The 85,738-nt window shown below is 74.7% G+C and carries 74 protein-coding genes, 4 tRNA genes and 2 pseudogenes; 53 read left to right on the top strand and 27 right to left on the bottom strand.

The annotated features are described in order from the left end of the window. A partial coding sequence (locus QC029_RS13580; protein WP_279555886.1) for a GNAT family N-acetyltransferase occupies positions 1 to 1,038 on the top strand: 1,038 nt, incomplete at its 5' end. Between the two features lie 10 nt (positions 1,039 to 1,048). Here the strand turns inward: QC029_RS13580 and QC029_RS13575 are convergent. Continuing rightward, positions 1,049 to 2,140, bottom strand: a complete 1,092-nt coding sequence (locus tag QC029_RS13575) for an aldo/keto reductase (protein ID WP_279555885.1) — start codon at positions 2,138 to 2,140, stop codon at positions 1,049 to 1,051. A gap of 73 nt (positions 2,141 to 2,213) precedes the next feature. Then, positions 2,214 to 3,062 (bottom strand): RimK family alpha-L-glutamate ligase, encoded by an 849-nt coding sequence (locus QC029_RS13570; protein ID WP_279555884.1) that lies wholly within the window; start codon positions 3,060 to 3,062, stop codon positions 2,214 to 2,216. Between the two features lie 333 nt (positions 3,063 to 3,395). Between QC029_RS13570 and QC029_RS13565 the strand changes: the two genes are divergently transcribed. The 7 genes from QC029_RS13565 (at position 3,396) to QC029_RS13535 (ending at position 13,507) form a co-directional block, all read left to right on the top strand. After that, positions 3,396 to 5,054: an AMP-binding protein gene (locus QC029_RS13565; RefSeq protein WP_279555883.1), complete on the top strand. Its 1,659-nt coding sequence runs from the start codon at positions 3,396 to 3,398 to the stop codon at positions 5,052 to 5,054. Then, positions 5,051 to 6,505, top strand: a complete 1,455-nt coding sequence (locus QC029_RS13560; RefSeq protein WP_279555882.1) for an MFS transporter — start codon at positions 5,051 to 5,053, stop codon at positions 6,503 to 6,505. Before QC029_RS13565 ends, QC029_RS13560 begins: the two co-directional genes overlap by 4 nt. A gap of 5 nt (positions 6,506 to 6,510) precedes the next feature. Beyond that, positions 6,511 to 7,614, top strand: coding sequence for an FAD-binding oxidoreductase (locus tag QC029_RS13555; RefSeq protein WP_279555881.1), 1,104 nt, complete (start codon positions 6,511 to 6,513; stop codon positions 7,612 to 7,614). A gap of 55 nt (positions 7,615 to 7,669) precedes the next feature. Then, the gene (locus tag QC029_RS13550) at positions 7,670 to 10,837 is read left to right on the top strand and encodes a non-ribosomal peptide synthetase (RefSeq protein ID WP_279555880.1); all 3,168 of its coding nucleotides are present in this window, start codon (positions 7,670 to 7,672) and stop codon (positions 10,835 to 10,837) included. A 77-nt stretch (positions 10,838 to 10,914) separates the two neighbouring features. Further along, positions 10,915 to 11,898 (top strand): aldo/keto reductase, encoded by a 984-nt coding sequence (locus QC029_RS13545; RefSeq protein ID WP_279555879.1) that lies wholly within the window; start codon positions 10,915 to 10,917, stop codon positions 11,896 to 11,898. Then, positions 11,895 to 12,620, top strand: a complete 726-nt coding sequence (locus QC029_RS13540) for a sulfotransferase family protein (RefSeq protein WP_279555878.1) — start codon at positions 11,895 to 11,897, stop codon at positions 12,618 to 12,620. Before QC029_RS13545 ends, QC029_RS13540 begins: the two co-directional genes overlap by 4 nt. 29 nt (positions 12,621 to 12,649) lie before the next feature. Then, positions 12,650 to 13,507 (top strand): family 3 encapsulin nanocompartment shell protein, encoded by an 858-nt coding sequence (locus QC029_RS13535; protein WP_279555877.1) that lies wholly within the window; start codon positions 12,650 to 12,652, stop codon positions 13,505 to 13,507. Positions 13,508 to 13,688: 181 nt separating this feature from the next. On the opposite strand, the gene QC029_RS13530 is transcribed toward QC029_RS13535, so the two are convergent. Then, positions 13,689 to 14,030 (bottom strand): TspO/MBR family protein, encoded by a 342-nt coding sequence (locus QC029_RS13530; RefSeq protein WP_279555876.1) that lies wholly within the window; start codon positions 14,028 to 14,030, stop codon positions 13,689 to 13,691. Between the two features lie 378 nt (positions 14,031 to 14,408). Here QC029_RS13530 and QC029_RS13525 point away from each other — a divergent pair, with 378 nt between their 5' ends. Together QC029_RS13525 and QC029_RS13520 are read left to right on the top strand one after the other, a co-directional pair. After that, a complete protein-coding gene (locus tag QC029_RS13525; protein ID WP_279555875.1) occupies positions 14,409 to 14,633 on the top strand; it encodes a hypothetical protein in 225 nt (74 codons plus the stop codon). Positions 14,634 to 14,707: 74 nt separating this feature from the next. Further along, positions 14,708 to 15,598: a universal stress protein gene (locus tag QC029_RS13520; RefSeq protein WP_279555874.1), complete on the top strand. Its 891-nt coding sequence runs from the start codon at positions 14,708 to 14,710 to the stop codon at positions 15,596 to 15,598. Positions 15,599 to 15,663: 65 nt separating this feature from the next. On the opposite strand, the gene QC029_RS13515 is transcribed toward QC029_RS13520, so the two are convergent. Then, the gene (locus tag QC029_RS13515) at positions 15,664 to 16,428 is read right to left on the bottom strand and encodes a YqjF family protein (protein WP_279555873.1); all 765 of its coding nucleotides are present in this window, start codon (positions 16,426 to 16,428) and stop codon (positions 15,664 to 15,666) included. Positions 16,429 to 16,520: 92 nt separating this feature from the next. Between QC029_RS13515 and QC029_RS13510 the strand changes: the two genes are divergently transcribed. Further along, complete coding sequence (locus QC029_RS13510) at positions 16,521 to 17,063, top strand: 2'-5' RNA ligase family protein (protein WP_279555872.1); 543 nt, start codon at positions 16,521 to 16,523, stop codon at positions 17,061 to 17,063. A 67-nt stretch (positions 17,064 to 17,130) separates the two neighbouring features. Here QC029_RS13510 and QC029_RS13505 read toward each other — a convergent pair whose 3' ends face one another. Together QC029_RS13505 and QC029_RS13500 are read right to left on the bottom strand one after the other, a co-directional pair. Then, a complete protein-coding gene (locus QC029_RS13505) occupies positions 17,131 to 17,859 on the bottom strand; it encodes a TrkA family potassium uptake protein (protein ID WP_279555871.1) in 729 nt (242 codons plus the stop codon). Then, on the bottom strand, positions 17,852 to 19,210 hold the full coding sequence (locus tag QC029_RS13500; protein ID WP_336621584.1) for a potassium transporter TrkG: 1,359 nt from the start codon (positions 19,208 to 19,210) through the stop codon (positions 17,852 to 17,854). Before QC029_RS13500 ends, QC029_RS13505 begins: the two co-directional genes overlap by 8 nt. A 226-nt stretch (positions 19,211 to 19,436) precedes the next feature. On the opposite strand from QC029_RS13500, the gene QC029_RS13495 reads away from it, so the two are divergent. After that, complete coding sequence (locus QC029_RS13495; RefSeq protein ID WP_279555870.1) at positions 19,437 to 19,607, top strand: hypothetical protein; 171 nt, start codon at positions 19,437 to 19,439, stop codon at positions 19,605 to 19,607. A gap of 100 nt (positions 19,608 to 19,707) precedes the next feature. On the opposite strand, the gene QC029_RS13490 is transcribed toward QC029_RS13495, so the two are convergent. Further along, complete coding sequence (locus QC029_RS13490; protein ID WP_279555869.1) at positions 19,708 to 20,103, bottom strand: VOC family protein; 396 nt, start codon at positions 20,101 to 20,103, stop codon at positions 19,708 to 19,710. 286 nt (positions 20,104 to 20,389) lie between these two features. Between QC029_RS13490 and QC029_RS13485 the strand changes: the two genes are divergently transcribed. The 8 genes from QC029_RS13485 to QC029_RS13450 all read left to right on the top strand — a co-directional run bounded on the left by QC029_RS13485 (position 20,390) and on the right by QC029_RS13450 (position 27,154). Continuing rightward, positions 20,390 to 20,602 (top strand): hypothetical protein, encoded by a 213-nt coding sequence (locus QC029_RS13485; RefSeq protein ID WP_279555868.1) that lies wholly within the window; start codon positions 20,390 to 20,392, stop codon positions 20,600 to 20,602. Positions 20,603 to 21,527: 925 nt separating this feature from the next. Beyond that, positions 21,528 to 21,638: a keywimysin-related RiPP gene (locus QC029_RS13480; protein WP_279555867.1), complete on the top strand. Its 111-nt coding sequence runs from the start codon at positions 21,528 to 21,530 to the stop codon at positions 21,636 to 21,638. A 148-nt stretch (positions 21,639 to 21,786) separates the two neighbouring features. Beyond that, positions 21,787 to 23,637: a lasso peptide isopeptide bond-forming cyclase gene (locus QC029_RS13475; protein ID WP_279555866.1), complete on the top strand. Its 1,851-nt coding sequence runs from the start codon at positions 21,787 to 21,789 to the stop codon at positions 23,635 to 23,637. A 74-nt stretch (positions 23,638 to 23,711) separates the two neighbouring features. After that, a complete protein-coding gene (locus tag QC029_RS13470; protein WP_279555865.1) occupies positions 23,712 to 23,969 on the top strand; it encodes a lasso peptide biosynthesis PqqD family chaperone in 258 nt (85 codons plus the stop codon). 61 nt (positions 23,970 to 24,030) lie between these two features. After that, on the top strand, positions 24,031 to 24,447 hold the full coding sequence (locus QC029_RS13465; RefSeq protein WP_279555864.1) for a lasso peptide biosynthesis B2 protein: 417 nt from the start codon (positions 24,031 to 24,033) through the stop codon (positions 24,445 to 24,447). A 5-nt stretch (positions 24,448 to 24,452) separates the two neighbouring features. Then, a complete protein-coding gene (locus tag QC029_RS13460) occupies positions 24,453 to 26,381 on the top strand; it encodes an ABC transporter ATP-binding protein (protein ID WP_279555863.1) in 1,929 nt (642 codons plus the stop codon). A 202-nt stretch (positions 26,382 to 26,583) separates the two neighbouring features. Next, complete coding sequence (locus QC029_RS13455; RefSeq protein WP_279555862.1) at positions 26,584 to 26,817, top strand: DUF2945 domain-containing protein; 234 nt, start codon at positions 26,584 to 26,586, stop codon at positions 26,815 to 26,817. Next, the gene (locus QC029_RS13450; RefSeq protein ID WP_279555861.1) at positions 26,810 to 27,154 is read left to right on the top strand and encodes a DUF3140 domain-containing protein; all 345 of its coding nucleotides are present in this window, start codon (positions 26,810 to 26,812) and stop codon (positions 27,152 to 27,154) included. The genes QC029_RS13455 and QC029_RS13450 overlap by 8 nt, the downstream gene beginning before the upstream one ends. A gap of 41 nt (positions 27,155 to 27,195) precedes the next feature. Here QC029_RS13450 and QC029_RS13445 read toward each other — a convergent pair whose 3' ends face one another. After that, on the bottom strand, positions 27,196 to 27,336 hold the full coding sequence (locus QC029_RS13445; RefSeq protein WP_279555860.1) for a hypothetical protein: 141 nt from the start codon (positions 27,334 to 27,336) through the stop codon (positions 27,196 to 27,198). A 448-nt stretch (positions 27,337 to 27,784) separates the two neighbouring features. Then, on the bottom strand, positions 27,785 to 29,080 hold the full coding sequence (locus QC029_RS13440) for an MFS transporter (RefSeq protein WP_336621583.1): 1,296 nt from the start codon (positions 29,078 to 29,080) through the stop codon (positions 27,785 to 27,787). Positions 29,081 to 29,153: 73 nt separating this feature from the next. Here QC029_RS13440 and QC029_RS13435 point away from each other — a divergent pair, with 73 nt between their 5' ends. Next, positions 29,154 to 29,912, top strand: a complete 759-nt coding sequence (locus tag QC029_RS13435; RefSeq protein ID WP_279555859.1) for a DeoR/GlpR family DNA-binding transcription regulator — start codon at positions 29,154 to 29,156, stop codon at positions 29,910 to 29,912. 357 nt (positions 29,913 to 30,269) lie between these two features. After that, positions 30,270 to 31,490 (top strand): NAD(P)/FAD-dependent oxidoreductase, encoded by a 1,221-nt coding sequence (locus QC029_RS13430; protein ID WP_279555858.1) that lies wholly within the window; start codon positions 30,270 to 30,272, stop codon positions 31,488 to 31,490. A 489-nt stretch (positions 31,491 to 31,979) separates the two neighbouring features. On the opposite strand, the gene QC029_RS13425 is transcribed toward QC029_RS13430, so the two are convergent. After that, entirely contained in the window at positions 31,980 to 32,417 is a 438-nt protein-coding gene (locus QC029_RS13425) for an SRPBCC family protein (RefSeq protein ID WP_279555857.1), read from the bottom strand. Positions 32,418 to 32,567: 150 nt separating this feature from the next. Here QC029_RS13425 and QC029_RS13420 point away from each other — a divergent pair, with 150 nt between their 5' ends. Continuing rightward, the gene (locus QC029_RS13420) at positions 32,568 to 33,572 is read left to right on the top strand and encodes a phosphotransferase family protein (RefSeq protein ID WP_279555856.1); all 1,005 of its coding nucleotides are present in this window, start codon (positions 32,568 to 32,570) and stop codon (positions 33,570 to 33,572) included. Positions 33,573 to 33,736: 164 nt separating this feature from the next. Here QC029_RS13420 and QC029_RS13415 read toward each other — a convergent pair whose 3' ends face one another. From QC029_RS13415 to QC029_RS13375, 9 genes are all read right to left on the bottom strand, one after another. After that, a complete protein-coding gene (locus QC029_RS13415) occupies positions 33,737 to 34,516 on the bottom strand; it encodes an HPF/RaiA family ribosome-associated protein (RefSeq protein WP_279555855.1) in 780 nt (259 codons plus the stop codon). 321 nt (positions 34,517 to 34,837) lie between these two features. Continuing rightward, complete coding sequence (locus QC029_RS13410) at positions 34,838 to 35,650, bottom strand: SDR family NAD(P)-dependent oxidoreductase (RefSeq protein WP_279555854.1); 813 nt, start codon at positions 35,648 to 35,650, stop codon at positions 34,838 to 34,840. Continuing rightward, positions 35,647 to 36,459: an alpha/beta fold hydrolase gene (locus QC029_RS13405; protein WP_279555853.1), complete on the bottom strand. Its 813-nt coding sequence runs from the start codon at positions 36,457 to 36,459 to the stop codon at positions 35,647 to 35,649. The genes QC029_RS13410 and QC029_RS13405 overlap by 4 nt, the downstream gene beginning before the upstream one ends. After that, positions 36,456 to 37,733 carry an LLM class flavin-dependent oxidoreductase gene (locus QC029_RS13400; protein ID WP_279555852.1) on the bottom strand — a complete coding sequence of 426 codons (1,278 nt, stop codon included), beginning with the start codon at positions 37,731 to 37,733 and terminating at the stop codon, positions 36,456 to 36,458. Before QC029_RS13400 ends, QC029_RS13405 begins: the two co-directional genes overlap by 4 nt. Before the next feature lie 50 nt (positions 37,734 to 37,783). Then, entirely contained in the window at positions 37,784 to 38,167 is a 384-nt protein-coding gene (locus QC029_RS13395) for a hypothetical protein (protein ID WP_279555851.1), read from the bottom strand. 73 nt (positions 38,168 to 38,240) lie between these two features. Continuing rightward, positions 38,241 to 38,326, bottom strand: a tRNA-OTHER gene (locus QC029_RS13390). 38 nt (positions 38,327 to 38,364) lie between these two features. Beyond that, a tRNA-OTHER gene (locus tag QC029_RS13385) sits at positions 38,365 to 38,450 on the bottom strand. Positions 38,451 to 38,488: 38 nt separating this feature from the next. Continuing rightward, positions 38,489 to 38,574 (bottom strand) — tRNA-OTHER (locus tag QC029_RS13380). 38 nt (positions 38,575 to 38,612) lie between these two features. Beyond that, positions 38,613 to 38,698: transfer RNA gene (locus QC029_RS13375), tRNA-OTHER, on the bottom strand. Positions 38,699 to 38,994: 296 nt separating this feature from the next. On the opposite strand from QC029_RS13375, the gene QC029_RS13370 reads away from it, so the two are divergent. The 6 genes from QC029_RS13370 to QC029_RS13345 all read left to right on the top strand — a co-directional run bounded on the left by QC029_RS13370 (position 38,995) and on the right by QC029_RS13345 (position 47,062). After that, entirely contained in the window at positions 38,995 to 39,276 is a 282-nt protein-coding gene (locus tag QC029_RS13370) for an acyl carrier protein (protein ID WP_279555850.1), read from the top strand. Further along, on the top strand, positions 39,273 to 43,151 hold the full coding sequence (locus QC029_RS13365) for a type I polyketide synthase (RefSeq protein WP_279555849.1): 3,879 nt from the start codon (positions 39,273 to 39,275) through the stop codon (positions 43,149 to 43,151). The genes QC029_RS13370 and QC029_RS13365 overlap by 4 nt, the downstream gene beginning before the upstream one ends. Continuing rightward, the gene (locus QC029_RS13360) at positions 43,148 to 44,731 is read left to right on the top strand and encodes a long-chain-fatty-acid--CoA ligase (protein WP_279555848.1); all 1,584 of its coding nucleotides are present in this window, start codon (positions 43,148 to 43,150) and stop codon (positions 44,729 to 44,731) included. Before QC029_RS13365 ends, QC029_RS13360 begins: the two co-directional genes overlap by 4 nt. Next, the gene (locus tag QC029_RS13355) at positions 44,728 to 45,504 is read left to right on the top strand and encodes an alpha/beta fold hydrolase (protein WP_279555847.1); all 777 of its coding nucleotides are present in this window, start codon (positions 44,728 to 44,730) and stop codon (positions 45,502 to 45,504) included. Before QC029_RS13360 ends, QC029_RS13355 begins: the two co-directional genes overlap by 4 nt. A 41-nt stretch (positions 45,505 to 45,545) precedes the next feature. Then, a complete protein-coding gene (locus tag QC029_RS13350) occupies positions 45,546 to 45,998 on the top strand; it encodes a nuclear transport factor 2 family protein (protein ID WP_279555846.1) in 453 nt (150 codons plus the stop codon). 80 nt (positions 45,999 to 46,078) lie between these two features. Then, positions 46,079 to 47,062, top strand: coding sequence for an SMP-30/gluconolactonase/LRE family protein (locus tag QC029_RS13345; protein WP_279555845.1), 984 nt, complete (start codon positions 46,079 to 46,081; stop codon positions 47,060 to 47,062). Positions 47,063 to 47,144: 82 nt separating this feature from the next. Here the strand turns inward: QC029_RS13345 and QC029_RS13340 are convergent, their stop codons facing one another. Further along, complete coding sequence (locus QC029_RS13340) at positions 47,145 to 47,918, bottom strand: AfsR/SARP family transcriptional regulator (protein ID WP_279555844.1); 774 nt, start codon at positions 47,916 to 47,918, stop codon at positions 47,145 to 47,147. A gap of 2,185 nt (positions 47,919 to 50,103) precedes the next feature. After that, positions 50,104 to 51,525, bottom strand: a complete 1,422-nt coding sequence (locus QC029_RS13335; RefSeq protein WP_279555843.1) for an aminotransferase class V-fold PLP-dependent enzyme — start codon at positions 51,523 to 51,525, stop codon at positions 50,104 to 50,106. Between the two features lie 261 nt (positions 51,526 to 51,786). Here QC029_RS13335 and QC029_RS13330 point away from each other — a divergent pair, with 261 nt between their 5' ends. The 6 genes from QC029_RS13330 to QC029_RS13305 all read left to right on the top strand — a co-directional run bounded on the left by QC029_RS13330 (position 51,787) and on the right by QC029_RS13305 (position 56,952). Further along, positions 51,787 to 52,926 carry an acyl-CoA/acyl-ACP dehydrogenase gene (locus QC029_RS13330; RefSeq protein WP_279555842.1) on the top strand — a complete coding sequence of 380 codons (1,140 nt, stop codon included), beginning with the start codon at positions 51,787 to 51,789 and terminating at the stop codon, positions 52,924 to 52,926. A gap of 75 nt (positions 52,927 to 53,001) precedes the next feature. Continuing rightward, complete coding sequence (locus QC029_RS13325) at positions 53,002 to 53,520, top strand: hypothetical protein (protein WP_279555841.1); 519 nt, start codon at positions 53,002 to 53,004, stop codon at positions 53,518 to 53,520. Further along, positions 53,517 to 54,086, top strand: coding sequence for a flavin reductase family protein (locus QC029_RS13320; RefSeq protein WP_279555840.1), 570 nt, complete (start codon positions 53,517 to 53,519; stop codon positions 54,084 to 54,086). Before QC029_RS13325 ends, QC029_RS13320 begins: the two co-directional genes overlap by 4 nt. Positions 54,087 to 54,144: 58 nt before the next feature. Continuing rightward, positions 54,145 to 55,134 carry a VlmB-like protein gene (locus tag QC029_RS13315; protein ID WP_279555839.1) on the top strand — a complete coding sequence of 330 codons (990 nt, stop codon included), beginning with the start codon at positions 54,145 to 54,147 and terminating at the stop codon, positions 55,132 to 55,134. Between the two features lie 83 nt (positions 55,135 to 55,217). After that, the gene (locus QC029_RS13310) at positions 55,218 to 55,553 is read left to right on the top strand and encodes a VOC family protein (protein WP_279555838.1); all 336 of its coding nucleotides are present in this window, start codon (positions 55,218 to 55,220) and stop codon (positions 55,551 to 55,553) included. A gap of 172 nt (positions 55,554 to 55,725) precedes the next feature. After that, a complete protein-coding gene (locus QC029_RS13305; RefSeq protein ID WP_279555837.1) occupies positions 55,726 to 56,952 on the top strand; it encodes a methylated-DNA--[protein]-cysteine S-methyltransferase in 1,227 nt (408 codons plus the stop codon). 33 nt (positions 56,953 to 56,985) lie between these two features. On the opposite strand, the gene QC029_RS13300 is transcribed toward QC029_RS13305, so the two are convergent. Then, positions 56,986 to 57,159 (bottom strand): hypothetical protein, encoded by a 174-nt coding sequence (locus QC029_RS13300; RefSeq protein ID WP_279555836.1) that lies wholly within the window; start codon positions 57,157 to 57,159, stop codon positions 56,986 to 56,988. Between the two features lie 97 nt (positions 57,160 to 57,256). Then, on the bottom strand, positions 57,257 to 58,255 hold the full coding sequence (locus tag QC029_RS13295; RefSeq protein WP_279555835.1) for a bifunctional lysylphosphatidylglycerol flippase/synthetase MprF: 999 nt from the start codon (positions 58,253 to 58,255) through the stop codon (positions 57,257 to 57,259). Positions 58,256 to 58,519: 264 nt separating this feature from the next. Here QC029_RS13295 and QC029_RS13290 point away from each other — a divergent pair, with 264 nt between their 5' ends. The 6 genes from QC029_RS13290 to QC029_RS13265 all read left to right on the top strand — a co-directional run bounded on the left by QC029_RS13290 (position 58,520) and on the right by QC029_RS13265 (position 66,784). Continuing rightward, entirely contained in the window at positions 58,520 to 59,665 is a 1,146-nt protein-coding gene (locus QC029_RS13290) for a sulfotransferase (RefSeq protein WP_279555834.1), read from the top strand. A 27-nt stretch (positions 59,666 to 59,692) separates the two neighbouring features. Next, the gene (locus QC029_RS13285; RefSeq protein WP_279555833.1) at positions 59,693 to 60,928 is read left to right on the top strand and encodes an ABC transporter substrate-binding protein; all 1,236 of its coding nucleotides are present in this window, start codon (positions 59,693 to 59,695) and stop codon (positions 60,926 to 60,928) included. A gap of 73 nt (positions 60,929 to 61,001) precedes the next feature. Beyond that, positions 61,002 to 62,765 (top strand): thiamine pyrophosphate-dependent enzyme, encoded by a 1,764-nt coding sequence (locus tag QC029_RS13280; RefSeq protein WP_279555832.1) that lies wholly within the window; start codon positions 61,002 to 61,004, stop codon positions 62,763 to 62,765. Then, positions 62,752 to 64,113: a cystathionine beta-synthase gene (locus tag QC029_RS13275; RefSeq protein ID WP_279555831.1), complete on the top strand. Its 1,362-nt coding sequence runs from the start codon at positions 62,752 to 62,754 to the stop codon at positions 64,111 to 64,113. Before QC029_RS13280 ends, QC029_RS13275 begins: the two co-directional genes overlap by 14 nt. A 58-nt stretch (positions 64,114 to 64,171) precedes the next feature. Continuing rightward, positions 64,172 to 65,335, top strand: a complete 1,164-nt coding sequence (locus QC029_RS13270; RefSeq protein ID WP_279555830.1) for a Glu/Leu/Phe/Val dehydrogenase dimerization domain-containing protein — start codon at positions 64,172 to 64,174, stop codon at positions 65,333 to 65,335. Between the two features lie 27 nt (positions 65,336 to 65,362). Then, positions 65,363 to 66,784 carry an adenylosuccinate lyase family protein gene (locus QC029_RS13265; protein ID WP_279555829.1) on the top strand — a complete coding sequence of 474 codons (1,422 nt, stop codon included), beginning with the start codon at positions 65,363 to 65,365 and terminating at the stop codon, positions 66,782 to 66,784. Positions 66,785 to 66,825: 41 nt separating this feature from the next. Here QC029_RS13265 and QC029_RS13260 read toward each other — a convergent pair whose 3' ends face one another. Next, a complete protein-coding gene (locus QC029_RS13260; RefSeq protein WP_279555828.1) occupies positions 66,826 to 67,575 on the bottom strand; it encodes an SDR family NAD(P)-dependent oxidoreductase in 750 nt (249 codons plus the stop codon). Between the two features lie 161 nt (positions 67,576 to 67,736). Here QC029_RS13260 and QC029_RS13255 point away from each other — a divergent pair, with 161 nt between their 5' ends. Next, positions 67,737 to 69,188, top strand: a complete 1,452-nt coding sequence (locus tag QC029_RS13255; protein ID WP_279555827.1) for a cation:proton antiporter — start codon at positions 67,737 to 67,739, stop codon at positions 69,186 to 69,188. Positions 69,189 to 69,218: 30 nt separating this feature from the next. Here QC029_RS13255 and QC029_RS13250 read toward each other — a convergent pair. Further along, positions 69,219 to 70,036, bottom strand: a pseudogene (locus QC029_RS13250) (AIR synthase-related protein); the annotation flags it as partial. Positions 70,037 to 70,332: 296 nt separating this feature from the next. Here QC029_RS13250 and QC029_RS13245 point away from each other — a divergent pair. From QC029_RS13245 to QC029_RS13230, 4 genes are all read left to right on the top strand, one after another. Further along, positions 70,333 to 70,917 carry a DUF5947 family protein gene (locus tag QC029_RS13245; RefSeq protein WP_279555826.1) on the top strand — a complete coding sequence of 195 codons (585 nt, stop codon included), beginning with the start codon at positions 70,333 to 70,335 and terminating at the stop codon, positions 70,915 to 70,917. Between the two features lie 172 nt (positions 70,918 to 71,089). Then, the gene (locus tag QC029_RS13240) at positions 71,090 to 71,863 is read left to right on the top strand and encodes a DUF6084 family protein (RefSeq protein ID WP_279555825.1); all 774 of its coding nucleotides are present in this window, start codon (positions 71,090 to 71,092) and stop codon (positions 71,861 to 71,863) included. Then, entirely contained in the window at positions 71,851 to 72,996 is a 1,146-nt protein-coding gene (locus QC029_RS13235; RefSeq protein WP_279555824.1) for a hypothetical protein, read from the top strand. Before QC029_RS13240 ends, QC029_RS13235 begins: the two co-directional genes overlap by 13 nt. Positions 72,997 to 73,829: 833 nt before the next feature. Then, positions 73,830 to 74,639, top strand: a complete 810-nt coding sequence (locus QC029_RS13230) for a pentapeptide repeat-containing protein (RefSeq protein WP_279555888.1) — start codon at positions 73,830 to 73,832, stop codon at positions 74,637 to 74,639. A gap of 13 nt (positions 74,640 to 74,652) precedes the next feature. On the opposite strand, the gene QC029_RS13225 is transcribed toward QC029_RS13230, so the two are convergent. Beyond that, positions 74,653 to 75,144, bottom strand: coding sequence for a GNAT family N-acetyltransferase (locus tag QC029_RS13225; RefSeq protein WP_279555823.1), 492 nt, complete (start codon positions 75,142 to 75,144; stop codon positions 74,653 to 74,655). Between the two features lie 338 nt (positions 75,145 to 75,482). Here QC029_RS13225 and QC029_RS13220 point away from each other — a divergent pair, with 338 nt between their 5' ends. The 3 genes from QC029_RS13220 (at position 75,483) to QC029_RS13210 (ending at position 80,707) form a co-directional block, all read left to right on the top strand. Continuing rightward, entirely contained in the window at positions 75,483 to 77,504 is a 2,022-nt protein-coding gene (locus QC029_RS13220; protein WP_279555822.1) for an ABC transporter ATP-binding protein, read from the top strand. A gap of 193 nt (positions 77,505 to 77,697) precedes the next feature. Further along, positions 77,698 to 79,149: a glycosyltransferase gene (locus tag QC029_RS13215; RefSeq protein WP_279555821.1), complete on the top strand. Its 1,452-nt coding sequence runs from the start codon at positions 77,698 to 77,700 to the stop codon at positions 79,147 to 79,149. 328 nt (positions 79,150 to 79,477) lie between these two features. Beyond that, positions 79,478 to 80,707, top strand: a complete 1,230-nt coding sequence (locus QC029_RS13210; RefSeq protein ID WP_279555887.1) for a PP2C family protein-serine/threonine phosphatase — start codon at positions 79,478 to 79,480, stop codon at positions 80,705 to 80,707. Between the two features lie 53 nt (positions 80,708 to 80,760). On the opposite strand, the pseudogene QC029_RS13205 reads toward QC029_RS13210, so the two are convergent. Then, positions 80,761 to 81,348: pseudogene (locus QC029_RS13205) on the bottom strand (PP2C family protein-serine/threonine phosphatase); the annotation flags it as partial. A gap of 1,121 nt (positions 81,349 to 82,469) precedes the next feature. On the opposite strand from QC029_RS13205, the gene QC029_RS13200 reads away from it, so the two are divergent. The 4 genes from QC029_RS13200 (at position 82,470) to QC029_RS13185 (ending at position 85,688) form a co-directional block, all read left to right on the top strand. Then, positions 82,470 to 83,585 carry a P1 family peptidase gene (locus tag QC029_RS13200; RefSeq protein ID WP_279555820.1) on the top strand — a complete coding sequence of 372 codons (1,116 nt, stop codon included), beginning with the start codon at positions 82,470 to 82,472 and terminating at the stop codon, positions 83,583 to 83,585. A gap of 79 nt (positions 83,586 to 83,664) precedes the next feature. Continuing rightward, on the top strand, positions 83,665 to 84,183 hold the full coding sequence (locus tag QC029_RS13195; RefSeq protein ID WP_279555819.1) for a DUF2243 domain-containing protein: 519 nt from the start codon (positions 83,665 to 83,667) through the stop codon (positions 84,181 to 84,183). Then, a complete protein-coding gene (locus QC029_RS13190) occupies positions 84,180 to 84,992 on the top strand; it encodes a cytochrome c oxidase assembly protein (RefSeq protein ID WP_279555818.1) in 813 nt (270 codons plus the stop codon). Before QC029_RS13195 ends, QC029_RS13190 begins: the two co-directional genes overlap by 4 nt. A 483-nt stretch (positions 84,993 to 85,475) precedes the next feature. Further along, positions 85,476 to 85,688: a hypothetical protein gene (locus QC029_RS13185; protein ID WP_279555817.1), complete on the top strand. Its 213-nt coding sequence runs from the start codon at positions 85,476 to 85,478 to the stop codon at positions 85,686 to 85,688. The last annotated feature ends 50 nt before the right edge of the window (positions 85,689 to 85,738 follow it).

Raw genomic sequence — 85,738 nt, 5'->3', positions numbered from 1 at the left:
GTGCCGGTCCTCCCGGCCCCCGGGAGGACCGGCACGGCGCCGGGCAGGCGGCGGACCGTCCGGACCGGGGAGTGGTGCATGGAGATCGTGGACAGATACGGCCTGTCGCTCGCGCTGATCGAGCCGCACGAGCTGGCCGGCGAGCCCTGGGCCGTCCCGTCCGGCGCCGGGCGGGACGTGGACGTGGACGTGGTCAGGATGGAGCGCCCGCCCGCCGGGCTGTGGGACGAGCTGGCCTCACGGGGCTTCCTGCGCAAGCCCGCCACCGTCACCTGGGTGGCCGAACTGGGCCCCGGCGAGGAGGAGTTCCTGGCCCGTCTGGGCACCAAGGCCCGGCAGGACGTCCGGCGCGCCCGGCGCCGGGCGGAGGCGGCCGGACTGCGCGAGGTGGTCGAGGAGCCGGTGTCGGAGTGGACCCTGGACGCGTTCCTCGCCCTCTACGAGGAGCGTGTGGCCCGGATGCGCTTCGGCGTCCCCTTCGCCCTGGACCACCGGGACGCCGTGCTGCACGGGCCGGAGAAGTTCTGCGGGGTCTTCGCGTACGCCGGGGACGAGCTGGTCGGCGGCTGCCTGGTGCTGGAGCTGCCGGAGAGGGACGCGGCGGTGGTGCGCTTCTCGGCGGTCAGCGCCGAGTGGCGCAGGCACAGCCTGGCCCGCGCCCTGTACCTCTCCGCGATGCGGGTCGCGCGGGCCAAGGGTTACACCTGGGCGACGCTGGGGAACGAGCCGAACCTGCTGGGCCACCTCACCCGGCCGGGCCTGTTCCACTTCAAGACCGGCATGGGCTTCCGGGCCGTCCCCTCGCAGGAGTTCGCCGATCCGGACGGCCATGACGAGGCGGACCTCGTGCTCTCCCTGCGCACCCTGGGCGACCCGGTGCTCGTCCTCGCCTACGCCGGACCCGGCTCGGGCCCGGGGCGGCCGCTGGCGGCGAGGCTGATCAGCGAGTCGCCGGTGCCCACGGCCCCGTACGAGGCGCCGTTCCTGGCGGAGGTCACCCGGTCCGCCCCCCACCGCGGGCGGCGGACCGGTGCCTGAGCCGATGCCGCTACGCCACGGGGACGGCGCGGGAGGCCACCCGGCCGGGGTCGCCGCCGAGCACGGAGTCCCGCACCAGCCCGTTGATCTCGTGCGGGGTGCCGAGCGGTACGGCGCTGGCCTCGTCCAGGCGTCGCGTCTGCTCGTCGGTGAGGGTGGTGCCGAGGGCCGCGAGGTACTCCTCGAGCTGGTCGGCGCCGCGCGGGCCGATGACGGGGACGAGCGCGGTGGTGGAGCGCGCGGCGCGGGCGCGCAGCCAGGCGAGCGCGATCCGGGCGGGCGGGGCGCCGGCCTCGCCCGCCACCTCCCGCACGGTGTCCACGACGGCGGCGATCCGGTCGGTGTCGTTGCGGGGGTGGCGGCGGTTCTCGTCGCTGACCCAGCCGGCCTCGGTGCGGCGGTACTTGCCGGTCAGCAGCCCGCCGCCCAGCGGCGACCACAGGGCCGCCCCGAGGCCGAGGGCCTCGGCCATGGGCAGCACCTCCCGCTCGGCGGTGCGGTTGACCAGGTTGTACTCGGTCTGGACGCCGATGATCGGGGACCAGCCGCGCAGTTCGGCGATGGTGACGGCGCGGGAGGCGCGCCAGGCGGGGAAGTTCGACAGTCCGGCGTAGAGGATCTTGCCGCTGCGCACCAGGTGGTCGACGGCGGCCAGGATCTCCTCGGTGGGGGTGAGGGTGTCGGGGAAGTGGGCCCAGTACAGGTCGATGTGGTCGGTGTTCAGGCGGCGCAGGCTGCCCTCGACCGAGCGGATCATGTTCTTGCGGCTGTTGCCCGTGTCCGAGATGCCGGGGCGCCGGGAGTCTCCGCCGCTGTACTTCGAGGCCAGCACGAAGTGGTCCCGGTCGGTGGCGAGGAACTCGCCCAGCAGCCGCTCGGCCTCGCCGAAGTGGTAGCAGTCGGCGGTGTCGATCAGGGTGCCGCCCGCCTCGGCGAAGCGTTCGAAGATCTTGCGGGCCTCGTCCCGCTCGGCGCCGTCGCCCCGTCTGCTCCACATCAGGTCGGCGACGCCGGTGCCGTAGGCGGCGCCGAAGTTGGCGGTGCCCAGGGCGAACTCCGAGACCCGCAGCCCCGTGTTCCGTCCGAAGGTCGTGTAGCGCATGGCTCTCCCGGTGCTCGGTGTCGTACGGCTGGGGTTCCGGCCGGCGGCCGGAGCCCGGTTCGGCGGCCCGCCCTCAGGCGGCGGGGCCCTCCTCGACCTTCCGCTCCACCCAGTCGTAGACGCCGGCCAGCACCTGCCGGTGCTGCTCCCTGCCCAGGACGCCGAGAAAACCGGGAACGGGATTGACCTCGAGAATCATATAGCCGTCCCCGTGGGGAAGGACGTCGAGTCCCGAGAGGGTCATTCCAAGAGCCCGGGTGGCCCGGACCGACAGGTCGACCAGTTCGTCCGGAGCGTCGAACCGCTCGAAACTCGCGCCCTCCAGCGTCTTGCAGCGCCAGGAGCCGACGGGCGGGAGCTTGAGCATATTGACCGGTGTGACGTCGCCCGCCACGCTGATGCGGTACTCACCGCCCTCTGTCGGATAGTACGGCTGGCAGAGAACGGTGGGGAAACGCGTCAGCAGATCCTCGGCGACGGCTTTTTCCGCGCCGAAATCACGGATGCGCTCCACGTCCTGTCCCCGGTAACCGTAGGAGGGTTTGAGGATGATGTCGCCCCACTCCTCGAAGGCGGTCTCCACGTCCGCGAGCGACACCGCCGAGCGCATCGGCGGGACGGGCAGCCCGGCCGCGGCCAGCTTCTGCGCCATGAGGAACTTGCTGTAGCCCGTCACCCACACGTCCACGGGGTCGAAGAGCATCGGACCTGGGACGTTGCTCAGCATGGCCAGCCGTTCGACCCGGTCGCGCCAGTCGTCGCCGTAGAGCTTGGAGCGGTTGATGATCGCGTCGAACGAGGTGGCCGGCTCCCCCTTCAGCGTGAGTTCGACGCCCTCCGGGCCGGGGTGGTACGCGATTTCCTCGAGCGTGAAGAAGGAGGTCTCGTGACCGCGCTCCCGCCCGTATTCCACCAGGCTCATTCCATCGGGATCGATCCCGGAATAGTCCCATCCGAGCAGGCCAATTCTCACGGCGCCTCCAGGAGCACTCTCGTGCGCTACAGACAGTATCGGACGCACGGCGCAGCCTGTCTTCGCCTCTTCCCACTTGTCAAGGCGCCAAATCCTTTCACAGCGAGGGAATCCCGTTATCCCGTGATGGGTGGCCATGCCCACTCCTGTCGCTTTTGCGACACGTTTCCGGGAATTAACACGGGACCCGGGAAGAACATTATTCGAAGGGGTACCGCGACCCCTCTCCCGTCCTCTAGGCTCGGCGGCCGGATTCGTTCCCCAGTACGGAAGGGACCTCTTGTGGGCGACTGGGAGACGCTGGTCAGGCCGAGGCCCGAACAGGCCGCCGGGTACCGCGCCGCGGGCTGGTGGCGCGAGGAGACGTTCCTCGACGACCTCGCCGAGGCGGCGCGCCGCAGGGGCGGGCACCCCGCGATCATCGCCTACGAGGGCCGGGAGCGCTCGCGCACCATCGACTACGCCGAACTCCGGCGCCTGGTCGAGCGCTTCGCCGCCGCCCTCGCCGAACTCGGCGTCGGACGCGGGGACGTGGTGGCCTTCTACCTGCCGAACCGCTGGATGCTCACGCCCCTGTACCTGGCGTGCCACCGCGTCGGCGCCGTCGGCTGCCCGGTGATCCCCGCCCTCGACGTGCGCGAGCTGTCCGACGTGCTCACCCGCAGCGCGGCGAGGGTGTGCGTGACCGTCGACCGCCTCGACGGGACCGACTACGGCGCCCGGCTGGCCGAGGCCGCGCCGGCCTCCCTGGCCCACCGGGTGGTCGTCGGCGACGCCGCCGCCACCGGCGCGCTGGACTTCGAGGAGTTCTTCGTCCGCACGCCCTGGGAGGAGCGCCGCGCCGTCGACCCGGCCGACCGGCTGGGGCCCGACGACCCGTCGCTGCTGCTGTACACCTCGGGCACCACCGGCCGGATGAAGGGCGTGGTGCACAGCCAGAACACCCTCCACGCGGCCGTGCTCGCGGTCTCCGTGCCGCACCGGCTCACCGCGGACGACGTCGTCTCCATCCCCAACTACGCCACCCACATGGCCGGGCTGACCTACGCCTGCTACATGCCGCTGCTGCTGCACGCCACCTGTGTGATGCAGGAGGCGAACCGCGACATGGAGCTGCTGCTGGACCTGATGGCCGCGCACCGCGTCACCTGGGCGTACGTACCGCCGGCGTTCCTGGTGTCGATGCTGGAGGTGCAGCGCAAGGAGCCGCGCGACACCTCCAGCGTGGTACAGGTCGTCTCCGGCTCGGCGCCGATCGCGCCCCAGCTGATCGCCGAGATGCGCGAGGTCTTCGGCATCCCGGTGCGCGCCCTGTGGGGCATGACGGAGAACGGCGCGGTCACCGTGACCCGCGCGGACGACCCGGAGGGCTGGGCCGCGCACAGCGACGGCCGGCCCGAGCCGTCGATGGAGGTGCGCGTCGACGCCGAGCCCGGCGACGACACCGGCCGGCTGCTGGTGCGCGGCGCCTCGCAGTGCCTGGGCTACCTCGGCCAGCGCGAGGTCTACGAGGCGTGCCTGGACGAGGACGGCTGGTTCGACACCACCGACCTGGCCCGCGACGACGGGCGCGGCGGCATCCGCATCACCGGCCGCACCGTCGACCAGATCACCCGGGCGAACGGGATGAAGGTCTCCACGCTCTACGTGGAGTCCGTGCTGGTGCGGCACCCCCTGGTGAAGGAGGTGGCCCTGGTGGGCTATCCGGACCCGGAGGTGCCCGGCGCGGAGCTGGTGTGCGCCGTGGTGGTGCCGGGAGAGGAGCCGCCCACCCTGGAGTCGCTGCACGCGCTGCTGGCCGAGGAGAGGGTGGCCCGGACCCTGTGGCCGGACCGGGCGCAGTTCGTGTGGGAGCTGCCCAGGAACTCGCTCGGCAAGATCCTCCGCCATCCGCTGCGCCGGCGCCTGGAGATCGAGCACGAACGCGCCGCGCGCCGATGACGGCGGCCCCGCGGGCCGCGTCGGACGCCCCGGCGCACGGGCGGGACCCGCGCCGGCGGTCGGCCGCGCTGGCGGTGATCTCCACGGCGCAGCTGATGTTCCTGCTGGACGCCACCATCGTCAACGTCGCGCTGCCGAGCATCCAGCGGTCCCTGGGACTGGCCGGCGCGGACCTGGAGTGGGTCGTCGCCTCCTACTCCATCGCCTTCGGCGGTCTGCTGATGCTGGGCGGGCGGGCCGGGGACATCCTCGGCAGACGGCGGATGTTCACGGCCGGGCTGGCGCTGTTCACCTGCGCCTCGCTGCTGGGCGGGTTCGCCTCCGAGCCGTGGCTGCTGGTCGTGTGCCGCGCGGCGCAGGGGGCGGGCGCCGCCGCGGCCTCGCCCGCCGCGCTGTCGCTGATCGCCGTGACGTTCCGGGAGGGGCCCGAGCGCGACCGGGCGATCGGCTGGTACACGGCGGTGGCCACGGCCGGCGGCGGTCTCGGTCTGCTGGCGGGCGGTGTGATCACCGCCTGGCTCTCCTGGCGCTGGGTGATGTTCGTCAACGTGCCCATCGGCGTGGTGCTCCTGGCCGTCGCCCGGCGGGTGCTGCCGGAGACGCCCCGGCGGCGCGGGACGTTCGACGCCTCCGGCGCCGTCACGGGCACGCTGGCCGCGCTGCTGCTGGTGTACGGGCTGGTCAGCGGCTCGTCCGAGCACGGGGGCTGGACGCGTCCGCCGGTGCTCGCCTCGCTGGGCGCCGCGGCCGTGCTGCTGGCGGCCTTCGTGGCGGTCGAGCGGCGCGGGGCGCAACCGCTGGTGCCGCTGCGGCTGTTCACCGACGGGCGGCGCGCGGGCGTCTACACGGTGCTGGCGCTCACCAGCACCGCCATGTTCGGCATCTTCTTCTTCCTCACCCTCTTCCTCAGCCGGGTGTGGGAGTACAGCGCCCTGCGGACCGCGGTCGCCTACCTCCCGCTGACCTGCCTGCTGGTCGCCGGGGCCCGGGTCAGCTCGCGCCTGGTCGCCCTCCTCGGCGCCCGGCTGCTGGTGTGCGGCGGCCTGCTGACCGCCGCCGCCGGGATGGTGTGGCTGTCGCGCATCGGGGAGTCCGGCGGTTACGCCACGGGGATGCTCGCGCCGACCGTGCTGGTCTACGCGGGGCTCGGCGTCACCGGCGTCCCCCTGACGCTGGCCGCCCTGTCGGACGTGGCCGACGAGGACTCCGGCGCGGCGTCGGGCCTGCTCACCATGGCCCGGCAGATCGGCGGCGCGACGGGACTGGCCGTGCTCGGCGCCGTCGTCTGGTCGGCGGCCGCCTCGGCGGAGCACACGGGGACGGCCGGGGAGGCGCTCTCCTCCGGAACCGCCCACGGCTTCCTCGCGGCGGCCGGGATCACCCTGCTGTCGCTGCTGCTGGCGGCCGTCGCCGTGCCCGGCAGGCCCGCCGCCGGCCGGGGCGGGGGGTGAGCGGCATGGCCGACTTCCTGGTGGTCGGAGGGGGCATCGCGGGCGCCGCGGCCGGCTGGTTCCTCGCCCGGCACGGCCGGGTGACGCTGCTGGAGGCCGAGCGCGTGCCGGGCGCGCACTCGACCGGGCGGTCCGCCGCGGTGTTCTCCGAGTACTACGGCGGCCCGGCGGTACGCGCGCTGACCGCGGCCAGCCGCGCCTTCTACACCGACCCGCCCGAGGGCTTCTCCCCCGCCGCACCGCTGCGCCCGCTCGGCGTCCTGGCCCTGGAGACCCCGGGGAGCGCCGGACTGTTCGAGGAGGCGCTGGCGGCGGGGGCGAGCGCCCCGGAGCCGGCCGTCGAGATCGACCGGTCCCGCGCCCTGGAGCTGTGCCCGGCGCTGCGCCCGGACTCCTTCGGCCGCGCCCTGTACCGGCCGGGGGTGTGCGACATCGACGTGGACGCCGTCCACCAGGGCTTCCTGCGCGGTCTTCGCGCGGCGGGCGGGACGGTCGTGACCGGGGCCCGGGTCCTCTCCCTGCGGCGGCTGCGGGGCCGCTGGCACGCGGCCACGGCGGCCGGGGAGTTCTCCGCCCCCGTCGTCGTGGACGCCGCCGGGGCCTGGGCGGACGAGGTGGCGCGGCTGGCGGACGCGGCGCCGGCGGGACTGGTGCCGCGCCGCCGCACCGCCGCCGTCGCCGAACTGCCGCCCGGCCACGGGGCGGCCCGCTGGCCGATGGTCTGCGACGTGGCGGACACCTTCTACGCCAAGCCGGAGTCGGGCGGACTGCTGCTGTCCCCGGCGGACGCGACCCCCGTCCCGCCCGGCGACGTACGGCCCGACGACCTGGACGTGGCGAGGGCCGTCGACCGCTTCGGGACGGTGGCCCGCCTCCGCCTCCGGCACATCAGGCACGCCTGGGCCGGGCTGCGGACCTCGACCGACGACGACGTGCCCGTCATCGGCCCGGACCCCGGCGCCCCCGGCTTCTGCTGGCTCGCCGGGTTGGGCGGATACGGGATCCAGACCGCTCCCGCGGCGGGCGCCCTGCTCGCCGCCCTCGCCGTGGGGGACGGGCCGCCACCCGCGCTCGCCCCCCTGGTCCCGGACCTGACCCCCCGTCCGTGACCCGCGGAGCTCCTGTTCAGCGCGCCATCCCGTCACCAGCAGGGAGTGCACAGATATGTCGACAGATGTGTCGGACACCATCCGGCAGTTCGCCGGCAACAGCGTCGACCACGGCCCCTACCGGCCCGTGACCGCGCTCATCGAGGAACAGACCGACCGGACCCCCGACCGTCCCGCCCTGACCTGCCGGGGGGCGAAGGAGAGGACCCTCACGTACGCGGAGTTCGACGCGCTCGCCAACGGGCTCGCCGCGCGGCTGTCGGCGGCCGGTGCGGGCCCCGGCGCGGTGGTGCCCGTGGTGGTGGGCAACAGTGTCGAACTCCCGCTGTGCATGGTGGCGCTGATGAAGACCGGCGCGGCGTTCGCGCTGTGCGACCCGGTGTGGCCGGAGGAGCGGCTGCGCACGGTGCTGCGGACGCTGGACCCGCCGGTGGTGCTGACCGCCGGGCCGCCGGTGTGCGCCGGCCGGCGGGCGACGGTGGTGCGCGCCGCCGGGATCACCCCGAGCACCGAGCGCCCCGGTGCGGTCCCCGGCCCCGGCCACGTCGCCTACGGCGTGTTCACCTCGGGCACGACCGGCGCCCCCAAGTGCGCCCTCAACCTGCACGGCGGGCTGACCAACCGGTTCCGTTTCATGACCCGCCACTTCCGCGCCACCGGCGAGGAGGTGGTGCTCCAGAACAGCCGCCACACCTTCGACTCCGCCATCTGGCAGCTGCTGTGGCCCCTGACCACCGGCGGGCGGACGGTCGTCCCCGAGCAGGGCGAGTTCCTCGACTTGGAGCGGACGGTCGAGGCCATCGACCGCCACCGGGTCACGGTCACCGACTTCGTCCCGGCGATCCTGGGCATGCTCGTGGCCCTGCTGGAGGCCGACCCCGCGGCCGTGCGCAGGATCTCCTCGCTGCGGCACCTGGTGGTCGGGGGCGAGGAGATCGTGCCGCACGCCGTCCACCGGCTGCGCGACATGGTCCCCGGCCTGGAGATCAGCAACGGGTACGGCCCCTCGGAGACCTCCATCGGCATGGTCTTCCACCGCGTCAGGGGCGACGAGGGCGACCACATACCGCTGGGACGGCCCATCGACAACTGCCACGCCCTCGTCGTCGACGAGGCGCTGCGGCCCCTGCCGGCCGGAGCCACCGGCGAGATCCTGGTCGGAGGCGCCTGCGTGGGGGCGGGCTACCTGGGCGATCCGGGGCGCACCGCGCGGGCGTTCGTGCCCAACCCCTTCCCGTCCGTTCCCGGGGAGAGGCTGTACCGCACCGGCGACCTGGGGTGGTTCGACGAGGAGGGGCTGCTGCGCTTCGCCGGGCGGCGCGACCGGCAGGCCAAGGTGGACGGCGTCCGCGTCGAGCTGGCCGAGATCGAGACGGCCGCCGAGGGCTGCCGCGGCGTCGTCCAGGCCAAGGCCATGACGGTGCGGCGGGCCGGGCGCACCCGGCTGGTGGTCGCGGCGGCGGCCGAGGAGGGCACCACGCCGGCCGCGCTCCGCGCCCACCTGGCGTCCGTGCTGCCCCGCGTCCAGGTGCCGCGGCACTGCTTCGTGCTCCAGTCCCTGCCGCTGTCGGACAGCGGCAAGGTCGACCTGCGCGCGCTGCGCGGCATCGTGGAGGACAAGCTGGAGTCCTGGGCGAGACCGGCCGTACCCGGCTCTCCCGCCCCGCGGACCCCCGCCCAGCGCATCGCGCAGGTGATGGGCTCGGTGCTCGGCCTGCCGGACTTCCGGGTGGGCGACGACTTCCTGGCGCGCGGCGGCGACTCCCTGACCGCGATGAGCGCGGCCCTGCGGATCCGGGAGGCCACGGGCACCGCCCTGAGCCTGTCCGAGGTCTACGAGCACCGCACGCCCGAGCGGCTCGCCGCCGCCCTGCGCGGACGCGGGGCGCGCGGCGCCGGTGGGGACGCCGAACACGTCCGGCACGCCGAGCACACCGAGCACACCGAGAGCACAGGGAACGCCGGGAACGCCGAGGGCACAGGGAGCGCCGACAACGCCGACGACACAGCGCGGCTGATGGAGCGCGACGCCCGGCTCCCGGCGGACCTGGCCCGGCTGGCGCGGCGGGCGGCGGGCGCCGACCTCGCGGTGCCGCCGCGCACCGTCCTGGTCACCGGGGCCACCGGCTTCGTCGGCGCCCGGACCGTGCACCAGCTGGTGTCGTCCACCGGAGCGCGGGCGGTGTGCCTGGTACGCGCCCGCGACGACGCGCACGCCCGGGAGCGGCTGATGCGCACCCTGCGCTCGCAGGGGCTGTGGGACGCGGACGTCGCCGCGCGCGTCGAGGCCCGCTGCGGCGACCTGTCCCGGCCCCGCTTCGGGTGGCCGCGCGGGGAGTGGGAGTCCCGCGCCGCCGGGTGCGACGCCGTGCTGCACATCGGGGGGCTCGTCAACTTCCTGCTGGACTACCGGGCGCACCGCCCGGCCAACGTCACCGGCACGGCCGAGGCGCTGCGCTTCGCCCTGTCCGGACGGCCCAAGCCGCTGCACCACATCTCCACCCTCGGTGTGCTGGACCGGCACGCGGCCGGTGCGGCGGAGCCCGTGGGCGAGGACTTCGACCCCCGTGACGCGGTCCCGCCCGCCAGCGGCTACAGCCGGTCCAAGTGGGTGGCCGAGCGCATGGTGCTCGCGGCGCGGCGGCTGGGCGCGCCGGTGGTGGTGCACCGGCTGGGCGAGGTGATGCCGGCGGCCGACAACGGCGTGCCCAACCCCGCCGCGCTCACCCATCTGCTGCTGTCGGCCTTCCTCCAGCTGGGCATGCGGCCCGGCGTGCCGATGGCCTCCGACTACACGCCCGTGGACGAGACGGCCGCCCGGCTGGTCGCCGCGCTCGCCGAGCCGCCCGCCGCCCCGGCCGGCCCCTCCGGTCACGGGGTGTACCACGTCTTCCGCCCCGGCAGCGTGGACTTCGCCGCGCTCGACCTGCCCGGGCCGGACGGTGCGCGCGCCCTGCGCACGGTGCCGCAGGAGGAGTTCGCGGCCGCGCTGCGGGACGCGGCGGACGGCGACAGGGACTCGGCGGCGGCCGTGCTGTACGCGCTGCTGGCGGCCCTGCCCTCGGCCGGCCCCGGCGGCGCACCGGACTTCCGGAACCTGCTGTCGGACAACCCCGGCCTGTTCGCCAGGGACGCCTGCGCCGCCCTCGACGCGCGGCACGGCCTGTGCGAGGGGCCGCTGGACGCGGCGGTCGCCGCCTACCGCGCCACGCTCACCGCCTGAGCACCACGGCGGGCACACGACGGACGGACCGGACGGACGGACCGAGAGAACCGAGAGAACGAACCGAAAGGACGACAGTGCGCTACCGAAGCATGGGCCGGCTCGGCTGGGACGTCAGCGAGATCGGCTACGGCATGTGGGGCATCGGGGGCGGTCCCGGCGGCTTCACCGGCTGGGACTACGACACGGCGCCGGACTGCCTGGACCTGGCGGTCGAACTCGGCTGCACGTTCTTCGACACCGCCTGGGTGTACGGCCGCGGCGTCAGCGAGCGGATGCTGGGCGACCTGCTGCGCAGGCACCCCGACCGCCGGCTGTACGTCGCCACCAAGGTCCCGCCGCTGAACCGGGAGTGGCCGCCGCGCCCGGACGACACACTGGACGACGTCTTCCCGCCCGGCCACGTCCGCGAGTACGTCCACCGCAGCCTGGAGAACCTCGGCACCGACCGCATCGACCTGCTGCAGTTCCACGTCTGGGAGGACCGCTGGAGCGGTGACGAGCGCTGGCAGCGGGTGATCTCCGACCTCAAGGCGGAGGGCGTGATCGAGGGGTTCGGCATCAGCGTCAACCGCTGGGAGCCGGAGAACTGCCTGCGGGCGATCGACACCGGCCTGGTCGACGTCGTCCAGGTCATCTACAACATCTTCGACCAGGCGCCGGAGGACGAGCTGTTCGAGCGCGCCCTGCTCGACGACATCGGCATCATCGCCCGCGTCCCCTTCGACGAGGGCGGCCTCACCGGGAGGCTCACCCACGGCACCGTCTTCCCCGAGGACGACTGGCGGGCGGTCTACTTCGGCCCCGAGAACCTGGGCCCGACGGTCGAGCGCGCCGAGCGGCTGAAGAAGGTGCTGCCGGCGGGGATGACGCTGCCCGAGCTCTCGCTCCGCTTCATCCTGCACCACCCGGCCGTCAGCACCGTCATCCCCGGCATGCGCAGGCCGGAGCACGTACGCGCCAACCTGGCCGTCTCCGACGGCGAGCGGCTGGACCGCGCCCTGCTGGACGAGCTGCGCGGCCACCGCTGGGACCGCCGCCCGACGGAGTGGTCGATGTGACCGTCATCGCCATGTGGGCGCACCCCAGGGCGGTCTCCACCGCCTTCCTGCGCATGATGGCCGAACGCGGCGACGTCACGGTCGTGCACGAGCCGCTGGTGCTGCTCACCGACCACGGCGAGGTGTCCGTGCCCGGTCCGGAGGGGGACGGGGACGCGGTCGTGCTCCGCTCCCCCGGCGAGCTGCTGGCGCACCTGGCCGCGCTGGGCGAGCGGCGGCCGGTGTTCTTCAAGGACACCCTGGAGTACCACTACCGGTACCTGTTCGACCACCCGGAGCGGATCGCCGGCTTCCGGCACACGTTCATCGTCCGGGACCCGGCCCGCGCCATCGCCTCGCACCACGCGGTCAAACCCGAGGTGACGTGCCCCGAGATCGGCTACGAGCACCAGTGGGACCTGTTCGAGCTGGCCTGGAAGACCACCGGCGAGCGCCCGGTGGTGGTCTCCGCCGAGCGGCTGCTGGCCGACCCGGCCGCGGTGGTCTCGGCGTACTGCGAGCGGGTCGGCCTGCCCTACGTCCCCGAGGCCCTGAGCTGGCGGCCGGGCGAGCGCGCCGAGTGGCGGCCGAACCGGCGCTGGCACCTGGACGTCATGGCCAGCTCGGCCTTCCGGGCCCCGGAGCGGGAGTACGCGGTCACCGTCGACAACGACGAGCGGCTGCGCGCCTTCCACGAGTACCACCTGCCGTACTACGAGCGGCTCGTCGAGCACGCCCTGTGAACCCCGCGGACACCGGACCAGGAGGGACCATGACCGTCACCGCGCAGAACGGCCCGCAGACCGGCCCGGCGGCCCCGGCGGCCGGGCCGTCGCCGGGCGAGGAGTTCGCCCGCGCCTTCCTCGAGGACCCGGAGAAGGCCGAGGTCCACTTCGGCTTCACCGTCACCGACGCCTTCAAGCCGGGCAAGGAGCGGCACCGGCTGACCGCGCGCCACCTGTTCCGCAAGCAGCGCGCCGGCTCCGGAACGGTGCGCACCTGGTTCGAGACCAGACCGCCCGGGGAGCCGGTGGCCGCGGAGGGCCGGCTGCGCGAGGACTCGTTCGTGTTCTCCCCGGCCGACCACTCCGTCGCCCCGATCACCGCCTGGGTGCGGGTGCCCGACGGGCTGGCCGGGGACCCCGCGGCGCTGGGCGCCTTCGTGGACCGGCGGCTGATGGTCCGGCTGGGCACCGCGGAGAACCGGGCGCTGACCCACGACGTGCTGCGCCACCCGGACGTGGCGGCCCTGCCCTACCGGGGCTCGTACGCGGCCGGGCTGCTCGCCGCCTTCGACGAGATCGAGCAGACCGGCGGGACCGGGCACGCGGTGATGGTCAACCCCCGCGACTACTACGGGCAGCTGGTCGGCTCCGGCAGCCTGCTGGCCGACCTCGCGCGCGAGGGCGTCATGGTCTGCCGCCACCGGCAGGTGGCGCCCGGCTGCGCGCTGGTGGGCGACTTCGCCATGGCCGCCGTGCTCCTGGACGCCGAGCACTCGGTGATCAAGGTGGCGGAGCCGCCGCCGGGGACCTTCGACGAGCCCGGGGGCACGGCGGTGTGCGCGGTGGTCCACGAGTCCGTCGCCGTCCAGCTCCCGACGCACTTCTTCCACGTGGTGCCGGGCTGAGGGCCCGCCGTACGGGTGCCGGGGCCCTCCCGGCGCCCGTACGGGCGCCTCAGGTGTCGGCGAGCCGGATGCTCAGGTTGAGCGCGGCGGCGACCGCCGCCGGGCGGACGCGGTGGAACGCCACCGCCGTCGCACCGGCGGCGGCGAGCAGCAGGCAGATGTCGGCGAAGGCGAGCCCGTACTATCGGGCGCCGAAGAACAGCGGGGTCCACACCGCGTTGAGCAGCAACTGGACGCCCCACAGCCCCGGCTCGGCGCGGGCCCGCGGCCCCCGGGCACGCCAGACCAGCCAGGCGGAGACGCCGATGAGGGCGTTGAGCACCCTCCACACCGGGCCGAAGAGCCAGAACGGCGGCGCCCACACGGGACGGTCCAGGGACTGGTAGACCGTGCCGGCGTTCGCGGAGGCGGCGGCCCCCACCGCCGCGGCGGCGAGGCCGAGGCCGATGAACAGCGCCAGGGACGGCCAGGCCGCCCGCTTCCGCCGCGTGGTCCTCCCCCGCGCCGCGTGGTGCACCGGCATGCGGCCCTCCTTCCGGTTCTCCGCTCCGTCCCGCGGCGCCTATCCCCTCGGCGCCGGTTCACCGGACCGGCGCACCGGTCCGTCCGGCGTCCTCCGCCGGCGCGCGGGCCGGGGCAGACTGGAAGAGGACGACCCGGACGACCCGGAGGAGGTGGCCATGGAGCGGTCGGCGCCCCGGAGCCGGGCCGGCGCGGACGAGGCCGGGCGGCGGCCGGACTCCACAGGCGCCCCCTCCGTCCTCCTCCCCGGGTCCGGGTCCGGGACCGCCGGCCGGGGCCGCGTCCCGTACCACCGCCACGACGGCCACCACGGCCCGACCACCATCCGCCGGCCGGCCGGCGGATGGTCCCGCGGGGCCCATGGACGAAAGGTGCCGACATGACCGCGAACAGCCCGTACGAGCCGCCCTCCGGCCACGGCCCGCAGAGTTCGGACGAGGCCCGGCTGCGGACGCTGGAGTCGCAGGTGGAGGCTCTGTCCGAGGCCGTCCGGGCGCTCGCCCGGAGCCTGGAGCAGCCCCCGCCGCAGGACACTTCCCTGCCCGAGGAGGCGGCCCGGGGGGCCAGGCTGGCGCACGAGATCCTGCTGGCCCAGGGCCTGTAGGCGCCGCCTCCCGGCCGCCCGGGCCCGCGGAACCGGGCGGCGGGAGGGGGCGAGAGACCACCCCGGAGGCGGCTATGACGAGTTCACGGGGACGCCGGCCGATCGTGGTGGGCGTGGACCCCGACCCCTCCCAGCGGCCGGCCCTCGCCTGGGCCGCGGACGAGGCCGCCCGGCGCGGTCTGCCGCTGCGCGTGGTGCACGCCCAGGGCGTGCCGACCGGCGGCTACTGGTCGTCGCAGCTGCGTCCGTCCTGGGAGCAGTGGAACGAGGCGCTGCACGAGGCCGGCGACCGGATCCTCGAGGAGGCGGTCGCCTTCGTCGAGGAGCGGCACCCCCGGGTGGAGGTCTCCTGGCTGCTGGCGGAGGGGCATCCCGCCTGGGTGCTGCGCGAGGAGGCGCCGAACGCGGCGATGGTCGTGGTGGGCTCCTGGCACCTGTCCTCCGCGCAGGAGCTGTTCGGCTCCTCGGCGGTGGGACTGCCGCTCACCGCGCACGCCCCGTGCCCGGTGGTGGTCCTGCGGGAGCCGGAGCACACCGGCCGGAGGCCGCCGTACCTCGTGGTGGGCGTCGACGGCAGCCCCGAGTCCGCCCCGGCCGTCGACTTCGCCTTCGAGGAGGCGGCCCTGCGCGGCGCGGAGCTGCGGGCCCTGTACGTGTGGCATCCGCCGCTGCTGGGCTCGCGGGACGAGGACGCGGCCGAGCGGGAGGGCCGCCGGGTGCTGTCGGAGTCGGTGGCGGGGGGCGCCGCCGCGCATCCGGAGGTGGAGGTGCGCCGCGCGTTCGTGCGGGGCCACCCGGTGCGGGTCCTGACCGAGGCGTCCGAGCACGCCCTCGGTCTGGTCGTGGGCACCCGGGGGCACGGGGGCTTCACCGGCATGCTGCTGGGCTCGGTGAGCCAGGGCGTGCTCCACCACGCCCGCTGCCCGGTCTTCACCGTTCCCGCCCCCGGCGGGCGCGCCGCCTGAGGCCGCGGACACGGCCGCCGGGAAGGCGCCTGGCTCAGGGCGGGACGCCTCCGGACGGGGGCGCGTCAGCGGCCGCCGGCCAGGGGCGGGCCGAAGCGGACGTCCACGCGCGGCGCGTACAGCACGCTGAGCGGGGCTCCCCCGGGCGCGGGCAGCCCGCAGGCCGCGACGAGGTCCTCCTCGCACTCCAGCAGTTCGGCACGGTGCAGGGGCCAGGTCTCGTGGACGTTGGGCAGGTACACCGTCCTGCCGCCGTACCAGGCCGTGTGCAGCCCCCAGCGGGCCGTCAGGAAGTGCTCCAGGTCCGTGGGGGCGGCGATCCGCTCCCCCACCCGCACCCGGACGCGGGTGACCGGGCGTCCCCGGCCGCGCGGCCCGATCCTGGCGCTGGTCCACAGCAGGGTGCCGCCGTCCCCGGTGCGGCGCCGCATGGACGCCCAGCGGTACGGCAGGCGCAGCGCCGCCCGGGACCCGAGCACCGGCAGCAGCCGCGCGCACTCCAGCGTCAGGAACACCACCCCGCGCCGTCCCCACCGGTCCACGCCGTACACGCGCACGTTGGTCTCCGGGAAGGTGCCCAGGTACGGCAGGCCCGGTCCGCGTCCGAAGCCCAGGCCGCGCATCCGGAAGGGCACCAGGCCCACGTAGGTGGTGCCGTCGCGGACGTCGGGGCGGACTCCGGCGGGCAGCAGCGGGGCGACCGCCGCGGGGTCGGCCGGCCAGTGCAGGAAGGTCACGTCACGCCACGACTGCGTCAGCAGCGCGCGTCCGACCGGGCGCGGGCTGACCGCCGTGACGGGCTCGACGGGGCCCTCTCCCCGCTCGGTCATGGGCGCCTCCCCTCACCGGGCCGTCCGGGCCGTCCGGGCCGGCCACCGCACGGTACTCCGGCGGACCGGGCCGCGCCCGTACGCTGGCCGGTGTGCGCACCGTGGAACTGCTTCCGGACGACGCGGCCGACCGGGCCGTACGCCGGGCGTGGCGCCGTCTGGCCGCGGCGGGGATGCCGAGCCAGGAGGCGCACACCCATCCGACCAACCGCCCCCACCTGACCCTGGCCACCGCCGACGCGCTCCCGGAGGCGGCGCGCGACGAGGTGGCGGAGGCGCTGGACGCGCTGCCGGTGGGGCTCTGCCTGGAGGGACTGCTGCGCTTCCCCGGCCGCACCCGTGTACTGGCCTGGGCCGTACGGCCGGATCCGGAGCTGCTGCGGCTGCACGGGGCGGTCTGGCGGGCGCTGGCCTCCTCGCCGGGGGCCGGGGCGATGAACCCGCTGCACGCCCCCGGGCGCTGGATCCCGCACATCACCCTCGGCCGCAGCCGCCGTCCGGCCTGGGACCTGCCGGATCAGGAGCTGCTGCCCGCCGGGCTGCGCGGGCCGGTGCGGGGAAGGCTGACCGGCGCCCGCAGCTACGACTCGGCCACCCGCACCATCGAGGACCTCGTCCCGCACGGGCGTCCCTGACCCCCGGGCCGGGGTTCCGTGCGGAGCCGTGCCGTCCGCCTCCGGACGGGGCCCCCGGCCCGGAGGGCTAGGTGAGCTCGCTGAAGCGTTCGGTCTGACGGGTGCGGCCGGCGACGATGATGGTGTCGCCCTCCTCCACCACGGTGTCGGCGGTGGCGTAGGTGAAGCCCTCGCCGGGGCGTTTGACCGCGACGACGGTGACGCCGTGGCGGGTGCGCACCCCGCTGTTGCCCAGCGTCAGGCCGACGATGTCCTCCGGCGGGCTGGTCTTGACCATGGCGAAGTCGTCCTCGAACTCGATGTAGTCCAGCATCCGGCCGCGCACCAGGTGGGCGACGCGCTGGCCCATGTCGTGCTCGGGGTAGACGACGTGGTGGACGCCGAGCTGGGTGAGGATGCGGCCCTGGGCCTCGCTGATGGCCTTGGCCCACACGTGGGGGATGCCGAAGGAGACCAGCAGGGAGGCGGTCAGGATGCTGGCCTCCAGATCGCTGCCGATGGCGACCACGGCACGGTCGAACTCGTGGACGCCGAGCTGGCGCAGGACCTCCTCCTTGGTGGAGTCGGCGCGCACCACGTGGGTGAGGGAGCCGGACAGGGCCTGGACGGTCTCGGCGTCCTCGTCGATGCCCAGCACCTCGGTGTCCTCGTCGACCAGTTCCAGGGCCAGGGCGCGGCCGAAGCGGCCCAGGCCGATGACGACCACGGAGTCGTTCCGGTCGTCCCGGCGGCGGGTTCTGGCGCCGCGGCCCCTGGCCGGCGGGTTCTTCCTCTGGGGGGCGGGGTGCTTAGCCAATGACGGGTCGCTCCTCGGGCAGGTCGTACATGCGGACGCGCGGGCGCAGGGCGAGCGCGGAGGCCACCGTGATGGGGCCGAGGCGGCCGATGAACATCAGCACCACCAGCAGCACCTGCTGTGCCGCGGGGATGTCGGCGGTGATGCCGGTGGACAGTCCGACGGTGGCGAAGGCGGAGGTGACCTCGAACAGGGACCGGTCGAGGCTGATGTTCGTGGAGACCATGAAGACGATCGTCGAGGCGACCACGGCGGCCACCGAGAGCAGGACGACGGTCAGCGCCTGGCGCTGGACGTCGCCGTGCAGGCGGCGGTGGAAGATGTTGACCGCGCCCTCGCCGCGGACCTCGGCGTATATGACGAAGAACAGCACGGCGAAGGTGGTGATCTTGATGCCGCCGGCCGTTCCGGCGCTGGCGCCGCCGACGAACATCAGCACGTCCGTGATCAGCCAGCTGGCGGGGTTCATCTGACCGATGTCCAGGCTGTTGAAGCCGGCGGTACGCGGCATGACCCCGCCCTGGAAGAACCCGGCCAGCAGTTTGCCGGGGACGTCCAGCGGGCCGAGGGTGGCGGGGTTGGACCACTCGATCGCGGTGATGAACACCGTGCCGCCCGTCAGGAAGATCCCGGTGGCCCACAGCACGATCTTGGTGTGCAGGGTCCAGGTGCGCGGTCGGAGCAGGCGGCGGCGGAGTTCGAACAGCACGGGGAAGCCCAGTCCGCCGGCGACGACGGCGAAGGCGATGGGCAGGCAGATCCACGGATCGGCGACGAAGCCCATCAGGTTGTCGGTGTAGAGGGCGAAACCGGCGTTGTTGAACGCGGAGACCGCGTGGAAGACGCCCAGCCAGACCGCCCGCGGCCACGGCTCGTCGTACCCCAGCCCGAAACGCAGGGCCAGCGCCGCGGCGGTGATCGCCTCCAGCACCAGGCTGGCCCTGACCACCCCCGCCACGACCGACCGCACCTCGCCCAGGCCCAGGGTCTTGGTCTCCGCCGCCGCCGTCAGCTTCGCGCGCAGTCCGAGGCGCCGGGAGACCAGGACGACCAGCAGGGAGGCGAAGGTCATGATCCCGAATCCGCCGACCTGGATCAGCGCCAGGATCACCACCTGCCCGAAGCCGGTCCAGTAGGCGGGGGTGTCCACCACCGTCAGGCCGGTCACGCACACCGCCGAGGTGGCGGTGAAGAGCGCCTCCAGCACGCTCGCGCCACCGGGGCCCTGCCGGGCGACCGGCAGCATCAGCAGCGCCGTTCCGGCCGCGACGGCCGCGGCGAAGCCGGCCACGACCACCTGCGCCGGGTGCCGCAGCCGCAGGCGCCGCCACCCCGTGCGGGCTACCACCACGCCCCCGTTCCGCCACCGGAGCGGCCGTCGATCATATGCACCGGAAGACGATAGCCACTTCGCCGCCGTGCCTCGCGCCGGGGCCCCGCCCCGCCTACAGTTCCCCCATGACGCGTTCTCCGAACGGTTGCGGAGCGGCCCGTGACGGCTGCCGCCGGCCCGGCGCGCACCCCCTCCCGCCGGGCACACGCCGCCGGCCGGCCGTACCGGCGCCCGGGGCGGCCGGGTGAGGGGACCCGTCTTCGACAGCGGCATCCGGCGGACCATCGCCGCCCTCGCCGTCACCGCCGTGGTCCTGGTCACGGCCGGGTTCGTCCTGGACGCGGTCTGGCTCTTCGGGATCGGCGCGTGGTCCCTGATCACCGCGGGCCTGCTGGAGGTGGTCTACCGGCCCTGAGCGCCGGGCCGCGGTGGACGCGCGTCCCGCCCGTCCCGGGCTCCGGTCCAGGACGGCCTCGGCCCCTCCCGGTGCGGCGCCCGGGTCCCGTCCGCGCGGGTCACTCTCCCGTGCGGCCCTCGCGGGCGACCAGGGCGAAGGTGTGCCCGGCGGGGTCGGAGTACAGGCGCACATCGCGCGGGCCGCCGTTGTCCTTGGTGTCGATCGGACGCGCCCCGTGGCCGATCGCCTCGCGCTCGGCCTCGTCCATGTCGTCCTGCGGGACCAGGATGTGCAGGTGCGCCTGGAGCGAGTCGTCCGGCCGGGGCCAGCTCGGCGGGGCGAAGCCGTGGTCGCGCCTGACCGCCAGGCGCACGCCCTCCTGCCCGATCACCTCGATGAAGTCCGGGTCGGCGCCCCGGCGCACCTCCGCGCCCAGGAAGTTCGCGTAGAACTCCGCCAGCGCCTCCGGTTCGGAGCAGTCCAGCACCAGCACGCTCGTCTTCTCGACGGGCATACGTCACCCCCATGGGTCGTCGTCGGCCGTCCGCCGTCCGTCGGGGTCCGTGTACCCCCGAAACACCGGAGCAGCGGATTCCGCCGTCAACTCCGTTTCCTTTTCCGCGAGTTCGCGGACCGGGGCCGAGGCGCGGGCGCACGGGAGCGCGGGCTCCCGGCGCGGACGGCGCCCGCGCCACCGCCGCGTGCGCACGCCCGGCCCGCCCCCGACCCGGGGCGGATCGGCACAGGACGGACACGTCCGGCGAAGCCTGCCGCGCCGCGTCCGTGGGTAGGTTCCGTTCATGAGTGATGTCGTGGACGCAGACGAACTCCTCCGCCGTATCCGGGTGGCGCGCGACTGGGCCGCCGAGCGGGAGGCCGGCACCGGGAACCCGATCGGCACGGGCGAGAGCACCGATCCCCTGACGGCCGGTGTCGACCGCGTCGTCTTCTCGGTGGTCCGCGAGGTGCTGGACGAGATCATCAGTCCGGGGACCCACTCGCGTCAGCGGTAGGCCCTCCCGGGCTCGGCGGGCGGCCGGGGCGGGGAGACGGTGACGACCGTGCGGCCTCGCTCCTTCAGGCCGCCCGCCGCCCTGCGGCCTCCCGGGTGCGGGAGGGCCGCTCGCACACTCCTCGGGCCCGAGGCCGACCGGGACCCGGGCGCTGCCGGCGCCCCCGCGGCCCTCCCCGGCGATGCGCCGCGCGGTTCCGGGGTGCGGTCGAAGGCGAGCGCCGGGCGCTCGCGCTCGCGGCGGTCGACGCCGCGCTCCCCCCCCCCCCCCCCCCCCTGATCTTCTCGCTCCCTGATCCCCTCGCCCCCGCACGGCGGGGGCGACCGCGGCCGGGGACAGGGCCGCGATCCGCGCCGCCGGACCCCCGGGCCCGGACCGCCCGCCGAACAGGCGGACCGGCGCCCTCTCCCGCACGGCGACGCGGACCCCGCGCGGTCCGCCACCCCCGGCCGCCCCCGGCCCTGCTCGCGCCCGGGAGCCCGTACACCCTCCCCCTCCGCCGCCGGACCTCCTCCAGCGCACCGGGAACGGGCGTGCGCGCGCGTGGTCCCCGGGTCGCCCCCGGCGGACGCGGAGCGGGAGCCCGGCCCCGGATCCGCCGGAACCGGGCCGCGTACCGCCCGCCCCGGCGTCCCACAGGACCGAAAGGGAGCCCGCGCGCAAGTACACATAGGAAATTTCCTACGCGCCGGTTGTGGCATCCGCGCGCTGTTGTGACGGTGTCCCGTCATTCCTAGTGTGGTGTGCGGCTTCAGGGGGTTCGCAACGAACCCGTCGGCGGGCCCTCCGACGAACCGGTTGCGCACCCGGAGAGCACGCGGCCGCCGCCTCTGCAGTGGGCGCCGGCACGCCCCCACCGCATCCGGCCCCGAAGCCCCGCGGGAGGACCCGCGGCCACATCACCCGGTACAGAAAGGAAATCACCATGCGCGCTTACGAGCGTCCCACCCTCGCCAAGGCCGGCGGCTTCCGCAAGACCACCGGCGCGACGGGCTCGGGCCCGAAGGACCTGCTCGGCGGCAAGCAGCTGCTCTGACGGGCCCGCCGGCGGAAGACCCGCCGGCGGTCGGCCGGGCGGCCGGACGGCGGCGTGCCGCCGCCCGGCCGCCCTCCTTCCAGCCTCCTTCCAGCCCCCCTTCCAGGCGACACCCGTCCCGCGGCACCGACCGGAGGTGTGTACGTTCATGGGCGACCTCGTCTCCCCGGCCCTGGCATCCAGGTGGTTCGTCGTCCTGCCCGACAGCGACGCGGCGGCCGGGCTCGCCGGGCGTGCCCGGACCCATGCGTCCGGGGAGTTGAGACACCACTCGGGCCGCCCCTGGGTGTTGGGCCGCTGGGCGCGGGGCGAGCTGACGGTCGGGGAGTGCGCCGACGCGCGGGTGGCGGTGCTCGGCGAGCACCGGGTCACCGCCGGTGAGGCGTCCCGGGCCGCGGCGGGCGCGCGGGAGTCCCCGGCCGCGCTCGACAGGCTCACGGCGGCGTGGCCCGGCAGTTTCCACGTGGTCGCGAGCGCCGCCGGCCGGGTCCGGATGCGGGGCGGCGTGGCCGGGATGCGGCGGGTCTTCCACGGCCGCACCGGCCCGGTGACGGTGGCCGGCGACCGCGCGGACGTGGTGGCCGAACTCCTGGGCGCGGAGCTGGACGAACGGCGCCTGGCCGCGCAGCTGCTGACCCTGGGTCTGCTGCACCCGCTGTCCGGGCAGCCCCTGTGGCACGGGGTGGAGCGCCTTCCGGGCGACCACTCCCTGCTCATCCCCCCCGACGGCCCCGCGCGGCGGACCCGCCGCTGGACCGCGCCGGAACCGGACGTCCCCCTGGCCGAGGGCGCCGCGGCGCTGGCGGAGGAACTGACCGCCGCCGTGGACGTGCGCACCCGGGGCCGCGCCCTGGTGACGGCGGATCTCGGCGGGCTGGACTCGACGGCCGTCTGCTGCGCGGCCGCCCGCGGAACGGCCGAGGTGGTCGCCTACACCGCCGCGACCCACGACCCGCTCGGCGACGACGTGCACTGGGCCCGCCGTACGGTGGCCGCCCTGGGGAACGTGGAGCACCACCTGGTGCCGGCCGAGCGGGTGCCCCTGACCTACGAAGGCCTCGGCACGCTCGGCGACCACCTGGACGCCCCCTGTCTGATGGCCGTCGACCGCAACCGCCGGATGAGTCTGCTGGAGATGGCCGCCGAGCGGGGCTCCACCCTGCACCTGACCGGCCTGGGCGGCGACGAACTCCTCGGAGGGGCCGCGGCGCACCTGCACGCGATGGTCCGCACGCATCCCCTGGCGGCCCTGCGGCGGCTGCGGGGCTACACCGCCAAGTACGGCTGGTCCCGCCGCCGCGTGCTGCACCAGCTCCTCGACCGGCGGAGCTACCCGGCCTGGCTGAGGAAGGCGGCGGCGGACCTGCGGAGGCCCCCGCCGCCGGAGCGGGAGCCGCTGCTGGAGTGGTCCCCCTCGCCCCGGCTGCCCCCGTGGGCGACGCCCGACGCCGCCGACGCCGTGCGCGAGCTCGTCCTCGCCGAGGCGCCCGCCGCCGAGCCCCTGGCTCCGGGCAGGGGTCACGGAGCGCACCGGGAGATGGCCACCATGGACCTCGTCTCCCGTTTCGCCCGCCACATCGGCCAGATGGCCGAGCCGCTGGGGGTGGTCTGCGCGGCGCCGTACTACGACGACCGGATCGTCGAGACCTGCCTCGCCGTACGGCCGCTCGAGCGGGTCACGCCCTACCGGTACAAGCCGCTGATCGTGGAGGCCACGCGCGGCATCGTGCCCGAGGCGAGCCGTACGCGCGCCACCAAGGCCAACGCCACCCTGGAGGAGGAGGTCGGCCTGCGCCGCCACCGCGACCAGTTGCTGGCCCTGTGCGAGGACTCCCGCCTGGGGCGGATGGGCCTGGTCGACGTCACCGAGCTGCGCCGGTGGTGCGGCCGCCCGCTGTCGCCGGAGGCGGAGAGCGAACTGCTCCACCCGACCGTCGCCTGCGAGGTGTGGCTGCGGTCCCGCGAGGGCGCGACCGCCCCGCCCCGGACGACCCCCTGACCCGCCGTCCCGGCCGCTCCGGCCGCTCCGGCGGACCCGGACGGCCCGGACGGCCCACATGGAAGGAAGACCCCATGCCCCTCACCCTGCGCCCCGGTGTGCTGATGGCCGACACCGAGTACGGAAGCACCCTGCTCGACCAGCGCAGCGGGGAGTACTGGACCCTCAACCCCACCGCGGCCGCCGTGCTGCGGGCGCTGCTGGACGGCCGGTCCGCCCGGCAGGCGGCGACGGCCCTCACCGGCGAGTACGACGTGGGCCCGGAGGAGGCCGAGGAGGACGTGGCCCGCATCCTCGGCGAGCTGCGCGCCGCGCGGCTCGTCGCGGAGTAGCCGGGCGCCGGCGGCGTGCCGGTGACAGCCGAGCGAGCCGAGAAGCTGAGAAGAGGAGAGGATGTCGACCCCCGAAGCGGTTCCGTACGATCCCCGTTCCGTCCCCCTGGCGGACCGCCTGGTGGCGCGTCTGGCCGTGGGATGCGCCCATCTGCTGGCCACCCAGCCGCCCAGCCGCATCCGGGCCGTCCTCGCCCGGCTGCGGCGCGGCGCCCGTCCGGCGACCCTGGAGGAGGCGGCGGCGGCCCGGGAGACGGTGACCGCGGTGAGCCTGGCCTGCGGCGGGCAGCGCGGCTGCCTGCCGCGCTCGCTGGCCACCGTGCTGCTGTGCCGCGTGCGCGGCCGGTGGCCCGTGTGGTGCGTGGGGGTGCGTGCCAGGCCGCCCTTCGCCGCGCACGCCTGGGTGGAGGCCGAGGGGGTCCTCGTGGGCGAGGGCTGCCCGGCCGACTACTACCGGCGCTTCATCAGCGTGGAGTGAGGCCGATGACCGCGCAGACCGCGTCCCCGGCTCCGACCCCGGCGGGCGCCGTCCACGACGGGGAGACGGAGGAGTCCGGGGGGACGGGCGCGGTCCGGCCCCGGTGGCTCACCGGCCGCCTCGGCGGGGACCCGTCCGGCCGCCGCGCGCTCACCGACCGGCTGCGCCCGCAGCGCGCCGGCGTCCTCGCCGGCGCGGCGCTCGGCCTGCTCGGCGGCCTGCTCGCCCTGGTCCAGCCGCTGGCCGCCAAGCGGCTGGTGGACGAGCTGGGCGCCGGGCGGACGGCGGTCGGCCCGATAGTGCTGCTCAGCGCGCTGGTGCTGGCCGGCGCCGTGCTGGCCGCCGCGGGGCAGTACGTCCTGGAGCGGACCGGGGAGGCCGTCGTCCACACCGTCCGGCGGCAGCTCACCGCGCACCTGCTGCGGCTGCGCGTACCGGCGGTGGAGCGCACCGAGCCCGGCGACCTCATCTCCCGCGCCACGTCCGACACCACCGTCCTGAGCCGGACCGCCGCCCAGGCGGTGGCCTCGGCCGTCGTCGGCACGCTGGTCCTCCTCGCGACCGTCGTCCTGATGGGCCTGCTGGACCTCGTGCTGCTGGGCGTCACCCTCGGCGCACTCGTGCTCGTCGCCGCCTCGGTGGCGGTGGTCGCGCCGCGGATCGGCCGCGCCGGCCGGCAGGCGCAGGAGGCGGTCGGCGCCATGGGCGCCGCCCTCGAACGCGCGCTCGGCGCCTTCCGCACCGTCAAGGCGGCGGGCGCGGAGCGGCAGGAGACCGCCCGCCTGCACGCGGCGGCGGCGGACGCCCGCCGGGCGGGCGTCCGCGCCGCGGGCTGGGAGGCCGTCTCCGCCACCGCGGGAGGGGTGGCCGTGCAGGTGGCCTTCCTGGCGGTGCTGGGGGTGGGCGGGGCGCGGGTGGCCTCGGGGGAGACGAGCGTCTCCACCCTGGTCGCCTTCCTGCTCTACCTCTTCTCGCTGGCCCCGCGCGTCCACCAACTCGTCGACACCGTCGGGCAGTTCCAGAGGGGCGCCGCCGCGGCCCTGCGCCTGCGGGAGGTGGAGCGGATGCCCGCCGAGCGCGTGGACGCCGCCCCGGTTCCCGTCCCCGCCGGCCCGGACCGCCCGGGTCCGGCCTCGGTGGTCTTCGACCGGGTCGGCTTCTCCTACCGGGCCGGGCTGCCGCCCGTGCACCGCGGGGTGAGCTTCACCGTCCCGGCCCGGGGCATGACGGCCCTCGTCGGGCCCTCGGGCGCGGGCAAGACCACCGTCTTCTCGCTCGTCGAGCGCTTCCACGAGCCGGACGCCGGACGCGTCCTGCTCGACGGCCGGGACGTACGGGACTGGCCGCTGGCCGAGCTGCGAGCCGCCATCGGGTACGTGGAGCAGGACTGCCCCGTCCTCGCCGGTACCCTCCGCGACAACCTGCTGTTCGGCGTCCCGGCGGCCGATCGGCGGCAGGTGGACGACGTGCTGCGCCGGACCCGGCTGGAGGCCCTGGTGGCCCGGCTGCCGCAGGGCCTGGACACCCCGGTCGGCCACCGGGGCGACCGGCTCTCGGGGGGTGAGCGGCAGCGCGTCGCCATCGCGCGCGCTCTGTTGCGCGCTCCCCGGCTGCTGCTCCTGGACGAGGCCACCTCGCAGCTCGACGCGGCCAACGAGGCCGCGCTGCGGGAGACCGTCGCCGACGCCGCCCGGAGCACGACCGTGCTGGTGGTGGCCCACCGCCTGTCCACCGTGACCGCGGCCGACCGGATCGTGGTCATGGAGGAGGGAACGGTCAGGGCGGTGGGCACCCACGCCGAACTGCTGGCCGCCGACGCCCTCTACCGCGACCTCGCGGCCACCCAGCTGCCCGGCCCGCTCCCCGGTGAGCCGCGGCGGGACGGCACCGGGCGGGCGGGGACGCGGAACCTCCGGGACGGGGACCCGCGCTGAGGGGCGTCTCCCGCGCGGCAGGGAGTTCCCCCGCCGCATGCGCGCACGGCCCCGCCGATCCCCCCTCCTTCCGCCGCCCGCCCACCGGTGCGCCGTGGGCGGGCGGCGGCTCCGCGGTAGTGGAACGACGCGAAACCGATACCATGAGGATGGGCGAGGAATTCCGTCCGCCCACCCGCCCACTCTCCGCAGGAGGAGAAGGATGGCGAAGAAGAAAGGGAAATTCCGCGAGGGAGACAGGGTTTCCTGGAAGAGCCACGGAAGCGAGGCCACCGGCCGGGTCGAGAAGGAGATCACCTCCCGCACCGAGGCCGGCGGGCGCACCGTGGACGCCTCCCCCGACGACCCCCAGTACCAGGTCCGCAGCGAGAAGTCCGGCGGCCGGGCGGTCCACCGCCCCGACGCCCTGCGCGAGGAGGGGTCCGGGGATGACTGAGCACCGCGACGACCGCGAGGGGACCGTCGCCGAGTTCGGCGAACTGGTCAACCTCACCCCCAAGCAGCTCCAGGACTGGCTGGAGCGGGAGGAGTCCAAGGCCGCCGGGCAGCACCGGGACGGCGGGGAGAGCACCGGCCACGCCTCCGGCCGCCGCATCGTCGAGTTGCTGCGGACCCCGAAGTCCGACCTCAGCGACGACGACCTGGCCCACATGCGCAAGGTGACCGGCTACATCAAGCGGCACCTGGCCCAGCGGCCCTCCGGCGACATCGCCGACACCACCTGGCGCCACTCCCTGATGAACTGGGGACACGACCCCCTCAAGGACGGCTGACGCCCGCCGGCTCCCGCCGCCCGGGAATCACCCCCTGGGGATCACTGCCCGGGCTCGGCCTCGTCCGCCCGGTAGGTCCTCCTCCAGGTGGCTCCGCACCGGCAGCGGGACAGCTCGATCAGATCGCCCTCCTCGGACACCTCCAGCCCGTGGTTGAGGCGTACGTGCACGTGTTCTGCCATGGCGGACCGACTCCCGGTCGACGGGGGTCCACCGGCCGTGCGGCCGGTGGGGACGCCCTCATCATCCACGCCTGCCGCACCGCGGGAAATGGCGCGCGTCACTTTTCCGGGGGACCGCTCCGCCCGGTGTGATCCTTTCCCCGGACGAGGCCGAGCGGAACGCCGCGGGAATCCGGGTGCCGGAAATCGGGAGAGGAAACGGAGAGCGGATTCCGGGGGCCGGATAAAAGGGGGAGGGAAGACGCCGGTGCGTGCGGATGCCGATGCGCAGGGTTCCCTTCCGGGGAATCGGCCGGTTCGCCCGGCGGCCGGTTCCCCCGGCGCCGACGGACGGGGGCGCCTGCCCGCTCCGCTCCGTCCGGCGGATCGTCCGCGGCGGGAGTCCCGCCCCGGACGGGACCGGGGCCGGTTGCGCCGCGGGCGTCCCCACCCGGCCCCGCGGGGAACGTCAGTCGGCCGCCCCGGAGATCCCGGCGGCTCCGGCCCGCTCCCTGCCGGGCGCCCCTTCCCCGGTTTTCCCGGTTTTCCCGGTTTCTCCGTCTTTCCCGGCCGCCTTCCCGGGCCCGGTGCGCAGGATCCCGGCCGTGCCGGCCGCCACGACGCACAGGACCACGGGCAGCAGGAAGGCGACGTTCAGCGGGACGAGATGGGTGAGCGGCCCGATGACGGCGGGCCCGGCGAGCATGCCGAGGTAGCCGAGCCCGGCCACCCGCGAGACGTTGGCCCCGGCGGCGTCCGGATCGGCGTGGCCGGCGGCGCTGAAGAGCTGGGGCACGCAGCCGGACAGCCCGACGCCGAAGACCGTCCAGCCGGCCAGGGCCAGGGGGATCCACGGGGAGAACACCACCGCCGTGAGGCCGAACGCGGCCAGGAGGGCTCCGTAGCGGACGACGGCGACCGGGCCGAAGCGCGCGACCACCCGGTCGGTGAGCAGACGACCGACGGTCATGGCGGTGGCGAAGGCGCCGTAGGCGAGGGCGGCGGTGGCGGCGGGCGCGCCCAGGACGTCCCGCATGGCGAGCACGCTCCAGTCGTTGGCGACGCCCTCGCAGAGCATCAGCATCAGCGCGAGGGCGGCCAGCGCCCAGATCCGCGCGGGCGTTCCGCGCCGGTTCCGCGCCCCGGCCGCGGGTGTCTCGGACGTCTCGGGCGTCTGGGAGCAGGAGTCCCGGGACCGCTCGGGGGGCTCGCGCCGCAGCAGCGCGGGAGCGGCCAGGACGGCGACGACGAGCCCGAGCACGCTCATCCCGGCGAGGGTCGCGGCCGCGCTCCAGCCCCAGCTGAGGGTACGCGCGCCGACCAGCGCGGCGAGGACCCCGCCGACCGAGAACACCGCGTGGAAGGCGGACATGACGGGCCTCCGGTAGCCGCGCTCGACCTGGACGGCATGGGTGTTCATGCTGACGTCCAGGCAGCCGTTGCCGGCGCCGAACAGCAGCAGGGCCGCACCCAGCGTCCAGACCCCCTCGGCCAGCCCGGGCAGCACCAGGGACGCGCTGCACAGCGCCGCGCTCAGCGGCACCACCCGGCGGGCGCCGAAGCGGTCGGCCAGCGGCCCGGTCAGCTGCATGCCCGCGAAGGCCCCTCCGCCGAGCAGGAGCAGCAGCCAGCCGAGCACGGCGTGGCTGACCCCGGCGCGGTCCTCCACGACGGGGATGTGGACGATCCACATCCCCATCAGGAAGCCGTTGAGGCCGAAGTAGGCGAAGGTGGCCAGCCGAGCGAGCCGCAGCGTTCTCTCCATGTTCCCGAACCTAACAAACAAAATCGCTGTTCGATAGATTGAATTACGCACATCACGTGTGTTCAATTCCGGTATGGCGAGTGCGGAGCGACTGAGACGGATCACCGAGGCCGTGCGCGAGGCAGGGCAGTTGAGCGTGGCGGAGCTGGCCGGGCTCACCGGCGCGTCGGAGATGACCATCCGGCGCGATCTGGAGGTCCTGGCGGACCAGGGCGTCCTGGAACGGTACCGCGGCGGGGCCAGCAGCCTCCTGCTGCGCGGTGAGGAGCCCCCCTTCGGGCTGAGGGAGCTGGAGAGGCCGGACGCCAAGCGGCGGATCGCCGCCGAGGCCGCCGGCCTGATCGCCGACGGCGAGTCGGTCGTCCTCGACAGCGGCACGACCTGCCTGGAGGTGGCCCGCGTCCTGGCGGAGCGCCGGCTGACCGTCGTGCCGCTGTCCCTGCACGCCGCCAACGCGCTGACCGGCGCCCCCCGGCTGAAGCTGCTGCTGCCCGGCGGGGAGCCGCGCCCGGGGGAACTGGCGCTGACCGGCCCGCTGACCGAGGCGTCCCTGGCCTCGCTGCGCTTCGACACCGCCGTCATCGGCTGCTGCGGGCTGAACGCGGCGAACGGGCTGACCGCGTACGACCTCGCCGACGCCGCGGTCAAGCGCGCCGCGATCGCCTCGGCCCGCCGGGTGATCGCGGTCGCCGACGCGGCCAAGTTCTCCCGCACCGCCCTCGCCTTCGTCGCGCCGGCCTCGGCGCTCGACGCGGTGGTGACGGAGGAGGGCGCCCCGGAGGACGAGACCGGTGCGCTGGCGGCGGCCGGCGTGACCGTGCGGAAGGTGTGAGCCGCCCCCGGAGACCGTGCTCTCCGACCTGGCCGGCGTCCTCGCGCGCCACCGGTCCGAGACGGGCCGCGAGGAGCCGGGCGCGACGACCGACGCGCCCGGCGACGCCACCGGCCGATCACGCGCGGGGACACGGCGAGGGGCCCTGCGGGCTTCGCCGACCGGGTGCCCGACCCCCGAGCCGGCCCCGCGACGGTCCGGTACGGACACGGGAGACGGTCGCCGCCTCGGCCTCGCGGGCATCGCCGGGCGGCGCTCCTGCCGCTCTGTGAGCCATGCCACACGCAGTTCCTGTCAGCAATCAGGGCGCTGCCCCGCTCAACTCACCGGGAGCAAGCGAACCGACAGGAGTGACACATGAAGCACCGCATCGTCGTCCTCGGCGCCGGCTATGCCGGGGCCTACGCGGCCGGGACCCTGGCCCGCCGGCTGTCCCCGGCGGATGCCGAGATCACCGTGGTCAACGCCGAGCCGGACTTCGTCGAGCGGCTGCGGCTGCACCAGCTCGCGGCCGGCCGGGAGATCGAGGCCCGCAGGCTCGCCGACGTCTTCGCGGGCACGGGGATACGGCTGCGCCTGGCCCGCGTCACCGCCGTCGACCCCGAGCGCCGGGTCGTCGCCGTGGCCGCCGGCACCGACGCCGGCGGCGGCGGCGGTGACGGCGGCGAGCTCGGCTACGACACGCTTCTCTACGCGCTCGGCAGCCGCGTCGCCGACCACGGCGTCCCCGGCGTGGCCGAGCACGCCTTCGACGTCACCGGCCGGCCCTCGGCGCTGCGCCTGCGCGAACGCCTGGACAGCCTGGACGGGCGGAGCCGGGGCGGGAGCGTGCTGGTCGTCGGCGACGGGCTGACCGGCATCGAGACCGCCACCGAGATCGCCGAATCCCGGCCCGGCCTGTCGGTGACGCTGGTCGCCCGCGGCGAGCTGGGCGCCCGGCTCTCCGCCGGAGCCCGCGGCCACCTGCGCCGGGCCTGCGACCGGCTGGGCGTCACCGTCCTGGAGCACACCGGCGTCGAGGCCGTCGAAGCGACGCGGGTGCTGTGCGCCGACGGCACCTCCCTGGCGTCCGACGCGACCGTGTGGACGGCCGGCTTCGCGGTCGCACCCATCGCCGCCGCCGGCGGGCTGGAGGTCACCGAGGACGGCCGGATCGTCGTCGATCGCACCATGCGGTCGGTCTCGCACCCGAACGTCTACGCCGTCGGGGACAGCGCCTGGGCCGTCGGCGACAACGGCCGGCCGCTGCCGATGTCCTGCGCTTCGGCCGGCTACACCGGCCGGCAGGCCACGGAGGCGATCGTGGGACGCCTGACCGGCCGCGGGATCGCGCACACCAAGCTGGAGTACCTGGGCAACCACATCAGCCTCGGTCGGCGGGACGGGATCCTGCAGACGGTCGACGACGAGGGGCGGGCCAGGCCGAAGTACGTGGGCGGCCGGAAGGCGGCGCGGATCAAGGCGGGCATCCTCAGGATGTCGCTGTGGGCCACCTCGCACCCGACCTTCGGTCTGCCCAGGCGCAGGCGCCGCCTGGCCGCCGCGCCGGACGCGTCCGCCGGGAGGGCGATCGCATAGCCGCCCAGGGGCCCGCGCGGACGGCACCGCCGCTGATCGCTTCGAGGCCGGCCGGAAACCGGGCCGGCCTCTCCGGCGTACCGGCTGCCCGAAACGCTCCCGGGCTCCAGGCGCCACCGGCCGCATGCGGACGGCGTGCGACGGCTCGCTGCCGTCACGCGGTGCCTCGGGGCCGGCCCCTGGACAGCGGGGCAACCCCCGTGGCCGAGAACACCGAGGTGGTCGTGATCGGCGGCGGGCGGCGGCAGCCTGCTCGCGACGGCTCTCCCCCACCACCGGGGCCGGGGACTGGGCCCGCGCGCCATCGCCGCCGGGCTCGTCATCGCCACCGGCGGGCAGAAGGGCCGCCCGCCCCTCACCGGCCACGGTGGCCACGGTGGCCATCTTCATGCGCATGCCGCGCGAGCACGGCGAACCGGTCGGCACAGCGCCGAGTACGTGATCGTCCCGCTGCTCCGAACCGTGGGGCGCGCACGGGGTCCGGAGCCCCTACGAATCCCTCAGCAGTCCCGTGACCACCCGCCCGAACAGCAGGCGGCCCACCCAGGCCGTGGGCGCGTCCATCGGACGCGGCAGTCCCCGTACGCACGCCTCCTCGCGCCAGACGACCAGCGCTCCCCCGTCCACCGGGGACACCTCCACCTCGGCCCAGCCGAGCACCACGCTCCCCCGCTTCTCCAGGCGGCAGCGGCCGGGGCGGCCCCTGGCGGGCGGTTCCCAGCGGACGACCTCCATGGGGTCGTCGAACCCGGCGCGCCCGACACCCGTACGCGCCGTGAAACGCGTGCCGACGCGCGTGGGCGGCGCGGTGGCGACCGTGATCGCCGTGAACGGGACGTGGCGGGCGTGGCGTTCCCAGGCCGTCAGCCGGCGCCACGCCTCCCCGGCGCTCAGGTGCGTCCGGCGCTCGATCCGGATGAGGGGCATACCGCGACGGTAGGCACCGCGCGCCCGCACGGGCGGCCGACCCGCCGGAGCCGCCCGCTCCCGGATACGCTTGGGAGCGCTCTCATGGCTTGTGGGGGCGGGCTGTCGGTTCGTACGGGACGCGTCCGGCGTCCCGGGGGGGCGGTGTCCGTGAGCGGGGACGCGATCCGGGGGATGCTGGCGGCGGCGGGCCTTCCGGCCGGGCAGGTGGTGCGCTGCGAACGGCTGCCCGGTGGTACCTACAACTCGGTCCACCGGATCACGGCGGCCGACGGCCGGGAGCTGGTGCTGAAGGTGCCGCCGCCCGCCACGGCCCCGTGCCTGCGGTACGAGCGGGGCATCCTGCGCGGCGAGGCGGTGTTCCACCGCGCGGCCGCCGACGCGGGCGGGGTCCCGGTGCCGGAGGTGGTGCACGAGGACCGCGGGGGCGCGGGCGCCGGGCCGTTCCTGCTGATGTCGGCCTGCCCCGGCACCCCCTGGGACGCGGTGGCGGAGACCCTGGAGGACGGCGAACGGTCCCGGCTGCGCGGGGAACTGGGCCGTCTGGTGGCGCGGCTGCACACCGTCACCGGACCGGCCTTCGGCTATCCCGCCGAGTCGGTGGCGCCCCTCGCCCCCGCGTGGCGGCCGGCCTTCACCGCCATGCTGGACGCCGTGCTCGACGATGCCGTACGGTACGGCGTCCGGCTGCCGCGGCCCGCGGCCCTGATACGCCGCCGGGTCCACGCGGCCTCCCCGGTCCTGGAGGAGGTGACGGTCCCCGCCCTGGTCCACTTCGACCTCTGGCAGGGCAACGTGCTGCTGACGGGCGCTCCGGGCGCCCGGACCATCGGCGGGATCATCGACGGCGAGCGGATGTTCTGGGGCGATCCGCTGGCGGACTTCGCCTCGTCGGCGCTGTTCGGCGACATCGAGGACGATCCGGCGTTCCTGGCGGGGTACGCCTCCGGCGGCGGCCGCACCGGTTTCGACGCCGCGGCCCGGACCCGGATGGCGCTGTACCGCTGCTATCTCTACCTGATCATGCTGGTGGAGGTGGAACCGCGCCGCTACCCCGCCGGGCACCGCGCCTGGGTGCGGCGGCACGTGACGCCGCACCTGGAGGCAGCCCTGGACGCCCTCGGCCCGGCGCCCTCCGGCCCCGCCCGCGCGTGACGCCCTGACGTCCGTCCCCGCCGTGCCGCGTCCGGGCGCCCGGCGCCCGGCGCCGGATGCCGGGAGCGGCGCCGTCGCCTCGTTCGGGCTCGTCCGGAGGAGGCGCCGGGCCGGCGGGTCCCGTCCGGGCGGGGTGGCCGGACGGGACCCGAGCCGCCCGCGCGTCAGTCCGCCGGGGTGATCAGCCCGTAGTGGCCGTCGCGGCGGTGGTGGAGCAGGGCGCCGCGTCCGGTGGAGGCGTCGACGAAGAACACGAACGGCAGGCCGGTGGTCTCCAGCCGCCACACCGCCTGCTCGACCCCCATGCGGGGCGCCGGGATCCCGCTGACCCCCAGGGAGGCGGCCGGCGGAAGGCCCGAGGTCACCGGCGCGGGCACGTCCCGGCGGGCCCGGGCCAGCCGGTGGCCGCCCGTGCCGTCCCGGTAGACCACGCTGTCGACGCCCGAGACGGCGTCGGTGAACAGGTGGAACTCGTACCCCAGGGCCTCCATCCCGCGCACCGCCTCCGCCGGGGTCTGCCGGGCCGGGCCGTGGGTGCGGTGGCGCACGATCCGCTGTCCCCGCCCGGCGTGCGGGCCGGGGTGCGGCCGCCGGTGCGTCCCGCCGTGGCGGGGCCTGCCGTGGTGCCCGTGACGGTGGACGCGGGCCAGCCGCCCCGCCAGGCGGTCGCGCAGCAGGTCGATCGCCTCGGGCATGGTGTCCGCGGTGACCCGGGCCCGCACCGGGTGACCGTTGACGTCCACGTTCACTTGGGCGAGCGCGGGGCGCCGCACGGAGGCGCCGACCGCCTGGCTCAGCTTCACCCTGGTGCCCAGGACCGGCTCCCCGACCTTGCCGAGGGCCGCCAGCACCTTGGCCCGCGCGTACTCGGCCGCGTCCCCGGGCACCTCGCCCCGGACCTCGACCCTGACCTCCGGGAGGGGACGGATCTGCGAACGGTTCATGGTTTCCTCCTGCCGTCGTGGCACCCCCAGACTCGTCCCGCGACGATCTTCCCGGCAGGGCCGAAAGTCCCCGGAGGCGGTGCCGTCCGTACCTCCGTACCTTCCGGCCCGCCCGGAGCCGGCGGGCCGCTCCCGGTCGCGGAGCACGCCGAGCGGGCTGGACCCGCGCATGCCCGCCCATGCGGCGACGGACGTCGCCGGGGGCCGGCGACGTCCGTCGGAAGGGTGGTCCACCGGCCCCCGGGGAGGTGGGGACGGCGGCCCCGGGCAGGGCCCGTTCGCATGGTCGCCGGGCGCGGCGGGGAGCGGCCCGGCCGCTGCTCAGCCGAAGGCCCCCAGGAGGGCGGAGCCGCCGTAGAAGGAGGATATTCCGCCGTCGATCACGACCGACGAGCCGGTCATGAAGCGGGACTCGTCGCCCGCCAGGTAGACGGCGAGGCCGACGACCTCCTCCGGTTCCCCGAACCTGCCGGCCGGCACGACCGACAGGAAGCGCTCGGACAGCCGCGGATCGGTGACGAAGTCGTCCGTGAGGTCCGTGTGCAGCCAGCCCGGGGCTATCGCGTTGACGCGTACGCCCTTGGAGGCCCACTCGGCGGCGAGGGAGTGGGTCAGCGAGATGACGGCGGCCTTGGCCACCGCGTACGGGCCGTAGTTCGGCAGCCCGGCGTTTCCCGCGACGGACGAGATGTTGATCACCGAGCCCTCGCCGCGTTCGACCATGCGGCGGCCGACCGACCGGCACACGTGCAGGACGGACTCGAAGTTGAGCCGCATCTCCCGCTGCCACTGGTCGTGGTCGAGGTCCAGGAACGGCCCGGCGCAGGTGATGCCGCCCGCGTTGTTCACGACCACGTCCAGCGGGCCCAGTTCCGCCACCGCCCGTTCCACGCTGTCCTCGACCTGGGCGGGGTCCTCCACGTCGCACGCGAGGACGACGGCGCACCGGCCCAGCTTCCCGATCTCGGCCGCCACCTCCTCCAGTCCCTCCACGCCCCGCGCCAGCAGGGCGACGTCGGCCCCGGCCTCGGCGTAGCCGATCGCGACGGCGCGGCCGATGCCCCGCGAGGCTCCGGTCACCAGGGCTTTCCTTCCCTCCAGAGCGAGGGGTCGGGGCGCCTCCGCGCCCCTCATCGCAGGAACTCCTCCACCTTCGCGACGGTCTGTTTGAACTGCTCGATCTGCGGCAGGTGCCCGCTGTCCTCGACGACCGCGACCGTGCTCCGGGCGAGGTGGCCGGCGAACTCGTCGGCGTAACCGACCGGCACGAGGCTGTCCTCGCGGCCCCAGACGACCAGCGTGTCGGCCGCGACGCGGTGCAGGCGCGCCCGCAAGCCGCGGTCGGGGATCGGCCAGACGAACTTGCCGGTGCTGCCGAGGGACCACACCATGCCCGCGGCCGCGGCCACGGCCGCCTCGGGGTCCTCGGGGAACGCCAGGGCGGCCTGGGCGATCTCGCCGGTGGAGTCGTGGAAGAGCAGTCCCGGCACCTTGTCCTGCGACGCGGTCATGAGGCTGGCGACGGGCATGTCCTCCCGCCACAGTCCGAGGGGGGCGAGCAGCACCAGCTTGCCGGGGAGGTCCGGGAAGTGCGCGGCCAGTTCGGCGGCGAGCATTCCGCCGAAGTCGTGTCCGACGATCACCGGCCGCTCCAGGCCGAGGCGCCGGATCACCTCCTCGTGGACGAGCACCATGTCGGAGAGGTCGTCGACGACGTGCACGGCGTCGGGGTCCCCGGCGCTCGTCCCCGGGAACTCCGGGGCGTAGACGGAGTACTGGCCGGCGAGGTGCGCCAGGAACGGGTCCCAGACCAGGCCGGTGGCTCCGTGCAGATAGAGCAGCGGGGGGCCGCTTCCGGCGGTCTTCACCCGGATGTCCAGGCGCCCGTTCCAGACCGTGACGGTCTCCTCGCGGACCTCGGGCTGAGTGGGTTCGGTGGTCATGAGGCAACCGCCTTCTCTGCCGTGGACGGTGTGTCCCGGTCGGCCTCGGGAAGGGCCGTGCCGCCCAGCCGCTCGGGCCACCAGTGGTGGACGTGCCCCTCGCCCCGCCACAGGTCGCGCAGGTGCGGCAGGACCTCGTCGGCGAACAGCCGGACGTTCTTCTGGACCAGCTCCTTCGGCATCGAGCCGAAGCCGAGCATCGCGTGCAGGTTCCCGATGCCGTACGTGCGGCAGTACTCGACGAGCTGGTCGCGCACGGTGGCCGGGCTGCCCGCGATGACGACGCCGGCCTCGGCGAGCTGCGCGTAGGTGGCGGTGCGCATCTGGTAGTAGAGCCCGAAGTCGGCGGGGTCCTTCAGCAGCGCCTTCACACCGTGGATGTTGATGCCGCCGGGAATGGCGAGCATCTCCGGCGGAATGGCGCCCAGCCCCTTGCGGTAGGCGTACTCCACGTGCTCGGCGTACTCCTGCTCGGCGCGGGCGTCCGTCTCGCTGACCGCGATCGACTGCAGGAAGCCCACCCGGTAGGGGTTGCGTTCCAGGCCGAGGCGGTCGGAGAGCTCCCAGAAGCGGTCGAATATCCGCTTCCCCGTGAGCTTGGCGCCGGCGAAGCCGAAGTAGTTGAACCCGAAGCCCCGTTCGAGGGTGAGCTGCATGGTCCGGGGGTTTCCGATGCCGGTGATCCACACGGGCGGACGCTTCTGCAGCGGGCGGGGCCAGATGTTGACCTGCGGGTACTGTCCGTACCGGCCGTTCCAGGCGAACGGTTCGCGGTCGCGCCAGGCCCGCAGGACCAGCTCGAGGTTCTCGTCGAACCTCCCGCGGACGTCGACCGGGGGGATCCCGTTGTTGATGCTGGCGTCGTAGCTCAGTCCGACGGGGAAGCCGGCGACGAGCCGGCCGCCGCTGATCACGTCGATCATCGCGTACTCTTCGGCCACTCGCACGGGCTCGCGCGTCTTGCCCAGCGACCTGCCCATGGGGAAGATCGCCACGTCCTGCCCCTCGGTCTCCGTGGCGTACGCCAGGGCACCGGCGATCAGGTTGGGATTCGGCATCAGGTCGTAGGAGCTCTGCGCGTGCTCGGTGAGCGCGAGGCCGTCGAATCCCGCCCTGGCACCCGCCATCAGTTCGTCGATGTGGTCGCGGATCGACGAGTACACGCCCTGTTCGGTCGTGAGATCGTACGGAGTCGTGCACACGGAGTCGTGGTGCTTCTCGAAGTCCGGTGGCAGGAACCTGTAAGGCGCCTGCTCGAACAGAGTGACCTTCATTCTTCCTCCAGCGGAACCAGGTTCACGGAGTCGGTGGGCCTGGCCTGCAGCTACAGCTGCGCCACGAGGACGATGGACTCGCCTCCGACGCTCTTGGTCGCGTGGCCCTTGCCCGTGGTGTCCTCCACCAGCACGGTTCCGCCGGGGGTGAAGCGACGGGTCTCGCCGTCGCTGACCTTCACCTCGAGCGCGCCCTTCACCAGGGTCATCAGCTGGCGCCGGGGGGCGGGGTGGAAGTCGCCGAAGTAGCCCTCGGGCAGAAGCAGGTACACGCTCGCCTTGGCCTCGACCGGGGACGAAGCGAACATCGAGGGGGCCGGCGGCGCGAAGTTGACCTCCTGGACCTCCAGCTTCTCCTCGACGAAGTGGGTCTCCCCCGCCTCGTCGGTGTACAGCCGCGTGATGTCGATCTTACGCGTCTCGTTGCCCGACATCTTTTCCTCCAGCGATCGGAATTTCCGGTGACATAGTTCGCCGGTGGGTCGGCGAACCGGCCCACCGGCGAAGCGGAGAGGGCAGGATTCGAACCTGCGAGAGCCGAAGCCCTTCCCTGCCGAAACAGAGACCCGATAGGCCACTACGGATACCTCTCCCAAACCACCAGCAGATCAGACACAACCCACCAGCGAAGCGGAGAGGGCAGGATTCGAACCTGCGAGAGCCGAAGCCCTTCCCTGCCGAAACAGAGACCCGATAGGCCACTACGGATACCTCTCCCAAACCACCAGCAGGCCAGACACAACCCACCAGCGAAGCGGAGAGGGCAGGATTCGAACCTGCGAGAGCCGAAGCCCTTCCCTGCCGAAACAGAGACCCGATAGGCCACTACGGATACCTCTCCCAAACCACCAGCAGATCAGACACAACCCACCAGCGAAGCGGAGAGGGCAGGATTCGAACCTGCGAGAGCCGAAGCCCTTCCCTGCCGAAACAGAGACCCGATAGGCCACTACGGATACCTCTCCTCAGCGGAGACGGTTCGTTTTCGCCGTGTTCCGTCGTCCGCTGCGAAAACTATGGCACGCTCCGGCTGATGTGGCGCTGACGGTCAACTGACGGATATGGAGGGCCGGCCGGGCGGCGGCTCCGGTCCTCCCGTCAGCGCCTCATCAGGTCTGTGTCAACACGCTCTGGTTCAATCGGGCCGGTACTGACATCGCCGTATACGGCCGGGAGCGGGTGGAAGCAGATGTCGGAATCTCTTGAAGTCTTGCGAGGACTTCCCAGGTCAGAGCGTCCCGAATATATCGAGGAGCTCGTGGTGACCGAATTCAGGAAGACGCTCCTCATGACCGACGACGAGGATTTCCCCTTGTCGGAGAGCTTCTTCGACCTGGGGTTCACCTCGCTGCGGGTCACCGAGGCCAAGCAGCGCCTCGAAGAGCGCCTGGAGTGCTCGATCAGCTCCAACGTCCTGTTCAACAACCCCACCGTGGAGCAGCTGGTGGAGCATCTGGTGAACGATGTCCTGGCCGAGCTCCTCGCGGAGCCGGAGGCCCCGGCCGGGGAGCCCGGCGCGCCCGCCGGGCGGGGGCGCCGGTGAGCGCCCGGGACGAGCCGGTCGCCGTCATCGGCGTCGGGTTCCGTTTCCCCGGTGGCAACGACACCGTCGACGGGTTCGACGAGTTCCTGCGGAACGGGGGCAGCGGGATCCGCCCGCTGCCCCGGGACCGCTGGGACGTCGACGCCTTCACCTCCGAGGACGCCGATGCCCCGGGCACCATCCGTACTGCGGCAGGCGGTTTCCTGGAGCGCATCGACGAGTTCGACCCGCAGTTCTTCGGCATCGCGCCCAAGCAGGCGCACTACGTCGACCCCCAGCAGCGGCTGCTGCTGGAGACGGCCTGGGAGGCGCTGGAGAACGCCTGCGTCGACCCGACCGCGGTGCGCGACGGCGGCGTCTACGTCGGTGCGACGCCTCTGGACCAGGCCATGGAGCTGGACTCCGTGCCGTACGAGAAGCTCGACGGAGCGCTGGCCACCGGCATGGGCGCCTACCCGCTCTCCGGCCGGCTGTCGTACTTCCTGCGCTGGCGCGGGCCGAGCCTGACCACCGACACCGCGTGCGCGTCGTCGCTGACCGCGCTGCACATGGCCGTCGAGGGGCTGCGCAACGGCGAGTGCGGCATCGCGCTGTGCGGTGGGGTCAACGCCCTGCACCACCCCAAGATCTTCGCGATCCTCTCGCGGAACCAGATGCTGGCGCCCGACGGCCGGTGCAAGGCCTTCGACGAGGCGGCGGACGGGTACGCGCGGGCCGAGGGCTGCGGCGTGCTGGTCCTCAAGCGGCTCTCCGACGCCCGGCGCGACGGGGACACCGTCCTGGCGCTGGTGCGCTCCACCGCCATCGGGCACAACGGCGAGAGCGCGGGTCTGACCGCCCCGAACGGGACCGCGCAGGAGGCGGTGATGCGCCGGGCGCTGGAGCGCGCCGGCCTGGAGCCCGGCGACATCCAGTACGTGGAGGCGCACGGCACGGGCACGCCGCTGGGCGACCCGATCGAGATGGGCTCGATCAACGGCGTGTTCGGCGACGCCCACCGGGACGGCGACCCCCTGACGGTCGGTTCGGTCAAGTCGAACCTGGGGCACATGGAGCCGGCCGCCGGGCTCGGCGGGATCGTCAAGGTGATCCTGCAGATGCGGGCCGGGGTGTTCTACCCGCACCTGTACGAGCAGCCCTCGGGCCGCATCCCCTGGGACCGGTACCCGGTGACGGTGCCGACGGAGTGCAGGCCGTGGAAGGCGCCGGTGCGCCGGGCGATGGTCAACAGCTTCGGCGTGGCCGGCGCCATCGGGATCGCCGTCGTGGAGGAGGCGCCCGCGCAGCCCGCCCCCGCCGGCGCCCCGGAGTCCGCCCGCGACGCCGGGCCGCCCGGACCGGGCGGCGGTCTCCACGTCTTCACCCTGTCGGCGAAGAGCCGGGAGGCGCTGGGCCTGCAGGTGGAGCGCCACCGGCGGTACCTGGCCGAACGGCCCGGGACCGACATGGCCGACCTGTGCCTGACCCGCAACGTGGGGCGCGTCCACTTCAACCACCGCATGGCCGCCGTGGTCCGCGACGGATCGGAGCTGGCGGCCGCGCTGGAGCGGCAGGCCGCGGCGCCGGCCGAGGGCGGGCGGTCGCCGGGCGGCCTGCGCAAGGCCGCCTTCCTCTTCACCGGTTCCGGATCGCAGTACGTGGGCATGGGTTCCGCGCTGTACCGGCGCTTCCCGGTCTTCCGCTCGCACGTCGACGCGTGCGACGAGCTGTTCGCCCGCCATCTGGGCCGCTCCGTGCGCGACATCATGCTGGGCACGGCCCCGGACGCGGAGGCCCGGCTCGCCGAGACGGTGTACACCCACGCCGCGCTGTTCACCCTGGAGTACTCCCTGGCCAGGCTCTGGCAGTCGTGGGGGGTGCGGCCCACCGCGCTCATCGGGCACAGCGTCGGCGAGGTGGTGGCCGCGGCCGTGGCGGGGCTGTTCACCCTGGAGGACGGCGTCTTCTTCCTGGCGGAGCGGGCCCGGCTGATCCAGTCGGTCACCACCCCCGGCGGCATGGCCGCCGTCTCCGCGCCCGCCGCCGAGGTCGAGCCGCTGCTGGCCGGGCTGGACGACGTGAGCATCTGCGCGGTCAACTCCCCGCGGCAGTGCGTCGTCTCCGGCGGCGCCGGATCGCTGGCGGAGGTCACCGAGGCGCTGCGGCGGCGCGATGTGACGGTCACCCCGCTGCGCGTCTCCTCGGCGTTCCACTCCCCGCTGATGGACGGGATCCTCGAGCCGCTGCGAGCGGCACTCGCCGACGTCGAGTTCCACGAGCCGGCCGTGACCCTGATCTCCTGCCTGAGCGGCGCGGTCGCCGCCCCGGGTGAGATGGCCACGGCCGACTACTGGGTGCGGCACGTGCGCGAGGCGGTCGACTTCGAGGGCGGCATGCGCGCGCTCGCCGCCCGGGGCAGGCACGTCTTCCTGGAGGTGGGGCCCTCCTCCGCCCTGGGGTCGCTGGGGCGGCGGTGCGTGCCCGACGGCAGGCACCTGTGGCTGTCCAGCCTCCGTTCCGGGGACGGCGAGGGCAGGGCCGTCCTCCAGGCGCTGGCCGACGCGTACCGCGCGGGACTGGCGATCTCCTGGCCGGCCGTGCACGAGGGAGGCCCCGGGCGCATGATCCCGCTCCCGACGTACGCCTTCGACCGCAGGCGGTACTGGCTGCCCGACCAGGTCGGCCGCCACGGGCTGGGCGCCGCGGCCACCGCGCACCCCCTGCTGGGCACGGAGGTGCGCGGCGGGGAACGGGACGGAGGGGTGCGGGAGTTCGTCACCCGGCTCGGTCCCGGGAGCACGGCCTACCTCGCCGACCACACCGTGCGCGGGCGCCCCTTCGTGCCGGCGGCCGCCTACGCCGAGGCCGTCCTGGCGCTCATGGACGCGGTCCACGGCGACACCCGCCGCCCGATCGAGGACCTCCGCTTCCACGAGGCGCTGTTCCTCACCGGTGCGCCGGTGGAGGTCCGCACCTCCTGCCGCCCCATCGGCGACGGCCGGTCCTCGGTGGAGATCGTGAGCCGCACCCCCGGACGGGACGGTCCCGTCGAGCGCCGGCACGTCACCGCGGTGATCGGCGCGTCCGACGGGCGCGGCCCGGCGCTGGGCGACTCCGGCCGGCGGGTGCTGGACCGTTCGGCCGCGCCGGGCGAGCCGGACCGGGAACTGGACGGCGAGGAGGTGCGCGCGGCGTACGCGGCGGCCGGCCTGGAGTACGGCCCGCACTTCTCGCGGGTCGACCGGGTCGTCCGGTACGGCCCGGACTTCACGCTCAGCGAGCTGGACGGCCGGGAGGTGTCGCCCGCCGAGCACATGCCCCCGCCGCTGTTCGACGCCGTCACGCACGGGCTGGCGGCCCTGGCGGACAGCCGGGAGACCGGTGAGACCTACATGTCCGTCGGCATCGCGTCGGTACGGGCGTTCAGGAAGCCCCGCGCGCCGCGGCTGCGGGCGGCGCTGCGCCTGGAGCGGGGCGGCGACGGGCCGGCCTTCACCGTCGACGCGCTCCTGCTGGAGGGCGACGAGCCGGTGCTGGAGATCTCGGGGATGGCCTTCAAGCGGCTGGCCGCGGCGCCCGCCCCGCCTCCCTCTGCCCCGGCCTCCCCGGCGGCCTCTCCGTCCTCCGCGCCATCGGGTGGACGGGGGCCCGCGCCGACCGAGGCGTTCGTCCGCTCGGCGGTCGCGCGGCTGCTGAGCATCGACGACCCGGAGTCCGTCGGACCGGACACCCCGTTCCTCGATCTCGGCATGGACTCCCTGGTGGCCACCGAGCTGAGAAGTCTCCTCGAGGCCGAACTGGGCGTGTCACTCGCGGCGTCGGCCGTCTTCGACCACCCGTCCGTCGAGCAGCTCGTGGAGTTCCTGGAAGAGCGAACCGCGAAAGAGGAGACATGAGCGACACCACGAACCAGACGATCACCGCCAGATCCGCCCTGCACGCGCGGCAGCGGCCCGACGTCGTCGCCCTGGTGGCGGAGGGACGCGAGGTCACCTACGCCGAGCTCCACCGCGAGAGCAACCGCACCGCGCACGCGCTGCTGCGCGCCGGGCTCGGCCGAGGGGCGCGGGTGGCGTACATCGGCAAGGAGTCGGAGCACTACTACGAACTCGCCGTGGCCTGTGCCAAGAGCGGCACGGTCCTGGTCCCCGTCAACTGGCGGCTGGCCAAGGGCGAGGTGGACCACGTGCTGCGCGACTCGCAGGCGGAGATCCTGTTCTTCGAGCGGGAGTTCCTCCGGGTCGTCCAGCGGGTCCGCGACGATCTGCCGACGCTGCGGACGGCGATCGGGATGGACACCGCCGAGGAGCGGGCCGCGGGCTTCCTGGCGTGGAAGTCGGGTGCGCCGGACACCGATCTGGAGCCCGGGGACACCGAGGAACCGATCGCCCAGATGTACACCAGCGGCACCACCGGCCTGCCCAAGGGCGTGGTGCTGCCGCACCGCTCCTTCTTCACCTTCATCGACAACATGCGCAGGCACGGGGTGGACTGGATCGACTGGCGCCCCGAGGACCGCAGCCTGACCTGCTTCCCCGGTCTGCACGCCGGCGGCTACGCCTGGTTCATGCACTGCTTCAACGTCGGCGCGACCAGCGTGGTCATGCGGATGTTCGTGGCCGAGGAGGCCGTGCGGCTGATCCGGGACGAGGCCGTGACCACGGTGTGGGCGGCCCCGGCGATGCTCCAGATGATGCTGGACGAGCCGGCCGCGAGCCCGGAGGCGTTCCGCTCCCTGCGCAAGATCGTCTACGGCGGCTCCCCGATCGACTACGAGCTGATGGTGCGGTGCGTCAAGGAGTTCGGGTGCGAGCTGTCCCAGGCCTACGCGTCCGCCGAGACCGGTAGTTTCGTCACCTGCCTGAGGCCGGACGAGCACGTCCCGGGCAGCCCCCTGATGGCCTCGGCGGGCCGGGTCTGCCCGGGCAACGAGGTCAAGATCGTCGACGACGAGGGCAACACGCTGCCGCCGGGGCGGATCGGCCGGATCTGCCTGCGCAGTCCGGCGCGCTTCACGGAGTACTGGCGGCAGCCCGAGGCGAGCCGGAAGATGATCAGGGGCGACTGGCTGTACATGAGCGACGCCGGCTACCTGGACGAGAACGGCTACCTGTTCCTGCGGGACCGCATCAACGACACGATCATCGTCGCCGGCCAGAACATCTACCCCGTCGAGATCGAGAACGCGATCCGCGAGCACCCCGGCGTCGCCGACGTGGCGGTCTTCGGCGTGTCCGACCCCCGCTGGGGCGAGGTCGTGCGGGCCGCCGTGGTGCGCCGTCCGGGACACGAGGAGCCGACCGAGCGGCAGCTGATGGTCTTCCTCCGGGGGAGGATCGCCGACTACAAGATCCCCAACGGCTACGTGTTCCTCGACAGCCTGCCGCGCAACCCCACCGGGAAGGTGCTGCGCCGCGTCCTGCGCGAGGAGTACGCCTCCTCGCCGCCGCGGACGACCGCGAACCGGCAGCCGTGAGCGGGGGACGGAGCGCGGGGCCGGACCCGGCGAGGTGGCTGCACCCGGCCGAGCCCGACCCCGGCGCCGAGGCGCTGCTGTACCTGCTGCCCTACAGCGGTGGCGGCGTCTCGGTGTACGGCCGCTGGCCCGCCCTGGTGCCGCCGAGCGTGGCGTGCCGGCGGATCCAGCTGCCGGGACGGCAGGAGCGGCACCGGGAGGAGCCGTTCACCGAGATCGGCCCGCTGGTGGACGCGCTGTGCGCCGTTGTGGAGACCGAGCTCGACGGCCGGCCGTACGCCCTCTTCGGCCACTCCATGGGCGCGCTCCTCGCCTACCGCACGGCCGTCGCCCTGGAGCGGGCCCGGGCGCCGCTGCCCGCCGTGCTCGGTGTGTCGGGCTGGGCGCCGGAGGGGTTCTCGATGCCCACCCGGGACCTGGTCGAGGGTCCCGACCAGGTGATCGTCGACCTGCTGCGCGAGCTGGGCACGGTGCCGGAGGACGCCCTGGGCCTGCCCGAGCTGTCCTCGATGGTGGTGCCCGCCATGCGGGCCGACCTGTCGGTGTGCGCCAGCTACGAGGACGACCGCGCCGAGGTCTCCTCCCCGCTGGTGGCCTACGGCGGCCGCGACGACCCGTACCTCGCGCCCGGCGCGATGCGGTGCTGGGAGGCCCGCGCCCCGGCCTTCCTCGGCGTCCGGGAGTTCCCCGGAGGCCACTTCTTCATCCATGACCAGGGGCCCGGCATGGCGATGGACCTGGTGCAGCTGCTGCACCGGCACCGGTCGCCGTGACCGCCCTTCGGAAAACAGCCGAACCCACCAGGAGGACACCGATGTTGCCCACCCCGAACAAGCTGGCGGAGAACTACGTCAAGCTGTGGAACGAGCCGGACGAGAAGCTCAGGCGCGCGGGCGTCGAGAAGCTCTACACCCCGGACGCCACGTACATCATGTACCGGCGCGACCCGTTCCACGGCCACGAGGTGATCGCCGAGCAGATCACCTACACGTACAACATCTACTTCCCGCTGGGCTACCACTTCAAGTCGTGCTACAACGCCGTGGGCCACCACAACCTGGTGCGGTTCAACTGGGTCATGGTCTCCGACGAGACCAGCGAGGTGGAGATGGCCGGACAGAACACCGTCGTCCTGGCCGAGGACGGCCGCATCCAGGCCGACTACCAGTTCCACGAGAAGATCCCGACCGCGTTCGTCTACAACGACGGCTACGAGGAGACCGGGCGGGTGACGCGTCCCGCGCAGCCCACCCTGGTCCAGAACTGAGAGACGGCTCCGGTGGCCACGTGCGCGCACGTGGCCACCGGTCGCCGTCTCCAGGCCCTCTTCCCCACCGGGAGACACGGATGAACAGACTCATCAGAACACTGCTGGCCGCCGTCTGCCTGACCGCCCTGTCGGGCTCGGCGGCGGTGGCGGCGCCGGCCGGACAGGACGGCCCGGACGGCGGTACGGGCGACACCCTGGTCCTGCCGGGCGACGACTTCTATCCGGAGAGCATCATCGCGGGCCCCGACGGCACGCTCTACGTCTCCAGCCTCGTCACCGGCGAGATCGTCAGGTTCCGCCCCGGATCGAGGACGGCGGAGACCTTCGTGCCGGCCGACGTGAACGTCGGCACCGGCGGCGTCCTGGTCGACGGCGCGCGGGGCGTGCTGTGGGCCTGCGCGGTCGATCTGACCTACAGCACGCCCTTCATGCTGCGGGCCTTCGACCTGCGCGACGGGGACCTGCTGGCCAGCTACACGATCCCGGACCAGGGGATCTGCGCCGACATCACCCTGGCCCGGGGCGACGTCTACGTGGCGGACGCCTCGAACCCCACCCTCATCCCGTACCGGCCCGCCAGGCTGCTGCGGCTGAGCACGCCCAACCCGCTGCGGCCGACCCGGGGCACCCTCTCGCCGTGGTCCGCGGACCCGGCGCTCACCGGGCCCAACGCGGCGCTGCAGATCGACGGGATCGCCTTCGACGGGCGCTCGTCGATCTACACCACCAACAACGACACCGGCCAGCTGCTGCGCGTGGACATCGCCGCGGACGGCTCCGCGCGCACCCCCGTGGAGATCGTCCCGGGCCGCCGCCTCGTGGCGCCCGACGGGATCCGCATGGTCGGCCCCACCCGGCTGCTCGTGACCGAGCTGGGCACCTCCAGCCTGCTGCTCGTGGACGTCGCCGAGCGGACGACCACCGTCGTCGCCGAGGGGCTGAACGACCCCACCTCCGTCGCCGTCACCACGGCGCGGGGCACATGGGTGGCCGAGGGGCAGGTGATGAGCCTGCTGCGGGGCGAGCCCCCGGCGCCGCCCTTCACGATCCGGCGCGTGTGAGACGCGGTTCGGGCCCGTGACGGCCGGCGGCGCGCGGAGAGCACGTGCCGCCGGCCTCCCCGTCTCCGGGCACGTCCGGAGGTCAGGTGCGGGCGACGAGGACCCCGCTGAGGTGGGTGTCGTCCATCAGCGCCGGGTCGTGTTCGAGGATGGCCCTCTCGTACCACCGCAGCATCGGCGAGGGCTCGATGCCGAGGTCGTCGTCCAGGCGCCGCTGGAACTGCCGGTAGGTGTTGAGCGCGTCGATCTGGCGCCCCGAACGGTAGAGGGCCACCATCAGCAGCCTGTGGAACTGCTCGTGGAGCGGGTTCTGGGCCACCATCTCCGTCAGCTCGGGAACGATCCGGGCGTGGCCGCCGGCCCTCAGCTCGGTCTTGTAGAGCAGCTCGAGCGCGGCCGTGCGGGCCTCCTCGTACTTCGACGCCGCGGTGCGACAGAGGGGCCCGCTGGCTATGCCGCCGAAGACCGGCCCACGCCACAGCGCGAGGGCGCGCCGCAGGTCGGCGATGTCGCGGTGCGGATCCGCCCAGGCGTTCACCCGGATCTCCTCGACGGTGTCGACGAAGACCTGGGCGTCGAGCTCGCCCGGCTGGACGTTGAGCTGGTAACCGGAGACGGCGGTGGTGATCCGCAGGGCCGCGGGGTCCGGCTCGACCCGCACCAGGCTGCGGCGGAGCCTGCTGATCTGCGCCTGCAGGGCGTTGTGTGTCTTCTGGGGCGGTGTGGTGCCCCACAGCTCCTCGGTGAGGCTGTCGACGGTGACCAGTTTGTTCGCGCTGGCCATGAACGTCGCGAACAGCAACTGCTGCATGGCTCCCTTGGGACGGGTGACGTGGTCGTGAGCGCGGATCTCCATGGGGCCGAGTATCAGGAAACGCATGTGTGTTCCCCCGTAGGGTGGCAGAGGTCGGAGTCGTGCCTGTCGACTTGAGCACGGCATGTGCTGCCGTAATGACCAGTCACAGCCTGTGCTGACACGCTGGAATGCTGCTAGTGCCTTGACCAGGAGTTGACCGTCAGTACCCGCCGGAGCAGGTAAAGGCGGCGGATCTGCCCTTCCGTCCCGGCCGCCGGGGCAACCGGAGAGGGACGAACGGGCGGTCCCCATGCCACTGGCATGTCCCTCGGCACATCCGGGCGCGGTTCTCTTCCCGATCGGGAACGGTTCCGAGCCCGTGCGCGCGCCACCGGGCGTGCCGGGCCCGGGCGGCGGGCGCGGACAGGGGCGCGCGGAGAAGCGCAGGGAAGCGCGGAGGCGCGCGGGCACGGGGCCCGCCCTTCCGCGGCTCGCGCCTGGCGGGCCGCGGAGCGCGTCCGGGCCGGGCCCGTGGACCGGGCCCCGACGGCGTACGGCTCCGCGCGCTCGTCGCGCGCCGGGACCGGGACGCCGCGCGAGCCCCGGCACGGGAGCGCCGGGGACCGGTGACCCGCGAACGGTGGAGGCGCCCGGACGCCCGGGCGCGCCCCGATCGGCGGGCCCCGCCCGTGGTGTCCGCCCGCGGCCTCACCGGGCGCGGAGGGAGGACGGCGGTCCGGACGGCCCGGGAGGCCGGGCGCACCCCCTCCTCCGGGGCGGACTCCCCCGGGGCGGGCGCGGCGACGGGCCTCCGTCCCCGGTCCCCCGCGGACGGGGCGGCGGACGTCTCCGCCGGCTGCCGGGCGGACGCCGTCCCGTCCCCGGTGCGGAGTACGGGCGGCGGGGCGCCCCCGCGGCGGCCGGCGGCGCGGCTCCGGGTGCGCGTCCGGCGGCGCGGTCCGCAGTGTCCGGGGCGCTTCGCGCCGGACACCGCGGCTGTGAGGGTCGGTGGGCGGGCAGTCCTCCGTACCGGCGGCCGGCCGCCGCCGGTTCCGAACCGGCCGGCCCGACCGCGAACGAGCCGAAGATCCTGGGCAAGGGAAGCCTCCTCCAGCTGCCGTCATTCCCAGTTGGTCCTGCTCGGCCGCGCTGTCCGGCCACACCGGGAGGGGTGTTCCGGTGTGGCCGGCGCGCGGCTCAGCCGGCCTCCCTGGCCGGCGGGGAGCCGGGTCCGGTGGGCCGTGGCGCTCCGGGCGGGCCGGCGGGCGCCGGGAGGCCGGTGCCGAGGGGGGCGCCGGAGCCCGGGTCCGGAAGGAGAAGCCCCCGCTTCCCCGCAGCGCCGCCGGACCCGCTCCGGCGCCGCATCAACGGCCCCCCGGCCGGCGTGCGGAGGAGCCGGGTCTCCGCCGCGCCGGTCGCCGCCCGGGGGCCGGGAAAGGCGTCGAGGCCGGGCTCACCCACCCATGGACCACGACCGGCCCGCGCACCGGACACCGGGCGAGGGGGCTCCCGCCCGACCCGGCAGGCCCGGCAGGCCCGGTCACGGCCCGGTTCCGCGACAGCGGCGCACGCCCTCGCGCGTCGGCCCCCGCGGCCGCGGGGGTCACCGGAGCCGGCGGCAGGCCGATCCGTCGGCCGCCCGGCACGGTGCGCGCCATCGGCGTGCCGGGGACGAACTCCGGCATGCGCGCCGGCGGGAGGGCGGAGGCGGGCCCGGCCCTCCCGGCCAGGCGGCGCCGCAGCGGGAGGTACGGGCGGGAGAGGGTCCCGCGGGGCAGCGGCCGGTCCGGCCGGCCGGTGCCGAGGGGGGCGCCGGACTCCGGGGTCCGGACCCGGGCCGGCGGGGAGCCGGGGCGCCGCTGCCGCCGGGTGGCCGTGGCGCCGGCGAGGAGGACCGTCACCGCGAACGGCACGGCACGGCCGGAGCGGAGCCCGGCGGCACCGCGTCGCCGGCGGGGGCGGGGCATGTCGTCCGGACGCATCGCCCCCGCCGGGACGGAGCCGCTCGGGACGGACAAGGGGGAGGCGCCCACTCGGCCGGCCCGGCCGAAGGCGGCCCCGTGCCGTCCGGCCGCCTCGTCCTGGGAGGGGCTGAGCGGCGGGAGGGACTGGGAGAGGAGGAGGGACGCCGGTGGCGCGGCGGCGAACCGCGCCCCGGCGAGCGGCGGCGGCCCGGAGTGGGTCGCCTGTCCGGTGTCGGGCTCCGTACACGGATCACTTTCGTTCATGACGTGCTTCCTTACGCTTACGCGGTGCGTGGATCGGGACTTGCCGTCGCCGTCGCCGCGGCGACGGCGTTGCGGATCTCCTCGACGGTCCGGTCCACGTCCGCGGCCGTGGTGCGCCAGGAGGTGACCGAGACGCGCATGGCGGCACGCCCGCCCCATCTGGTCCCGCCGAACCAGCAGACCCCGCCGGCCTGGAGGCGGGCGATCACGTCCTGGGTGACCCCGTCGTCGTCGCCGAAGCGCACCAGCACCTGGTTGAGGGTGACCTCGTTGAGCACCTCGGCCCCGGGCAGCGCGTCGAGCAGTTCCGCGAAGCGGCGGGCGTTGGCGCAGCACCGGTCGATCAGGTCGGCCACTCCGGAGCGGCCGAGCGAGCGCAGGGCCGCCCACACCGGCAGGCTGCGCGCCCGGCGGGAGAAGTCGGCGACCCACTCGATGGGATCGCGCTCGGCCGGGGTGCCCGGCGGCAGGTAGTCGGTGCGGGCGTGGAGCATCGCGGTGCGGTGCGCGTGGGGGTGGGCCACGAACACCAGCCCGCAGTCGTAGGGCACGTTGAGCCACTTGTGGGCGTCGGTCGCCCACGAGTCGGCCCGCTCGATCCCGGCGACCAGGTGGCGCAGCGCGGGGCTCGCCGCGGCCCACATGCCGAACGCGCCGTCCACGTGGACCCAGGCGCCGTGGCGGTGGGAGAGGTCGCAGATCTCGCCGACGGGGTCGATCGCCCCGGTGTTCACGTCTCCGACCTGCGCGCACACGATCGTGGGGCCGTCGCAGTCGGCGAGGACCGACTCCAGCTCGTCCAGCCGCATCCGGCCCTCGTCGTCGGCGGGCACCACGCGCAGCTGGTCGGTGCCGAATCCCAGGTGGCGCAGGGCCAGGTCGACCGTGAGGTGGCGCTGCTCGCCGACGACCACGTCGACCCGCGGCGCCTCCCGCAGGCCGCGGCGCTCGACGTCCCAGCCGACGCCGGTGAGGACCTGGTGGCGTGCGGCCGCGAGGGCGGTCACGTGCGCCATGGCGCAGCCGGTGGGGAATCCCACGGACGTCCCGGCGGGCAGGCCCAGCAGGTCGAGGAGCCAGCCGGCGGCGATGTGCTCGGCCGTCGCCACGGCGGGTCCGAGGTCGAACACGCCGCTGTTCTGGTCCCAGGCGCCGGCGATCCAGTCCGCCGCGAGCGCCACGGGCAGGGTGCCGCCGACGACGTAGCCGAAATAGCGCGGTCCCGAACTGGCCACCACACCGCCCTCGTTGGCGGCGCGGGTCAGCAGATCGACGGTCTCGGCGGGTGCGGTGGGCGCCTCCGGCAGCGGACCGCCCAACAACTTCGTGAGCTCCTCGGCTCCGGCGGTGGCGCCGACACGGCGCGTCGGCAGTCCCGCCAGGTAGTCCATGGCCTGACCGGCCGCGTACGTCAGGAGTTCCGTTTCATCGGGGATCATTTTCCCGAAGATATTGCACATTGCTGACCGCTCGCTGACCGCTGGAACCACTATGTGGACCGAATCGAGAATCAGTTGAGTGTCAGTCCGACATCAGTCGACTGCTGCCATACTCGCTTCTCGTCGGTGGCCGGTTACCGACGACGTCTCCCCCCTCCCTCCCCGCGCGTCGGATGCCGCCGACGGATTTCGGCCGTGCCCGAGGCAGGCGGTTCTCTCGCACACGTCAGCTCAGCCCCCATCCTTCAGGGAGAGTCCGACATGCGTTTCCTCAGCACCGCACGCGATGCGTGCGAGAAGTTCCACCCGGGCCTGCTGGGCGCCCTCGAACGCGTTCCACTGGCGGAGCGCGAAGCCGCGGACAGCCGTGTCATCGAGGTCTTCCGCTCCCACGCGGGCGCCGGGCTGCTGGTGCCCACGGAGTTCGGCGGCCTGGCCGCCGGCCCCCTCGACGCCGTGCGCGTGCAGCGCGCCCTGGGTTCGCTGTCGCCCTCGCTGGGCGTGGCGACGGTGATGCACCACTTCACCGTCGCCATGCTGTTCAGCCTGGCGCAGAACGCCGACCGGCTCACGGAAGCCCAGATGAAGCTGCTGTCCACGGTCGCCGCGGACGGGCTCCTGCTGTCGTCCGCGTGGGCCGAGGGGCGCACCGACCAGAACATCCTGCTGCCCGCGGTGGTCGCCGAGCGGACCGCGGACGGCTACGTGGTCAACGGCGAGAAGAAGCCCTGCAGCCTGTCGCGTTCCATGGACCTGCTGACCGCCAGCGTCACGGTCGGCGACGAGCAGGGACGGCCGAGCCTGGCCCTGCTGCTGATCCCGGCGGACTCCCCCGGCATCAGCGTCGAGCCGTTCTGGTCGACGCCCGTCCTCGCGGCGGCGCAGAGCGACCTGGTGCGGCTGGAGAACGTGAGGGTGCCCGAGGAGCTGGTCATCAGCAGCACCCCGGAGGACCAGAAGCGCCTCGACGACCTGCAGACGGCCGGCTTCACCTGGTTCGAGCTGCTGGTCACCTCCGCGTACACCGGCGCCGCGGCCACGCTCGTCTCCCAGGTGTTCGCCGCCGGCCGCGGCAACGAGCACGCCCGGGCGGAGCTGGGCGTGCTCCTGCAGGCGGCGGTGGACCTTCAGGAGGGGGCGGCGCGCGCCGTCGCCGACGGCATGGACGGCGACGAGGCCGTCGCGGCGGTCCTGGTGGCCCGTTACGCCACGCAGGACCTGCTCGCCGCCGCGGTGGACGCCGCGACCGAACTGCTGGGCGGCATGGCCTTCGTCGGCTCGCCCGACGTGGCCTACATGGCCTCGGCGGTGCGGGCGCTGGCCTTCCACCCGCCGTCGCGGGCCAGCCTCGCCACCGAACTGACCGAGTACTTCGAGGGAAAACCGCTGCGGCTGTCCTGATCGGCGACCCCAGACGGAAACACCGGAGGCACGACCCGGAAGTCACCGGCCGTGTGACGGCTTACGGAGGAGACCATGGACCAGAAGAATCCGTTCGAGACACGGAACACTTTTCGGTTGCACAGAGCGGAGTACCTCGTCGGTTTCGCCCTGTCGATCGTGCTCATCATCATCCATTTCGGGGAGATCCGCTGGATCCCCTTCATCGCGCTGTTCGCCTACATAGACCTCTTCGGCTACATACCCGGAGCGATCGCGTTCCGCCGGAGTTCCGACGGCCGCATCTCCAAGGTCTACTACGTCCTCTACAACACCATGCACAGTCTGATCACGCAGGCCGCGGTGGTGGGCCTGTGGCTGTGGCTGGTGGGTCCGGAGTGGGCGCTGCTGGCCATCCCGTTCCACGTGTTCGGCGACCGCGGGCTGTTCGGCAACTTCCTCAAGCCCTTCGGCCTCCCCTTCGAGCCGGTGGGCACCGACCCGCTGTACGAGAGGATCGCCGACCGGCTGCGGCTGCGCTCCCAGGTGGCCGGACCCGTGCCCGGACCCGCGGCGCCCGAGGCCGCGGAGGTCAGGCAGGGAGCGACGCTTTGAGTTCCGTTTCCGGCGCGCCCGGGTCCGGCGAACTGGTGACGGTCGGTATCCAGCAGTCCACGGACAGCGGCACGAGCCGCCGGGCGCTGCGCTGCCTGGCCTCCGGCGTCACCGTGCTGACGGTCAACAGCGACGGCCTGCTGCACGGCACCACGGTCAGTTCGCTGGTGGCCATATCCCGTACCCCGCTGGTGCTCGGCGCCTGTCTGCGGCTCTCGTCGGGCTTCACGGAGCTGGCCCGCAAGTCAGGTTCGTTTTCGGTCAATGTCCTCTCCTCCGAACAGGCCTCCGTCGCCCGCTGGTTCGCCTCGCCCGACCGGGGCCAGGGCGGCGCCCAGTTCGCCGACGTCGTCTGGAGCACGGACCGCCACACCGGCGCCCCGCTGCTCGACGGCTCCCTGGCCCACATGGCGTGCGCCTACCTGGGGAGCCAGCGGATCGGAGACCACGACCTGATCACCGCCGAGGTGATCGCCGGGGCGCCGGGGACCGGCGTCCCGCTGCTCTCCTTCGCCGGGGGTCTGTGCCAGGAGGGCTCACCGGCCCCCGGCACCGCCGACCTCTGACGCGCCGCAGGCGCCCGGCACCCCGCCCACACCCGAGACACACGAGGAGTGAATCGCGATGACCACTGAGATACCGGTCGAGGCCGACTGGGACGAGGCTCCCGGCCTGCTGGACGGAGCCGGCTCGCTGTCCCTGACCGTGGACCAGTGCGACCTGGCCTACTGGTTCTCCGCAGTGGCCCAGGGGACCCTGCGCGACCGTCCCCTGGGGTACGACCCGTCGGTGGTCACCCCCGACTACATGCGCGAGCCCGGACCGCTGCGCGAGGCGCTGCGCCTGGAACTCGCCTACCGGGCCCTGGACGAGGAGGCCGCCACCCGGGTGCTCGCCGACTACGTGGCCACCGCCCCCGGCATCCCCGAGCTGGAGTTCTTCTCCACCCAGCTGATGGACGAGGCCCGGCACCACATGATCTTCCGCAACCACCTGCTGAACCTCGGGGTGCCCGCGGAGGAGCTGATGCCCTGGATCCGCAGGACCGGCGCCGAGTACGAGAAGCAGGTCCTGACGCCCATCAAGGAGTTCGCCCGGACCGTCACCCGCGAGGAGGGCGACTTCATCGGCGGCGTGGTGGCGTTCGCCATCATCATCGAGGGCGTGCTGGCCGCCTCGACGGAGCTCAGCGAGCGCAAGTGGGGCGTGCTCGACCCGGTCGCCGGCGAGATCGCCCGCGGCGCGGCGATCGACGAGATCCGCCACCTGGCCGTCGGAAGCTCCATCGTGCGCGAGCACCTGCTCAAGCACCCGGAGGACCGGGACCACGTGATGGGGATCCTGCGGCGCGGCCGCGAGCTGTGGGGCGAGATCAACGACCGCGAGTTCGTGATGCACCGCGAGGAGCTCTTCCAGGAGGGCATGCTGCAGCACCGGGAGCTGCTGCGCGACTTCGAGCTGTTCCCGGGCTGCCTGATGCTCGATACCACCCCTCAGTCCCGGTGGGACCTCGCGGCTCGCTGGAATGACGAGCTGGCCGAATCTCGCCTGGCGTACATGGGCCTGCCGGAGGCCATCGATCTCCTGCGTGCGCAGGCTCCGAGAATTCTGTAAGAATCCACCCCGGCGGCGTCGGCGCGGTCGGCGCCGCCGTGTTGTGTCGCAATATTCGCAAGAGTGTCCAAGGAGGACCTCCAGTGACCGTTCAGATCGGCAACGTCTGTGTCGACACCAACGACCTCGGACGCGCCTCCGATTTCTGGAAGGCGGTGACGGGGTACAGCGTCTCGTCGTCCGACGAGACCACCGTTTACTTCGAGGACCCCGACAAGAAGGCCGTCGGTCTGTCCCTCCAGCTGGTCCCGGAGAAGCGGCAGGGCAAGAACCGCCTGCACCTCGACTTCTTCACCGACGAGCTGGAGAAGGAGGTCGAGCGCATCAAGGGCCTGGGCGCCACCGAGGTGGCGAAGTACGACGGCTGGGTCGTGCTGAACGACCTGGACGGGAACGAGTTCTGCGTCTGCGCCTCCTGACGTCGGCCGGTGGGTCCGGCCCACCGGAAATGGCGTTGTGAGCGGGAAGCGGCAGGTCGGCATCATACGCCGGCCTGCCGTTCCGGTTTCAGGCGGTCAAGCGGCGGTCGACCGGTGCTCGAGCACCGGTGCCATAGGATTTCGCGGGACACGGGAACAGGCGGCACGAAGCATGACGGAAAACGGATTCACACTGTTCGACACCGCCCTCGGCCGGTGCGGAATCGCCTGGAGCGGGCACGGGATCGTCTGCGTGCAGCTCCCGGAGGGCAGCGCGGCCGGAACGCGCGAGCGCCTGGCGGGCGCGGTGCCGGACGCACGGCCGGCGGAGCCGCCGGCCCCGGTGCGCCGGGCCGTCGACGCCATCACGCGGCACCTGCGCGGCGAGCCGGCCGACCTGTCGTCCGTGGAGCTGGACATGACGGGCGTGCCCGAGTTCCGCCGGCGGGTCTACGAGGCGGCCCGGGCCATCCCCGCGGGCACGACGCTCACCTACGGCGAGGTCGCCGAGCGGCTCGGGCGGCCGGGGGCCGCGCGGGCCGTGGGCCAGGCGCTGGGCCGGAACCCCTTCGCGCTGCTCGTGCCCTGCCACCGTGTCGTCTCCGCCGGAGGCCGGCCCGGCGGTTTCTCCGCGCACGGGGGCGTGGCGACCAAGCTGGGACTGCTGGCGATCGAGCGGGCCGGCGCGAACGGCGCCCCGGCGCCGGCCACGGGCCTGACGGACCGGGCAGGCCGGACGGGCCTGACGGACAACGGATTCCCCTTCGACCCGGCCGTGGCGGTCGCCTACCTCCGCGGCTCGGACCCGGGCCTGGCCGGGCTCGTCGACGAGGTCGGCCCGTTCGCCATGCGGCTCAACTCGGCGGCGAGCCTGTTCGCCGCGCTCGCCGAGGCCATCGTCTACCAGCAGCTCGCGGCCAAGGCGGCGGCGACGATCCACCGCCGGGTGTGCGCGCTGTTCCCGGAGACCGGCGAGGGGCTGCTGCCCGAGCTGGTCCTCGGCGCGTCCGACGAGCAGCTGCGCGGTGCGGGTCTGTCGCGGCCGAAGCTGGCCTCCCTGCGGGACCTGGCCGAGAAGGTCGTCTCCGGCCGGATCCCCGAACTGGACGCGATCCGGGAGATGGAGGACGAGGAGGTGGTGCGCCACCTGTCCTCGGTGCGGGGCATCGGCCGGTGGACGGCCGAGATGTTCCTGATGTTCCGGCTGGGCCGCCCGGACGTGCTCCCGCTGGACGACTACGGCATCCGCAACGGCTTCGCGCTCGCGTTCGGCAGGAGGGAACTGCCCGGGCGGGAGGAGATCGAGGAGCGGGGCGCGCTGTGGCAGCCGTACCGCACGGTGGCGTCCTGGTACCTGTGGGAGGCGGTGGAGCGCACCAGGAAGGGGCCGCCGGCCTGAGCCGGGCGGCCCCCTGGCGTCCCTCGCCGAGCGCTACGGGCGCGTCGCCTCGGGCCCTCCCTCGTCGAGCAGCCGGTCGAGCTCCCTGAGCGCCTCGTCGGCGGCCCGCCCCGTCTCCCGGTCGTCGGGAGCGGCGGCCACGGCCCCGAACAGCTCGAAGACGCGCTGGCCGACGGCGTCGATCCGGTCCTGCGGCGTGCCGGACATGTGGTTCCTCCTCATGGTCTGCTGTGTCCCGCGTCTCCCCGCTCCGCGTTCCGCGCCGCGCCCGCCGGGGGCCGGGGGGAGGTGCGGCCGTGCCGTCTCAGACGGCGTTGCACGCGCGGAAGATGTGCACCAGGGCGGGGATGCTCGCCCCGTGCTGGAAGGCGACGTACTCCGGCAGGACGAGGTCCGGCGCCCACTTCTCCTTGTAGGCGAGCTGGGTCTGGGCCGGGTACACCGCCTCGCCGTGCTCCCACAGGTGGCCCATGAACCAGTGGAAGCCGCGGCTGTACCCCGGGAGCCTCGGCTGCGTGTCCAGCGAGGTGAAGGGCGTGAAGCCGAAGTGGAGCCAGCGCGCGCCCTCGGCCGTGAAGGTGTCGATGGCGGCCTTGTTGATCGCCTCCATCACCCCGGGCGGCGAGTCGGGGTGCCGCCGGGTCAGGTCGTGCAGCCAGCCCGGCCGCGAGCCGTAGACCGGCGAGTAGGTGATGTAGCCGGTGAGGCGGCCGTCGAGCACGCCGACGAACAGCCGGCGCATCGGCTGGTGGGCGTCGCCGTACTGGCCCACCAGGAACTCCAGGGGCTTGGCGCCCTCGCCCTTCGTGCCGAGCCAGCCGGCGTCCAGTTCCCGCATCCGCTCGTACCACGGCTCGAGCGGGACCTCCTTGATTTCCAGGCCGCTGCGCAGCGACCGGGAAATCTTGTTGCGCAGCTGCATGAAAGCGGTGCCGCGCAGGGTGAACTTCTCCAGGTCGACGGCGTAGGAGGCGCCGATCTGGTTGACGGTGAAACCTTCCGCCAGGTACGGCTCGGCGTCCGGCCCCTGAAGCTGCACGGTCACGATCTCCCGGCCCTGCCCGGCAGCGTGGGCCACGAACTCCTTCAACAGCCGGGAACGGTGCTCGACGGGTGAGAAAGGCCCGCCGAACTGAACCATGTATCTCCCTGTCGTCCGGTAGACGATCACCCCGGGAGCGTTCTCGGATTCGAAGTAGCTGTTTCCGTCGTTGAGCGCGAGAAATGAACTCGGATTTTCTCCGACTGTGTACTTCTGAATCGCGCTCAATACGGTGTCTGTTTTCACCGGGGCTTCGGTCATCTTCTGCTCCCGTCCATAGCACACCACCAGGTCCGGAGATTTTCCGCACACTGTCGCACGGTCGGCGGCGTTTTTGCAAGGCTTTCCTCCGGCGAACAGCGTCAGGTATTCGTCAGCGGCATGTCAGATAGCCGCCTCTACCATGGGCCAAGTGAACCGCGAGCGCTGCGGCTGGCTTTATCGAATCCCGCTGCCTCCTTTTCGGGCGGTTTTCTCATCGAATCCGACTCTCTCGGCGGAAGGCAGGAGCACGTGATTCCGGATATGGCCGGCAGCTCCCCGGCGGACACCGCGGACCTCGATCCGGCCTCACTGGCGGCCGAGGCGCGCCGCACCGCGGGGGCCGGCGCGGAGGTACCGCTGCGCTTCCTCGACGACCTGGGGAGACTGGCCGGTTCCATCGACGCGGAGGCCCGGCTCCACACCCGGGGCCGCGAGCGGGCCCGTTCCGCGCTCGTGGCCTCGCTGGTCACCCAGATCCGCGTCGGGCGCCTGACGGCGGCCGTGCCGCACATCGCCGACGTCCCCGTGCGCCCGGTGTTCATCACCGGTCTGCTGCGCACCGGCACCACCTTCCTCCAGCACCTGCTCGCCCAGCACCCGGGTCTGCGGGCTCCCGAGCTGTGGGAGACCATGGCCCCGGCCTCGACGGAGGACCCCGACGACCTCGTCGCCGCGTGCGAGGCGTACATCGAGGAGTACTACCGGGCCGCGCCCGGCTTCAGATCGATCCACCTGCTCACCGCGCGGCTGCCGGAGGAGTGCCACCGGCTGACGGCCAACTCCTTCCGCCACTCCATCTACGCGCTGCGCTACCGCGTGCCCGGCTACGCGCGCTGGCTGGACGGGCAATCGATGATCCCGGCGTACGAGTTCCACCGCGAACAGCTGCGCTGCGTGCTGTGGCAGCGGCCCGGCGCCCCGGTGCTGCTCAAGTGCCCCTCGCACCTGTGGCACCTCGACGACCTCGCCCGGGTGTACCCGGACGCCAAGGTGATCCGCCTGCACCGCTCCCCCGTGGTGGCGGTGCCCAGCGTGTGCAGCCTGACCGCGACCGTCCGCGCGGCCCGCTCCGACGACGTGGACCGCGAGGAGATCGGCCGGTACTGGCTGGAGCACGCGGCCCGGGCCCTCAACGGGCTGCGCCGCGGCGCCGGTCCCACGGCCACGCCCCCGCTGGACCTGTACTTCACCGACCTCGTCGCCGACCCGCTCGGCACCGCCGAGCGGGTGTGCGACCACATCGGCGTGCCGATGACCGCCGAGGCCGGCCGCCGCATGACGGCCTTCATGGCGGCGGAGAACGACGCGACGACCGGCCGCCACGCCTACGCGCCGGAGGACTTCGGGCTGAGCGAACGGCTGCTGAAGGAGCGCTTCTCGCCCTACCTCGCCGAGTTCGGCCTCTGAACGCGCACCCACACACGAGGAGACGACATGACATCCGTCCCGACCACCCACGAGGGCCGAGCCCGGGCCGACGTCGAGGAGGTGAACCGGCACGCCGGCGACAACCCGGTGCGCATCGGCATCATCACCCCCCTGAACGAGCCCGGCGACCCCACCGCGGGCGAGCTGGTCGTCCGCGGCGCGCGCCTGGGGGCCGAGTACGTGCGGGAGCACGGCGGCACACGCGGCGGCCGGCAGGTGGAGTTCGTCCTCTACGACGACCAGGCCACGGCCGCCGAGGAGGGCATGGCGAAGTCGTCGGCCGCCCAGATGGCCAAACTCGCCCTGGTGGACGGCGTGGTGGCCGCCATGGGGCAGTGGCACCTGCGCACCACGCCGTGGGTGGTCGACGTGGCGAGCCGCTACGACCTGCCGATCTTCGTCGAGAACGGGCACAGCCTCGTCACCGCCCAGAAGCGGCGCAACGTCTTCCGCTCGTACTTCTCCATCGCCGACCGGGTGCCGGTGATGCTGGACTTCGCGGCCTCCGCCGGCATGCGGCGCATCGGGCTGATCGCCGCGGACACCGTCTTCGGCCAGCAGATGGCCGACACCCTCGTCGAGTACGGCACCCAGCGGCACGGCATGGAGTTCCTGCGGTTCGACTTCCCGCAGGACGACACGGTCGACTTTCGCGAACAGCTGCGGGCCATCCGCGACTTCGAGCCCGACCTGTTCATCAACGGGGCCGTGATCAAGACCAACTACATGATCATCGAGCAGGCCACCGAGATCGGCCTGCGGCCGAACGTCCCGATGATGGTCACCTTCGGGTTCCCGCTGCGCTCGGAGGACTTCTGGCGGCTGTCGGGCAAGGCCGGCGTCGGCACGATGTGGCCGGCCATGCGCTACCGGCCCTCCTGGGAGGGGCTGACCGACATCGGCCGCTGGTTCATCGACCGCTACACCGAGCGCTACGGCTCCTTCCCGCCCGACACGGCGCTGACCCACTTCACCGACGTCACCATCATCGCCGCCGCTCTGGACGCGGCCCGCTCCGACAGCCGCGAGGACCTGCTGGACGCGCTGGAGGCGATGGAGTTCCCCACCTGGCGCGGCCCCGTGCGCTTCGGCCGCGGCCCCGCGCACTGGCACCACGACGCGCCGGAGCTGGCCCTCCTGCAGTACCAGGAGTACGAGCAGAGCTTCGACGAGTCGGCCATCATCCACCCCCCGCAGACCGCCACCGCCGCGTATCTGCCCCCGGCCGGCCTCTCGGCGTGATGAGACCTCCCTTCCCCAGCTCCTTCTCCACCCCCCTTTCCCAGCCCCCTTCCCAGCATCGAGGAGGTCGAAGGTGCCGGCAGCAGTGAACGCCGAGCGGGCGGCGGAACCGCCCACCGTCGCGCGCACCGTGGCGGCCAGTCTGCGCGGCCACGACGTCGACCGGGTGTTCTGCGTGGCGGGGGAGAGCTACCTGCCCGTCCTGGACGCCCTGTACGACATGCCGGAGGTCGACGTGGTGACCTGCCGGCACGAGGGGTCGGCCGCGTTCATGGCGCTCGCCGACGCCAAGCTCACCGGACGGGCGGGAGTCTGCCTGGTGAGCCGGGGCCCGGGCGCCGCCAACGCCGCCATCGCCGTGCACGCCGCGGCGGAGGACGCCTCTCCGCTGGTGCTCCTGGTGGGCGGGGTGCCGGTGCGGGAGGAGGACCGGGAGCCGTTCCAGGGCATCGACCTGTCGCGGCACTTCTCCGGCATGGCCAAGGCCGTGTGGACGCTGCGCGAGCCGGGCACCGCCGCGGAGTTCCTCGGCCGGGCCGTGCACCTGGCCGAGGCCGGCACCCCGGGACCGGTGGTGCTGTGCGTGCCCGAGGACGTGTGGGCGCTGCCCGACCCGGTCGGCACGCCCTCCCGGCGCACCGTGGCGGGCCCGGCCGTCCCGGACTGGGAGAGCTCGCGCCGCATCCGGGAGCTGTTGGCGAACGCCCGCCGCCCGCTGCTGATCGCCGGGGCCCGGCTGGAGGGCCCGGAGGGCCGGAGGCTGGTGCGCGACATCGCCGAGCGGCACCGGATCCCGGTGGTGACCAGCAACAAGAACCAGCACCTGCTGCCCAACCGGCATCCGGCCTACGCCGGGCACCTGCACAACGCCACGCAGGACGACCAGCTCGCCGCGCTGGAGCGGGCCGACCTGGTGCTGGCCGTGGGGACCCGCCTCGACGGCACCACCACCAGGCGGCGCCGGTTCCCGGCCGCCCCCGAGCCGCGCCGACCGCTCGTGCACATCTACCCCGACGCCGAGCGGATCGGCGCGTTCCACCGGCCGGACGTGGCGGTGGCCGCCGACCCGGTGGCCTTCCTCCGGCAGCTGACCGGCTGGTCGCCCTCCGACCCCGGCGGGGAGCGGGCCCGCTGGACGGCCGAGCTCCACGCCATCGAGGTGGAGAAGGCGCGCTGGCACCCGGTGGAGGCCGACGACGGCGTGGTGTTCGGCGCCGTGGCCGCCGCGCTGGACGAGCTCACCGGCGGTGACGCGACGGTGGTCGTGGACTCCGGCACGTTCACCAGCTGGACGTACCGCCACGTCCGCTTCGGTGAGCGGGGCAGGCTGCTGGGCATCAGCTCCAGCTCCATGGGGTTCGCCGTCGGAGCGGGCGTGAGCGCCGCGCTGCGCGCCACCGGCGTGCCGACGGTGGTCGTCGTCGGCGACGGCGGGTTCCTGATGAACGGGGGCGAGCTGATCACCGCGTGCGCCCGCGGCCTGCCGGTGGTCTACATCGTCGCCAACAACGGCAGCTACGGCACCATCCGGCGGCACCAGGACAAGGACTTCCCCGGCCGGACGATCGCCACCGACCTGGACAACCCCGACTTCGGCCGGCTGGCCGAGGCGCACGGCGCGCTGGGCCTGACCGCCCACACGCCGTCGGAGGTGCGCCCCTGCCTGGCCAAGGCGCTGGAGCACGGCGGGCCGGCCGTACTGGAGGTGCGCACCAGTCTGCGGTACTCGAACCCGTACCGGCGGCCGGCCGGAGACGGCTCCGCCGCGCACGGGCCGGGCCGGGGGAACACGGCGGCAGGCACCGCGAACGGAGGAGGGACCCATGCGATGCCATGAATCGATCGTCGAACTGATCGGCGACACGCCTCTGGTGAGGCTGCGGCGGCTGGGCGAGGGCCTGGCCCCGACCATCGTGGCCAAACTGGAGTCCTTCAACCCGGGCGGGTCGGCCAAGGACCGCATCGCCCTGCGGATGATCGAGGCTGCCGAGCGCGACGGCCTGCTGGAACCGGGCGGCACCGTCGTGGAGCCCACGTCGGGCAACACCGGCGTCGGTCTGGCCCTCGTCGCCCAGCAGCGCGGCTACCGCTGCCTGTTCACCTGCCCGGACAAGGTGTCGCCCGACAAGATCGCGGTGCTGCGCGCCTACGGTGCCGAGGTGCGGGTGTGCCCGGCCGCGGTGCCGGTGGACCACCCCGACTCCTACCGGAGCACGGCGGCGCGGCTGGCCGCCGAGATCCCCGGCGCCTTCTCCCCCAACCAGTACGCCAACGCCGCCAACCCCGAATCCCACTACCACACCACCGGGCCGGAGATCTGGTCGCAGACCGAGGGACGGATCACCCACTTCGTCGCGGGCGTCGGCACCGGCGGCACCATCTCGGGCACCGGGCGCTTCCTCAAGGAGGTGTCCGGCGGGAGGGTGCGGATCATCGGCGCCGACCCGCACGGGTCGGTCTACTCCGGCGGCACCGGACGGCCCTACGTGGTCGAGGGCGTCGGGCAGCCCTCCCTGCCCGCCTCGTACGACCCGGACGTGCCGGACCGGATCGTGGAGGTGTCCGACCGGGACTCCGTCGGGCTGACCCGGAGGCTGGCGCGCGAGGAGGGCATCCTCACGGGCGGCTCGGGCGGCATGGCCGTGGCCGCCGCACTGGAGGTGGCCCGTGACTGCGGTCCCGAGGACGTCGTCGTGGTGCTCGTCCCGGACTCGGGACGGGGCTACCTGTCGAAGATCTTCAACGACGACTGGGTGGAGCGCCTGGGCTTCGCCGAGCGGCCGGGGACGGCCCCCCGGGTCGAGGACCTGCTGCGGCGGCGCGAGCAGGGCCGGGAGCCGGTGTTCGTCGACCCGCGGGAGACCGTGGCCAACGCGGTGAAGCTGATGCGCGACAGGGGCCTGGACCACCTGCTCGTCTCCGCGGCGCAGCCGCCGGTGCGGCTGCCGGAGATCCTCGGCGTCCTCACCGGGAGCGGTCTCGCCGAGCGGCTGGCCCACGGTCCGGTCGGCCCCGGCGACGAGGTCGCGGCGCACATGTCCGCCCCACCGCCGCACGTCGGCGTGGGACAGCCGGCGGCCGAGGCGGCGGCGCTCCTGGGCCGGGCCGACGTCGCCGTCGTGGTGGACGGCGGCCTGCCGTGCGGCGTGGTGACCGCGCGCGACCTGCTGTCCCTGCTGGCGTGAGCGGCGTCGGCGCGGCCCGCGCCCCCGAAGCAAGCCCGAAGGCGGGAAGGAAACGGCGATGACAGAGATCCTCACCTACGAAGACCCGGTCGGCGGCGCACGCGGCTGGCTGGCGTACGACGGCTCCGTGAGCCCCCTCGCGGCCGGGGGGTGCCGCATGCGGCCCGGTCTGACCGCGGAGGAACTGAGCGAGCTGGCCGAGCGGATGACGCTGAAGCAGCGGGTGCTGGGGCTCAACGTCGACGGCGCCAAGTGCGGCCTCGACCACGATCCCCGCGCCGAGGACGCCGAACGCGTGCTGGAGGGCTTCCTGGCGTTCCTCCACGACGAGCTGCACAACCGGTTCAGCATGGGATCGGACATGGGCACCGACTGGAACCAGCTCCAGCGGCTGGCGGCCCGCAACGGCATCCCCTCGGTCAAGTACGCGATCAGGAAGGCGCAGGGCCTGACCGACGAGGAGTTCTCCGCCCGGATGGCCCGGCTGGACGACCGGGTCGGCATGCTGACGCTGAGCCGGCGGCGGGCGGGGCACGTCCTGGCCCACGCCGCGATCGGCGCGGCCCGCGCCGCCGGCGTCACCGGGAAGGTCTCCGCCGCGCTCCAGGGATTCGGCACCCTGGGCCGCGCCGCCGCGCACGGCTTCCTCGACGAGGGCGTACGGGTGGTCGCGGTCGCCGACGAGCACGGCTGCGTCGTGGACCCCGCCGGGCTGGACCTGTCCCGCATGCTCCACAGCCCGCCGGGAACGCCCGTGCCCCGGATGGACGTCGCGGGCACCCGGCTGCCGGGCGACGCGCTGTTCGAGATGCCCGCGGACGTCCTGACCCTGGCGGCGGGGGCCGACGCGGTCAGCGCCGGGCACGCGGCCGCACCGGCCTGCCCGGCGGTGGCGGTGGGCGCCAACTGCGGTCTGAGCGAGTCGGCGGAGGGGACGCTCCACGACCGCGGCGTCCTGGTCGTCCCCGACTTCATCGGCGGCATCGGCGGTTCCGCCTCCATGGAGGCCCTCTTCGGCCCGCCCGCCCCGCCCACCGCGTCCGAGGTGCTCACCTCCGTGGCCCACCTGGCGCGCCGGCTCGTGGACGACCTGTTCTCCACCGCCCGCCGCCACGGCGAGCCGCCGCGGCGGGCCGCCCTGCGCCTCGCGGACCGCGCCGGGGTCGACCCCGGCGCGCCGCCCTACGGCCACAGCCCCTACCTCACGCGCTCAGGCGTCTGAGCCTCCGCCCCGACCGAAGGGACAGTCATGAGCAACCACTCCCACACCGCGTCCCGCGGCGACGACTGTCGGCACGAACGCGGCCACATCACCGACTCCCGGTTCTACGGCAACCGCTACTCCTCCCCCGACAGCCGCCGCGTGTTCTGCGACGTCTGCCGGCACCAGCGCTGGCTGGACATCGAGGCGGCCCTGGCCCAGGCGCAGGCCGAGCTGGGCCTGATACCCCAGGAGACGGCCGACCGCATCGCCGCCACGGCCTGCATCGACCTGATCGACCTGGACCAGGTCCAGCTGGAGATCGAGCGCTCCGGCCACTCTCTGGTGGGCCTGCTGCGGGTCTTCGAGGCCGCCTGCGGGCCGGAGGCGGGGCAGTACATCCACTACGGAGCCACCACGCAGGACATCCAGGACACCGGGCAGGTCCTGGAGATCCGCGACGTCCTGGACATCCTGCAGCCGCAGCTGGCCGAGATCACCCGCGTCCTGGCCGACCTGGCGGAGCGGCACGCCGACACCGTGGCCCTGGGCCGCACCCACGCCCAGCCGGCCCTCCCCATGAGCTTCGGGCTGAAGGTGGCCGGCTGGACCGACGAGCTCCTGCGCCACCTGAAGCGCCTGGAGGAGCTGCGCGAGCGGGTGCTGGTGGCCCAGCTGTTCGGCGGCGCCGGGACGATGGCCGGGTTCGGCGACCAGGGCCCGGCCCTGCTGGAGCGCTTCGCCCACCGGCTGGGCCTGGGCGTGCCGACCACCGGCTGGCACGTGGCCCGCGACAGGCCCGCCGAGTTCGTCAGCGCCCTGGCGATGGTCACCGGCACCCTCGCCCGGATCGCCGACGAGATCCGCACCCTGTCGCGGCCGGAGTTCGCCGAGGTGCAGGAGGCCTGGCGGCCCGGCAAGGTCGGCAGCAGCACCATGCCCCACAAGCGCAACCCCGAGCGCTGCGAGCAGGTGGTGGTGATGGCCCGCCTGGCGAGCGCCCAGGTCTCCGTCGCGCTCGCCGGGATGATCGGCGACCACGAGCGGGACGCGCGCGCCCTGCGCGTGGAGTGGGCCTGCATCCCCGACGTCTCGCACTACTGCCTGGCCGCCTGCGCCATGACGCTGGAGAGCGTCACCGGGCTGATCGTCCACACCGACCGGCTGCTGAGCAATACCACCGACGTCGCCGACAAGGTCATGTCCGAACGCCTCATGCTGACCCTGGGCCGGCAGGTCGGGAAGCAGCGCGCCCACGAGCTCGTCTACGAGGTCACCCAGCAGGCGCAGCAGCAGGGCCTGCCCGTGCGCGCCCTGCTCGACGGCCACGCCCAGATCGCCGGAAGACTCACCGCCGAGGAACTCGACGCGATCTTCGACCCGGCCACCTACCTGGGCGCCTCCTCGGCGCTGACCGCGCGCACGGTGGCCGAGGCGCGCAAGACGCTGGCCGTGACGGAACCGCTGTGAGGCGCTGCCCGTACTCCGCGCCCGGCACTCCCCCGCCCCGCTCAGCCGCGTCCCGGTATGGCGCCTCCGTTGATCTGGACGATCTGGCCGGTGATGAAACCCGCGTCCGGGCCGGCCAGGTGCGCCACCGTGGCCGCCACCTCGCGCGGTGTGCCGCCACGCCCCACCGGGGCCTGCCGGGAGCGGCCCTCGTGGAACCCGGGCGACATCCGCTCACCGTAGAACTCGGTGTCCTGGATGTAGCCCGGGGCCACCATGTTCACGGTGACGCCCTCGGGCGCCAGCCGGGCGGCCAGCTCCACCGACCACGGGTGCAGGGCGGCCTTGGAGCCGCCGTAGGAGGCCGGGCCGCGGAAGGCCGCGACCGACCCGACGGTGACGACACGGCCGCCCGGCCTGCGCAGGGAGGGCAGCAGGGCGTGCGTGAGGAGCACGGCGGGCAGGACGTTGCCGGTGACGTTGGCGAGCCAGCCCTCGCGCACCTCCTCCAGGGTCTTCGGCGGGTACGGCGCCCGGTTGCCGCCCGCGTTGTTGACGAGCACGTCCACCGGCCGCCCCAGGGAGGCGATCTCGTCCGCCACCCGCTCCACCTGGTCGGGTGCGCTCAGGTCCGCTGTCATCGGCAGCGCCCTGCCGCCCCGGGGGTCGGCGTTGAGTTCGTCCGCGACGGCGGCCAGGAGTTCCGCGCGCCGTCCGACCATCACCACGTCGGCCCCCTCGCCCCTCAGCGCCTCGGTCACCGCGCGTCCGATACCGGTCGCCGCGCCGGAGACCACCGCGAGCCTGCCCATGTCCCCCACCCCTTTCCCGTGTTCCCCGTGTTCCCGGTGTTCCCGGTGTTCCCGGTGTCCTCCGGTCTTCCCGGCTTCCCCGTCGTCCGCGGGCGGTTGCGCACCGCCGCCCACCGGCTCCGGGCCCACTCTGCCGCCCACCACTCAAAAGGCACTCGAGCATGAGGCGTTATCTGAGCATCTACTCGTTGCTGGTCATCGTCCCCGTCCTGGTGGCGGTGTACGCACTCGTGCGGTTCACCGACGGTGTGGGCGCCGGCGCCTCCGGTCCGGCCGGCGGCCACGGCGGCGACACCATGTACCGGCTGCTCCTGGCCACCTCGGTCGTGGTGGCGCTGGCCGCGGCCGGCGGCGCGCTGGCGCGCCGGTGCGGCCAGCCCAAGGTCGTGGGGGAGCTGCTGGCCGGACTCGTCCTGGGGCCCTCGGCGTTCGGCGCGATCGCGCCGGGAGCGCAGCGGTGGCTCTTCCCCGAGGCGATCGTCCCGCACCTGGAGACGCTGGCCCAGTTCGGCGTCGTGTTCTTCATGTTCCTGGTCGGCGCCGAACTGCCGGCGGGCACGCTGAGGCGCAGCGGCCCGAAGGGGCTGATCATCGGTCACGCCTCCATCGCGCTGCCGTTCCTGATGGGGCTCGGCACGGCGTGGTGGCTCCACGCGCACCATCCGCCCGTGCACTCCGGCACCGTGCCGTACCTGCTGTTCGTCGCGCTCTCCTTCTCGATCACCGCGTTCCCGGTGCTGGCCCGGATCCTGTCCGAGCAGCGGCTGTTGAAGACCCCCCTGGGAGCGACGGGGATGACCGCCGCGGGAGTGGGCGACGTCACCGCCTGGGGTCTGCTGGCCGTGGTGATCGCGCTCATCCGCGGCACCTCCCCGTTCTCCGCGCTGCTCGCGATCGCGCTCGTCACGGTCTTCGCCGTGGTCATGTTCCTGGTGGTGCGGCCGCTGGTGGCCCGGGCGGTGCGGCTGGCCGAGGAGGGCCGCGTCTCCCGCGTCGGCCTGTGCGCCGCCCTGGTCTGCCTGATCCTGGTGTCCTCGCTGGCGACCGACCGCATGGGCCTCCACGCGATCTTCGGCCCCTTCCTCGCCGGTGCGGTCATGCCGCGGAACTCACCGCTCGTCAAGGAGCTGACCAGCAGGATCTACGGCCTCACCATGTGGTTCATGCTCCCGCTGTTCTTCGTCACCATCGGGCTGGGCACGCACCTGGGGTCGCTCGGCCCGGGCATGTGGCTGACCTGCCTGCTGGTCGTCGCCGTCGCGGTCACGGGCAAGGTGCTCAGCGCGGCGTCCGCCGCGGCCGTGGTCGGCGGCCACACCCGGAACGAGGCCCTGGCGCTGGGCGTCATGATGAACTGCCGCGGCCTGACCGAGCTCGTCGTGCTCAACCTGGGTGTGGAGCTGGGCGTGTTCGGTCCCGACCTCTTCGCCGTGTTCGTGTTCATGGCGCTGGTGACCACCGCCATGACGGGTCCCCTCCTGCGCCGCACGCTCCGCACCGGCGGCACCGATGGCACCGCCGGCACCGGCGGCGGAAGGGAGCGCGGGGAGGACGACGAGGACGACCCGCTCCCCGGACCGGCGCCCGTGGCGGGCGCCGGGGCGGGCCACTGAGTCCGGCGGGGCGCCGAGGCGTGCCGGCGGAACGCGGGGCGGTCGCTCCCCCGGCGGCGGGTCCACCACACGGGTGCCGCCGAGGCCGGTGCGGGCCGCGACCATGCCGGGGCGGTCGGCCACGCACTCCCCGATCACGGTCGCCTCCGCGCCCCGCGGGTGGTCCCGCACCGCGGTGAGCACGGCGTCGGCGTGCCGGCGCGGCACGGAGGCGACCGGGCGGCCCTCGTCGGCCACGCACGGCGGGTCCGGCCCCAGGAGGCCGCAGGCGCCCGCGACGGCCTCGGCCCGGGCAGGCCGTGCTCGGCCGGGACGACTCCGGTGCCGGACGCGGCGGCGATCTCGTTCGGCCCGGTGCCCGGTCCGCCGCGGGGCGGGTCGCCCAGCGCGTGGACGTCCGGGGTGACGGCGAGCACCGCCCGCACCGGGCCGCCCGGGGACGCGGTGTCGCTGCGCACCTCCACCCCGAACTGCTGCGGATGCCGCGCCGTCCCCTCGTGGACGGTCATCGCGTCGGCCGGCGCGATGGCCCCGAGGCCGGCGCCGAGGAGGACCACCTCGCGGTCGGGGTGCGCCGGACGGTCCCAGGGGCGTCCAAGGGCCTCCAGGGGGCGAGTACACCACTCGTGCGTCCCCTCCGGCGCCCTTGACCCTCAGCAGGCCGCGGCCGGTGCCGGGCACCCGGAGCACGTCGCCGAAGGGGCAGGGGACCACGTCCGGGCGGGAGGCGGTCCCCGGTGCCCCGTCGGTCGTCTCCAGGGGGTGAAGCGCACCGGGCAGCCGGGCCCGTGGACGAGTTCGATGCGGTCGGGCGGCAGCCGGTCGATGCCGCGTCGGACGATCGAGTGGGCCGGCCGTTCGCCTGCGGGGAGCGGCCGTCGGGCGCACCGGAGCGCCTGTTGGAGGCACTTCCCCGGCGGAGCGCGTTTGAGCCGCGGCGGTTTGTTGGGAGTGTCACGGTTCGTGGAGCGGTCGGCGGCCGGAGCGCGCGACCCGTCGCCCGCCCCGGGCCGGGGCCCCCGCCTCCGCCACCCGCAGGGAAGGAAGCCTCCATGAGCACCGACACGCCGGCTCCCGGCGGCGTCGACGAGGTCCACGTCCTCCGCCGACCCGCCCTCACCACCGAACGGGGCGGGTGAGGGCGGTGACGGCCCCCCTCGCCACGCCCCGGCTGCGGCGCCCGGCCCGCCGTCCCGGGGAGGAACGGTGCGACCTGCGCTCCGAGCCGCTGCCCGGCGGGCACCGCCACCTGCCGGACGCGCGCGCCGGCGCGGCCTCCCGCGCCCACCGCGCCTGCTCCCCGCCGTCCGACCGGAAGGAGGCGGGGGGCGTCCACCACCGGCTGCCGCCGCGCTCCACCGTCGACGCGGACCGCCGGCCCGCGGTGGGGACGTGCGCCCCGGCCGTCGCGGCGACGGCCGACGACGTCGAGGCGCTGCTGGTCAACCGGGCGAACGACGCGCGGGAGCAGTGGACCGTCCCCCTGGACGACTGCCGCCTCCCGGCGGCCGCCGCGCGCACCCACCGGAAGGGACCGGGCGGCGGATCCGAGGTGCGGGGGCACGTCGGGGACTTCCTCCGCGGCCTTCGCGCCGATCCGTCCACCGCCGATCCGACCGCCGCCGGTCCGACCGTCGCGGATCCGCCCGCCGCCGGTCCCCACCGACTCCCCACCCGCCACGTGAAGGAGGCGTCATGGCTCGTACCGCCGCAGGCAGGGCCGCGGTGAAGCCCGACAGGGCGGCCCACGTCGAAGGCATCGGGCAGGGCGACCGGAAGGGCTCCTGCGGGAAGCCCCCCGGACTCCTGCCCGGCGGCCGCTCCACGGCCCACCGGCCGACGGGCGCCGACCCCGGGCGCCGCGCCCCGGTGACGCCCGGGACGCCGGGCCTCTCCCCGTCATGACGGGCCCGTACGCCGGACCGGGCGGCACGCCGGCCCGGCACACCGTCCCGGCCCTCTCCTTCTCCGTCACCGGCGCGGAGGCCGAGCGCCACGCCGCCGTGCCCACGCTCCGGTTCGAGGTGGGGATCACCCGCACCGGCGGCGGCCCGGTCCGCTCGGTCGGCCTGACGACCGCGATCAGGATCGACGTGACCCGCCGCCCCCACGACCAGCGGGCGCGGCGGGCCCTGGCCGAGCTGTTCGGCGGGCCGGAGCGGTGGGCCACCACCCCGCGGCCCCTGGCCTGGACCCGGACCACCACGGTGGTCCCCCCGTTCGACGCGGCCACCACGGTCGGCCTGCCGGTGCCGTGCGCCTGCGACACCGAACCGGCCGTCACCAAGTACCTGCGCGCCGTTCCCGACGGGGACGTGCCGCTGGACTTCCTCTTCAGCGGCACGGTCTTCTTCGAGGGCGGGGACGGCCGCCTGCGGACGGCCCAGATCTCCTGGGCCGAGGACGCCCGCTACCGGCTGCCCGCCTCCCTGTGGCACGGGCTGATCGACCGTTACTTCGCCGGCAGCCCCTGGCTGCGGCTGTCCCGCGAGACCTACGACCGGCTCGACGCCTACCGCGCCCGCCAGGCGCCCGGCACCTGGGACGACGCCGTCGGCGCCCTGCTGGACCGGGCGGACGGCCGCGTCCCCGGCGTTCCGGAGGGCTCCGGCACGTCCGGCGCCCCCGGCACCTCCAGAACTCCCGAGACCACCGGAGCACCATGGACGACGTGACACCGGCGGGGCGCACGGCGGAGCCCGCGCGCCCCGCGGGGAAGGCCGAGAAGATCGTGCGCACCTGCCTCTACGAGGGCTACCTGCTGTGGCCGTACCGCAGGTCCGCACCGAGGAACACCAAGCGCTGGGCCTTCGGCGGGGTCTTCCCGCGCTCGTGCGCCGACGCCCTGGGCGAGGCGCACCGGATGCGGACCCAGGTGCTGCTCGACACCCGGGGCCGCCCGGCGGACCGCACCGAAGTGGCGGTGCGCGTACGGTTCCTGCACGTCGTCGACCGCGGCGTGGTGCGGGAGGGCCCGAACGGGCCCGAGGCCGTGGACGAGCTGACCGTGGACGGCGAGCGCCACCTCGCCTGGCAGGAGGCCACCGAGCGCGAGGTGTCCGTCCCCGTGCGGCTGGACACCGCCCTCGGCGGCCCGGTGCGCGTCCCCGTCGACGTTCCCGCCGGCACCGACCGCGAACCGCTCACGGACGGCTCGGGCCGCGTCGCCGGCGCCCTCCTGCGCCGGTGGAACGCGCTGAGCGGCACGGTGGAGGTCGGCGCCGCGCCCGTCACGGACGGCGTGTTCCGGCTGACCGTGCGCGTCGAGAACACCACGCCCTGCCCGGCGCCCGACCCCGCGGACCGCGGCGCCCGGGAAGAGGCCTGCGCGTACGCCTTCGTCTCCACCCACACCGTGCTGCACAGCGGCGCCGGGCGCTTCGTCTCGCTCCTGGACCCGCCGAAGCGGCTGCGGACGGCCGCCTCGGAGTGCGAGAACCAGGGCACCTGGCCGGTACTCGTCGACGACGAGACCGACGAGACCGACGAGACCGGTGCCGCCGGCGGCGGAGGGGACGGCGCGGGCGACGGGTCGTTCGCCCGCACCGTGCTCTCCTCCCCCGTCACCCTGTACGACTTCCCCGAGGTGGCCCCGGAGAGCTGCGGCGACCTGTTCGACGGCACGGAGATCGACCGGCTGCCGGCCCTCGACGTGATGAGCCCGACGGAGGAGGAGCGGCGGGAGAGCTGGGCCTGCGAACCCGGGGCGCGGGAGGTCCCGGACCGCTGCGCGGGGCCGGGCCCCAACGGACTGCTCGCGCCGCACGGCGCCGTCCGCGAGTTCCGGCCGGTGGAGGAGAGCGCGTAAGCGGCAGGACGGTGCCGGTCGGCGGGGTGCGACCGGGCCGGTGCGGCCGCGGCCCTCCCGGGGCGCCGGCATCCTCGGCCTCGCGCCCACCGGCCGCGCCGCCGGGATCGACGCGGTCGAGGAGGACATGGAGGGGGCCGGGTCCACGCCGCGGTGGTCCTCGGCGACGACCCGGCCGGACTCGGCTTCGGCGCCGGCGGGCGGACGGGCCCCGGCCGCGCCCCGCGCGCGGGTCCCGGTGGCCGGGATCCGCAGCGCCTTCCTCGCCGACGACGGGTCCGGGCCGGAGGCGGCCGACGCGCTGCGCGGCCGTACGCCGCCCGGCGGCGCCCCGCTTCCCCGCGTCCCGGTCGCCGGCCGCGGGCCGCTGGTGCGCCTGCGCGGCGACGGCGGCCGCCAGGTCGCCCACGGCGGCGCGCCCCACGATCGCGGGGACGGGGAGGCCGTTCCTCGCCGGGAGTTCACCTCCTTCCCGGCGGGCAGGTCCTCCAGTGGGGACTCGACCGGCGCGACGGCCTCGCCGACCGCCCGCCACATGGGCCCGCCGAGCCCGACGGAGACGTCCGGCCCGTCGCCGCGCAGGCGCACCAGCGGTCCGCGGCGGGCGCGGCGGCCGGTTTCGCCCGGGGACCGGGGAAGGGGACAATGGGGGCCGTTCCCAGGCCCCGGCAGGCGGTGCCCGCCCGCACGGCAGGAGAGCGCGCTCGGTGTCCCCCAGGGTGTCCCCCGGCAAGAAGACCGCCGCCACCGGCCGAAGCCGTACGGCCCGGCGGTCCGGTCCGCGTCCGGCGCCCGGCCCGGGTCCGGGTCCGGGCCCGGCGCCCGATCCGGAACTGCGCGCCGACTGCTCGCGGTGCTTCGCGCTGTGCTGCGTCGCGCTGCCCTTCGCCCCCTCCGCGGACTTCGCCGTCGGCAAGGACGCCGGGCAGCCGTGCGGCAACCTGCGGGAGGACTTCCGCTGCGGCATCCACTCCCGGCTGCGGCGGGAGGGCTTCGCCGGCTGCACCGTCTTCGAGTGCTTCGGCGCGGGCCAGAAGGTCTCCCAGACCACCTTCGGCGGACGGCACTGGCGCGAGGATCCCCGCACCGCGCGGCGGATGTTCGAGGTGTTCCCCGTCATGCGGCAGCTCCACGAGTTCCTGTGGTACCTGTCCGCGGCGCTGGAGCTGCCCCCGGCCCGTCCTCTCCGCCGCGAGCTGCGCGACTCGCTGGACGAGGTGGGCCGCCTCACGCACGGCACCGCCGGAGAGCTCGCGGAGCTGGACGTGGCGGCGGTCCGCCACGGCGTCGACGCACTGCTGCTGCGCACCAGCGAGCTGGTGCGGGCCACGGTCCCCGGCCGCCGGAGGAACCACCGCAGGGCCGACCTGATGGGGGCCCGCCTGCGCGGCGCCGGCCTGCGGGGCGCCGATCTGCGCGGGGCCTGCCTCATCGCGGCCGACCTGCGCGACGCCGACCTGCGGACGGCCGACCTCATAGGGGCGGACCTGCGGGACGCCGACCTGCGCGGCGCCGATCTGACCGGCGCCTTCTTCCTCACCCAGCCCCAGGCCAACGCGGCCGGGGGGGACGCCCGGACCAGGCTGCCCGGACGGCTCGTCCGCCCCGCGCACTGGCGGCCCGCCGCCCGCACCGGGAGCTGACCCCCGCCGGGGGTCAGCCGGGCGGGAGCCGCTTGGCCATGACGTGCTCCCGGCGGCCGTCGGGCAGTTCGTCGCCGACCGGCCCCTCGTCCTCGAATCCGTGGCGGCGGTAGAGCGCGGCCGCGTGCCCGTTGCCGGGCATCACCGACAGCCGCAGCTCCCCGGCCCCGGTCTCCCGGGCCCACCGCTCCACCGCCCGCACCAGCTCGTCCCCCACGCCCCGGCCCCGCGCGCCGGGGGCGACCCACATCGAGATCAGCTCGGCCGCGCCGCCCGGGGCCGGTACGCCGCTCGCCATGCCGGCCGGCCGCCCGTCGAGCAGGACGGCGAAGTGGCGCGCGCCGGGGATGCCCAGCCGGGCGCGCCACCTCTCCTCCCGGTCGCCGTCGCCCTGCCAGTCCGCGAGCCGGGACCCGAAGGCGTACGGCGCCTCCGCGAGGGCGGCGAGCCGCAGTGCACGCCAGTCGGCCCAGTCGTCGGCCGTCAGTGTCCGCAGTTCGATCACGGGGGAAGGCTGCCGTGCGGCGCCGGACGGCGGCAACCGGATTGCGGCCGCCCGGGGAACGCCGCGGGCTCGCCGTCCGCGCGGGCGGAGGCGGCTCGCCCGCGCGGCGGCCCCGCCGTGCGGGACGGGGGCGGTCCCGGTCCGCCCCGCCGCCGGGCACCGTCACCCCCGCGACCGTGCCCCGGCGGCGGCCACCCGCGTCCCGCGCCCCTCCCGCCCCTTCGCTCCCCCCGCCCCCGCGTAACCGCGCCGGGGGCCGCACGTTCACCACGGTGGTCCCCGGCGCCTGCGGGCGCCCGCGACCGCCGGGGGCGGGGACCGCGAGGGGAGGCGGGGCGATGCGCTGGCGACGGCGGGAGGCGGCGGACGAGCCGGTGGTGTCCGACAGCGAGAGGACGCTGTTCGGCGGGCGGCTGGTGTACGACACGAGCTGGGCCGCCCACGAGGAGGCCCGCTGCGCCCTGGGACTGCGCACGATGGTCGCGACGCTGCCCCGGCTGCTGGGGACGGCCGTGGGCCTGTCCTGGCGGGCCGACCGGCGGGCCACGGTCTCGGTGGCGGCCGCCGAACTCGGCCGCGGGGCGGCACAGGCCGCCGGCCTGCTGGCCGTCAACGCCCTCCTCACCGTGCTGCTGGCCGGCGGCGACCTCCCCGGCCGGCTGCGCCAGGCCCTGCCCGCGCTGCTGGCCGTGGCGGGCGCGGCGGCTGCCGGGGCACTGTGCTCGGCGGCCTCGACCCGGTTCGGCGGACCGCTCCAGCCGAAGGTGGAGCGGCTGGCGCGGGAGACGTACCTGGAACGCGCCTACGGCGTGGAACTGGCGGCGATGGAGGACGAGGAGTTCCACCGGCTGCTGGAGTCCGCCCGGCACGGAGCCTCCTCCGCGCGCCGGATGACCGACGGCTGCGTCGCGATCGTCTCCGCGCTGCTCTCGCTGACCGCGGCGGCCGGCGTGCTGGCCGTGCTCCACCCCGTCCTGCTGCCCGCGCTGGTGCTGATGGTGCTGCCGGGGGCGTGGGCGACGCTGGTGATCGCACGCCGCCGCCACCGGTCCTTCCACCGCTGGATCCAGCACACCCGCGCCTCGCTGCTGCTCTCCTCCCTGCTGACCGACACCGACGCGGCCGCGGAGGTGCGGGTCCACGGGGTGGGGCCGTTCGTCCTGGAGCACTTCCGCGGCATGTCCGCGGCCGGGGAGGAGGAGCAGGCGCGGCCGGCCCGCCTGGCCGCCCGCACCGAGCTGGCGGCCTCCGCCCTCACCGGGCTGGCCGCGCTCGGCGGCTACGCGCTGCTGGGCGCCCTGCTGTGGAGCGGGGCGATGGCGCCGGCCACCGCGGGCGCCGCCGTGGTGGCGATCCGCACCGGGAGCGGCGCGCTGGAAGGGCTGGTGCGGCGGATCAACCACCTGCACGAGGAGTCGCTGCACGTGGCCGACCTCAACCGGCTGCTGCACGAGTCGGCCGAACGCCGGATCCCCGCCGGCGGCGCGCCGCTGCCCGCGGAGGTGCGGGAGATCCGGCTGGAGGACGTCACCTTCGCCTACCCCGGCGCCGACGGCGGCCCCGTCCTGCGCGACGTCGGCCCGACCGTTCCGCTCGGCCGCGTGGTCGCGCTGGTCGGGGAGAACGGCTCGGGCAAGTCCACCCTGGTCAAGCTGGTGTGCGGGCTGTACGCGCCGCAGAAGGGGCGGGTGCTGTGGGTCGGGGAGGACGGCGGCGCGCAGGTGAGCGTGGACGCCGCCGAGGCCGACCGGCAGGAGGTGTTCGCGCGGTTCGCGATCGTCGCCCAGGACCCCTGCCGGTGGCCGATGACCGCCCGCGTCAACATCGCCGTCTCCGACACCTCGCGGCCGATCTGCGACCGGCGGGTGGCCGAGTCCGCCGACCACGCCGGGGTCGACTTCGTCGGCGGACTGCCGCGCGGCTGGGACACGTTGCTCTCCCGCACCTTCAGGGGCGGCCACCAGCTCTCCGGCGGCCAGTGGCAGCGCCTGGGCATCGCCCGCGCCCGCTACCGCGACGGCGACGTCATGATCGTCGACGAGCCCACCGCGGCCCTGGACGCCAAGGCCGAGGAGAGGGTCTTCCGGCAGCTCAGACGGCTGGCCGACGACGGGCGGACGATCGTGCTGATCACCCACCGGATGGCCTCCGTCCGCCACGCCGACCTCGTCCACGTCCTCCACGAGGGCCGCCTGGTGGAGTCGGGCACCCCGGCCGAGCTGCTGGCCGCGCCCGGCGGGCGCTTCCGCGAGCTGTACGAGACGCAGGCGGCGGCCTTCGCGCCGCCCCGCACGGGCGTCCCCGCCCCGCGGGACCCGGGGCGGCGGGAGCGGAACGGCGACCCGGACGGCGCCGGCTAGCGCCCGCCGGGCCGGCGCGGGCGTTCCCTCCACCGGCCCGGGCACCCGCCGCCGCGGATGCGACGAGGTGGCCGTTCCGTCACATCCACCCGTGTCCGGGCAACCTTTCCGGCCGCCCGGTGATCTTCCGCGGTGGACGCGGTGACCGCCGCGGCCGGGGGGACGACCGCGACAGCGGGAAGAGGGGGACACCATGACGGGTTTCTCGGTCAGTGTGGTGATACCGGTCCACAACGCCGCCGACCACCTGGAGGAGTGCCTGGCGTCGGTGGCGGCCCAGACCATCGGCTTCGACCGGATCGAGGTGGTCGCCGTGAACGACGGATCCACCGACGCCAGCGGCGACTTACTGGACGCCTGGGCCGCCCGGCACCCCAACGTCCGCGTGTTCCACCAGCCCAACTCCGGCGCCCCGGGCGGACCCCGCAACCGGGCGATCGACGCCGCCACGGGCGAGTTCCTCTTCTTCGCCGACCCGGACGACCACCTCGGCCCGGAGGCCTTCGAGCGGATGCTGGCCGCCGCCGAGCGCAACGGCTCCGACGTGGTGCTCGGCCGCATCCGGGGAGTGGGCAGGAGCGCCCCCAGGGTCGCCTTCGCGCGGAACGTGGAGCGCGGCGACATCCACACCACCGACGTGGTGTGGAGCCTGACCGCCCACAAGCTGGTCCGCCGGTCGCTCGCCGTCGACAACGGACTGCGCTTCGCCGAGGGCGTGCGGCTCGCCGAGGAGCAGCCGTTCGTCGTCCCCGCCTACTTCCTGGCCCGGGCCGTCTCCGTCGTCGCCGACTACGACTGCTACCACCTCGTCGAGCGCGAGGGGTTCGGCCACCTGACCAAGCAGGTCCCGGAACCCGAGCCGTTCTACGCGGCGGTGCGCGCCGCCCTGGAGACCGTCGTCGCCCACACCGGGCCCGGGGCCCGGCGCAACAGGCTGCTGCAGCGGTGGGCCCGGCTGGAGATCCTCAACAAGTTCGGCCCCCGGTACGCGCACTGGCCGGCCGGGACGCGCGAGCGCTACGCCCGGGCCGCCGGGGAACTGCTGCGGGAGTTCATCCCGCGGGAGGTCACCGACGCCCTGCCGCCCCTCGTCCGCCAACGCGCCCGGATGCTCAGTCTGGGCGGGGTCGAGGAGCTCACCGCCCTCTCCCGCCACGAGGACCTGGACTGGGCCGAGCCCGGACGCGTCTCCTGGCTGCCCGACGGCCGGCGGTTCACCGTCGACGTCCTCAGCGGCCTGTACCTGAAGGAGGACCCGGAGGGCGTACGCCACCGGATCACCCTGCGCCAGAGGGACGGCCACGAGGTGGCGGTGCCCGCGGGCCTCGCCGCGGCGACCGGATCGCCGCTGGTGCGGCGCCTCACCGTCGACCCCTCGGCGCTCCACCCCGCCGTGTTCTGCCCCGGTGCGTGGCAGCTCGTGGTGCGCGCCGAGTCCGCCGACGGCCGCCACCACGACGTGCCGGTCCGCTTCCCGAACGGGTACGTCCCGGCGGAGGCGGGGACCCGCAGGCTGCTGGTGCGCGGCACGCGGCCGATGGTCGTCCGGCTCCACCACAACCCGGCCGACGGGGCCGTGCTCACCGCCGCGCACGGGCGGGACGTGGCCGGCGCCGTCAGGCGCCGGTTCCGCGGCCGGCCGTGACGGGCGGACCGCCCGTCACGGCCGCAGGCTTGCCCCGCACCGCCCTGGGTAGACGACGGATGCGTCCGGGTCGCCAACAGGTGGAGTCGCGAACAGGTGCCCGGGCGCACCCCGCCGGCGGTCGGTGGATCCCCCTCCTTCCGACCGCCGGCCGCTCCCCGGTCCGGGCGCGCGGTGTCCGCCATCGGCACCAGGCTCGCCGCCGTACGGCCCCGACCGTGCTGTCATGGGTCCGCGGGAGGGATCGCGACGGTCGGAGCGGCCTCCCGGCCGGGCGGACGACCGTAAGGAGCGCACTGTGCCGGAACGGGACCTCGCGAGCCGACGCATGCTCGCCGGCCTGCTGAGGGCGAGCCACCTGACACCCCTGGAGATGCTGCCGGCCGTCGTGGCCGAGCACGCGGCGGTCGCGGGCCTGCGGGACGTGCGGATCTACCTGGCCGACCTCCAGCAGTACGTACTGCGCCCGCTGCCCGGATCCGGGCCGGAAACCGAGCGGGACGCGGACGACGAGGGGGCGGAACCGACCGTCGAGGGCACGGTCCCGGGCCGGGCCTTCCAGTACGGGCAGGTCCTGCCCGCCGCCGGAGCCGGACCGGGGGGATACCGGTGGTGGGTGCCGCTGCTGGACGGCACCGAGCGCCTGGGCGTGATGCACGTCGCCACCACCGTCGACGACGACCGCGCCCACGAGAACATGGAGGTGCTGGCCACCCTGACGGCGCTCCTCCTGGAGAGCAAGAGCAGGAACAGCGACTCCTACGCCCGTCTGCTGCGCACCCGGCCGATGAACGAGGCCGCCGAGATGCAGTGGCATCTGATGCCCCCGCGCACCTACGCCGACGGCCGGGTCGTGATCAGCGCCGCCCTGGAACCGGCGTACCGCATCAGCGGCGACGCCTACGACTACGCGACCGCCGGACCGGTGATCCACCTGTCGGTCTTCGACGCCATGGGGCACGACACCGCGGCCGGGCTCACCGCCAACCTCGCCGTGGCCGTCTGCCGCAACCGGCGCCGGCAGGGCGCCTCGCTCACCGAGATCGGCGAGGCGATCGAGAAGGTCCTGGTCGAGCAGTTCGGCCACACCCGCTACGCCACCGGCATCCTGGCCGACCTGGACACCCGCACCGGCGTGCTCAGCTGGGTCAACCGCGGCCACCACCCGCCGGTCGTCATCCGCGGCGGACGCTGGACCACCCTGCTGCGCTGTCCGCCCGCCCACCCGATGGGCACCGGACTGGGCCTGGCGAGCACCCTGTGCCGCGAGCAGCTGCAGCCGGGCGACCGCGTGGTGTTCTACACCGACGGCATCACCGAGGCCCGCGGCCCCGGCGACCGCGAGTTCGGCCTGGCCCGCTTCACCGACTTCCTCATCCGCCACCACGCCGACGGCCTGCCCGTGCCCGAGACCCTGCGCCGCCTGGTCCACGCCGTGCTCGACCACCACGGCGGACGCATCCAGGACGACGCGACGGTCCTGCTGTGCGAGTGGCTCGGCCCCCGCGCCGACGACTTCGGCCCGGCCGCGGTCCGGGCCGGCCTGAACACCTCCTGATCCGGCCCGTCCCGCCCCGGCTCCGGGGGCGCGCTCCTGATCAGGGCCAGCAGGGCGATGTCGTCCGACTGGCTTCCCCCCGTGTGCACCATCAGCTGGCCGAGCAGACCGGTGGCCACCCGGCGGGGAGGGGCGCCCACCCAGTCGGCCAGACGCTCCTCCAGCGGGAAGAAGGCCCCGGAGGAGTCACGCGCCTCGGTGACGCCGTCCGTGCAGAGCAGGAGCGTGGCGCCGGGCGGGAAGTCGAACCACCGCACCGTCCGGGGCTCCGGGGCGAGCGGGCCGAGGCCCAGGGGGACGCCGGGCTCCCCCAGCGGGACCGGCCCGGCCACCGGCCCGGTCCTCCCCCGGCGCAGCAGGTACGGCGGCATGTGGCCGCAGTCCACCGCCTGGACCGCCCGTTCGCCGTCGACGTTCAGGACGAGCGCGGTGACGAAGCGCTCGGGCTCCCCGGTCCGGGTCTCGAAGGCGTTGTGCCGGATGACCGCGTCCTCCAGGGCGTCCACGACCGCGGTCACCTCCGGCTCGCGGCCGGCGGCCTCCCGGAAGGCGCCCAGGACGGCGAAGGCGGTCCCGATGGCGGGCAGCCCCTTGCCCTGGACGTCGGCGATGAGCACCCGGGTGCCGTACGGCGACGGCATGACCTCGTAGATGTCGCCGCCGACCCTGCTGTCCTCCTCCACCGGTTCGTACACGCCGTCGGCCAGGAGCCGGTCGGTGAGCAGCGGCAGGGGGCGCAGGATCTGGCGCTGCAGCGCGGCGGCGGCCGAGCGCAGCCGGGTGATCTCCTCGTCCCTGCGGACCCGCTGCCAGGCTCCGGCCACGCTCAGCCCGCCGAGGACGCCGGTGAAGACGATCGTCGACAGATTGGCGGAGACCGTCTGGAAGGGGTCGTAGACCAGCAGTCCGACGAGGACGAGGACGACCCACGCGGCGGCGAGGGCGGTCTGCCGCACCGTGCCCCTGCCCGCGACGAAGGCCGGGAGGAAGATGAGGAGCGGGACCAGGCCCAGGCCCCGCTCGGTCAGGTAGTCGGACACCACGACCAGCAGCGTCACGACGACGAGCAGGACCACCGGCGTCCGGGACCCGAGCCGCGGAGGGACCGCTCCCCTCCTCCGGCCCCCGGCCGCCCGCGCTCCCCCGGAGCGATCAGAGCCGCGCACCGTTGCCTCCGCACCTCCGTGGTCGGGTTCCGCCGGGACGGCCCGCGTCCCCGTCGGGAGCGGGCCCGGTGCTCCCACCCTCTCCCATCCCCCGGCGGCGCCGGGGCATCCACGCGCGGCGTCACCCGTGCGCACGAGCACCGCGGCCGGCGGCCTCGCCCCGACGATCGCCCGGAGCTCGCCGACCGGTGCGGAGGGCCCCGCCGGCACCGGCCCGAAAGCCGCCGTCGACCGCGTCCTCACCGCCGGCCGGCTGACGCCCGCCTCCAGCACCGAACTGACGACCTCTGGTGCGCCTCCCTGCCGGTGGCCTGCGGGAGGGACCGCATGATGTGCGGCACCCCGGCCGCGGGCAACGCACGCGCCGGGAGCGACGGCGGTGGCGGAGGGAAGACCGCGCCCCGCTCCGCTCCGGCCGGCGCCCGCCCGGCGGAGCCGGAGTGCTCCTGGACCAAGCCGCGGGGCCGCTGACGCCGCGGCGGGCTCAGCGGTCCCGTCCGCGGAGCCCGGACCGTTCCGGTCGGTGCGATCTCCGGTCGGTGGGATCCTGGCCGCCGGAGCACGGCACCGGGTGACGGACGGCTGGAGGGTGGCGCATGGCACACTATTTTCATCGAGCGCAGGAGTTGGGGATCGTGGCGGACGGCGGCGAGCCGGGCCCGTACAACGCGATCACCGACGTGCCGGGCGTCGCCGTCGGGCACACCACGGTCCGCCGGCCGCCCGACGTGCACACCGGGGTGACCGCCGTCGTCCCGTCGGGCGTCGGGCCGCACCCCGGCGGCACCCCCCTGCCCGCCGGGCTGTTCACCGCGAACGGGTACGGCAAGCTGGTCGGCGCCACCCAGCTCGCCGAGCTGGGGCAGCTGGAGTCGCCGGTCGTCCTCACCTCCACCCTCTCCGCCTTCCGCGCCGCGGACGCCGTGGTGAGCTGGATGCTGGCCCGGCCCGAGCACGCCGGCGTGCTCTCCTTCAACCCGGTGGTCGGCGAGTGCAACGACGGCCACCTGTCCGACATCCGGGCCCGGCCGGTGCGCGAGGAGCACGTGCTGGCCGCGATCGAGGGGGCCGCGGGCGGACCGGTGGCCGAAGGGTGCGTCGGCGCGGGGACGGGCACCTGCGCGCTGGGGTTCAAGGCCGGGATCGGCACCGCGTCCCGCCGGGTCGCCCTGGAGGGGACGGGCCCGGTCACCGTCGGCGTGCTGACCCAGGCCAACTTCGGCGGGACGCTGCGGATCGCCGGCGCCGCTCTCGTCCCGGAGCCGGCGGAGCGGCCGGGGCAGCCGGGGCAGCCGGAGGGCGCGGACCCCGGCGAGGACGGCTCGTGCATGGTCGTCGCCGCGACCGACGCCCCGCTGGACGCCCGGCAACTGGGCCGGCTGGCCCGCCGCGCGGTGTTCGCCCTGGGCCGGGTCGGCGCCTCGTACGGCCACGGCAGCGGGGACTACGGCATCGCGTTCAGCACCTCCCCTCCGGTGGGGGGCACGGCGGCGGTGGTGGCCGACCGGTGGCTCGACCCGCTCTTCGGCGCGGTCCTCCAGGCCGTCGAGGAGTCGGTGCTGAACGCCCTGTGCGCGGCGGTCACCACGACGGGGCGGCTGGGCCGCACGGTGCCCGCGGTGCCGCTGGACCGGCTGCGGGAACTCGCCGGGAGGGGGCCCTCTTCCGGTTCGTCCGGCCCTCCCGGTTCCTCCAGCCCGTCCGGCCGGTGACGCCCGGGGGCCGCACGGGAAACAGGGGTACGCGTACCGGACACCACGCGCACCCTCCCGGAAAGGGCAGCAGAACACCATGACCGAACCGGCCCGGCGGCCCGCCGCCCCACCCTCCCGGCCCCGGCTCCAGACCCGCCGGTCGACGGCGGTCTGCGCACTGATCGGCGCGGCGCTCATGGCCGCGGTCGACGAGATCGTCTTCCACCAGCTGCTCAACTGGCACCACTTCTACGACCGTTCCACCCCGTCGATCGGACTGCTCTCCGACGGGCTGCTGCACACCGCGGAGCTGCTGGGCCTGGTCACCGGGTTCGTGCTCTACGCCGATCTGCGCCGCCGCGGCACCCTCTCGCCCGCCCACGCACGGGCCGGGCTGTTCCTGGGCCTGGGCGCCTTCCAGCTCTTCGACGGAGTCGTCGACCACAAGGTGCTGCGCACCCACCAGGTCCGCTACGGCGTCGAGCTGCTCCCCTACGACCTGGCCTGGAACGCCGCCGCCCTGGTGCTGCTGGCGATCGGCGCGGCCCTGTACGCCCGCGCGGCCCGCACACCCCGCACGCCCGGCCGCCCGGAGTCCGCGGGACCCGCCCGGTGACGCCGGAGCACGTCCACCCGGCCGGCGCGGGCCCGGGCCCCGCCGGCCTGCTCGCCGCCGCCGCCGCGCTGTCGGCGGTCGCCTGCTACCTGCTCGCCGCCGCCCGTCTGCGCCGCCGCGGCGACGTCTGGCCGTACGCGCGCGACCTGTGCTTCGCCGCCGGCGGCGGCGCCCTGGCCCTGGCCGCCGCCGTCACCCCGCCCGGCGGTCCGTTCACCGCCCACATGACCCGTCATCTGGTGATCGGCATGGCCGCTCCGCTGCTGCTGGTCCTCGCCCGGCCCCTCACCCTCGCGCTGCGCGCGCTGGGCCCCGGCGGCGCGCGGCGCGCCCTGCTGGCCGCGGCGCACTCCCGGCCCGCGGCCTGGCTGGTCTTCCCGCCGCTGGCCGCGGCGCTGGACGTGGGCGGCCTGTGGCTGCTGTACCGCACACCGCTGTGGGCCGCCTCCCACGACCACCCCCTCCTCCAGGCCGCGGTGCACCTCCATGTCCTCGCCGCGGGGCTGCTGTTCACCTTCGCCGTCTGCCGGCTCGACCCGGTGCGGCACCGGTGGGGCCCGCTCTGGCGCGGCGCGGCGCTGCTGGGCGCGGGGGCGGCGCACGCCGTGCTCGCCAAGTCCCTGTACGTCCAACCCCCGTACGGCACCGGCTTCGCCGCGGCCGATCTGCGCACCGGCGCCCTGCTGATGTACTACGGCGGCGATCTGGTGGAGCTCGCCCTGGCCGTCGTCCTGGCCGCGCAGTGGTACGCCGCGGGCGGCCGCGCCCTCGCCCGCGCCCGGCGGCGCACCCGTCCCGCGGCGGTGTGAACCACCCGCCCGGCCGTCATCCGTATGCGTGCCGGCGCGGCCGGTGGGTAAGCGAAGGACACAACCCGCAAGGGAGTCACACAGTGGTCAGCGCGATTCGTGCGCTGGCACCGCCGGCGGCCGGGTGTCCGTCCCCCGCACAGATCGGCCGCCGGCTTCTCCCACTCCCCCGGTCGGCCCCCAAGCGAGCCGAGACGCCTTGACTCCGGCTCGCGTTGGACGAGGAAGCCGGGACCTGGGAGGAGGACGCGCCGCCCGGCGGGTCCGTCTGGGACCCGCGCGAGGCGGCCGCCGTCCGTCCGGCGCCGGAAGGCCGTCCCCGGTCCGCGGACGGCACTCCCCGAGGCGACAGGGCGACGGAGCGACAGATCGACAAATCCTCGAGGGTGACATGCGAGGCCGAATGCAGCAGGCCGCCGCGCGACGGGGCCGCCACGGGGTCACGGTGGAAGTCCCCCAACGTCTCGAAGGAGATTGATTCCCATGCGTCGTCTTGTCCGCATGTCCGTGGCCGGTGCCGGCCTCTGCTCCGCCCTGCTCGTCGGCGCCCCCTCCGCCACCGCCGCGGAGAGCCCCGAGTCCGGCGTCCAGATGTGCTCCGAGCACATCAACCCCGGCCTCCTCGGCGGCCTGTTCCCCACCGCGGGCAGCCAGACCAAGGGCTGCATGACCAGCAACGCCACCACGGCGGAGTAACCACGCCCCGGCACCCCGGGTGGGTGCTCCGCGGCCCGGCCGCGGAGCAC

This window comes from Streptomyces sp. DH37 (genome assembly GCF_029813835.1).
Classification (GTDB): Bacteria; Actinomycetota; Actinomycetes; order Streptomycetales; family Streptomycetaceae; genus Streptomyces.
This window is presented reverse-complemented; position numbering and strand designations above follow the sequence as displayed.

Excerpts from the sequence above, each read along its gene's own strand:
- QC029_RS13335 (WP_279555843.1), bottom strand. The coding sequence starts at position 51,525 with ATGATCCCCGATGAAACGGAACTCCTGACGTACGCGGCCGGTCAGGCC.
- QC029_RS13470 (WP_279555865.1), top strand. The coding sequence starts at position 23,712 with ATGCCCCTCACCCTGCGCCCCGGTGTGCTGATGGCCGACACCGAGTAC.
- QC029_RS13215 (WP_279555821.1), top strand. The coding sequence starts at position 77,698 with ATGACGGGTTTCTCGGTCAGTGTGGTGATACCGGTCCACAACGCCGCC.
- QC029_RS13535 (WP_279555877.1), top strand. The coding sequence starts at position 12,650 with ATGACCGTCACCGCGCAGAACGGCCCGCAGACCGGCCCGGCGGCCCCG.
- QC029_RS13450 (WP_279555861.1), top strand. The coding sequence starts at position 26,810 with ATGACTGAGCACCGCGACGACCGCGAGGGGACCGTCGCCGAGTTCGGC.
- QC029_RS13455 (WP_279555862.1), top strand. The coding sequence starts at position 26,584 with ATGGCGAAGAAGAAAGGGAAATTCCGCGAGGGAGACAGGGTTTCCTGG.
- QC029_RS13550 (WP_279555880.1), top strand. The coding sequence starts at position 7,670 with ATGTCGACAGATGTGTCGGACACCATCCGGCAGTTCGCCGGCAACAGC.
- QC029_RS13555 (WP_279555881.1), top strand. The coding sequence starts at position 6,511 with ATGGCCGACTTCCTGGTGGTCGGAGGGGGCATCGCGGGCGCCGCGGCC.
- QC029_RS13430 (WP_279555858.1), top strand. The coding sequence starts at position 30,270 with ATGAAGCACCGCATCGTCGTCCTCGGCGCCGGCTATGCCGGGGCCTAC.
- QC029_RS13345 (WP_279555845.1), top strand. The coding sequence starts at position 46,079 with ATGAACAGACTCATCAGAACACTGCTGGCCGCCGTCTGCCTGACCGCC.
- QC029_RS13240 (WP_279555825.1), top strand. The coding sequence starts at position 71,090 with ATGACGGGCCCGTACGCCGGACCGGGCGGCACGCCGGCCCGGCACACC.
- QC029_RS13530 (WP_279555876.1), bottom strand. The coding sequence starts at position 14,030 with ATGCCGGTGCACCACGCGGCGCGGGGGAGGACCACGCGGCGGAAGCGG.
- QC029_RS13395 (WP_279555851.1), bottom strand. The coding sequence starts at position 38,167 with ATGTCGGGCAACGAGACGCGTAAGATCGACATCACGCGGCTGTACACC.
- QC029_RS13570 (WP_279555884.1), bottom strand. The coding sequence starts at position 3,062 with ATGAGCCTGGTGGAATACGGGCGGGAGCGCGGTCACGAGACCTCCTTC.
- QC029_RS13255 (WP_279555827.1), top strand. The coding sequence starts at position 67,737 with ATGAGGCGTTATCTGAGCATCTACTCGTTGCTGGTCATCGTCCCCGTC.
- QC029_RS13415 (WP_279555855.1), bottom strand. The coding sequence starts at position 34,516 with ATGAACCGTTCGCAGATCCGTCCCCTCCCGGAGGTCAGGGTCGAGGTC.
- QC029_RS13520 (WP_279555874.1), top strand. The coding sequence starts at position 14,708 with ATGACGAGTTCACGGGGACGCCGGCCGATCGTGGTGGGCGTGGACCCC.
- QC029_RS13525 (WP_279555875.1), top strand. The coding sequence starts at position 14,409 with ATGACCGCGAACAGCCCGTACGAGCCGCCCTCCGGCCACGGCCCGCAG.
- QC029_RS13210 (WP_279555887.1), top strand. The coding sequence starts at position 79,478 with ATGCTCGCCGGCCTGCTGAGGGCGAGCCACCTGACACCCCTGGAGATG.
- QC029_RS13220 (WP_279555822.1), top strand. The coding sequence starts at position 75,483 with ATGCGCTGGCGACGGCGGGAGGCGGCGGACGAGCCGGTGGTGTCCGAC.
- QC029_RS13260 (WP_279555828.1), bottom strand. The coding sequence starts at position 67,575 with ATGGGCAGGCTCGCGGTGGTCTCCGGCGCGGCGACCGGTATCGGACGC.
- QC029_RS13460 (WP_279555863.1), top strand. The coding sequence starts at position 24,453 with ATGACCGCGCAGACCGCGTCCCCGGCTCCGACCCCGGCGGGCGCCGTC.
- QC029_RS13575 (WP_279555885.1), bottom strand. The coding sequence starts at position 2,140 with ATGCGCTACACGACCTTCGGACGGAACACGGGGCTGCGGGTCTCGGAG.
- QC029_RS13185 (WP_279555817.1), top strand. The coding sequence starts at position 85,476 with ATGCGTCGTCTTGTCCGCATGTCCGTGGCCGGTGCCGGCCTCTGCTCC.
- QC029_RS13405 (WP_279555853.1), bottom strand. The coding sequence starts at position 36,459 with ATGACCACCGAACCCACTCAGCCCGAGGTCCGCGAGGAGACCGTCACG.
- QC029_RS13315 (WP_279555839.1), top strand. The coding sequence starts at position 54,145 with ATGACCACTGAGATACCGGTCGAGGCCGACTGGGACGAGGCTCCCGGC.
- QC029_RS13235 (WP_279555824.1), top strand. The coding sequence starts at position 71,851 with ATGGACGACGTGACACCGGCGGGGCGCACGGCGGAGCCCGCGCGCCCC.
- QC029_RS13475 (WP_279555866.1), top strand. The coding sequence starts at position 21,787 with ATGGGCGACCTCGTCTCCCCGGCCCTGGCATCCAGGTGGTTCGTCGTC.
- QC029_RS13325 (WP_279555841.1), top strand. The coding sequence starts at position 53,002 with ATGGACCAGAAGAATCCGTTCGAGACACGGAACACTTTTCGGTTGCAC.
- QC029_RS13275 (WP_279555831.1), top strand. The coding sequence starts at position 62,752 with ATGCGATGCCATGAATCGATCGTCGAACTGATCGGCGACACGCCTCTG.
- QC029_RS13485 (WP_279555868.1), top strand. The coding sequence starts at position 20,390 with ATGAGTGATGTCGTGGACGCAGACGAACTCCTCCGCCGTATCCGGGTG.
- QC029_RS13195 (WP_279555819.1), top strand. The coding sequence starts at position 83,665 with ATGACCGAACCGGCCCGGCGGCCCGCCGCCCCACCCTCCCGGCCCCGG.
- QC029_RS13265 (WP_279555829.1), top strand. The coding sequence starts at position 65,363 with ATGAGCAACCACTCCCACACCGCGTCCCGCGGCGACGACTGTCGGCAC.
- QC029_RS13340 (WP_279555844.1), bottom strand. The coding sequence starts at position 47,918 with ATGGAGATCCGCGCTCACGACCACGTCACCCGTCCCAAGGGAGCCATG.
- QC029_RS13300 (WP_279555836.1), bottom strand. The coding sequence starts at position 57,159 with ATGTCCGGCACGCCGCAGGACCGGATCGACGCCGTCGGCCAGCGCGTC.
- QC029_RS13350 (WP_279555846.1), top strand. The coding sequence starts at position 45,546 with ATGTTGCCCACCCCGAACAAGCTGGCGGAGAACTACGTCAAGCTGTGG.
- QC029_RS13480 (WP_279555867.1), top strand. The coding sequence starts at position 21,528 with ATGCGCGCTTACGAGCGTCCCACCCTCGCCAAGGCCGGCGGCTTCCGC.
- QC029_RS13465 (WP_279555864.1), top strand. The coding sequence starts at position 24,031 with ATGTCGACCCCCGAAGCGGTTCCGTACGATCCCCGTTCCGTCCCCCTG.
- QC029_RS13360 (WP_279555848.1), top strand. The coding sequence starts at position 43,148 with ATGAGCGACACCACGAACCAGACGATCACCGCCAGATCCGCCCTGCAC.
- QC029_RS13560 (WP_279555882.1), top strand. The coding sequence starts at position 5,051 with ATGACGGCGGCCCCGCGGGCCGCGTCGGACGCCCCGGCGCACGGGCGG.
- QC029_RS13410 (WP_279555854.1), bottom strand. The coding sequence starts at position 35,650 with ATGAGGGGCGCGGAGGCGCCCCGACCCCTCGCTCTGGAGGGAAGGAAA.
- QC029_RS13515 (WP_279555873.1), bottom strand. The coding sequence starts at position 16,428 with ATGACCGAGCGGGGAGAGGGCCCCGTCGAGCCCGTCACGGCGGTCAGC.
- QC029_RS13200 (WP_279555820.1), top strand. The coding sequence starts at position 82,470 with ATGGCACACTATTTTCATCGAGCGCAGGAGTTGGGGATCGTGGCGGAC.
- QC029_RS13305 (WP_279555837.1), top strand. The coding sequence starts at position 55,726 with ATGACGGAAAACGGATTCACACTGTTCGACACCGCCCTCGGCCGGTGC.
- QC029_RS13295 (WP_279555835.1), bottom strand. The coding sequence starts at position 58,255 with ATGACCGAAGCCCCGGTGAAAACAGACACCGTATTGAGCGCGATTCAG.
- QC029_RS13290 (WP_279555834.1), top strand. The coding sequence starts at position 58,520 with ATGGCCGGCAGCTCCCCGGCGGACACCGCGGACCTCGATCCGGCCTCA.
- QC029_RS13445 (WP_279555860.1), bottom strand. The coding sequence starts at position 27,336 with ATGGCAGAACACGTGCACGTACGCCTCAACCACGGGCTGGAGGTGTCC.
- QC029_RS13440 (WP_336621583.1), bottom strand. The coding sequence starts at position 29,080 with ATGGAGAGAACGCTGCGGCTCGCTCGGCTGGCCACCTTCGCCTACTTC.
- QC029_RS13435 (WP_279555859.1), top strand. The coding sequence starts at position 29,154 with ATGGCGAGTGCGGAGCGACTGAGACGGATCACCGAGGCCGTGCGCGAG.
- QC029_RS13490 (WP_279555869.1), bottom strand. The coding sequence starts at position 20,103 with ATGCCCGTCGAGAAGACGAGCGTGCTGGTGCTGGACTGCTCCGAACCG.
- QC029_RS13270 (WP_279555830.1), top strand. The coding sequence starts at position 64,172 with ATGACAGAGATCCTCACCTACGAAGACCCGGTCGGCGGCGCACGCGGC.
- QC029_RS13330 (WP_279555842.1), top strand. The coding sequence starts at position 51,787 with ATGCGTTTCCTCAGCACCGCACGCGATGCGTGCGAGAAGTTCCACCCG.
- QC029_RS13400 (WP_279555852.1), bottom strand. The coding sequence starts at position 37,733 with ATGAAGGTCACTCTGTTCGAGCAGGCGCCTTACAGGTTCCTGCCACCG.
- QC029_RS13285 (WP_279555833.1), top strand. The coding sequence starts at position 59,693 with ATGACATCCGTCCCGACCACCCACGAGGGCCGAGCCCGGGCCGACGTC.
- QC029_RS13425 (WP_279555857.1), bottom strand. The coding sequence starts at position 32,417 with ATGCCCCTCATCCGGATCGAGCGCCGGACGCACCTGAGCGCCGGGGAG.